The following is a 110,245-nucleotide window of genomic DNA, read 5'->3' as shown; positions in this document are numbered from 1 at the left end:
GCCCGAGGCGCTGCGGGTCAGCGGGGTGCCGCTGGAGACCAAGCCCGACGTGGTCACCGGCGGCATCGGCGGCGGCATCGGCCAGGGCCTGGACGTCGAGGCGGCCGAGCAGCCCGGCGTCGAGGACTACGTGGGCGAGGTGCGCCGGCTGTTCCTGCTCAACGGCGCGGTGCTGGTGTCGATCCTGGTCGGCCTGGCCGGCATCGCCTTCCTCATCCGCCGCAAGATCTAACCGACCGGCGTCCGGAACGGCGGGCAACCCTGCTCGCAGGTCTCCGGGCCGAACGCGTCGAACACCCGGTCGTCGGTCGCGACCTGCTCGACCTGGGCGCCGGTCAAGGCCGGCTTGCCCTTCTCGGCGCCGACGTCACGCTTGCCGGTGGCCATCACCGCGACCGTACGGCCGTCGCTCGCCCGCCGCGCGATCGTCTGGCGCACCTGCCAGTTCTCGTCGGCCACGTCGTCGTACCGGACGAACTCGAGACCACCGGCCTGGTCCACCCGCGCGCAAGCCTTCTTGTCGGCCTTGACCGGGAAGCAGTAGTCGTCCGATTTGTCGTAGACGGCCACGTCGACGGCGCCGCGCGGCTGATCCCCGTCGACCACGTGATAGCGCCGCCAGCCGTCGCCGCGCTCCACCGACTTCACGTCCAGCCCCCGACCCTCGATCAACGGCTCGACCAGGTCCCGTACGGCATCGGAAGTGACCGTGACCGCCGGCGCCGGCGCGACCGAAGCCGGTATTGACACCACGGGCGTGACCGTCACCGCAGGCCGGCCCGGCAGCAAGGTGGTGGTCAGCAGATAGCCGGCGGCGACGATCGCGGCCGCGCCCAGCAGACCCGAGCCGAGCAGCAGCTGCGTGCGGCGGCGGCGCAGCCGGTCGGCCCGGCGGAAGACCGCGTCGACCTCCTCGCCGACCGACGGCTCCCCCTCGAGGACGTGCTCCAGCAGCTCCCGCAGCGGACCGGTGGGCGCGCTCATCCGGCCATCGCCGCCTCCGACTCGGAGAGCAGCTTCTCCAGGGCGGCCAGACCGGCCCGCTCGTAGGCGCCGACCCGCTCGTCGTCGAGGTCGAGCATGGCCCCGGTCGCCTCCACGTCGAAGCCGTCCCAGTAGCGCAGCACCAGCACCGCCCGGCAGCGCGGCGCGAGCTTGTGCAGCGCGTCCAGCAGCAGGATCGACTCGGCGGCGACCCCCTCGGCCCCGGCCGAGGCCACGAAGACGTGCTCGCGGCGGCGGTTGCGCTTGCGGCAGGCCTCCATCAGGTCGGCGTACGCGTAGATGTCGGCGTCGGCCACCGCGCCGCGCCGGCTGTCGACCACGAGACGGGCCAGGGTGGCCCGGGTCAGATCGGCCGCGAGCTGCCAGTCGCCGCACATGAGGAAGGCGGACCGGCGCAGATGCGGCAGGCGGGCCGCGACGAAGGTGCGCAGGGCCGCGTCGTCCTCATGCTGGTTTCCGGACATATGCCCTTTATAGGCGCGGAAGCGGGTGTTCGGGCCCGGAACGGCGATCACGCGACCTGAACGGCGACCTCCACGAGGCGTACGAGATCGTCCAGGTCCTCGTCGAACTCACTGTCCGGGCTGTCCCCGGCCGGCAGGCCACCGGTGACCTCGCCCGTGGCATGACCGAGGAGAAAAGCCAGGATCATTCGGGCCAGGCGCGGTACGGAGTGAGCGGGCACCCCGGCGTCGTGCAGCAGGCCGCGCAGCGCCGCGGTCAGCCAGGCCGCCGGGGCGCCGGTGGCCGGGCGGGTCAGCAGCAGCGGGAACGCGCCCGGATGCTTGGCCGCCAGAGCCCGTACGGCCCGGCCCAGGGCCCGCAGCCGCCGCCGCCAGTCCAGCCCGGTCGCGTCCTCGAGATCGGCCCCCAGCTCGATGGTGAGCAGGTCGACCAGACCGTCGAGCAGGGCGTCCTTGCCACCGACATAGGGGTAGAGCGCCATCGAGGTGAGGCCGACCCGCTCGGCCACCGCGCGCATGGACATGGCGGCCAGGCCACGCTCGTCGACGAGAGCGAGGGCCTGGTCGAGGATCAGCCGTCTCTTGTCGTCCACCGACTAACCGTGTCCGGCATTTCGCCTATGTCAACCAGGACGCGCCGTGCGGCTACCCGAACGAGGGCGGCGTCGCTTCTCCGCCGAGGCTCAGCGCCGGCTTCTCCGCCGAGGCTCAGCGCCGGCTTCTCCGCCGGGACTCAGCGCCGGCTTTTCAACCGAGGCTCAGCACCAGCGGCCCGGCGGGCGGCCTCGACCGGCCGCGCGGCGGCGAGGGCGCACCGCGCCGTGCAGGTGGGCACCCGCCCAGCCGTGCAGCTCGGTCCGGCAACCACCCCGAGCCGGCCCCGGCACGACCTCCGGGTCCGTCTCGTCCACGGTCGCCATCGGCAGCGAGCCCTCCGGCGCGGGCTCACCCTCGCCGAGCGGCCAGTTCTCCCGTTCCGTCATCTCGCCTCCTCACCCTGTCGCGGTCTTTCATCGGCAGCTCGGGGCCCGCGCTTTACCGTGGGCGAACGCGAATCTGGCGACGCTAGGACGACACCTTGCCAGGTCACCGACCGAAATCGCGGGAGAGGCGCACCGCTACACCGGACATTTACCCCAAAACGTCACTTTTTCGGCGACTGGCCGGGCATGGCAGGCTGGGGGCGTGTCAGAGACCGCGCTACCCCAGGGCTCGGCGACTCCCCCACCGGCCGAGACGCTGCGCCGGATCGAACGGCACGCCGGCGCCCTCGCCACCTCGGCCGTCGCCCGCATGGACGAGACCCTCCCCTGGTTCCGCGCGCTTCCCGCCGACCAGCGTTCCTGGGTCATGCTCGTCGCCCAGGCCGGCGTGCGCTCCCTGGTCGAGTGGCTGCGCTCCGGCGGCGCCACCGAGGACAGCACCCAGGAGATCTCCGACGAGGTCTTCGCGGCCGCGCCGCGCGCCCTGGCCCGCTCGATCACGCTCACCCAGACCGTCCAGCTGATCAAGGTGACCATCGACGTGGCCGAGGCCGAGGTGGCCGCGCTGGCCGCCCCCGGCGAGGAGGAGCCGCTGCTGCAGGCCATCCTCAAGTTCTCCCGCGAGATCGCCTTCTCGGCGGCCCGGGTCTACGCGCGGGCCGCCGAGTCCCGCGGCGCCTGGGACGCCCGGCTGCAGGCCCTGCTCGTCGACGCGCTGCTGCGCGGCGACTCCTCCGACGTGCTGGCCAGCCGGGCCGCCGCCCTCGGCTGGGCCGACGCGCCACCGGTGGCGGTCGTGGTCGGCCGCTCCCCCGGCGGCGACATCTCCGCCGTGCTGCACGCGGTCTACCGGGCCGCCCGGCGCGGCCGCATCGAGGTGATCGGCGGCGTGCACGGCGACCGGCTGGTCGTGGTGATGGGCGGGGCCACCGACCCGGTGGCCACGGCGACGTCGCTGGCCGCCAGCTTCGGCGAGGGCCCGATCGTGGTCGGCCCGGCCGTGCCCTCGCTCGACCAGGCCACCGAGTCGGCCCGGGCCGCCCTGGCCGGCTTCCGGGCCGCACCGGCCTGGCCCGGCGCGCCCAACCCGGTCTCGGCCGACGACCTGCTGCCCGAGCGGACCCTGGCCGGCGACATGGAGGCCCGGCGCAAGCTGCGGCACGACGCGTACGGCGCCCTGGCCCGGGCCGGCGGCGGATTGCTGGACACCCTGGACGCGTTCTTCGCCGCCGGCGGGGTACTCGAGAGCGCGGCCCGGGAGCTCTTCGTACATCCGAACACGATTCGCTACCGGCTCAAGCGGGTGGCCGAGGTGACCGGGCTCTCCCCCCTGGACGGGCGTGACGCGTTCGCGCTGCGGCTGGCGCTGGCCGTCGGCCGCCTCGACCCTGCGACATAGCTCACCGACTTGTAGAGTTCCTACAACAGCCGTCGTAGGGTTTCGTCGCCGCCAGCAACCCCGCAACGGCACCTAATCCGGAAGAGTCGAAGACGTGCTCGCCGTACTTTCCCCCGGCCAGGGTTCCCAGAAGCCCGGCTTCCTGACTCCATGGCTCGACCAGCCCGGCGCGGAGACCCAACTGCGCTGGTGGTCGGTCCTCGCCGGCGTCGACCTGGTCCACCTCGGCACCTCGGCCGGCGCCGAGGAGATCAAGGACACCGCCCGTACGCAGCCCCTCCTGGTCGCCGCGGCCCTGCTGGCCGGTTCGGCGCTCCCCCTCGACGGCGTGCACCTGGTCGCGGGCCACAGCGTCGGCGAGCTCGGTGCGGCCGCCCTGGCCGGTGTGCTGCCCGCCGAGGCCGCCATCGCGCTGGCCGGCCTGCGCGGCCGCGAGATGGCCGCCGCCTGCGCCCTCGAGCCGACCGGCATGAGCGCCGTCCTCGGCGGCGACCCCGACGAGGTGCTGGCCGCGATCGACAAGCACGGCCTGCACCCGGCCAACCGCAACGCCACCGGCCAGATCGTCGCCGCCGGCGCCCTCGACGGGCTGGCCGCGCTCGCCGCCGACCCGCCCGAGAAGGCCCGCGTCCGCGCCATCGAGGTGGCGGGCGCCTTCCACACGCCGTACATGGCCCCGGCCGAGACCGCCCTGGCCGCGGTCGCCGGCGGGATCAGCGCCGCCCAGCCGGCCCGCACCCTGCTCTCCAACCTCGACGGCACCGCCGTCACCGACGGCGCCGAGATGGTGCAGCGGCTCGTCCGTCAGGTCACCGCGCCCGTGCGCTGGGACCTGTGCATGCGCGCCCTGGCCGAGCTCGGCGTCACCGGCGTCATCGAGCTGCCGCCCGCCGGCACCCTGGCCGGCCTGGTCAAGCGCGAGCTCAAGGGCAACGGGGCCCCCGAGATCGTCACCCTCAACACCCCCGACGACCTGCCCGCCGCCCGCGAGCTGATCGCCCGGCATTCAGCGCAAGGAGCGTGATCATGACCGCGGGTTCCCGCATCGTCGCGATGGGGCATTACCAGCCCTCGCGCATCGTCACCAACGACGACCTGGCCGCGACCATCGACACCAACGACGAGTGGATCAAGAGCCGGGTCGGCATCGCCGAGCGCCGCATCGCCGACGGCGAGACCGTGGCCGACATGGCCACCTTCGCCGCCGAGAAGGCGCTGGCCGCCTCCGGCCTCACCGCGGCCGACATCGACCTGGTCACCGTGGCCACCTGCTCCTCCATCGACCGCTGCCCCAACGTGGCGACCCGGGTCGCGGCCCGCCTCGGCATCAACGCCCCGGCTGCCTACGACCTGAACACCGCCTGCTCCGGCTTCGGCTACGCCCTCGGCACGGCCGACCACGCCATCCGGGCCGGCGCCTCCCGCAACGCCCTGGTCATCGGGGCCGAGAAGCTCTCCGACGTCACCGACTGGACCGACCGCACCACGGCCGTCCTCTTCGGCGACGGCGCGGGCGCCGCGGTCGTCACCGGGGTGGCCGACGGCGAGGAAGCGGGCATCGGCCCGGTGCTCTGGGGCTCCGCCCCCGAGAAGGGCGACGCCCTGCTCATCGAGGGCTGGCAGCCCTACATCAAGCAGGAAGGCCAGACGGTCTTCCGCTGGGCCACCACCGAGCTCGCGCCGTTCGCGCTGCAGGTCTGCGAGCGGGCCGGGATCGCCCCGTCCGAGCTCGCGGCGTTCGTGCCGCACCAGGCGAACACCCGGATCATCGACGGTATCGTCAAGCGGCTGGGCCTCGGCCCGGACGTCGTCGTCGCCAAGGACCTGGTCCACTCCGGCAACACCTCCGCGGCGAGCGTGCCGCTGGCCCTGTCCAAGCTGGTCGAGCGGCGCGAGGTGCCCTCGGGCGCCCCGGTCCTGCTCTTCGGCTTCGGCGGCGGCCTCACCTACGCCGGCCAGGTCATTCGCTGCCCCTGAGCAGTTGACCTGACGGAGCAGTCCCCACCATTGAGAGGAAACACCTGTAATGGCTTCACGCGAAGAGATCACCTCCGGCCTCGCCGAGATCCTCGAGGAGGTCGCCGGGGTGAACCCGGACGACGTCGCCGAGGGTAAGTCCTTCACCGACGACCTGGACGTCGACTCGCTGTCCATGGTCGAGGTCGTGGTGGCCGCCGAGGAGAAGTTCGGCGTCAAGATCCCCGACAACGAGGTCCAGAACCTGAAGACCGTCGGTGACGCCGTCAGCTACATCGAGGCGAACCACTGACATGAGCAACGTAGACGTCGTCGTCACCGGGCTCGGCGCGACCACCCCGTTGGGCGGGGACGTCGCGTCCACCTGGGACGCCATGCTCGCCGGCCGCTCCGGGGTGAGTCGCATCACCGCGGAGTGGGCCGACCAGCTCACCGTGAAGATCGGCGCGCAGCTCAAGGTCGACCCGTCCGAGGTCATCGAGCGGGTCCGCATGCGCCGGCTCGACCGCTCCGAGGCGATCGCGCTGATCGCCGCGAAGCAGGCCTGGGCCGACGCCGGCCTCGAGGGCGCCGACATCGACAAGGAGCGCCTCGCCGTCAGCCTCGGCAGCGGCATCGGCGGTGCCCTCACCCTGCTCAACCAGGACGACATCCTCGAGGCGTCGGGCCAGCGCAAGGTCAGCCCGCACACCATCCCGATGCTCATGCCCAACGGCCCGGCCGCCTGGGTCGGCATCGAGCTGGGCGCGCAGGCCGGCGTCCACGCGATGGCCAGCGCCTGCGCGACGGGCGCCGAGGCCATGGCGCTCGGCCTCGACATCATCCGCTCCGGCCGCGCCGACATGGTCCTGGCCGGCGGCACGGAAGCGGTCATCCACCCCCTGCCGTTCGCCGGGTTCAGCAACATGCGGGCCATGTCGACCCGCAACGACGAGCCCGAGAAGGCGTCCCGCCCGTGGGACAAGGGCCGCGACGGCTTCGTCTTCGGCGAGGGCGCGGGCGCCCTGGTGCTGGAACGGGCCGAGCACGCCAAGGCCCGGGGCGCGCACATCTACGCCCGCCTGGCCGGCGCCGGCATCACCTCGGACGGCTTCGACATCGTCCAGCCCGACCCCGAGTGCAAGGGCGGCGCCCGGGCGATGTCCCGCGCCATCCGCGACGCCGGCCTGACCGGCGCCGACATCGTCCACGTCAACGCCCACGCCACGTCGACCCCGGTCGGCGACATGGGCGAGATCGTCGGCATCAAGACCGCGATCGGCACCCACCCGGTGCTGACCTCCACCAAGTCGATGTCCGGTCACCTGCTGGGAGCAGCCGGCGCCCTGGAGTCGATCGCCACCATCCTGGCCATCCGCGACAGCGTCGTCCCGCCCACCATCAACCTGGACGACCCCGACGACCGCCTCGACCTGGACGTGGCCGCCCACAAGGCCCGCCAGCTCGACATCCCGGCCGCCATGAACAACTCCTTCGGCTTCGGCGGCCACAACGTCGCCCTGGTCTTCACGCGCCCCTGACCAGCCACTCCTGAAGCCGGTCCCGTCGACGGGACCGGCTTCAGCCGTTTCCACCCCACCCCAGAACCCCGGCCCGACCTAGCGCCCCATCTGGAGCGCCCCACCCATTCCCGGCCCGAACTCCGCACCTCTCCCGGTCCGGGACCCCGCACCCCTCCCCGCCTGGAATTCCCCACCCCTCCCGGCCCGGAGTCCCCCACCCCTCCCCGCCTGGAGTCCCCCACCCCGGTGCACAGCGCCCACGCCCGCGCGGCTGCCTCGCCTTTTGCCTGGTGTGGCGGCTGGTGGGGTCGCTTGCGGCGTGTGGGTTGGGCTTTCTTACGCACGACGGTTGGGGGGATGGGGTGACCACTCGGGCTGACTGGGGAGCGTTTTAGGCCTCGAGTGGTCACCCCATCCCCCCAACCTTGCCGGGGAGCGCGTCACTGCCGGGGGTCTGGTCACCGGCCGCTCGGGGGCGGGGCTGAGGTGAGTGGTCCCCTCTCGGTGGGCGGTGGGGTGCTGTTCGCGTCCGCGCTGGGGTGCGGCTGGGACTGCTGGTCAGGCGGGCCCGGCTGGGTGGTGGGTTGATCGGCCATTCCACGCCGGGCGCTCGGGTTCGGTGGTCGAGCTTGAAGGGCAGCGGCCCTCTACTGAGGAGGCGGCGCGGCGGTCGGGGCACGGCCCCGCCTCATCCGGCGGTCGGGGCCACGGCCCCGCCTCATCCGGCGGGGGCACACTGTTCTCCACACCTCGGCTGAGCGTTGCCCTGGTCCTGGCCCGGAACGCATCGGAGACGGGCCACAGAGTGTTTCGACTATCTCGTAGGCCTTTGCAGCAGATCTATATACATCTGCTCATAGTGGTCCAGCATCGGGCCAAGATCGACGGCATGTTCGGCGGCTTGATCAAATACCCGGCGGTTGATCTCCACGTCCCGGCGACTTCGAGAAAAAAGGGCAGTGTTGTAGAGCTCCACGACGACGAGCTCGTCGTCGTACAGAAAGAAACCGTTCTGCAGAGGGACCTCGACCGGAGCAGCATCGGGGACAACCGCGATGTTCACGTTCGTTCGCTGTTCTCCCAGCGCACGCAAGTGGCTGATCTGCGCCAGCATCTCGACGGCGGTGTGCGCACGGCGCCTGAGCGCTCCTTCACCGAGGATGAAGTGGAAAGACTTTTCCGGGTCGGCTAGTACTTCCTGCCGGCGGACCCGTCCCGACACCGCTGACATCAGCGCCTGTTCGACCGTATGGGCCGGTGCGAGCGGCACCAGGCGGAAGAACGCCTGCAGGATCTGTCTGGCATATCCACTGGTCTGCAGCAGACCGGGCACCACGGCCGGCTCGAAGGCGCGGACGGACGTGGCCGCCGCTTCCCACTCGACCAGGGTCATTTGCGAGCCCGCGAGATCGAGGGAGGCCATTCGCCAGTCGGTCATCCGATCCAGCGACCGCTCGGCCCGGCTCATCAACGCTTGAACCATGACTTCGTCCGCCCCTAAAGCACGGGCGATGACCTCGACGTCCGCCGGATCGAGCGAGCCTCTTCCGCGCTCGATCCGTGAGATCTTCGGCTGACTCATGCCTACCACCGCAGCCAGCTGGGCGCCGGTCATTCGCCGGGACTGGCGCATCCGCGCGAGGACGACGCCTACCGGTTCGTCATCACGGTCATGTGCGCCCGGGACGGTCGACATGGCGCTGCTCCGCTCAGACCCTACCGGCTGGGACCCGGTTGCGGACTACCTCGTCAAGAAGCTCGAACGGGATCTCCACCAACTGCTCACCGGCGGGCAGGTCTATGCCCGAAAGCTCAGCCGATACTGCATAGCCCTGCACCACCAGACTGCCGACGTCAGTCTGATACACCGTCGGGCACATCCCGCTCGTGCACTTGTTGGCGATGACCCGCAGAGACATGGGCTTCCGCTCGGGCGAGCCCTCGTCCTCAAGTCTTGCCGAGTAGCTATTCACGTGGCCACCTTATGCACGGAGGAAGGATAGTCAAGACTGAGCCGCCATAACGGCACACAGTGCAACTTTATGTACGCCCACATTCTACCGAGAGCATGGATCGTTGATCGGAATCAAAGATCGTTTAACTCAATCTGAATACTGATGGATATTCAGCAGTCGTGAATAGACACTGAATGCAGTTGCTTCAACGCTCTAGGTGGTAATCATGATCGACCAAGTAGTTCCGCCATCGGCTTCCGCCGCGGAGGCTGGGCAATCGCAGAGGCCAGAAGTCTCACGTCGGACGTGGATTCTGCTTATGGCGCTGATTGCCTGCATCGTCAGCGGGGCGGCCGGTCTGCTGTCCCACGCCGCAGGAAGCAACGTTCCCGCGGCAATCCTGACCGGCGGTGGCGCCTTCGCTGGTTCCCTCGGACTACTTCTGGCCATGGTGCACTACGTCAACCCTGACCGAGGCTGATCAGCACATCAGGTCGTCCAGGGACGCGGCAGTCAGGGACTTTCGGGCCGTCAGCGATCGCAGGCGGAGGCGGGAAGGCCCGAGATGGCGACCGGGGAGCGGCCCGCGGCCTTGGCCTTGCCGGCTATCACCTTTGCGGCTGCCGCCAGGGAAAGCCGGCTCGAGGAGTAGGTGGCGATGAGGGTTTTCGAGGTGGAGGAGGTCAGGAGGTGGGGAGTGTCCATCATGATCGTGATGGCGGCGGTCTGGTCGAGGTCGGTGGGCTTGTCGCCGTAGCCGACCAGGCGGATCACGGAGCCGCCGGTGGGCTGGACGGTGAGGCCGGCGGTCTGCAGCTCCTTGATGAAGGTGGTCCGGGCGGTGGCGCGTACGTCATCGGCTGAGACCGAGACCGGGCCGGTGACGAGAGGGCCGCTGCACTTCCCACGCAGGACGGTGACCGCGGCGGCGGCGAGCGGGGCGACGGCTGCGGTGTGAGCCGGGGAGCCGACGGTGGAGACGTCGGGGCGGGGGGCGGTCGGCCTGCGGAGCTTGAGGGTGAGGATGCGCGTGACCGCCTCGACCAAGCGCTCGCGCTTCAAGGAGCCGTCCTTCAGGGCCGCGACGATGCCGTCACGGGCGGCGGTGATGTTCGGGGGCATCAGGAGCATGTCGTTGCCGGCGTTGAGGGCGCGGACGGCGGCCTCGCCGGGGGGCCACTTCATGGCGGGGGGCATGTTCATGGCGTCGGTGACGGCTACGCCGGTGAACTTCAGCTTGCCGCGCAGCTCGTCGGTCATGACCTTGTGGCTGAAGGTGGCCGGGACGCCCTTGTCCAAGGCCTGTACGTCGAGGTGGCCGGACATGACGACGCCGGCGCCGGCCTCGACGCCGGAGCGGAACGGGGGCAGGTCCTGGGTGTCCCAGGCGGCGCGGCTCTGGGTGACGACCGGAAGGCCGTCGTGGCTGTCGCCGCTGGTGTGGCCGTGGCCGGGGAAGTGTTTGAGACCGGCCGTGACGCCGGCCTTCTCGAGGCCGCGGACGGCTGCGGCGACCTGACCGGCGTTGGCCGTGGCGTCGGCGCCGAACGAGCGGGAGCCGATCACCGTGTTGTCGGGTGGGCCGAGAGTGTCGGCGACCGGGGCGAAGTCGACGGTCACGCCCATCGCGGCCAGCTCCTCGCCGGCGGCGTGCCAGGCGGTCTCGGTCAGCTTCGGCTGGCCGGCAGCGCCGGCGGCCATCGCCGAGGGCAGCATGGTGACGCCGTTGGTGACGCGGGTGACGACGCCGTACTCCTGGTCGATCCCGATCATCAGCGGGGCGCCGCCGGGAGTCTGCCGGGCGGCGGCCTGGAGGCCGTCGGTGAGCTCGCGGACCTGCTTCGGGTTCTCCACGTTGGTGGTCGGGTTGGTGGCGCCGGTGGGATCCTGCGCGGTGAAGCTGACTAGGATCAGGCCGCCGAGGTGGAACTTGGCGATCATCTCGGCCGGGGTGTTCACGCCGGCCAGGCCCTGGTTGCCCGCGCTCGCGGCCTTGTCGACGCTGGTCGCCGCGCTGCCGTAGGCGTACGGCATGAGCACTTGACCGGCCAGGTCGGCGTCGGACATCCGGGTCAGGGCGGCCGCCACCGGATCGCCCGGGGTGGCGGACTGTGACGGTAGGGCCGGCACGCTCTGTTGCGGAGCGGCGGGCGCCGGCGCCGGACCGTCACTGCACGCCGCAGCGGTGAGTAGCAGGGGTACGACCAGAGCGACGCGCACAGTCCTCGACACGCCAGCCATCGAAGCAGCCCGTGTCACGCCCGCCCCGCGCGGGGCCGGGTGTCCCGGCCGAGCGGGGTGGTCAGCCGACGCGGGTCAGCAGTGTGACGGGGGCGCCGTCGCCGGCGTAGCGGTAGGGCTCGAGCTCGGCGTCCCAGGCGGTGCCCAGCGCCTTCTCCAGGGCATGCGAGAGGGCCTCCGGCGCCCGCGCGGAGGCCATGATCGCGCGCAGCCTGTCCTCGCCGATCTGGATGTCCCCGGAAGCGCCCATGACCCCGTGGAACAGGCCGCGACCCGGGACGTGCATGAAGCGCTCGCCGTCGACGCCGGGGCTTGGTTCCTCGGTTACCTCGAAACGGATCATGGGCCACTGCCTGAGGGCAGCAGCCAGCTCGGCGCCAGTACCGGCGCGCCCGGTCCAGCTGCATTCGGCCCGGCGCATGCCGGGATCAACCGGCTGCGCCGTCCAATGCAGGGTGACCGGCGCGGTCAGTACGCGCGCGATCGCCCACTCGACGTGCTGGCACACGGCGAGTGGAGTCGAGTGGACGTATACGACGCCACACGTTGGCACGGTGACCTCCCGGAGACCGAGGTGCGTCTTCCCCTACGACCTCGACCGCGGTTGATCGTGTCCCATGATGCCGGTTGGTACGGATGGTGCGCCAGAGAATCGGCAACATCGACATCGGATCGGCCGTAGTGGCACACCCTTCTCAACGCTTCAACCTGCTCGGACGGCACGGTCCGCCCGGCGTCGTGTAGAGTTGGAGCGGCCTTTTTTCTGTTTCCTCAAGGAGTCCCGCCGTGGCGAGCAACACCTCAAAGACCGCCCGCGCATCAGTCCGCGCCGGACAGGGTTCGGGCGGCGCCCTCAGCGTGCTCGGTGAGTACAAATACCTCATCCCGCTCGCCAACGGCCGCTTCGCGTACGTGCGCAACCTGACCAACGGCAAGACCGCGCACCTCAAGACCGACTCCGAGGCGTTCGTCGAGGAGATCCGTGTCCTCGCCGCCGCCGGCCACGGCGCCAAGATCCGCGCCGAGCTGGAGGCCCTCGAGTCGGCCCACCCGCAGGACGGCTGGGGCGCCACCGAGAAGCGTCTGGCCGAGGCCGGCGTCTTCGAGGGCTGATCCACCAGGCCCGCTGACGGGTCCGCGTCCTTTCCGCCTCCGGCGGTCAGGATCCGGTGCCGTACGCCCGCGGGCCGCACCGCCGCGAGTTCGTGGGCCTGACCTCACCCTCGCGTCTCCGCGCTGAAAGGCGCCTTCCGGCTTCGTGCCGAGAGGCGCCTTTTCGCGTTGGCTGAAGATCAACCCAAGACGATCATCCTCGCCCGATCATCGCAGCAGCGGACAATCCAGCCATTCCGGCCGGCAGGCAGCGCCGCGTGGCAGCGAGGAGCCGACCGGCCATCTATGGCGGGGCCGGCGGCGCCGGGTGGCGGCGCGGGGCCGGGTGGCGCCGGGCCGGGTGGCGGCGCGGAGCCGGGTGGCGGCGCGGGGCCGGGTGACGGCGCGGAGCCGGCCGGCCTAGGCGAGGCCCGCGCGAGGCCGGGCGACCGACCAAGGCGAGGCCCGCGGCGCAGGGCCGGGCGGCCGGTAAAGGGGAAGAAGCGACCGCCCGGGGTCAGGGCAGGATCTCGACCAGGCCGGTGTCGAGGTCGTAGACGGCGCCGACCACGTCGGCCCGGCCCGCGCTGACGGCGTCGGCGACCGCGTCGATGGCCTGCATGCGGCGGACGGTGCGGCCGACGTGGGCCCGCATGGCCTTTTCGGGGGCGTCCGGGTCGTCGACGCCGACGGCGCGTACCGCGGGGGTGATCTCATCGACCAGGTAGCCGATGTCACCGGCCGGGTGCGCTCCGGCGCGTACCGCCTCGACCGTGGCCGCCACCGCGCCGCAGCGCTTGTGGCCGAGGACGACCACCAGCGGCACGCCGAGGGCCGACACGGCGAAGCCGACCGAGCCGAGCACCGCCCGGTCGACCACGTGGGCGCCGGAGCGGACCACGCAGATCGAGCCGAAGGTCTGGTCGAAGATCGCCTCGAGGGGCACCCGGGAGTCGATGCAGCCGACCACGACGGCGTGCGGCTGCTGACCGCCCGACGCGGCGGCCGCCGCGGCCACCTGGTGGCCGTGCTCGGGGTGGCCGGAGACGAAGCGCTTGTTGCCGGCCAGCAGCTCCGCCAGGGCATCGGCGGGGGTGGTGATCGGGGCGCTGGGTCCTGCTGACGGGTCCGTCGTCATGCGAGTGATTCTTCCCCCATCAGGCCGCATGAACAGCGAGTGCGAGGCAACTCACGTTCCGCGCAAGGGCCGAAGGTCCCGATCTGGCATTTGCCTCGATCGTGAGTGATGATTATTACCCGTGGGTACATGGGGTGGTACGGATCCCCCGGAGGTGCCCCGAGATGGCGGAGCGGTCAGAGCTCACCGTCGCCGACGGCGTGAAACTGCACGTCGAGACCCATGGCCCGGCGAATGCCCCGATCACCGTCGTGCTCGTGCACGGCTGGTGCCTCGACCGCCGTACGTGGCGCGCGCAGGTCGCCGCCCTGCAGCATCTCGGCCGCCGGCCGCCGCGCGTGATCACCTACGACGCCCGGGGACACGGGCGCTCGGGGGCGACCGAGCTGTGCTCGGCCACGCTGGGGCGGCTCGGCGACGATCTGGCCGCGGTCATCCGGCGGTACGCCCCCAGCGGCCCCGTGGTTCTGGCCGGGCACTCGATGGGCGGCATGACGATCATGGAGTACGCGCACTCGTACCCCGAGGAGTTCGCGGACCGGGTGGCCGGGCTGCTGCTGGTCTCGACCACGGCCGAGGGGCACACCCACACCAAGTACGGCCTGCCGGAGCGTCTGGCCACCCTGATGCGCGCGGGCGAGACCATCGGCGCCGGCCTGCTGGCCCGTTCCGGCCCCTGGTCGCCGCACCGGCTGCTGCTGCCGGCCCTGCGCCCGGCCGTGCGGTGGCTGCTGTTCGGCGATCACCTCGACGACAGCGCCCTGCAGGTGACGATGCGCTGCGTGGGGCGTACGTCGCTGCGCTCGATCGGCGGTTTCCGCACTTCGATCGGCGCCCAGCGCCGCCTCGACACCCTGGCCCAGCTGCCCTCCGTCCCGTCGGCGGTGCTGGTCGGCGAACGGGACCGGCTCACCCCGCGCGCCTGCGCCGAGTCGATCGCCGCGGCCCTGCCCGGCGCTCAGCTGACCGTCCTGCCCGGCGCCGGGCACATGCTCACTCTGGAGCGCCCGGACGACGTGTCAGCCGCTCTGACCACCGTGGTCCGCCGCGCTGCCCGCGCCCGTCGCGGCCGCCGCGCCGCCCAGAGATACGACGCGGCCGCGTAAAAGGCGGGTCCGAGCAGACGGAGCGTGCGCGCGGGGAGTAAGTTCGATTGCCCCCTCGAACCGCGAGTGGGCGCGGATAGGGAGACCCACCGAGTTGAGCGACGCCACCGTCCTGCAGCAGGAGATCGCGGTCGAGCAGGAGCATGTGGACCGGGTGTACTCCCGGCTCGCCGAGCTGCGCCGGGACGCCTCACGCGCCGAGAAGGAGGGCTACCGGCTCGCCGGCGTCGGCAACTTCGGCGCCCTGGTCGAGCGGGACGCCATGGTCTTCCACGCGGCCCGCCGCCGGCACGCTCTCGACACGGAGTACGAGGGGCTGGTCTTCGGCCGTCTCGATCTCAAGACCGGCGCCACGCATTACGTCGGCCGCATGGGCATCCGGGACGACAGCTCGCAGCCGCTGGTCGTCGACTGGCGCGCCCCGGCCGCGGCCGCCTTCTACCGCGCCACCCCGGCCGATCCGCTCGGGGTGGTCCGCCGGCGGATGATCCAGTCGAGCCGCGAGCGGGTCACCGGCATCGAGGACGACCTGCTCGACCCGGACGCGGCCCCGGACGGCATGCGGGTCGTCGGCGACGGCGCCCTGCTGGCCAGCCTGTCCAAGGCCACCGGGCGCGGCATGCGCGACATCGTGGCCACCATCCAGCGCGAGCAGGACGACGCGATCCGCTCCCCCGCCTCCGGGGTGACGATCGTGACCGGCGGCCCGGGCACCGGCAAGACGGCCGTGGCCCTGCACCGCGCGGCCTACCTGCTGTACTCCGATCGCAACCGGTTCGCCGGGGGCGGCATCCTCGTCATCGGCCCGTCCGGTGTCTTCGTCGAGTACATCGCCACCGTGCTGCCCTCGCTCGGCGAGGACACGGCCACCCTGCGCTCGCTCGGCACGCTGGTGCCGGGTTACGACGCGACCCGGGTCGACCCGAGCGACATCGCCGCCGTCAAGGGCTCGCTGCGGATGCGCCGGGTGCTGGAGCGCGCCTCGCACGACTCGGTGCCGGACGGGCCCACCGAGCTGCGCCTGCTCTACCGGGGCACGCTGTTGCGCCTGGGCCGGGAGGAGCTCGACAAGATCCGCCGCTCGGCGCTGCCCCGCGGGGCCCGGCGCAACGAGGTCCGCGGGGTGGGCTTCGACCGGCTCTTCGACGCGCTCTGGGCCCAGGCCCGCCAGCACAAGGTGAGCGGCCTGCCGGAGAAGCGCGAGTTCGAGGCGGAGCTGGCCGACCGCGGCGATTTCCGGGACTTCCTGCGGGCCTGGTGGCCGCGGTTCACCCCGATGCGGGTGCTGCGCTGGCTGGCGACTCCGGCGCGCTTGAAGGCGTACGCCAATGGTGTCCTCTCCCGGGAGGAGATCGCCCGCCTGCAGGGCTCGTTCGATGCGCTGGCCGGCGAGGGGCCGACGATCGCCGACGTGGCGCTGCTGGACGAGCTCGACGAGATCCTGGGCCGGCCCCGGCAGGCGGCCAAGAAGACCAAGAATCCGTTCCACGTCCGCGACGGCATCCAGGAGGTCAGCACGTACGCCGACCGCCAGGCCGCCCAGCGGGCCCAGCAGGTGCAGCGCGAGGAGGACTACCGGGAGTACGCCCACGTGGTCGTCGACGAGTCGCAGGACGTCTCGCCGATGCAGTGGCGCATGATCGGCCGCCGGGGCTCGTACGCGTCGTGGACGATCGTCGGCGACCCCGCCCAGACGGCCTGGGCCGGCGACCCGGAGGAGCTCGACCGGGCCCGCGACCGCGCGCTGGGCTCCCGCAAGCGCAACAGCTACGCGCTGACCACCAACTACCGCAACTCGTCGGAGATCTTCGCGGTGGCCGCCGAGGTGATCCGGGCCATCATGCCGGAGCTGCCGCTGCCCCGGGCGGTCCGCAGCACCGGCGTGGACCCGGTCGACCTGGTCGCCGGCGCCGCCTCGCTGCCCGATCTGGTGCGCGAGGTCACCGAGAAGCAGCTGGCCGACGTCGACGGGACGATCGGCGTGATCACACCGGTGCCGCGCCGCGACGAGATGGCCGGCTGGGTGGCCGGCCTGCCGGAACGGGTCCAGGTGGTCACGGCGCTGGAGGCCAAGGGCATGGAGTACGACGCGGTGGTGCTGGTCGAGCCGGCGTCCCTCACCGGGGACGCGGCCGGGATCCGCACCCTGTACGTCGCCCTGTCCCGGGCCACCCAGCGCCTGACCACGGTCGGAACCGTTACGGACTGGCTTCCTTAGGGGATGGGCACACCCACGGCGGTGTAGGTCGTCGTGGGTGTGGCCGGGGTGGTGAAGCGGGCGTTGGGCAGGTAGAACCGCTTGCCGTACTCGGCGATGGTGGTCGGCACGTCGAAGTTCGGGTTGCCGGTCCGCGAGACGACCGTGCCCTTGGTGCCCTTCCGGTTCAGCTCGATCTTGGTGATCACGTTGAGCCGGTTCTGCACCACGTACAGCGTCTTGCCGCGCAGCCAGAGGCCGTCCCCGTTGAGGACGTTCTCCGAGCCCAGGTCGATGAGAGTGGCCTTGCCGTCGTACGTGACCCGGAACAGCTTGCCGGTGTTGCTCTGCACGACGATCAGGGCCTTGCCGTCCGGGGTGGCGGCGATGCCGTTGGCGTTGTTGCCGGTCGTGTAGACGATGTCGCCGGTCAGCGGGACCCGGGTGACCTGGCCCTTGCGGATCTTGAACAGGACCGGGTTGGTGGAGTCGGTGAACCACGCCGCGCCGCCGGTCAGCACGACGTCGTTGATGAACGACGGCACGGTCTGCAGGGTGTAGGACTGCAGGACCCGGCCGCTCCGGGTGTCGATCACCCGGGCGTCGCCGCCGCTGCCACCGGCCACGTAGAGCCGGCCGCGGTCGTCGATCTTCATGCCGAGCGACGGGGTGCCGGGGCCCTGGCTGATGGTTTCGCCGCGGCCGGTGCGGAGGCTGACCCGGTAGATGTCGCCGTCGGCCCGGGAACCGAAGTAGGCGTACGGCTTCTCCCCGATGGCGATGCCCTCGGGCTGGAAGCCGTCGGGCAGGGCGAGGACCGAAGGTCCTCTTGTGGGGGAATGAGCGGCGGCGGGCGACGCGCCGCCCACCACGGCGAGCGCCGTGGCGATGACAATCGCGAGGGTACGTCTGGACACGGAGATGGGTCCTTTCCAGGCGAGCTTTTTGACTTGTCCTTGACTCCATACCCCGCGGGCCCCGGCTCGGTTCATATTGCATACATAGCAATGTCCGCATACATTGGCGGAGGCGCGTGGGACCGACGGAAGGTTGATGCATGGGAGCCGGGCACGACCACGGCGGGCAGGCGCTGCGGGCGGGAGCGAAACACCGCTCACGCCTGTGGTGGGCGGCCGGCCTGCTCGCGGGGTTCATGGTCGTCGAGGCCATGGCCGCCTGGGCGACCGGCTCGCTGGCGCTGCTCTCCGACGCCGGCCACATGTTCACCGACGTCCTCGGCATCGCCATGGCGCTGGCCGCGATCACCGCGGCCGGCCGGGCCGCCACCGACTCGCAGCGCACCTTCGGCCTCTACCGGCTCGAGGTGCTGGCCGCGCTGGCCAACGCCGTGCTGCTGACCGCCGTGGCCGTCTTCGTCGTGATCCAGGCGGTCCGCCGGTTCACCGACCCGCCGGACGTGCCGGCCGGCTCGATGCTGCTGGTCGCGGTGGGCGGCCTGATCATCAACCTGATCGCGTTCTGGCTGCTGCGGGCGGGCGCCCAGGAGAGCATCAACGTCCGCGGGGCCTATCTCGAGGTGATCGGCGACCTGCTCGGCTCGGCCGGCGTCATCCTGGCCGCCGCGATCATCGGGCTGACCGGCTGGTCGTACGCCGACCCGATCGTCGCCGTGCTGGTGGCGCTGCTGATCCTGCCCCGCACGTTCGCGCTCGGCCGCTCGGCCGTCCGGATCCTCGTGCAGGCCGCCCCGCAGCACCTGGACATCACCGAGGTGCGGGCCCGGCTGGCCGCCGTGCCGGGCGTCTGCGACGTGCACGACCTGCATGTCTGGACGCTCACCTCGGGCATGGACGTGGCCTCGGCCCATCTCAGCCTGGAACCCGCGGCCGAGCTGGGCCGGGTGCTCAACACGGCCCGCGAGGCGCTGCACGACGACTTCCACATCGAGCACGCCACCCTGCAGGTCGAGCCGGTCGGGGCGAACGGGCACTGCTCTCCCGCCGGCTGGTGATCGTTCAGGTATGGCGATCATCACATTCAAGGTGCACCCTGATCACATCGGTCACCGCGTCCGCCGACCCACCGTCCGGGACCCGGCCTGATCACTACGCTTGGTGACCATGCAGACACGGGAGGACACCGACATGACCACGGTCATCCACCAGCCGCGGGTCGCCTGGGACGCCGCCAGAGCCTTCGTCCGGGCGGCCGGCAGCCAGCAGTCCGAGGCGTTCGCCGCGCGGGTGCTCCGGCGGCTCGGCAGCGAGACGTACGGGCAGTTCGCCGACACCCGCCAGCGGCTGCTGACCGCCCTGGTCGAGACCGGTGGCGACCGCTACGCGGCCGACGTCGAGGCCGGCAAGTGGCGCGTACGCCTCGAGGACCTGCTCCGCACCCGCCCCGACCTGACCGACGAGGTCCTGGGGCTGACCAACGAGGCCTTGGAGATCTAAAGAGCCCCGACCACCGCTTTGCGGGAATCGGCACCCAAAGCCCGGCTTGCGGCTTAAATGTCGTTTATGGGCGACGCTCGGGTCATGGTTTTCGCGCCGGCACCGCAACTGACGGTGACCATCGAACAGCAGCACGACGTTCCGGAACTGCACGTCCATCCGGGCGGCCAGGGCATCTGGCAGACCCGGATGATCACCTCGCTCGGTGCCGAGGTGACCCTGTGCGCGGCCGTCGGCGGCGAGGTGGGCCGGGTCCTCAAGCCCCTGCTCGACTTCAAGGGCGTGCAGCTGCGCACCATCCCCCGCGAGAGCGGCAGCGGCTGGTACGTGCACGACCGCCGCGACGGCAAGCGCAAGGAGATCGCCGAGCAGCCCGGTGCCCCGTTCACCCGGCACGAGCTCGACGAGCTCTACAACCTGGCCCTGGCCGAGGGCCTGCGCGCCGGCAACGCGATCCTCAGCGGCCCCGCGCACCCCTCGGTCATCCGGGCCGACGTCTACGGCCGGCTCGCCCGGGACCTGCGAGCCAACGGCTGCCGGGTGATCGCCGACCTGTGCGGCAACCACCTCAAGGCCGTCCTGCAGGCCGGGCTGAACGTCGTCAAGATCAGCCATGAGGAGCTGATCAAGGACGGGCTGGCCAAGGACAACTCCGAACGGCAGCTGACCGACGCCCTGCTCAAGCTGCACGACGACGGCGCCGAGTCGGTGCTGGTGTCCCGGGCCGACGCGGGGGCGCTGGCGATGTTCAACGAGGAGATCTACCGGGTCGGCATCCCGAAGCTGTCCATCGCCGATCACCGCGGCGCCGGCGACTCGATGACCGCCGGGGTGGCCGCGGTGCTGGCCAAGGGCGGGGACATGTACGACGCGGTCCGCACCGGGGCGGCCGCCGGAGCGCTCAACGTCACCCGGCACGGGCTCGGCACCGGGCACATGGACGCCGTCCAGGTGCTCACCGAGCGGGTCAAGCTCACCCCGATCAAGAAGGCGTCATGACGAGAATCCTGGTCACCAACGACGACGGCATCGACGCGCCGGGCCTGCGCCATCTGGCCCGGGCCGCGGCCCGCGAAGGCCACGAGGTCGTGGTCGCCGCGCCGGTCACCGAGGCCAGCGGCAGCAGCGCCGCGATGACCGCGGTCGAGGAGCACGGCAAGATCATCCTGCACAAGCGGGAGCTGCCGCACGCCAAACACATCCCGGCCTACGCGGTGGCGGCCTCACCGGCCTACATCGTGTTGCTCGCGCTGCGCGAGGCCTTCGGCGAGCCGCCCGAACTGGTCCTCTCGGGCATCAACCGGGGTGCCAACGCGGGCGCCGCCGTGGTGCACTCCGGCACCGTGGGGGCCACGCTGACCGGCTCCTACGCCGGGCTGCACGGCATGGCGGTCTCGCTGGACGTGCTCTCGCCCCGCGCCTCGTCGGCCCGCAGCGGGGGCGCCGCCCTGGCCGCGCTCGACCACGAGGAGGACGAGAAGCGGCACTGGGAGAGCGCGGCCGAGCTGGCCGTGCGGCTGGTGCCGACACTGCTGCACACCCCGGTCGGCACCGTCTTCAACCTCAACGTGCCCGACCTGCACCTCGACGGGATCCGCGGGCTGCGCCGGACGTCGCTGGCCTCGTTCGGCCAGGTGCAGGTGAGCATCGCCGAGGCGGGTGAGGGTTTCGTGCGCACCGCCGTGCAGGCCGCCGACGACCTGCTCGAACCGGACACCGATCTCGCCGCCCTGGCCGAGCATTTCGCCGTGGTCACGCCGATCCGGCCGCCGATGGAGGCGGTCGACGTCCGCATGAACCTGGAGACCATCCAGGTCCATGCGTCGGCGCTGGCTTAGCTGCTCGCCGTCGCGGGCTGGGCGGTGCCCTCGGCGAACGGCTCGGGGTTGCCGAACAGGCCGAGCAGGCCCGTCACCCAGAGCTGACGGTGGGCGAAGCGGCTGGGGCGGGTCACGACGAGCTTGACGCCGCTCACGCCCGCGAGCTGGAAGGCGGCCACGAGGGCGCTGATGCCCACGGAGTCGATGAAGGTCACGTTCTGAAGGTTGAGCTCGATGCGGCTGGGGGGCTCGGCGGTGAGCTGAGCGGCCACGGCCTCGCGGATCTCGTACGCGTTCTCGACGTCGATCTCGCCGCTGGGCGAGACCTCCACCACATCGCCGGCAAGCGTCGACGTCATTATCGACAGCGTCACGCCAATTCCCTCCACCCGCCCAGAGCCTCCGGGCGTCGTTCCTCCAGTACGCGGACCACGGCAGGCATGTCGACGCCGTCGCCGCCCGCGCTCTCGGATGACCTGCTCCTGGAAGAGCGGACCACCCTCGAAAGGTTCGGTGAGACTGACCAAAAGGTTAGGCCCCAAACCTGTCAGACACCTGAGTGCCTCGTGTGAACCGGGTCAAGACTACCGGCCCCGGGCAAGTCGTTTCCGAAACGTGATGGCGTCCACACGCGACACGTTTCACCAATGGCGCACATGGGCAGGTTTGACGGCGTACGGCCACCGCAGGAGGGGACAAATGCTTACAAGTAAGAACAAGGCCGAGCGCACCGCCGCCCAGGCCTGGGACTACCTGTCGTCCGCCATGGCCGCGGCCGGTGACCAGGCCAAGGACACTGCCGACCTGGCCGGCAAGGCGGGCCGTAAGGCGCGGAAGGCCAGCCGCAAGGCGAGCAAGCAGAGCTACAAGCTCGCGGGTAAGGCCAGTGACAAGGCCGACATCGCCTGGACGAGGGCCAACGCCGCCTACGCCGCCCTGGCCGGGCGCAAGCCGTCGCGGCCGTGGGGCCTGATCCTGGGCGTGGGCCTGCTGGGGGCCGCGATCGGCTGGGCCGCCGCCAGCTCGGCCCGGGCCGCGCTCGAGCGCCAGGCCGAGAACGAGGAGCTCGAGCTGGCCGAGACCGCGGTCGTGGTCACGCCCACGTACGACACGAAGTAACCCCTTGATCCCTGATCGCCGGACGGAGCCCTTTGCCGCCCGGCGATCAGGCGTGCCCGGGAAGTGGAAGATTCCCGGCATTTCGGGCATGGTGGGACCGGTGACCCTCTGACCCCCCGCAGATCATCGGGGCTCGCTAGAGTTGAGCCCCGCTCGGCTTCACGTTTCTCACCGCTGTGGCTCCGCCACCTGATTAGATAAGGTCCCTTGGTGCTCACTGCGGGACACCTCCTGGGCAACCGTTACCGGTTGGACGAGCGCATCGCCACAGGCGGCATGGGTGACGTCTGGCGCGGCACCGACGTCGTGCTGGGCCGCACCATCGCGGTCAAGGTGCTGCGCTCCGCGATGCTCTCCGACCCCGAGTTCGCCGCCCGGTTCTACGGCGAGGCCCGGATGATGGCGGCGTTCCGCCACCCGGGCGTCGTGGAGGTCTACGACTACGCCGGCGCCGACGAGACCGGCGGTGAGGAGTCGGTCGCCTATCTGGTGATGGCCTACGTCGAGGGCGAGCCGCTCTCCACCCGGGTCAAGCAGGGCCCGATGCCGGTCGCCGAGACCATGTCGATCGTGGCCCAGGCGGCCGAGGCGCTGCACGCCGCCCACCAGAACGGCACGATCCACCGCGACGTCAAGCCCGGCAACCTGATCGTCAAGCCGAACGGCACGGTCGTGCTGGTCGACTTCGGCGTGGCCCGCTCCAACGCGGTGACCAGCGTCACCGCCGTCAACGCGATCGTCGGCACCGCCCTCTACATGGCCCCCGAGCAGGTCGCGAAGGGCAACGTCTCGCCCGCCACCGACATCTACGCGCTCGGCGCCGTGGCGTACCACTGCATCTCCGGCCACCCGCCGTTCGACGGTGACAACGCCCTGCAGGTGGCGCTGCGCCACCTCGAGGACGAGCCCGAGCCGCTGCCGGCCGACGTGCCGCCCGACGTCGTCGCGCTGATCCAGAAGGCGATGGCCAAGCAGCCGGCCGACCGGTTCGAGACCGCGGCCGAGTTCGCCGAGGCGGCGTTCGCGGCCGCCGGCCCGCTCGACTGGAAAAGGCTGACCGGCACGCTCAAGGTCGCCCCGCTGAGCCCGGCCGCGCCCACCCGGGCCGTCCCGCTCCCCCGCGACCTGCCGCCGCCCCCGCCGCCGATCCCGGCCAAGGGCCCGCCCCGCAGCCAGACCGCACTGCTGATCGGCGTGGTGGCGCTGCTGGTGCTGGCGGGCGGCCTCGCCCTCGCCATCGCGCTGCGCAGCGGCGACAAGGACAACGCGACGGACAACGTCAAGAACAACGACCCGATCCCGTCGGTCTCGGTCGCGCCGACCACCGACGAGCCCACGGAGACGCCCACCGCCGAGGAGACCAGCCGCCAGACGAACAGGGGCGGCAGCGGGCAGTCCCGGTCGCACAGCCCGAGCCCGTCGGTGTCCCGGTCGGCCACGCCGAGCAGCGCGCCGCCGTCGACCACCCCGCCGACGTCGAAGCCGACGACCACGCCGCCCACGACGAGGCCGACGACGACCCCGCCGACCACGACCCCGGCCACCACGCCGCCGACGACCCCGGCCACCACCCCGCCGGTCGATCCGGAGGGTGGCGGCATCATCCCTTGACCCTGACACGGTGTCAGACCCCAGGCTGAGCGGAGCATGTTTTCCATCGGAGAGTTCGCCGGCCTGGGCCGGGTGTCCGTGCGCATGTTGCGCCACTACGACGCCATCGGCCTGCTTCGTCCCGCCCACGTCGACCCGCACAGCGGCTACCGCTTCTACACCGCCGCCCAGCTGCGCCTGCTGAACAGGGTGACCGCCCTGAAGGATCTGGGCTTCAGCCTGCAGCAGGTGCAGACGCTGATCGACGAGAAGGTCGAGACCGCCGAGCTGCGCGGCATGCTGCGCCTGCGCCGGGCCGAGCTGGCCTCGCGGATGCGGCAGGACACCGCGCGCCTGGCCCAGGTCGACGCGCGCCTCCGCATGATCGAGAGTGAGGGGCACATGGACACCGGAGACGTCGTCCTCAAGAGCATTCCGGCGCTACGAGTGGCGCAGCTGTCAGGCACGGCCGCCGGCTACGATCACCCGGCGTCGATCACCGAGAACCTCAGTCCGCTCTATCCGCGCCTGATGGAGCTGATGGAGCAGCACGGCGTGGCCATGACCGGCTCGCCGATCGCCTGGTACGAGCCCGCACCGGCCGAGCCCGGCGACGAGACGATCCGGGTGCACGCGGCCTTCCCGATCGGGGCGGCCGAGGTGAGCGCCGAGGCCGGCTTCGAGGTGGCCGAGCTGCCACCGATCGAGCAGGCGGCCACGGCCCTGCACCACGGCTCGATGTCCGAGGCGTTCCGGACCGGGCAGAAGATCGCCAACTGGATCGACGACAACGGGCACCGCACGGTCGAGCCGGGCTTCGCCCGCGAGGTCTACCTGGACTGCCCGCCGGGCGAGTTCGACAAGTGGGTGACCGAGATGCAGGTGCCCGTGAGAATCGCTCCCGAAAACTAACCTAAAGATCCGCAGGTGCGGGCCGATGGGTCGCGCATGACCTATCCCACGGCACCGCCCTGGGCCCTCCCGCCCGACCCGCCCGAGGGCGCGCCGGCGGCGCCGTGGACGCCACCGGGCCGGCTGCTGGTTGCGTACCCCGAGGAGATGGACCCGACCGCCCGGCCGGAACCACCCTCCTGGCTGCCGGTGATCTTCTGGACCCTGATCGGCATCGTGCCGGGGGTCCTCTCGGCGGTGCGCCGGGCCCGGGAGGCCCGGCGCGGCCGCAACGAGGGTCTGCCCTACTGGGTGGCGTTCGGCGCGACCGTCCTGACGACGGCCGCGCTGACCGTGGCGCTGCTCTAGAAGACCGGCACACCCTCGCGGACGAGCTGCCAGTTCTTGACGAAGAAGTCGGCCGGGTCGATGGCGCCCTTGGCCTGGGCCCAATCGATCAGGAGCTGGCGGATCTCCTGCTGCGCGTTGTAGACCTGCGTCTTCACGATGCCCGGGAAATTGCCGCCGCCGGAGCGCCGGTAGTTGTTGACCGCCACCACGAAGCGCGCGGCCGGGTCGACGTCGGCCCCGGCGATCTGCAGCCGGGTGATCCGCGAACCCACCGGCTTGCTGATGTCGATGTCGTAGTCCACGCCGGAGAACACGTCGTAGTTGTAGTCCGGGACCGACGGGTCGGAGATCGCCGCCGGGTCGACCGGCGCGCCCGGGGCCAGCGTGACGAAGAACTTCGCCGAGTACTCCAGGTACGCCTTCACCTCGGCCCCGGTCAGCACGACGGCCTCGAGCGTGTTGTCGTAGATGTACAGCCCGGCGACGTCCTTGATCTTGACTTCGCCCTTCGGGAAGACGGCCGTGCGGCTGAACGGCGCCGCGATCGACAACACGGGCAGGCTCGCGTACTCGGTGCCGGCCAGGGCGGCGGTCACCGTGTCGGTCTGCACCTTGTTGATGTAGTCGAGGATCGGGGTGTCCTCGTACCGCGAGGTGGCGGCCGACAACTCCTCGGTCGAGTTGGCCACGACCTGGTTGACGTACGCCACGGTCTTGGCGTGCTGGCCCCTGACCGCGGCCAGGACCTTGGGGTCGGCCTCCACCGTGTTGGTGTTCAGCGTGGTCGCGGTCTTGGTGGTGATCGTCCAGCGGCCTCGCTCACGGACCAGCTCGAAGTCCATCTTGGTGAGGCGCTGGCCCCACTTCGACGGCTCCGACATCAGCACCTGCTTGCCGGTCTTCGTGTTGGTCACGAAGCGCTGCGGGATCTCCTGGTGGGCGTGGCCGAACAGGATCGCGTCGATGCCGGGCACGTTCTGCGCGATCAGCGCGGCCGGGTTCTCGTTCGGCAGCTCCGGGCCGTAACTCGACGTACCGCTGTCGCCGCCGTGGGCCGAGACGATCACGATGTCGGCCCCCTGGGCCCGCATGACCGGCACCCACTTGGCCGCCGTGCTCACCATGTCCAGGAAGGTCAGTTTGCCTTCGACGTTGCCCTTGTCCCAGATCGCCACGCCCGGGTTGGTCAGCCCGAGAATGCCCACCCGCAGGGTCGGCGCATGACGACCCAGGGTCAACTTCTTGATGACGTACGGAGTGAAGGCCGGCCGTCCCGTCCTGGCGCTCACCGCGTTGGCGGCCAGGGCCGGGAACCCGAGCTGACGGATCCACAGGTTCAGCAGCGGCAGGCCGTAGTTGAACTCGTGGTTGCCCAGCGTGACCGCGTCGTAGTGCAGCACGTTCATGGCGCGGGCCATCGGGTGCTTCTCACCGGTCGTGGTGATCGGCTCCTGCTTGGCGTAGTACGTGGCCAGCGGCGTGCCCTGGATCGTGTCACCGGCGTCGAGCACCAGCGTGGCGCCCTTCGCTTCCCGGCGCAGCTTGTTCACCAGGGCCGCGAGCTTGGCGACACCGACGTCGTTGTGCGCGCTGTCGTCGTACTCGGCGTCCTTGTAGTAGTCCCAGTTGTACACGTTGCCGTGGGTGTCCGACGTGCCCAGGACGGTGAGGTGGTACGTCTCCGGGCTCTTCGGGTGCGCCTCCGCCGTCTTCGTGAGAACGAGCGGGGCCGCCGCCGCCCCGGCCGAGGCCGCGAGCACGGTACGCCGTGAAATGGTCATGTCGGCACCCTAATCGTCGATGGAACGCCGGGTCGATGGCCCGGTGATCACATCGCGTCCGGCAGCTGAATCCCCAGAAGATCAAGTCCGAGGGTCAGCGTCTCGCCGGTCCGCGCGGCCAAGGTCAGCCGGCCGGCCCGGGTGTCCCCCTCGGACTTCAGGATGGGGCACTTCTCGTAGAAGCTCGTGAAGGCCACGGCGAGATCGTGCAGGTAGGCGGCCAGTTTGTGCGGCTCCCGGCCGTCGACCGCGGCCGTGATGGCCGGCTCGAAGCCGAGCAGCGCCAGCGCCAGCCGCCGCTCCGCCGGGTCGGCGATCCTGATCGGACCCGGCTCCGTGGACGCCTTGCTCAGCAACGACCGGATCCGCGTCACCGCGTACTGCAGGTAGGGCCCGGTGTTGCCGGTCGCGGCGAGCATCCGGTCCCAGTCGAAGATGTAGTCGCTCCGCCGGTCGCCGGCCAGGTCGGCGTACTTGATCGCGCCGATCCCGATGGCCGGGCTGGTGGCCCGCAACACCGCCTCGTCGAGCAGGTCGCTCAGCTTGATCGTGTCCCCGGCCCGCGTCTTGAGCATCTTGCCGTCCGCCCCGAGAATCGAGCCGAACTCGACGTGCTCCGCCGTAACTGTCTCATTCAGCCAGCCGGCCGCCCGAGCGACGGCGAACACCATCCGGAAGTGCTGCTGCTGGGGCGAACCCACCACGTAGATCAGCTTGGTGGCGTGCAGGCCCCGCACCCGGTGCCGTACGGCGGCCAGATCCGAGGCGGCGTAACCGAACCCGCCGTCGCTCTTCCGGACGATCAACGGGAGCGGCTCCCCGTCCCGACCGGTGAAGCCGGCCGGGAACGCGCAGAGCGCACCCTCGCTCTCCACCAGCAACCCCTGGGCGCTCAGCTCCTCGAGCACCCCGGCCAGCATCGGCTGGTAGAAGCTCTCCCCCACGAAGTCGCCGGCCGCCAGCCCGATGCCGAGCCGCGCATAGCTGTCCGTGAACGACACCTCGGACTGCGCGACCAGCCTCTTCCACAGCTCCCGGGACTCGGGGTCCCCGCTCTGCAGCGCGACCACCCGCAGCCGCGCCCGCGTCCGGAAGCCCTCGTCCCCGTCGAACCGGGCCCGCGCCTGCCGATAGAACCCGGTCAGGTCGCTCAACGTCGCCCCACCATGATCATTCTCGGCCAGCTGCTCGATCAGCATGCCGAACTGCGTGCCCCAGTCACCGAGATGATTCACCCGCACCACGTCATGCCCCACGGCCTCGAACAGCCGGGCCAGCGCATCCCCGATGATCGTCGACCGCAGATGCCCGACGTGCAGCTCCTTGGCCACGTTCGGGCCGGAGTAGTCGAGCACGATCCGCTCCGGCTGCTCAACCCGCGGCACGACCGGCGGCGCACCCTTCTGCAAGATTTGGTTGTCCACCGTGAGATTGAGAAAACCCGGCCCTGACAACTCGACCCCGGCCAATCCGGACAAATCCACTTTCGCGGCCACGGCGGCGGCGATCTCCCGGGGCGGCGTCCCGAGTTGCTTCGCCAGCCCCAGCGCCGCCCCCGACTGGAAGTCGGCATGCTGCGACGCCCGCACCAGCGGGTCAACCGGCCGGCCGGCCACGGAGGCGAAGGCCGACGCGAGCCGCCCGGCCAGGAGAGTTTCCACGTTCATGATCAGACCCATTCGACGGACGCGAAGACGGGTCGACCGGCCCAGAGAAAGCGATCCGGCGGGCTCGACCCGCCGGGAGAAATGCAGAGATCAGCGGCGGTCGTCAGAACGCCGGCGTCGCTCACTGAAGGTCTGCATGGCCGACACTGTAGTGCATCTCCGGCCCCCATCACGACCGGTTAAGGCACGCACCACCCGCGGAGCTCGCCACCGACCAGAGCCGCCATGTGCAAGGCCCTCCGCTCGCAGCGCCCGCGTCTCCCACGGCGCCCGTGTCCTCCCGCAGCGCCCGCGTCGCCCGCGTCTCCCACAGCGCCCGCGTCCTCCCGCAGCGCCCGAGTCTTCCGCAGCGCCCGCGTCTTCCGCAGCGCCGGAGTCTTCCGGAGCGCCCGCGTCGCCCAGGCACGCCGCCCGCAGCGCCCGCCCTCCCTTGGGGGCCCCCGCCAGCACCAGTGTGCCGGAAAAACGGAAGATCAGGTTGGTGCCTGTGGACAGTCGGCGGTCCTGTGGAAAACGTCGGTCAAGCGGGCGGGCGTGGTATGGCGAGGGCAACGCCCCGGCCTCGTCGTGCTGACCGGGCCGCCCGGCCGCGAACGGTCCACGCTGCTGCGCCGGCTCTCGTCCAGGGGACTCGGTGAAGGCCGCGCATCCGGGCGGCCGCCTGCGGAGACCCGGTGGGCGCACCCAGATATGACGGGTGAAGAAGCTCATCAACGACCCCGCGGTCGTGATCGCCGAAAGCCTGGTGGGACTCACGAGGACGGCGGCGGGGGTGGCGCGGCTGGGTGGGTCGGCCCCCGGGATCCGCGCCGATGTGGGCGAGCTGCGGCAGGCGGGACTGGTGGCGGTGGGCGGTCGTCCTCTGGCTCGGCGCGGTGGCCTCGACGCTCCGCCCACGACGAAGAAGCGCCGCTCGTGATGGAGCGGGGGTGGCCTCTACGCTTCGCTGGTGAGCGAGCAACTGTGGCGGCCGGGCGAGGCGGGTGTGGTGCGGCTGCCGTCGGGGCGGCTGGTGCGGGGGCGGGGGCTGCGGGACGCCATGCCGTCGGGGTATCCGCCGACGTTCGGGGTCTATCTGCTGGGGGATCCGCCGCCCGAGTTCGGATGGACGAGCCGGTGGCTGCGCTGGCCGGATTTCCGGTTGCCGGCCGACCCGGCGTACGCCGCAGTGGTCTTGCGGGAAGCCTTGGACCGCAGCGAGGGTGACCGGGTCGAGGTCGCCTGTTGGGGCGGGCGCGGGCGCACGGGAACGGCCCTGGCCTGCCTGGCGGTGCTCGACGGGGTGCCGGCGGCCGAGGCCGTCGCCTTCATCCGGGAGCGCTACCACCCGCGGGCGGTGGAGACGCCGTGGCAGAAGCGGTTCGTGCGGCAGTTCGACGGCGCGGGCACGGAGCAAACCCGGGGCGATGATCAGAAGCGGCCATTACGCTAGGAGCCGCACGTCGAAGGCCCTGGGGGACTCATGATCGTCGTGGAGCGCACCTTAGCCGTGACCTCGGAAGCGGGTCCGGTGCTCGGCTACCTCACCGATTTCGGTAACACGGCCGTCTGGGACCCGGCCGTGCAGCGGGCCACGCGCCAGGACGCTGGGCCGATCCGGCCCGGCGCGAGCTGGCTGCAGGTCTGCAAGATTCTCGGCATCACCACCGAGACGGTCTACACGCTGATCGCCTCGGAGCCCGGCCGGCTGCTCTTCCACGGCCGCAACGAGGGCGCCACCTGCACCGATTCGGTCGTGGTGCGCCCGCTGGCGGCGGGGGCCGAGGTCACGTACCGCGTGGAGCTGGAGATGCACGGCCTGGCCAAGCTGGCGACCCCGTTGATGCGGGTGGAGTTCGAGAAGTTCGGCACGGCCAGCGCGCTGGCGCTGACCGATGCCCTCAACGCGCTGGCCGCCATGCGGACGGCCGAGGTGCAGTTCCCCGCGCCGTCGTCCACAGTGCTGGGTGAGCAGCTGGGTTAGGCCCGGGTGGCCACGATCCGCAGGTAGGTCGACGGGATCTTCAGGGTGCCGTCGGTGGCCGTGTTGTTGCGGCCGGCCAGCGCGACCAGGTCGTCGTAGAGCGGCTTGGCGCCGTCCGGGCCGAGGGCCTCGAACGCCTTCAGCGTGGGCCCGTACGTCTGCCGGAAGTAGTCGGTGAACGCCTCCGGGGAGACGAAGCGGAACACGAAGGTGCGCTCCACCGCCGACAAGCGCGACACGCGATCGCCGAACAGCTCGCGCACGCGGGCCTCGTTGCCCCACTCCACCGGCCCGCGGACGCCGGGCGGGGGCGGCACCCGCCGGCCCACGGTCCGGAACATCTCGCCGATGAAGCCGTCCGGGGTCCAGTTCGCCATCGCGATCGTCCCACCCGGCCGGCACACCCGGGTCAGCTCGGCCGCCACTTTCTCCTGGTCGGGCGCGAACATCGCGCCCACCACGGAGATCACCGCGTCGAAGCGCCCGTCCGGGTAGGGCAGGTTCTCCGCGTCGGCGATCTCGGTGGCGATGGGCAGGTGCTCGGCCGCGGCCCGTTCCCGCGCCCGGTCGAGCAGGCCGCTCACGTAGTCGGTGGCCAGCACCTCGGCCCCGCACCGGGCGGCCGCGATCGATGCGTTGCCGGTCCCGGCCGCCACGTCGAGCACCCGCGCCCCGGCTGACAGGTCGGCCGCCTGCACGGTCTCCTCCGCCATCGAATGGATCAGGGCCGCCACCGCGCCGTAGTCGCCGCTGGCCCAGGTCTTCTGCTGCTTGGCTTTGACACCTTCGAGTACTAGCTCTGTCATGCCTTCGACGCTAGAAATCCCCTGGCCCGCACACATGGGGAGAGCTCCCTATCTTGGCGGGCGGCTCCCTATCCGAGCAGTCCCCGCTTGCGGGCCGCCGCAGCTGCCTTGCCCCGGGACGAGACGCCCAGCTTGCCGAGCACCGCCGAGACGTGGTGATCGACGGTCTTGGCCGAGACGGTGAGCCGGGCGGCGATGTCGGCGTTGCTGAGCCCCTCGGCCAGCAGAGCCAGCACCTCCTGCTGGCGGGCGGTCAAGTCGGCCGCGACGGTGGCGCCGGTGGTGCGCCGGGGGCCGGCCGTCTCGGTGGCGCGGCGGGGGCCGCGCGGGACCGGAAGGCCGCGTTCGCGCAGGTCGGCGCGGAGCTTGCGGGATCGGGCGGTGGCGCCCAGCCGGTCGAAGACCTTCAGCGCCTCGGTCACCGCGGTTCCGTCACCGTGCGCGAGGGCTTCGGCCCGGGCGTACGGACAGTCACGCTCCTGCCAGTACGCAGCGGCACCACGCCAATCCCCCGCGATGATCATGCGAAAGGGCGCGGCGGCGAGCACAGCCGCGGTGCTCGCGGTGGTGCATCGCCACAGCCAGAAGGCGAGCTCGCCGGTGAACCACTCGTGGCCGAAGCGCTCGGCCACGGCCAGGCCCTTCTTGGCCTCGATCGCGGCCCGTTCCGCGTCGCCGGACAGCCAGCAGGCCTCGGCCAGGGCCAGGGCGGCCGGGCACAGGAATTGGGCCTCGCCGGTCGGGTAGCCGTGGTCGGCCGCGAGCTGGGCGGCCTCCAGCGCGCCGGGCTCGCCGCGGCGGGCGGCCAGCACGGCTTGGACGGCCATGGCCGAGACCCGGGCGCCGCCCGGCTGGGGCGGGCCGGCCAGCGCCTCGGCGGCGTCGGCCCGGGCGGCTTCCCAGTCGCCGCGGGCCAGGTGCAGCCGGGCGCGGTGGCCCAGCAGGTGGCGGACGTAGCCGTCCAGGTCGCGCGAGGTCAGGAACGGGATGACCCGGTCGAACGTCTGCTCGGCGATGGTCAGGTCGTACGCGTCGACGGCGAAGCTGGCCAGGTTGACCAGCGCCCGCCCGGCGTGGTCGTCGAAGCCGGCGGCGACGGCCAGCTCATGGGCGCGCCGCAGCTCGGCGACGCCCTCCACCTCGCCCGCCAGGACCCGGGCCGAGCCGATGTTGACCAGGGCGTGCAGCTCGGTGTCGAGGTCGCCCGCCCGGCGGGCCAGGTCGGTGGCGCGCACGCCCCAGCCGATCGCCCGCTCGACGTCGTGACCGAGCATGAACAGCTGCGACAGGTTGCTGTAGGCGGCGGCCAGCGACGGGCCGGGCGGCTGGGCCTCCAGCACCTCGACCGCGCGGTAGCCGGCGTCACGGGCCTCGGCCGGTTTGCCCAGCCACCAGCTCAGCCGGGAGATCCAGCGCAGGTTCTCCCCGATGCGTACCTCGTCACCCAGGCCCGTCCGCAGCGCCAGCGCCTCCCGCCGGGCCTCGATGGCCTCGGGCGCGAGGCCACCGTGGTAGGCCGCCAGCGAGTATTCCTCTAGCAGGTCGGCGCGATCTTGAGCAGAGGAGGTAACGAGCGGCAGCGCCTGCTGATAGTGGGCGGCGGCCTGCCGGTACGCGCCCAGGGAGGCGGCCCGGCGCGCGGCGATCGGCGCCCAGTGCCGTACGGCCGCCCTGTCGCCCGCATGGTGGGCGTGGTGGACCATCCAGGCCGGCTCGACCCCGGCCCGGCCGGCGTGACCGGCCAGGATCTCGGCGTGCAGGGCGGACCGGCGCCCCGGGGAGAGGGACTCCTCGACCGCCCGCCGCAACAGCTCGTGCCGGAAGGCCACGCCCCGGCCGCGGGCGGTGAGCACGCCCCGGTCCAGGCACTCCTCGATCGCGTCGAGCCGGTCGACCGCGAAGCCGTTCTGGGAGGGCACGACCGACACCAGGTGGGCCACCTCGCGGGCCGCCGGCGACAGCGTGGCGATCCGGGACAGGATCAGGTCGCGTACGGTCGGGGGCACGCCCGTCTCGGCGGCGGACAGCACCTCCGTCACCAGAAGCGGGTTGCCGCCCGTGACCTCGTACACCTCGGGAGCCGGACGACCCGCACGCAGCGCAAGCTCATCCACCGCCGCCGGCGTCAGCGGCGGCAGACCGATCCGCCGGACCAGACCCGGCGGAAGTCCGGACAGGACGGTTCTCAACCGGTGCCCGGGGCCGACCTCCTCCTCCCGGTAGGTGATCAGCAGCAGCGCCCGGCAGAGCGCGAGGCGGCGCCCGAGGAACGCGACCATGTCGAGCGTCGCCTCGTCGGCCCAGTGCAGATCCTCGAGCACGACGACGGGCCGGGCGGCCTGCGGCGGACGGTCGAGCGCCTCCAGCAGCAGGTCGAAGACCTCGGCCCGGGAACCGGCGGTGATCCGCTCGCGCAGGGCGCCCCCGAGACGGCGGGCGATGTCGTGCAACGGGCCGAGCGCGCGCGGGGTCAGCAGCGGATCGCACGAGCCCCAGAGGGTCTGCGCGCGTGGACCGGCGGCCTCGGTGAACGCGGCCGCCAGGGTGGACTTGCCGGCCCCGGCCTCGCCGCTGATCACGGCCACGCGCCCGCCGGCGGCGCAGTCCGCGAGCAGGCCGGTCAGCACGGCGAGCTCGCCCGAGCGCTCGAGCAGGTCCGTCACGGGCCCAGGCTATGCACCGGCCGTGACGCGGGCCTAGCGCCTATCGGACAGGGGTGGCGTGACGATCAACCGTATTCAGGCCGAAAACGTCCTCGACGAGGTCGAGTGCCTTGATCCACGGGAACTCGGCCCCGTTGCCGGGCACCCAGCCGTCGACCGGGCCGAACAGGACCCGTACGCCCTCGGCCCGAAGCTCGTCGAGCGAGCGGCGGAACGGACGGCGGGCGGCCAGCGCCTCGTTGACCGCGGGCACGACGACGGTCGCGACGCCCCGGCCGATCACGTCGGCCACCGAGCTCAGCGCGTACGTGTCGGCGATGCCCAGGGCCAGCTTGTTGATGGTGTTGAAGGTGGCCGGGGCCACGATCAGCGCGTCGGCCGGCGGCGAGATGCGGGTGCCGTCGGCGGCGAACTTGTACGTGGTGCGCACGGGCCGGCCACTGGCCCGCGTGACCGCGGCCGAATCGATGAACTCGAGCGCGTTCTGTGTCGCCGTGACGTCGACGGTCCAGCCGCGCCCCATGGCCGTCGTGATCAGCCCGAGCACACCCGCGGCCGCCGATCCCCCGCAAACCACCACCCGTAAGTCACCCATAGCTTACGATTCTGTCGGATGATCGGGTTCTTTGGGCTTCGTATCGGCTTTCGAGTTGTAGGACCGGTAGGCCAGCCAGAGCGCGCCCACCGCGGCCACCGCCGCGGCCACACTGGACAGTTGGTCGGCCATGCTCGGCCCGAGCGCCACCACGAAGACGACCACGGTCAGCGCGAGCAGAAGGACCAACAGCGCGGTACGCCACCAGCGTGGCAGCAACCCCGGCGGCATCCGCTTGCGCAGCAGGTAGACAGCGCCTTCGAGAAGGACGATGGCCGCCGTCACCACGATGCAGATCTGCCACGCGTCGATGTCGCTCATCGCAGCGTCTCCTGGATGTCGGAGATGAATTGCTGGGTCAGCTGCTCGCCGTCGTAGAGAAAACGGTGCACGTGGCCGGCGAAGGCCTCGGCGAACGCCGCGTAGTTGGCGTGCATGGGCCGCGGCCGGGACGACTCCACCGCGTTGCGGATCACCTTGAGGTGCGGCATCGTGTCCGTCACGACCGGGTCGATGTAGGAGTCGAGGCCGGTCGGCGCGAAGCCGTACTTGGCCAGCAGCAGCTGCGCGGGGCCGTCGGTGAGGAAGTGGATGGCCTCCACCGCCTCGTCGCGGTGGTCGCTCTCGGCCGACACGGCCAGGCTCTGCCCGCCGATGATCCCGATCGGCAGCCGCCCGAGCCGGATCTCGTCGGTGGCCGGCTTGGTGCGCTCGGCCCGGTCGATCGCCGGGAAGTAGACCGGCCAGTTCCGCATGAAGCGCAGCCCGTTGCGCTGGAACGTGCGGTTGGTGTCGTCCTCGCCGGCCTCCGCGCCGACGCGCCGGCCACGGATGGCGGCGGCGAGCGGTCCCAGCGCCGAGCGCCACTGGCCGAGGCTGAACGACAGCTGGCCGCGCTCGTCGAGGATCGCCTCGTCCTCCGACAGCGCCTGCTCGAGCACGTTGACCACGAACGCCTCGTCGGTCTGGGAGCCGACCGTGTCGAGCTGGCCGACGAAGCTGCGCGAGCTCGCGGTCATGACCTGCGCGAGGGTGGGGTCGGGGCCGGCCTCGGCCTTGTCGGCGACCCGGCGGTAGAGGACGCCGACATCGGTGTTGAACGGCACCGCCCAGAACTCGTCGGTGCCCGCCCGCGCGCTGAGCCGCTGCACCGGGCCCAGCAGCGAGATGTCGTTGCGCGGGGTGATCGGCACGATCCGCTTCTCGGCCGCGAACTTGGGGATGTGGATGACATCGAGGTTGTAGATGTCGGCGTGACTGGAGATGAACTTCTCGTACTGGTCGCGGGTGGAGCTGTTGATCTCGATCGGCTCGATCTTGACGTACGGGTTGAGGTCGTTCCACATCCGCACCAGCAGCCGCCGCCCGCCGGTGTCGTCGACCCCGGTCACCAGCGTGAGCTTGACCTCGTCGCGGCGGGTGAGCAGATAGCTCGCGGAGGCGGACACCATGCCGGCCGTCAGAACACCGGCGAGGAACGAGCGTCTCGAGTAGGGCTCCGTCATACGCGCCTCCGTTCGAACCTCCCAAGATACCGATCGTGGTCAATGTCCCCTCAGTCGCGCTGTTTCACGCCTACGCTGGCAGACATGCACGCGGTCGTCGACGTGGGCAGCCAACTGAACCCGGACATCAGCTGGCCGGAAGGCGCGGCCCTGTCCATGTTCGCGGGCGAGCCCGTACAGCTCATGATCTTCCTGAGCCACCCGCACGACCTGGAGATCCAGGCCGTGACGACGCCGCCCACCCAGTTCGCCTGGGTCGACAGCGAGCACGTGGGTCTTCTCCTCTACCGCCTGGGACCGCTTCTGACCTGGTCCTACACGGCCTACAGCCCGCATCTGTTCGACCCGGCCGACGGGCTGCCGGGCGTGGACGCCGACCCGCTGGTGCAGATCGTGCTGATCGACCGCGACACCAACGTCGTCAAGGCGCTGCACACGGTCCGCTGGCCCGCCGACTTCGCGGCGGCGGTCCGCGCCTCGGTGGTCAAGATGCGCGAGACACCGTTCCACCAGATCGACTACGACCACGCGCTGGCCGGGCTGCACCGCCGTTTTCCGACGCCGGAGGACCTGATCGTCGACCGGGCCGAGGTGCTCTGCGTGGCCACCCCGGCCTTCTCTCCGGACGACCCCGATCAGTAAGCTCCGCCGGGGTTGAAGCCCAGGCCCATGACGATGGCGCCGATGATGATCGCGACGACCATCGCCACGCCGATGATGACCGCGCCGACCGCCCCGACCGTCAGGGTGGCCCGGCTCATGCCGCTCAGCCCGTCGGCGATGGCCTGCCCCAGCGGCGGCGGGGAGATGACGATCGGCGGGTAGTTCCGCTTGACGGCCTTCTCCCCGGTCTTCTCCCCGCCCCTCTCTCCGGTCTCCTCCACGACGACGACCGTGGGGGCCGGGTCTTCACGGGCGGGCTCGGCCGGGCGCCGGTCCTGGTGGTTACCTTGCAGCAACATGACGCCGCCTCCTTGGGCTCCAGCAGGTCTTTCACCTGCATCGTGAGCCTGTTTCGGGGTTCCGGGGAAGGCCCGCACGGCCCTACCTTTTTGCCCGAACTGCGCGGTATATTGGGGAATATTGGGCCTTCGGTCAGCCGGCGCGTCCCTTGCGGGCCACCGCCCCGAACTCATCCACCTCACGCGACCCCTCCGTGTCGGGCCGCCACCGCGAACAGGGCACCAGCCCCGGCTCGAGCACCTCCAGCCCCTCCAGGAACCGCGCCAGCTCCTCGGGCCGTCGCAGATGATAGGAAAGCGGCGCGTTCGCGTTCCACACCCCGATCGCCTCCTCGAACGCCGGCCCGTCGATCACGTTGGTCCCATCCGCCGTGATCAGGTAGCTCCCCACCGGTAGCGCCCCCATGAGCCGCCGGACGATGCCCACCGCCTCGTCGAGATCCGGCACATGCCCGAGGATGTTCATCAGGATCAGCCCGGTCGGCTGCGACAGATCGAGCGTGCGCCCCGCGCCCTCGATGACCGACCCCGGATCCCTCAGATCGGCATCGATGTAGGCGACGTCGCCCTCCCCCAGCAGCGTCCGCGCATGCTCCAGCACCAGCGGATCGTTGTCGACGTAGACCACCCGCGCCCCCGGCGCCACCTGATGGGTGTGCTCAGCCGACGGCATCCCCGTGCCCACGTCGAGAAACTGCCGGATCCCGGCATCTGCGGCCAGGAACCTCACCGCCCGCTTCAGAAACGCCCGCGACGACCGCGCCACCACCGCGATGTCCGGATAGAAGGCGGCGAACTGATCCCCCACCGCCCGGTCAGCCGCGAAGTTGTCCATCCCGCCCAGCCAGTAGTTCCAGACCCGAGCCGAATGCGGCACACCAGTATCGAACCGAGAAACGGACATCATCAGCTCCCGCCTGCCCATCAACCGATTCCGGGATGCTAGCCGCCTCCACTGTGGATTGCCCCCGGCTCGCGGCTCGGCGGATGTCAAAAGTGTGCCATCCATGCGGCCGGATGACAGACCTCTGACATCGGCAGTCCTCACTTTCCGCTGCTCTAGCGGCCCTATTACGCCTGATCGATCAGTCGGCTACAGAGTTGGAACAACTAAGAAATGTCAGAGTAATGACTCATGGTCAGTCTTCTTCCACTGGCAGTAGCCGGTGGCACGATCCGCCCCCTTCACCACGAACGGAGTTGGCATATATGTCCACCACCAGCAAGCGGATGCGCGCGCTTGTGGCCACGGGCGCCATCGGGACGACCATGGCCCTCGTGCTGACCGGCTGTGGCGCCCGAGCCGGCGACGACACGGCCGGCGCGGGGTCGTCCGCGGCGGCCAGCTGCGTCGACACCTCCGGCAGCACCGTCAAACTCGGCTTCCTCAATTCCCTGACCGGCGGCATGGCGATCTCGGAGAAGACCGTCTCCAATGTGCTGCACATGGCCGCTGACGAGATCAACGCCGGCGGCGGCATCCTCGGCAAGAAGATCGAATACGTCCAGGAGGACGGCGCCACCGACTGGCCCACCTTCGCCGAGAAGACCGAGAAGCTGCTCACCCAGGACTGCGTCGCCGCGATCTTCGGCGGCTGGACCTCGTCCTCCCGTAAGGCCGTGAAGCCGGTCGTCGAGAAGCTCAACGGCCTCTTCTTCTACCCGGTGCAGTACGAGGGCCTCGAGTCGTCGCCGAACATCTACTACACCGGCGCGACCACCAACCAGCAGATCATCCCGGCGATGGACTTCCTCGCCTCCAAGGGGGTGAAGACGCTGTTCCTCGCCGGTAGTGACTACGTCTTCCCCCGTACCGCAAACGCGATCATCAAGCTGTACGCGGCCAAGCTCGGCATCAAGATCGTCGGCGAGGAGTACGTGCCCCTCGACAAGGACGACTGGACCAGCCAGGTGGCGAAGATCGCGGCGGCCAAGCCCGACTTCATCTTCAACACCATCAACGGCTCGTCGAACGTCGGCTTCATCAAGGCGTACTACGACGCCGGCCTGACCCCCGCGAAGACGCCGATCATCTCGGTGTCGATCGCCGAGGAGGAGGCGCCGGCCATGGGTCACGAGGTCACCGGCAACTACGCGTCCTGGAACTACTTCCAGTCGCTCAAGACCGCCACCAACCCGAAGTTCATCCAGAGCTGGAAGGCCTACCCCAACAGCAGCGGCGTAACCTCCGACCCGATGGAGGCCGCCTACATCTCGCTGTACCTGTACAAGGCTCTCGTCGAGGCGGCCGGCTCGTTCGACGTCAACGCGGTGAACGCCGCGGCGAAGGCGAAACCCATCACGTTCGACGCGCCGGAGGGCAAGGTCACGCTCGACGGCGAGAACCACCACATCTCCAAGCCCGGCCACATCGGACGGATCAACGCCGCAAACCAGTTCGACATCGTCTGGTCCTCCGACAAGTTCATCGAGCCGGACCCGTACCTCGAGGCGTACGACTGGTTCCCGGCCGACATCCGCAAGCAGCTCACCGACGCGGCGGGCTGACCGCCCGTGGACGCACTGATCCCCCAGCTGCTGAACGGCAGCGCGCAAGGTGCACTGCTGCTGCTCGCCGCGCTCGGCCTCTCGCTCACCTTCGGCCAGATGGGCGTGATCAACATGGCCCATGGCGAGTTCCTCATGATCGGCGCCTTCAGCGCCTACCTGGTCCAGCAGGTCATCACGGCCAGCAACCTGTCAATCCCGGTCGCGCTGCCGGTCGCCTTCGTCGTCGCCGGCCTGTTCGGCCTCGTGCTGGAGGTCACCATCATCCGGTGGATGTACCGACGGCCCCTCGACACCCTGCTCGTCACGGTCGGAGTCGGACTGATCCTGCAGCAGGCGGCCCTGCAGATCTTCCCGTCCCAGGGTGTCCCGGTCGAGAAACCCCGCTGGCTCGACGGGCAGGTGAACATCCTCGGCTACGAATGGCCGCTGCGGCAGCTGTTCACCATCCTGCTCGCCACCGTCTGCGTCGCCGCCCTGTCGGCCTGGCTCAAGTACACCGCGTTCGGCCGCCGCATCCGGGCGACCGTGCACAACCGGGACCTGGCCGAGACCACGGGGATCTCCACCCGCCGGATCGACCGCCTCACCTTCTTCGTCGGCTCGGGTCTGGCCGGGGTCGCCGGCGTGGCCGCGTCGCTCATCGGCGGCACGAACTCCCAGATGGGCGCGCAGTACATCATCCCGGCCTTCCTCGTCGTCGCCGCCGGCGGCATCGGCCAGCTCAAGGGCACCATCATCGCCGCGTGGGCGGTGGGTGTCGCCCTCTCGTTCTTCGCCTACTGGACGACCGGCAGCCTGGCGCAGGTGCTCGCCTTCATCCTCGTGATCGTCTTCCTGCAGCTGCGCCCACAGGGCCTGTTCACGGTGCGAACCAGGAGTCTGGCATGACCAAGAAGCCTTGGATCTCCCTCAGCGGCATCGGGCTGTTCGCCGTCCTGCTCCTCGCGGTCGCTCCCCTCGTGCTCTCCGACCATTGGCTCAACAACCTCGGCAAGTACTGCTGCTGGGCCATCGCCGCCGTCGGCATCGGCCTGGCCTGGGGCCGGGGCGGGATGCTCGTGATGGGGCAGGGCGTGTTCTTCGCCCTCGGCGCCTACGCGATGGCCATGCACCTGACCCTGGAGACCGCCGGTGACCGGATCCCCGGGTTCATGGTGCTCTACGATCCGCTCGCGCCGCTCCCGGCGTTCTGGGAGCCGTTCCGCAGCGCGGGGTTCACCCTGGTGGCGATCGTGCTGCTCCCGGTGGTCGTGGCCGGCGCCCTCGGCTACGCGCTGTTCAAGCGCCGGGTGAAGGGCGCCTACTTCGCGATTCTGTCGCAGGCGCTCGCCGTCGCGCTGGCCGTCCTGATCAGCTCCACGATCCGCGAGACCGGAGGCGACACCGGGCTCAGCGACTTCAAGTACTTCTTCGGCTTCGTGCTGAACGACCCGGCGAACAAGGTGATGGTGTACCTCATCGCGGCCGCGCTGCTCATCGTGTGCCTGCTCGCGGTGTGGCAGCTCTACCGCAGCCGCTTCGGTGAGCTGCTCGTCGCCACCCGGGACGCCGAGGAGCGGGTGCGTTTCCTCGGCTACGACCCGGCCAACGTCAAGCTCGTCGCCTTCGTCGTCTCCGCCCTGATGGCAAGCATCGGCGGAGCGCTGTTCGTGCCCATCGTCGGCATCATCACCCCGGCCGAGATCGGCGCCGCCGCCTCGATTCTCATGATCGCGGGCGTGGCCTTCGGCGGTCGCGCGTCGCTGTTCGGCCCCGCGCTCGGCGCGATGGCGGTCGGCTGGGGACAGTCGAGCCTCGGCTCGACCTGGCCCGACGGCTGGACGTACATCCTCGGTCTGTTGTTCATCGTCGTGATCCTCTTCCTGCCGAACGGGCTGTCGTCGCTCCCGGCCAGGTTCAAGGGGTGGGCGCGCCGAGCCCCGATCGAGCAACCCGCCCCCGCGCGCGCCGCCGCCCAGCTGGAAGAGGTGCGGTCATGACCGGCACTTCACTCGTCGTCACGGATCTCCATGTCGAGTTCTCGGGTTTCGTCGCGGTGGGCGGCGTCTGTTTCGACGCCCACCCCGGTGAGGTCCGGTTCCTCATCGGGCCGAACGGCGCCGGCAAGACGACCTGCATCGACGCGATCACGGGGCTGACCAAGGGCACCGGGTCGGCCCGGCTCGGCAATACGGAGCTGCTCGGCCGGCCGGTCCACAAGATCGTCCGCCTCGGGGTCGGCCGCACGTTCCAGACCGCGAGCGTCTTCGACGAGCTCACCGTGCTGCAGAACCTCGACATCGCCGCCGGGCGCCACCGCCCGTCGGTCTCGCTGCTGCGGGCCCGGCGGGGCGTCGACCCGTCGATCGAGCATGCGCTGGAGGAGACCGGCCTCACCGGCGAGCTCGCCACACCGGCCGGCATCCTGTCGCACGGCCAGAAGCAGTGGCTGGAGATCGCGATGCTGCTCGTGCAGGACGCGCAGGTGCTGCTGCTCGACGAGCCCGTCGCCGGCATGAGCCAGGACGAGCGCACCGCCACCGGCGAGCTTCTCCAGCGCATCGCGGCCAAGCGCATCGTGCTCGTGGTGGAGCACGACATGGACTTCATGCGCCGCTTCGCCACCCGAGTGACGGTTCTTCACCAGGGCCAAGTGCTGTCGCAGGGCACGGTGGCCGAGGTTCAGGCCGATCCCAAGGTGCAGGAGGTCTACCTCGGCACCGCAGACGCCATGACGGAAGGCTGACATGCTGGAACTCACCGACATCAAGGCCGGTTACGGGCGTACGCAGGTGCTGCACGGGGTGACGGTGCCGTCCGCCGACGTGGTGGCCGTGCTCGGCCACAACGGCGCCGGCAAGACGACCCTGCTGCGTCTCGCGATCGGCCTCATCAAGCCGTCGAAGGGCCGCGTGCTGTTCGACGGCGAGGACATCTCGTCGCTTCCCCCCAACAAGCGGGTGGCCCGCGGCATGGCGTACGTCCCGCAGGGTCAGCAGGCGTTCGGCCAGCTCACGACGCTGGAGAATCTGCAGCTGGCCGCCGACGGGCGCCGCCGCGGCAAGGCGCTCATCGACGCGCAGCTGGCCCGCTTCCCCGCCCTGAAGAAGTTCGCCACCCGCAAGGCGGGCCTGCTCTCGGGCGGACAGCGCCAGCAGCTCGCGATCGCCCGTGCCCTCATCACCGAGCCGAAGCTGCTCATCCTCGACGAGCCGACCGAGGGCATCCAGCCCACGATCGTGGCCGAGATCGAGCACACCATCATGCAGCTGGCCGGCGAGGGCATCAACGTGCTGCTCGTCGAGCAGCACATCGGCTTCGCCCTCGAGGCCGCCGAGCGTTACGTCGTGCTCGCCTCGGGCCACGTCACACAGACCGGCGAAGGCGGCAAGGCAGCCACCTCCACCGTGCGGGCCGCCATGGCGATCTGAGCCGGCGTGACTCACACCGGCAATGCCGCCGTAACACCGGACAGCGACTATGCCCTGTGTCGACGGACAACGCGCGCGCGGCCGCAGAGGACAGCCTGGAGGACTACGCCTTCCGCTACGTGCCGCGTACGTTCCGGCGCTGGAGCGCGGCCTCCGTCGGCGCGACCGCCCTCGGGTCCATCGCGTTCCTCGCCGACTTCTCGATCGGCGCGAGCATCGGCATCGACCACGGCACCCCCAACGCCGTGCTCGGCATCGTGTTCGCGTCGGTCATCATCGTGATCGTCGGCGTGCCCGTCGCGTATTACGCCGCCCGCTACAACCTCGACCTCGACCTCATCGCCCGGGGCTCGGGATTCGGCTACTACGGCTCCATCGTCACGACCGTGGTCTTCGCGGGCTTCACCTGCATCTTCTTCGCCCTGGAGGGTGCCATCATGGCGCAGGGGCTCCAGCTGGCGACCGGGATGCCGCTGTGGCTCGGCTATCTCATCTCGACCGTCGTCGTGATCCCGATCGTCATCTACGGCATGCGCGCGCTGGAGCGCCTGCAGTTCTGGACCACGCCCCTGTGGCTCGCCCTCGCCTTGGCGCCGCTGCTGTGGATCCTCGTCTCCGACCCCGAGGCCGTGCGCGCCTTCACGTCCTTCACCGGCGACTCCGACGGCTCGGTCAGCTTCGGCGCCGTCGTCTCGAGTGCGGCCGTCTGCTTCGCCCTCACCCCGCAGCTGGCGGAACAGATCGACTATCTCCGCGCCATGCCGCCGCGCACGCCGTCGAACGCCCGCTCGTGGTGGACGTCGTTCGTGTTCTCCGGCCCGGGCTGGGTCGTCTTCAGCGGCACCAAGCAGGCGATCGGGGTGTTTCTCGCCGTCTACCTCCTCGTGAGGGTCGAACCGGCTCTCGGGCACCGCGCGGCCGAACCGGTCAAGCAGTTCGTCGGCATGTACCAGACCCTCATTCCCGACTGGCTCGCGATCATCCTCGCCGTCCTGCTCATCGTGGTCGCTCAGGTGAAGATCAACGTGACGAACGCGTACTCGGGCTCGCTCGCGTGGTCGAACGTCTTCACCCGGGCGACGAAGCACTACCCCGGTCGTACGATCTTCGTCCTGTTCAACCTCGTGATCGCGTACGTCCTCATGATGTTGGACGTCTTCACCCTCATCACCTTCGTGCTGAGCCTGTACGCGAACGTCGTCATGGCGTGGCTCGTGACGATCGCCACCGATATCGCCATCAACAAGTGGGTGCTGCGCATCTCGCCGCGCTACCCCGAATTCCGGCGGGGCATGCTGCACGACTGGAACCCGGTGGGGCTCGTGTCGGTGGGGCTCGCCTCGGCGCTGTCGCTGCTCGCGTTCGCCGGGCTCTTCGGCACCGCTGTCAAGCCGTTCTCGGTGCTCATCGCGATCGGCGTGGCGGTCCTCGCCACGCCGGCCATGGCCGTCGCCACACGGGGGCGCTACTACCTGCGCCGCCGCTCCGACGGCATCGACTCGCCCCGGTTCGACGCCGACGGGAACCCCTCGGGCGAGCGGCTCCGCTGCCACGTCACCGGGTACACCTTCGAGCGGCCGGATATGCTGGCCTCGGCTGAACGAGGGCCGCACGGCCAGGTGCAGTACGTCTCGTCGCTGGCGCTCACCCTCGACGGCTCCGATCGCTACGTGCTCCCGCCGGAAGTCACCGGGCCCCCGCGCTGGGCGGCCGCCCGGAAGAAGGGGACGTGATGGAGGAGCCGGTCGACACGGCGACCGCGATTCTCGCGAGCGCCGCGGTGCTGCTGCGCGAGCGCATGTTCGACGACATCTCCTACCGTGCCCTCGCCGACGAGGTCGGCGTCTCGGAGCGCACGATCTACCGCCAGTACCCCACGCGGGCGCACCTGCTCGCCGCTCTCTCGAACTGGATCGAGCAGACCAGCTTCCCGTTGCCGCCGTTCGTGACCGTGTCCGACTTCCGCGCCGCCGTGCACGAGCGTTTCCGGGCCTTCGACGCATTGCCCGCGTACGCGTACGTCGGCGCCCGGGCGTCGGCGATCTCCCCGACGCTCGACACCGAGCCGGCCTACATCACCCGGGCGATCGAGGCGATGCTCGAGGTGTCGGCGCCGACGCTCAACCGACGGGATCGGCGGCGGGTCGCGGCCTCCCTGTGCTACTTCTCCTCGGCGATGTTCTGGGCGCGCCTGCGCACGGGCTTCGACCTGGACGCCGGCGAGATCTGCGACGCGTTCGACCGCGCCATCGACACCGTGCTCGCCAAACTGCCCGATGCGACGTGGGCGCGGCCGTGACGGAGCTGAGTGGCACGCAAGCGGCGATCCTCGCCGCCTACGCCGAACTGATCGAGGAGGTCGGCAGCGACGACGTGTCGTACCGGGTCATCGCGCGCCGGGCGGGCATCGCCGAGCGCACGGTGTTCCGCAACTATCCCTCGCGCGTCGACCTGCTGCTGGCGACCGCCGCATGGATCGAGGCGACGCTGTTCGCCCGCGAGGAGTCGCATTCGATCTTCGACGTCCCCCTCGCGATCCGCGACGCGATGCAGCGGTACGACGAACGGCCGGAGCTCGCGCACGTCGTCGCCGAAACGGCGATGCGCGGCGTCAGCGGCGCGGCGCCGTCCCCCGGCCGAACGCACCTCGAAGCGCTGCTGGACGCCGAGGTGCCCTCCCTCGACGCGGCGGAGCGCAGGGCGATCATTGCCGCGCTGTCGCACCTCGACTCCGTCGGAACCTGGGTGACGTTCCGCCGCGAGCTCGGTATGGACCGCCGAGACATCGCCGACGCCGCCGCATGGGCGGCGGAGGCGGTGCTCGACGGCATCCGCGACCGCGTCGCCCCGTAGCGGACCGTTCCTCAGGTGGCGCTTCCCTGTTGAAGGATGCGGATCGGGTTGCCCGACGGGTCGCGGAGGCCCATGTCGGTGCCGTAGAAGTGGTCGGTGGGATCTTGGGTGAAGTCGGTGAAGCCGTGCGCTTTCAACGACTCGTACAGGCCTCGGATGTTGTCGGTGTTGAGGACCAGACCGGTCAGGGCGCCCTTGGCGATCAGCTCGCGGAGCTGGGCGGCGGTCGCCTCGTCGTGCAGGGGCGGGCCCGGTTGCTCCAGGGAGATCTCGGTGCCGCTGTCGCCGGGGACCCGGACGGTCAGCCAGCGGTAGGAGCCCTCCTGGACGTCGTTGCCCTTCTCGAGACCGAGCAGGCCGACGTAGAACTCCAGCGCCTCGTCCTTGTCCAGGACGTAGATGGACGTGACGTTCAGCTTCGTGATCATCGCGCACTCTCCTCTGCCATGGACCCAGGCTAAGCAGGCCGCCCCGGCGGGGCTTCTCGAAAACTGATCAGCCGCCGAGCCGGGCCAGCAGCTTGTCGGTGTCGTGATCCCGGATGAGCGGCCACGAGTCCACGGCCGTCCCCGTGTAGAGCTTGAAGCTGGTGACGCCGGTACGCCTCATCTCGTTCTGCACTCCCCCGGTCAGTACCAGGCGCGCGACGCTGGAGGGGAAAACCTGGCCGGGAGCGCTGCACCTCGACCTGCTCCTCGGCCGTACGTACCTCCTGCCGGGTCTTCGCTTCGCAATACCCGACCCTGCCCCCGATCCCCCGCCACCCAAAGCGGCGTCACAGAGCAGGCGGCCGATGCCATCGTGCGGAGGCGACTTCAGACCAGACCAGGAGCTTCAGCCGGCAATCCTTCCGCCCGCGCAACGTCGAGCATCCGTTTGTCGTAGGTGACAAGCGTGTCGAGCGCATCGCCCAGAATCTGAGCGCTGGCCACGTGAACGGCGTCGAGCGTCCCCAAGTTGCCCGGAAGGTGGGCCGCCGCGTCGCGAACCTCTTCGGTCAGAAGGATCTCCGTGAAGCTACCGACCAGATCACGCATGAGGTCGGGGTAGTCGCCGACACGGTCCATGGTCCGGACTGTCTCGACGAAACCGAGGGTGCTGGTGGCCATCGGCATCACCGGCCGGCCCTCCAAGAACCTTCGCAAATCAGCGGCCTAGGTGCGCCGTGCCAGCAGGGTGACGAGCGCGGAAGCGTCCAAATAGATCAACGGTCGTCCTCGGCTCGGCTCTCCAACAGGAGGTCCAGCGGCGAGGCGTCGGACGGAACGTCATACGACGGCATCCGGTCGAGATCGGCGGTGGTAGTCACTATAGGCGTACGACATCCCCTCCGTGAACACCGCAAGCATGATCAACGGCTATGAGGCCACCACCACCCGCCGCAAGGCACAGGTTGGCGGTAGCACCGAGGCGCTGATCGCGATGCTGTCGACGATGCACCCGCTCGGCGAAGGCATGGATCATCACCTCGATCCTCCAGCAGCTGTTCGGGATTTGAGCGGTTCCCGCTCAGTACTCGTTCTTGATCACGAAGTACGACCCGCGGATCGTTCCGGCCAGCTTCGACTTCTGCCGCGCGAACTTGAACGCGCCGAGCTCCTCCGGCACCTCCATGCCGTCGGAGAGCTTGAACCCGACTGCCCGCTTTCCGCCATCGTCGAGCGTGTACAGCACGTTGACGACCAGACCGGACTGGTGGAAGACGTACGCCCATCGGACGTTGTCGACCAGCACCTCGGCCGCCTCGAGCGCCGGCGAGGCGATGACCATGTCCCGCTCCTCCCGCAGCACCCGACCGACCCAGTCGACGGTCGCCTTGGCGTCGTCCGCCGGCTCGGTCACGAAAACGTGGGCGTACTTGTTCTTGAAATACCGCGCCTCGTTGGCCCGCAGCCCCGCAAGCGCCTCCGCCACCGGCGACGACTCCAGCCCCACGGTCGACACATTCTCGAAGTCCACGACATAGCTCATGACGAATTCCTCTCCGCTCTCCGGCGTCGTACATCTCCTCTGACGGATCCGCCGCGCCAGGTGTGACAGCCCGGCACCGCGGGGGGCTGGGAGTAGCGCCGGGCCCACGCGACTCAGCGCAACCGACCCACCGAGCCGGACCAGCCAGGCAGAAACCCGAAAACCCTCCAAGGCTTTACCAGGCTGGCAGCGCCTCATTTAGGCAGATCGCGGTAGCGCTCTTCGCAGACCGCGCACTTGGGCAAGGAATCGTGGTCCTGATAGGGGACGAAGTAGACACCACACATGGATCTGACGCCGCGGCCGACGACCGAGCTGAGGGCGAGATTGCGTCGATGCGTGTAATGGGCAGTGTCGTTAGGACTCGACTGCGCGAGCAGACCGTCATCGGTAAGCTTCCGCAGCTCATCGATGCGCAGGGCATGGCTTCCTAGGTCGTCGATCGTCGAGAAAGTGTCACCGAAGCGGTCCCAGCTCGTCTCGGGCGGACTGATCGAGATCAACATACGTATCGTGGCCTGCCAGCCCAAGCCTGATGTGCGGAACTCGTTCTCGAGGTTGATCTCAACCACTGTTTCCTCGCGCTCGAAGCCCGGTTCGTGCACTTGCTCAACGGTCACCTCGCACTCCCCGAACCGCCTCGCCGGATCCTTCGGATGGGGAAGGATGAAGGTTGCCGTTCCGCCTTCGGCGACCGTGCTCAGGGCGTCCAAGACGAGGCGCTGCATGTTCAGTTCCCAGTCCGTCAACAACCTTGCCGCCGTCTCGCGCTTCAGCTGCCGACGGTCGTCATCGGTAGGGAGCCATTTATCGATCTCACCGGACTTGTCGGCCCGCTTCACACGCTCGTAGAAGTCATCGCGGTCTTCATGGCCACCCTTGGCGAGCCCGGCCGCAACAAGCCAACAGGTACCGGTGCTGGAGTCGACCCAAACACCACCACGCCATTGGCCGGACTTGATCTCGAGCAGCGCGAAACGAGTACAGCTCTTCACCGGACCGACGTAGTTGTCGCGCTGCGGGTCGTCGCCGAAGCTGTCCCGCGCCTTTTGGATGATCGGATGAGGCAGCTCGCTCAGCGGAGAAAGCGGGTCGACTCCCTCAACGCCGGGTCCCGGATGAGCGGGGGTCGACTTCCATCCGTCGCGTAGATCATCTCGCAAGACGCGGAGGGTAGGGCGTGCCCGTCGGGATTCCACCGAGCCATTGTCCCGGCCGCGCCGGCTGGGAACGCCGGCGACGCCCCAGCCGAACGGTCGATTCAGAGCAGGTCGGAAAGCTCATCGATCGCAGCGGCACGACCCTGCTGCTGCTGCGCGAAGCGCTCGGCGAGCTCACGGCGGTCGCGTTGACGGCGATGCTCGAACTTGAGGACCTCGGAGACCGGGATACGCCGATCCCGGCCGACACGGTCGAACGCGATTTCACCTCGGTCGAGAAGCTTGTACAGGTGGGCGCGACTCATGCCAAGGCGATCAGCGACTTCGTTCGGCGTCAGCTTGGCGTTCGGCTCGAACGCAGTGATCTCGGCACCCGCACGGACGGACTCAGCTAACGCATGAATGACGTCGAGCATCTCGGGCGAGATTTCGGCCGCAGCACGCTCGAGCTGGTCGAACTGCTCGGCGGGAACATGGGAAGTGTCAATCGCACGCATGGCTCACCCACGGCTCGGCTGGTCGCTGCAGACGTCATAGATATCGTAGATGTCACAGATGCTACCAGCAGCGAGCCTGCCACAGCAAAGACTTATGACAGCTGAGCTGGGTTCAAGAGCCGGAACGGTTCAGAGGAGGTGCTCGGGTCGCGCAGCGCGACCACCGCACCATGGGGTCCGGGGGTCGCCCCCGGAGAAGGCACAGCGTGGGGCGGGCGGGACTCGAACCCGCGACCGAGGGATTATGAGTCCCCTGCTCTAACCCACTGAGCTACCGCCCCTTACCGGCGGCGATCCTAACCCGTGGGCCCTGTTCACAGCCAGCGATCTCCCGAGCATATGCAGCGGGGCCTCATCGGGCCGCCCCGACGCCGGCGCCGAGCCGGGTGAGGACGGCGCCTGCGGTGCGCCAGCCGCCGGCCAGGGCGCCCTGGATCGACGGGCTGTCGCGGTGGTCGCCGGCGACGAAGAGGCCGTCGCCCAGGTCGACCGGCTTGCGCAGGTTGTGCTGGGGGACTCGGGCCGACGGGAGGGCGTTGGGGATGCTGATCACTTCGAGCAGGTCCCAGTCGTCGGTGGGGACGCCGTAGAGGCGGGACAGTTCGACCCGGATCACCGTCTCGGAGGCGCTGGACGGGGCCGAGACGCCGACGACCGACGCCGCGATCAGGGATTTTCCGGTGGGCGCGTACTCGGGGGCGGCGTTGCTGACGACAACCGTGTTGGCGATGATCTCGCGGCGGTCGCCGTCGAGGACCAGGGTGGGTTCGTTGAGCGGGGCCCGGTCGGCGCCGAAGTAGAAGGTGGTCAGGCCGTGCATGTCGGGCTCGGGCAGGCCGGGCAGGAGCTCGGCGGCCGACGTCGGGTCGGTGGCGACGATGACGGCACGGCAGTGGATCTCGCCACCTTCGGTGACGACCAGGCCGGGTCCGACCGAGAGGGTTCGGGCGCCGATCAGCAACTGCGGGTACGGCAGCGGGCCGGCGATCGCCGCGGGGAAGGCGGCCATCCCGGCGGCCGGGACGCCCAGGCGCCCGCGGGCGAAGGACCGCAGCACCATCGAGAAGACGTGGCTGGACGTGTCGAGCGAGCGGTCGCCGAAGACGCCGGACAGGAACGGCCGCAGCACCTCTTCGATCATGCGGTGGGACATGCCGGCCTTGCGCAGGAACTCCTGGGTCGTGGTCTCGCGCGCCTCGAGCAGCCGGGCCGCGGGCACGGTCGCGCAGCGTGTCGCCAGGGCCGCGAACTTGAGCCGGTCACTGAGCGTGCCCACCCCGGAGGTCAGCGCCTGCGCCGCCGCGAGCGGTTCACGCACCGGGTTCTCCAGCCGGTGGAGCTCTCCCCCGCGGCGCACGAGCACACCCGGGGTGAAGTAGCGCATGTCCAGCGCGTCGATGTCGACGAGTGCCGGCACCCGCGGGTAGGCCGTGTTGAGGATCTGGAACCCGCGGTCGAGATGCCATCCGTCGACGGTGTCGGTGGTGACGCGCCCGCCGATCCGGTCCGACCCTTCGACCAGCAGCCATTCGACTCCGGCCCGGTCGAGCCGGCGGGCGGCGGCGAGTCCGGCGAGACCGCCGCCGACGATGACGACGTCCACCTCAATTGGCTGCGACACGGGCACCTCACAAGGGGACGAACCAGGCAAGCACAGACTAACGGCGGCGGCTGGTCCGGGCAGGCGATTCGGTCACGCCCTGCTTGCCGTACGCCCGTGAGCACCCCCGGCCGTACGCCCGAAAGCACCAGCCGGACGTACGGTCATGAGCGCCGCCCCGAGGCGTACCCCACCCGCCGTCGCCAGCGTGACATACCCACCAGCCCGCACCTCACTCCCGCCGGGTGATCTCGCTCCGGCCTTCCTCGCCTAGCGTGCCGCTCATGGCGGAGAACGACCACGAGCGGCGGGAGCTCCAGCAGTTCCTCCTCTATCTCGGCAGCGCCCTGACCGCCGCCGGCGAGGCCGTCAACCAGATCGAGGACCGCCTGCTGCGGGTGGCCGCGGCCTACGGAGCCCCGCACGCCCGGGTCAGCGTGCTGCCCACCTACCTGGTCGTCTCCTTGGAACCGGGTCGCCCCGCCACCCTCGAGCCCACCCGCCAACTCCGCGGCGGCCTGCGCCTGGACCAGACGGCCGCCATCTATGAGCTGCTCAAGGAGTCCGAACGCGGCCGGCCCACCCCGGCCGACGGCATTTACCGGGTCGAACAGATCATTGCCATGCCCGCCCGTCTCCGCCCGGCCCTGCAGATCGCGAGCCATGCCGTCCTGACCACCGGCATCTGCCTGGTCCTGCAGCCCACGTGGGGCGACCTGCTGCTGGCGGCAGCGTTCGGCGCCGTGGTCGGCGCCCTGAAACTGATCGGCGCCCGCTGGGCCAGCGTTCAAATGATCATGCCGGTGACCGCCGCCTTCACCGTCGCCGCCACGACATTCCTGCTGGCCGACACCGGCTGGGCCGATCCCGACCTGAAAGCCATGGTCGCCCCCTTGGCCACCTTCCTCCCCGGCGCCATGCTGACCATGGGCGTAGTGGAGATCTCCGCCGCCGAGATGGTCACCGGCGCCAGCCGCCTGGTGACCGGCGTCCTGCAGCTGTTCCTGCTGGCCTTCGGCATAGTCGGCGCCACCCAGACCGTCGGCCTCCCGAGGGCCAACTCCCAACTGACCGCCTTCCAGGACCCGATCGGCCCGTGGGCCCCCTGGCTGGGCGCCCTGATCGTCGCCATCGGCAGCTACCTGGTCCACTCGGCCCCACGCCGCTCCCTGATCTGGCTCTGCCTGGTCCTGTACGCCGCCTGGACCGCCCAATACCTCGGAAACCTCCTGGTCGGCGGCTACCTGTCCGGCTTCGTAGGCGCCCTGGTCCTGACAGTCGTCGCGTACCTGGTAGAACACCTACCCAGCGGCCCCCCAGCCCTGGTCAGCTTCCTGCCCGGCTTCTGGCTCCTGGTTCCCGGCGCCCTGAGCCTCATAGGCGTAACCGAATACCTGAGCGCCAACCAGTCCCAAGCTTCCCAGGACCTCCTGAACGCTTTAGCCTCCATGCTCGCCGTAGCCCTAGGCGTCTTATGCGGCCACCCTGTCTACCGAGCCCTATCCCGCTCCCTGGCCACCCTCACCCCCACCCCTTCCCCACACACCTAGATCCCCGTAACAACGCCACCCGGCCCGGGCAGGAGGCGGGGTCCAACGGCGCCGAGGCCGGGCGGGGCCGGGCCAGGGTCGGAGGTCCGGAGTGGGGGCCGTGCTGGGCGGGCCGGGGCCGGGTAAGGCCGAGCCGGGCGGGCCGGGGTCGGAGGTCCGAGGCGGCGGCCCGGGGTCGGAGGTCCGAGGCGGCGGCCCGGGGTCGGAGGTCCGAGGTGGCGGGCTGGCCGGCGGGGCCGGGCCGGACCGACGAGGCCGGGCGAGGCCGAACTGTGCCGAACTGGGCCCGGGGTCGGAGGGCCGGGCGAGGCGAGGCTGAGCCGGACGGGCCGGGACCGAGCCGGGCGGGCCGGGGTCGGGGGCGAGGCCGGAGCCGGAGCAGGACGGGCCGGGACGGGGTAGGAGGTGGCGATCAGGGGTCGAAGTCTGAAGGCAGAGGTAGGGCGGGATCGAAGACGAGGGCAGGGGTCTGAGAGCAGAGCGAGGAAGGCAAGGGCGACACTAAAGAAAAAGGGTCAAGCCGCCACGTGCGCACTCACTGCAACCGAGACACCGTGGGGTTTCCGGGGGTCGCCCCCGGAGCAGAAATGCGAGCGGCCCCCCGGTCCGCGCTTTCTGCGGACCGGGGGGCCGTAGGACCGCTCGCTCCCCCGATTGGACTCGAACCAATAACCTGCCGGTTAACAGCCGGCTGCTCTGCCAATTGAGCTACAGGGGATCGTGCTCGGCGCCGGTCTTGCTTGGTGCCGGGGAACAGAGTACATGACGATGGCGGGTGGGCGCGAAGGGGTTCCCCGGCACGCCGCGTCGGGGGGAATCCGGGTGGACAGGAGTACGCCGGCGGCAGGATGGGTATGCACGGTCAACATCGGCGCATGCGCGCCACCACGAACGGAAGGAGCCGCGATCATGCGCGGAAAGCTGATGTTCATCTCCGGTCTCGCGGCGGGCTTCGTCCTGGGCAGCCGTGCCGGCCGGGAGAAGTACGAGGAGATCCGGGCGAACGCCAAGAAGGTGTGGGAGCACCCGTCGGTGCAGGAGGCCGCCGGTGTGGCCCAGGCGCAGGCTAACAAGCTCTACTCGGAGAGCAAGGACAAGCTGCAGTCGTCGAAGCTGGGTGAGAAGCTTTCCACCTCGTCGAGCGACTCGAACTCGCTGGACTCGTCGCCGACCGAGCCGCTGGCCACCTCGACGACCGTGACGACCTCGACGAGCAAGTCTTCCGGCACGTCGTTCTGAGTTTTTCGAAAGCCGCCCCGGATGACCGGGGCGGCTTTCGTGTGTCTGAAGGTGTGTCAGGGGTTGGTGGAGAAGGCGGCGTCGAAGGCGGCGGTGGGTGCGTCGAAGGCGAGCCGCCGGACGAATTGCAGGGCTTCGGGGGCGCCGATCAGGCGGTCCATGCCGGCGTCTTCCCATTCGACGGAGATGGGGCCGTCGTATCCGATCGCGTTGAGCGCCCGGAAGCAGTCCTCCCAGGGCACGTCGCCGTGGCCGGTGGAGACGAAGTCCCAGCCGCGGCGCAGGTCGGCCCAGGGCAGGTGGGAGCTGAGGCGGCCGCGGCGGCCGTCGCCCGTACGGACTTTCGCGTCCTTGCAGTCGACGTGGTAGATCCGGTCCTTGAATTCGAGGATGAAGTTGACCGGGTCGAGTTCCTGCCAGACGAAGTGGGACGGGTCCCAGTTGAGGCCGAAGGCGGGGCGGTCGCCGATGGCTTCGAGGGTGCGGCGGGTGGTCCAGTAGTCGTACGCGATCTCGCTGGGGTGGACCTCGTGGGCGAAGCGCACCCCGACCTCGTCGAACACGTCGAGGATGGGGTTCCACCGGTCGGCGAAGTCCTGGTAGCCGCGTTCGATCATCGCCGGTGGGACGGGCGGGAACATGGCCACGGTGTGCCAGATCGATGAGCCGGTGAAGCCGACGACCGTGTTGACGCCGAGTTTGGCCGCGGCCCGGGCGGTGTCCTTCATCCGGTCGGCGGCGCGGGTCCGTACGCCCTCGGGGTCGCCGTCGCCCCAGATGGCGGCGGGCAGGATGTCCTGGTGGCGCTCGTCGATGGGGTGGTCGCAGACGGCCTGGCCGACGAGGTGGTTGGAGATCGCGAAGACTTTCAGGTTGTGCTTGTCGAGCTGTTCGCGCTTGCGGTCGATGTAGTCGGGCTCGGCGAGCGCCCGGTCGACCTCGAAGTGGTCACCCCAGCAGGCGATCTCGAGCCCGTCGTAGCCCCACTCGGACGCGAGCCGGCACACCTCGTCGAAGGGCAGATCGGCCCATTGGCCGGTGAAGAGCGTGATCGGACGTGCCATTGCCGTTTTCTCCCTCGGGCAGCCGTGATTAGGCGGGCGGCGAGGGAGGCCGCCCAGGGTGGTGCGTGGCGAGGTTGCGCCGGTCCGGGTTTGCGCCTCCCGGGGGCCGGCTCGCCATCACCGACTCTAGACAACTCAGCGAGCGGCGCAAGGCTCGTTTTCCGGCTGCAGGCCGAGGGCGGCGAGCTCCGCCAGGAGGTACGTGACGTCGTTGGTGACCGCGTCGGGGGTGGGGGTCCGGCTCACCAGCGTGAGGTTCTCGGTGAGCGGGCCCTCGTGGCCGAACAGCTGGCGCAGGCCGTCGCGCCAGCGGGTGGTGGTGGCGCCGGGCACGGCGGCCACGCGGACCTCGACGATGGCCAGGCCGGAGTCGGTGATGGCCTCGATGCCGGCGGCCGGGTCGGCCCAGGTGCGTTCGCAGTGGCCGAGGTCGAGGCAGATGCCGAGCCGGTCCTTGTCGACGCGGCTGAGGGCGGCGACCGTCTGCTCGGGGCTGTCCAGGACGTAGCCCTCGGCGGGCTGGAAGCCGACGCGTACGGCCCGGCCGTTCTGCCAGGCCAGGTCGGCCAGGCCGTGGGAGAGGCGGCGGAGGATGCCGAGGGCGGCCTTGTCCTCGGCTTCGGCCCAGCCGTCGCGCCGGCCCAGGCCGATGGTGCTGACCGTGCCCCGTACGGCGTCGTCGTCGAGCAGGTCGAGCAGGACGCGGGCCAGGTCCAGTGTGTATTCGCGGCGGGCGGGATCGGTCCAGTCCCGTTCTTTTTCGGCAGCCTCCGCCGCGTCGCTGTTGGGGGGAGCGACGACGGCGGAGGCGCCCGCGGGGGAGGCACCCGCGTGGGAGTCAGGTCTGGGTTTCTCGCCGCCGCCCTCGGCGAAGGGCGCGCCGCTCAACGTGACGACTTCGAGCCGGCGGGCGTCGAGTTCGGCACGAAGCCGGGTGCGGGCGCGGCTCTCGACGGCGAGGGCGGCGGCGAGTGCGGGGGGAAGCCACAGGTTCACGCCGAGCGCGTCCGCCCCGAGGCGGGCCCGCACGGCGCCATAGGTGTCGAGTTGCCGGACGACGGCGGGTAAATTGCTCCCCGATCGCGTGGCGATCTCACATCCGAGGTGCACGATCCGGCCGGAGGGGTGTCTCAGCCGCATACGAGTCCTCCCCGGACAACAGCCCCGGCGCATCTGCACGTGCATCCGCACGTGCTTACCGGTCCAGTATGGACCATGCGGCCACCGGTGCTCGACGCGCGCATTGCCGGCCGTCGCACTGCCATGACGCCTCCATCCGTGGAAACTTCTGCCCTCGGATACGAGAGTCATGCGTCCACGGGATCAGCGGCGTACGAACCGTGCGACGCGATGACCGGCCCAAACATGATCTAGCCCCCCACCCTGAATCGGCGCTCACCGATGGAAGCGCCCTTGGTGACCTGCCGGTAGGTCCCCCGAACGCCTGCCTCACATCGTTGTAATCGACCTCATCGATGTGCACGATGTGCAATTTCGGGCATGCACGAAACGATCTCCTGTGCGCTCGCACAGCAGGCTGCACCAGCCATTTGCTTCGAAGCCCCCACGCCGACGCCGACGTGGATGCCTGATGCATGGCCCTCCCCCGTGGCGTTCCGGACCCGGCTTCACAGAGTTCTTTCAGAAGCTCTGCGAGGAAGGTCAGGCTGGTCGGTCAGCATCGGCGGTATGGGAATGATCGAGGTACGGGGACTGACCAAGCGGTACGGGGCGGTGACGGTGGTGGACGACTTGTCCTTCACCGTCGAGGCGGGGCAGGTGACCGGGTTTCTCGGGCCGAACGGGGCCGGGAAGACGACCACCATGCGGATGATCGTCGGGCTGGCGGCGCCGGACAGCGGGTCGGTGAATGTGGGTGGGCCGCGCTACGCCGAGCTGGCGGTGCCGCTGACCGAAGTGGGGGCGTTGCTCGACGCGGGGGCGGTGCACGGCGGGCGTACGGCGTACGACCATCTCTGGGCGCTGGCGGCGAGCAACGGGCTGCCGAAGAAGCGGGTGGACGAGGTGCTCACCCGTACCGGCCTGGAGGGGGTGGCCGGGAAACGGGCGGGCGGCTTCTCGCTGGGCATGCGGCAGCGGCTGGGGATCGCGGCGGCGCTGCTGGGCGATCCACGGGTGCTGATCTTCGACGAGCCGGTGAACGGGCTCGACCCGGAGGGGATCCGGTGGGTACGCGAGCTCATGCGGTCGCTGGCCGGTGAAGGGCGGGCGGTGCTGGTCTCCAGCCATCTGATGAGCGAGATGGCGCAGACGGCCGATCACCTGGTCGTGGTCGGGCGGGGACGGCTCATCGCGGACACGTCGGTCAGCGAGCTCATGCGCGCGGCCGGCGGCGGCACGGTTCACGTGCGGACGAAGGATCCGGCCGGGCTCGCCTCACGATTGTCGGCGGCCGGAGCATCCGTACGGCAAGGTCTTGAATCTGCTCTTGTCGTGTCCGGGATGACCGCCGAGGACGTGGGCGACCTGGCGGCGTACCACCGCATCGCCCTCAGCGAGCTCACGCCGCAGCGAGCGTCGCTGGAGGACGCCTTCATGGAGCTGACCCGGGACAGCGTCGAGTACCAGGGGGTGGCGGCATGAGCCGGGCGGTACGGGCCGAATGGATCAAGCTGCGCAGCCTGCGGTCGACCTGGTACACGCTGGGGTGCCTGTTCTTCGCCGGGCTCGGGATCACCGCCCTGTCGTCGTCGAACTCGGCCCGGGACGCGTACGCGGAGGCCGGCGCTGCGTGGGACCCCACGGCGCACAGCCTCACGACGTACATCGTGGCGCAGTTGATCGTGGGTGTGCTCGGCATCCTGGTGGTCACGTCGGAATTCGCGACGGGCCTGATCCGCACGACACTGACCGCGACGCCCCGGCGGCATCGCGTGCTGGCGGCCAAAGTGCTGGTGGCGGCGGTGGTCGCGGTGGTCGCGGGGCAGGTGCTGATGGTGGCGGCGTTCCTGATCGGGCAGCCGCTGCTGGGCCGGCAAGGAGTGCCGAACGCGGGGCTCGGGGATCCGGGGGTGCTGCGGGCGCTGTTCGCGGGCGGGCTCTACCTGGCGCTCATCGCGCTGCTGGCGGTCGGGCTCGGGACGATCATGCGGGCCACCGCGGGGGCGCTGGCGACGCTGGTCGGGATCGTGTTCCTGGTGCCGGCGCTGGGCGGGCTGTTCCCCTCGTGGATGGCCGGGCTGTTCGACTTCTGGCCGACGATCGGCGGGGCGGCCGCGCTGGCGACGGTGCCGGATCCGGACTTCCCGCACCCGTGGTGGAACCTGGCCGGGATGAGCGTCGGGATCGCGGCGGTGCTGGTGGCGGCGTTCGTGGTGCTGCGGCGCCGCGACGTTTAATGGCCATCATGACGGAACGTCTGCTCGTGGTGGACGACGAGGCCACCGTCCGGGAGCTGCTGGCGGCGACGCTGCGGTTCGCGGGCTTCCGGGTGGCCTCGGCCGCCACCGCGGGCGAGGCGATCGCCGCCGCCACCGCCGACCCGCCCGACCTGGTGCTGCTCGATGTCATGCTGCCCGACATGGACGGCTTCGAGGTCATCCGGCGGCTGCGCGACCGGCGTACGCCCGTGTTGTTCCTGACCGCCCGGGACCGGCCGGCCGACAAGGTCACCGGGCTGTCGCTGGGGGCCGACGACTACGTGACCAAGCCGTTCGACCTGGAGGAGCTGATCGCGCGGATCCGGGCCATCCTGCGCCGCACCAACGGGCACCACGCCGAGATGCTGAGGGCGGGCCCGCTCGCGCTCGACGTGGAGGGGCATCAGGTGACCCGGCACGGCCGGCCGGTACGCGTGTCGGACACCGAGTTCCGGCTGTTGCGCCACCTGATGGAGAACGCCGGGCGGGTCGTGACGAAGGCGCAGATCCTCGAACGGGTGTGGCGGTACGACTTCGACGGCGACGCCAGCATCGTGGACACCTACATCTCGTACCTGCGCCGGAAGGTCGACGTCGAGGAGCCGAAACTCATCCACACCGTGCACGGGGTGGGCTATGTGATCCGGGAGCCGCGGCGGTGAGCTTGCGGGTACGGCTGCTGTTGCTCACCGCCGCTTTGCTGCTGGCCGGGATCGGGCTGGTGGGTACGGTCGTCTCCGACCGGCTGTCGGATTACCAGGTGGAGCGGCTGGACACGCAGCTGCGGTCGCTGACCGGGTTGATCTCCCAGGCGCCCACTGGCCCGTCACGCAGCGGTGCCCGGGCCGACGTGCTGGACCCTGCCCTCGACCTGATCGGCGCCCCCTACCTGGTCTACCTGGATTCTCGCGGCGCGGTCGTCGACGGAGTGCTCTCGTCCCGGTTGTCCACAGCGAGCCTGCCAACCGGCCTGTCGTCTGTCCCGACCGATGGATCCGCTGTCTTTCGGCCCGCCGGGGACGGCTCGGGACGGTGGCGGGCGGTCGCCCGCAAGACGGCGGGCTGGGACGGAACGGTCATAGCGGCGGCCCCGATGACCGCGGCCGACGCGACGGTCGCGCAGCTGCGCACAACCAGCCTGATCAGCGGTCTCGTGCTACTGGCGGTGCTGACCGCGGTGGGCTGGTTCGCGCTGGGCCGGGGCCTGCGCCCGCTGCGCCGCGTCGACCGGACGGCGGCCGCCATCGCCGCCGGCGACCTCACCCAGCGGGTGCCCGCCCTGGCCGGGCCCAACACCGAGATCGGGCACCTCGCGGCGTCCCTCAACACCATGCTCGGCCAGCTCGAGAAGGCCTTCGCGGACCGCGCCGCCTCGGAAGCCCGGATGCGGACGTTCGTGTCCGACGTCAGCCACGAGCTGCGCACGCCGCTGTTCGTCATCAAGGGCTCGACCGACCTGCACCGCATGGGCGCCCTGGCCGCACCGGCCGACGTCGACGCGGCCATGCGCCGCATCGAGCAGGAGGCGACCCGGCTGACCGCCCTCACCGAAGACCTGCTGCTGCTCGCCTCGCTCGACGACTCGCCGGAAGGGCAGCTCGACCGGGCCCCGATGGACCTGCGCACCCTCGCGACTGACGCCCGGCACGACCTGCACGCCCTCGACCCGGCCCGCCCGGTCACGCTCACCGGCCCTTCCGGAAACGGCCCGCCCGGTCCGGCCCCGGTCGACGCGGACGAGGCCAGGCTCCGCCAGGTGGTCGCCAACCTGGTCGGCAACGCGGTGACCCACACCCCCACAGGCACGGAGGTACGCATCGGAGTCGGCACCCACAACGGCCGCGCCGTCCTGGAGATCGCCGACCGGGGGCCCGGCATGACCGCCGACCAGGCCACCCGCGTCTTCGACCGCTTCTACCGCACCGACCGCTCCCGCACCCGCTCCGGCGGCGCCAACGCGGGCCTGGGGCTGGCCATCGCCCGCTCCCTCGCCCACGCCCACGGCGGCGAGGTGGAGCTGGAGACGGCACCGGGGGCGGGCGCCTGCTTCCGCCTCACCCTCCCCCTGCTCGAGGCTTCAGAAGGTGACCGGTAGGGAGGTCAGGCGGTGGCCGAAGGGTGGGGTGGGTTGCCAGGGCGGGGGTCTCGTAGGCGGGACGGAGGCCGGGGCAGCGGGCCAGCAGGAGGCGTAGGCACTCGTCGGTTTCCATGCGGGCCAGGGCGGCGCCCAGGCAGTAGTAGGTGCCCAGGCCGAAGCTGAGATGGCGGTTGCGGGGGGCGGGTTGTCGAAGAGCAGGACCAGGCCGTTGGCGATCAGGTTGGCGGTGGTCTCATGGCCGGCGAACAACAGCAGTACGCAGTTGGCGACGGCCTCGTCCTCGGTGATCAGGTTCTCCGCTTCAGCGGCCATGAACCGGCGCCGGCTCCTCCTGCTCGGCCTTCGTGACTCGGCTACCACATCCACTTCTGGCGGAGGCCGCCGTTGCAGGTCACGAGCAGGATGGGAGCCGTCTGGGCCGACGAGGCCGGGGCGAGACACAGCCTGGTGTCGGCGGCCGGCCGGATGGTGCGGTCGGTGTACAGCTGCCAGCGCTGGGCGGTCGAGCCGTTGCAGCGGTACATCCAGATCCGCTGGCCGGCCACGAACCGTTTCGACGGGACGTCGACACAGTTGCCGATCGCGCGCAGCGTGCCATCGTCCGGCTGCCGGGTCATGGCCTGGGCGCCGGAGGAGTTGCAGGTGTACGCCTCGAGGTAGGTCGAGGGCGCCGGCGACGACCGCGGCACGTCGAGGCACCGGCCCGTCAGGTTGACGATCCGGCTCATGAGCGGGTTGCGGGCCCGGGCCACCTGCACCATCTTCGCCACCGAGGGCACACCTTGGGCGTTGACGGCGAAGAGCATGTAGTAGCCGGGCGGCGCGACACCGCCGGTGGGCGGGCCGGTGACCGTCAGGGTCGATCCGGCGGTGGTGAACCGCAACGGAACGTACCGCTGGCCCTGATCGACGCCGTGCGTCGCGTCGCCGAGGCCGACCAGCGCGACCTTGCGGATGCTCGAGGCCTGCGGGGAGGTGACCGTGAAGCGGGCGCCGATCCCGACGGCGGCCGGGGCGGCGGTGATGACCGGCCGGGCCGCGAGCGCGCCACTGCCGTCCTTGCGGTACAGGTACGGCGGCGTGAAGTACTCGACGTTCTTCTCCAGGTAGCCGAACTTCACGCAGTCCGAGCAGATGCCGCCGCCACCGGTCATGACCCGGCCGTCGGGCAGCAGCACGGCGGTCGAATGGTATTGCCGGACGCGGCTCGCGCTCGCCAGCACGGTCCACCGGCCGGTCGCCGGATCCCATCGTTCGGCCGCCGTCGCGGCGTGCTCCAGGTCGACCAGGGGCGAGGTCGCGGCGCTGGTCATGCCGCCGGTGGCCAGCACCGAACCGTCGGCCAGCAGGGTGGCGTTGAGCTGCCGGCGCCCGGTCGACAGCGATCCGGTCGCCGTGACCGACGGGAACGGCCCGGCGCCCGCGTTCATCACCACGGCGGTCCGGGTCGGCACCTGCGTGGCGCCGCCCTCGGTCAGATTGCCGCCGCCCACGACGACGGATTTGCCGATGTCGTACGTGGCGAAGCTGCCGTAGTCGCGGAAGAGCCCGTCCCGCGATCCGGTTGCCGTGATCACTCCGTTCCCGGAGGTGGCGATGGTGAAGGCGGTGGTGGACGGGCCGATCAGCCCGAGTTGCGTGTCCGGGCGGGACACCAGGTAGGGATAGATCCGCGCGTTGTACCGGGTGAAACCGGGAAGGGTGCGGATGCCGCCATCCCCCTCGTACACCTCGGCCGTCGAGGGGCCGCCGCCGATGATGACGCCCTCGCCGTTCGCCGTCTCCGCCACCGACGGATACCAGCGGGCGGCGGCCATGTCCTTGCCGCGGGCCCACGTCTCGCTCCGCCAGTCGAAGACGTGCGTGCGGACGATGCCGTCCATCTTGGCGTTGGCGTTCCCGCCGGCGACCAGGATGTTGCCGTTGGCCAGATGGGCGAACCCGGCGCAGAAGATGTTCGACCCCTGCAGATCGACCCGCTTGTACGTGTTGCCGACGGGATTCCAGACCATGGCCCGGGTGAACGTGTGGTCGGGGTACGACTCGGTCGGATTGTCGCCGACGGAATCCCAGATGAGCACCTTGCCGTTCGGCAGCATGGCCGTGAAGACCGGGACGACCGGCGTCTCGGCGACCGGGCTCCACCCACCCGCGGTGCCCGGGTCGGCGGCGGCGGCTTTGGTGCGGGCCATTCCGGGCCGTACGCCCGTGGAGCGCTGAATGCGCGCCGCGTTCCCGGCGGTCTGCGCCTCGACCTCACGCATCGGAATCCCGGCCAGATCGTCGGCCATGTGCTGATGCAAGTCGTCGTGATCATGAGAATGCTCGGCCTCGGCCGATCGGGACACGTTCGAGCCCAGAAGCAATAACGTGAAGATCAATCCTGGAACGACAAGGCGGCGTCGGCGCATGCGATGGTCCCTTCGACAGGCCGCTCACCTTAACTGTCGCTAAGACGCCTTTCAATACGCTATCGTGCATCGATTTTTGCCAGTTCACTCCATAGAGGAGATACCGCGATAATGACCGCCACCCAGGCTCCCGTCAGCACCGGATCGAAGTCCTGGATCGCCGCCCTGCTGCTCTGCTTCTTCGTCGGCACGCTGGGCGTCCACCGCTTCTACGTCGGCAAGATCGGCACCGGCATCCTCATGCTGATCACCGTCGGCGGCTTCGGCATCTGGACTCTGATCGACTTCATCACGATCGCGATCGGCAAGTTCACCGACAAGCAGGGCCTCGCGCTGGCCCGCTGATTCGGCGCCGGGCGGCCCGGCGACGGGCCGCCCATCGATATGTCCGGATAAACGCGAGCCGCCACAAACACTCGTTTTTCTTGGACCGTTCAGGAGAAGACTGAGCTCAGTTCTCCACTTCTGACGGGAGGCAACGATGCCAGGAAACCGAGCAGTGGTGTACGAGGGGCCCGGACGGGTCGAAATCCACGAGATCGATTATCCGACGTTCGAGCTGAAGGACGGGCCGGGCGTCAACAAGGCCAACATCGGCCGGCAGGCCCGGCACGGGGTGATCCTCAAGACGATCACCACCAACATCTGCGGCAGCGATCAGCACATGGTCCGCGGGCGTACGACCGCCCCTGAAGGTCTGGTCCTGGGCCACGAGATCACCGGTGAGGTGGTCGAGGCCGGGCCGGACGTCGAGTTCGTCAAGGTCGGCGACGTGTGCTCGGTGCCGTTCAACATCGCCTGCGGCCGGTGCCGCAACTGCAAGGAGGGCAAGACCGGGATCTGCCTGAACGTGAACCCGGACCGGCCCGGGTCGGCGTACGGCTACGTCGACATGGGCGGCTGGATCGGCGGGCAGGCCGAGTACGTGCTCGTCCCGTACGCGGACTGGAACCTGCTCCGGTTCCCCGACCGCGACCAGGCGCTCGAGAAGATCCTCGACCTGACGATGCTCAGCGACATCTTCCCGACCGGCTACCACGGGTGCGTCAGCGCGGGCGTCACGACCGGCTCCACTGTGTACATCGCCGGGGCCGGACCGGTCGGGCTGGCCGCGGCCACCTCGGCCCACCTGCTGGGCGCGGCCGTCGTGATCGTCGGCGACCTCAACGAGGAACGGCTGGCCCAGGCCCGCAGCTTCGGCTGCGAGACGATCAACGTGGCCGAGGGCGACCCGGTCGAGCAGACCCGCCAGCTCCTCGGGCACGACGCCCCGGCGATCGGCGAGCCCATGGTCGACGCGGCGGTCGACGCGGTCGGCTTCGAGGCCCGCGGCCACGGGCAGGACGCACAGACCGAGATGCCGGCGACCGTGCTCAACTCGCTGATGACGATCACCCGCGCCGGCGGCGCGATCGGCATCCCCGGGCTGTACGTGACCGGCGACCCGGGCGGCGTCGACGAGGCGGCCAAACAGGGTTCGCTGTCCCTGCGGCTCGGCCTCGGCTGGGCCAAGTCCCACTCGTTCGTGACCGGTCAGTGCCCGGTCATGAAGTACAACCGGAACCTGATGATGGCGATCCTGCACGACAAGGTGCAGATCGCCAAGAACGTCAACGCCACCCCGATCCCGCTCGACCAGGCCCCCCAGGGCTACCAGGAGTTCGACCAGGGCGCGGCCCGCAAGTACGTCATCGACCCACACGGCGCGGTCGGCCACCGAGCCGCCTGATCCTCAAAGGGTGGGCAGGTCGAGGCCTGCCCACCCCAGCCGCTCGGCGGCCAGATTCTCTTCCAGATGAGCGATGCTCGCCGTCCCCGGGATCGGCCGGATGACCGGGGACCGGTGGAGCAGCCAGGCCAGCGCGACCTGGGTCGGGGTCGCGCCCACCGCGGCCGCCATCGCGGCGATCCGCTCCTGCTCGCCCGACGCGCCCGCCGCGATGGGGCGCCAGGGCAGGAACGTGATTCCCGCGCGCTCGCAGGCCTCCAGGACGGGCTCATGCTCCCGGTCGAGGATGTTGTAGCGGTTCTGCACGCCGGCGATCTCGACGATCTCCCGGGCCTCGGCGAGCTCGGCCACGGTGACTTCGGACAGGCCGATTCGGTCGATCTTTCCTGCGGTACGGAGTTCGCGCAGCGTCCCGATCTGGTCGGCGAGCGGGATCGCGGGGTCGATCCGGTGCAGTTGGAGCAGCTCGATCCGGTCCACCCGAAGCCGGCGCAGAGACCCCTCGACCTGCGCGCGCAGCACTGACGGGCGGCCGTTCAGCTCCCACTCGCCGCCGGGGCCGGACCGTTCGACGCCGACCTTGGTGGTGATGGTCAGGCCCTCAGGATAGGGATGGAGGGCCTCGGCGAGCAGTTCCTCGTTGGCGCCGCCGCCGTAGAGGTAAGCGGTGTCGATCAGGGTGACGCCCAGCTCGACGGCCCGGCGGGCCACGGCGATGGCGCCGGCCCGGGCCGCGGCCGGGGCGGCCGGCAGGTGCATGGCGCCGAAGCCGATGCGCGGGCCGGTCATCGGGGGAAGGAGTCGCGGATGGCGGACTCGACGGAACGGCCGGTGGGTGGCTCGATGAAAAGGTCGGCGAGCAGGAGGCCGGCGAAGTAGGTGGGATTGACGCCGGACTCCTTGCGGGTCGCCTTCTGCAGGGCGCCGCCGGCTCGGAGGGCGGCTTTCACGACCGGGGCGGGCAGGGTTCGCACCGGGCGGCCGGCTATCCGGGCGATCATCTCGGACCACGACAGGTTTTCGTCGCCGATCGGGAGGTCGGCGTTGCTGCGGGATTCGAGGGCGTCGACGGTTGCCTCGGCGACGTTCCGGGCGGTGGTGACGGCAGTGCCACCGGGCGGCGCGACCAAAGGAAAACGCGATTGGGCCCATGTGCCGAGCGGGCCGGACCAATTCGGAAGGCGATCGCCGGCCCGGCCGAAGACGAAGGGCAGTTCCAGGACGGCCACGGGCAGGCCGGGGCCGGCGGCGGCGCGGGCTTCCCGCGCCTGTTCCAGGCGACAGCGGATGTACGTGTGGTGCTCGCTGAGCCGCCATTGTGGATGGAGGCGGTCGAAATACGTGTAGTACGAGCCCATCACGGCGCCGCGGGTGAGGCCCTGTTCGCGGGCCGCGGCGAAAAGGCGTACGACCGGGTCGACCATGTCCCGCCGGAAGGCGGGGTAGATCGGACGCGGCAACGGTCGCTGCTCGTCCGTGCGGGTCGCCAGAACCACCCCGTCACAGCCGGCCAGAATCGGCCGCGGGTCGTCGCTTTTCAGGTCGAAGACGTGGTCGACCCCGGCGCGGGCACTGCGAGCGGCCGTGACCGCTGTGTGCCCGCTCTCGCGTAACACGTCGACGACGTGAGCGCCGATCAGACCGCTGCCGCCGAGCACAAGAATCCGCACCCGGGCATCGTCTCAGGACTTCTGGGGATTCTGCGCGTACAGACAGCCGGCGTTCTTTCCGACGAGGCGCAGACCGACCAGATCGCCGGCGCCCCATACGGCTTTCTTGGTGGTCAGGACCGGGTACATGATCTCGTACTGGTCGGCGATCTTCGGGTGGTCGAGGCCGACCGCGTGGCCGATCTCGTGCATCAGCAACTGGCCGGTGGTGCCGTTGCGGCCGGCGGTGAAACCGCGGGCCATCTTCGCGGTGAGGGTGGCGTTGAGGACCACGCGGCCCTCCGTCATGCCCCAGGCCTGAGCGCCCGATGCCGTGTAGGCGGTACGGGCCATGTAGCCGCCCATTCCGGCGGTGGTCTGGGTCTTGGGGAGCATGCTGCTCTGCACGCCGGGCGTGACCCACGCGATGACGATTTCGGTGCCGGCCGGATACGTACCGCTGTAGCCCTTGTTGGCCGCGGGAACGGCCGTCGTCGTGCCCGCGTACCGGAAGGTCAGGCCCGTCGCCTGGGCGACGTTGGTGAATGCCGTCTGCACCTCGGTGAGCGAGTTCTTCGGCGCGCGCGTGAGATTGACGCGGTAATCGATCGGGCCGGCGCACGGATTCCAGCGCGCGATCGGGCCGGCGCCGTTGGCCTGGCTCAGCAGCTTGTACGCCTTCGCGTTGCCGGCGGCCTGCGCGACGCCGGGCTGCAGAACGACTAGGGGCAGGGCGGCGGCGATGGCGACGGCGGCGCGGGACCAGCGAGGCATGGAGACTCCGGGGGGTTCGGAACATGGCGAACCCTGCGGATCGGCAGGTCAGGCTGCGTTGTTAGGACTTGTCCACAGGCCTCCGCACGATCTTCGCCGACCTGGGTAGGGTCAGGCGATCGAACGGAGGTCAAATGCGCAGAAACAGTGATGAAACACGCCCGCAGTTGGCCGACGAGATCGTCCAGCAGGCGATCCACGCGGTGCGAGGCCGCCGGCAGTGGGAGCTCGAGCAGTGCCTGATGCTGCTGATCGGCTCGCTCGGTGTGCAGGCGGTCAACCGCGCCTTGTTCACCGCGCTGCTCGGCCAGATCCAGCGGTCCTGGCTGGCCGGGTGGCAGCCGGCCGAGCTGGCCCGCGCCGCCCGGCGCGACCATACGGCGCGCCACGGCAAGCTCGTGGTCGACGCGCTCGCGGCCCAGATGCGCGGCCACCCCGCCGCCACCACCGACCATCGATGGCAGGCGCAGCTCGCCGACCTCGGCGCGGCCGTCTGGTGGGAACACGACGACCTTTACCTGAGCGTGTGGGCCGAGCGGGAGGGGCTCACGCGCTCGGCTGCGATCGTGACGGTGGTCGAGGTGCTGAGCCTGCTGTCGTTCCTGCCGCCGATCGAGCTGATCGTGCCGCCGCCAGGCTCACGCTCCTCCTCGGCGCCGGCGGCCGACATCGACCAGCGGACCCTGGCCAAGGTGCGCGCGCTGCTGGCCAAGGCCGAGTCGACCGACTTCCCCGAGGAAGCGGAGGCGTGCACGGCCAAGGCGCAGGAACTGATGGCCCGCCACCGCATCGACCACGCCCTGCTCACGGTGACGACGGGCCGGCGCGACAGCCCCGGCAGCCGGCGGGTGGCGATCGACAGCCCGTACGAGGCCCCGAAGACGCTGCTGCTGCAGGTGGTGGCCGAAGCCAACAGCTGCCAGGCGGTGTGGACGAAACGGTTCGGCTTCTCCACGCTGATCGGCTTCCCGACCGACCTCGACGCCACCGAGATCCTCTTCACCTCGCTGCTGGTGCAGGCCACGCGCGCAATGACCCACGAGCGGTCGAGCACCCGCTCGTTCCGCCAGTCCTTCCTGACGGCGTACGCATCGCGAATAGGCGAACGCCTCACCGCCGCGGTCGAGGAGGTGCCCGCCTCCCCCGACCTGCTCCCGGTCCTGGCCGCCCGCGACGTCGAGGTGCGCGACGCCGTCGCCCAACAATTCCCCGCCCTCACCCACCGCACCACCACAGTCAGCAACCGCGCCGGCTGGCTCTCCGGCCGAGCCGCCGCCGACCGAGCCGCCCTCCACGCCCGCCAGGAGGTCACCCAGGACTGACTCCATCGATGGACGCCTCTTGTTAGCGTCGCCCCATGCCCGCCAAACCCAAGCCCCCAGGCGACGGTGACGACGGTCCCCCACACCCGCCGCGGGGGCGAAGCTCCCACGGCCCGGGCGACATGGACGGCGCCCACGATGCTGTGGCCGCGGCGCTTCGGGCCGGCCGGGCGAACCCCGACGGCACCGCGCTCTCGGCCCGAAGCCCGCAGACGGCGGGCGATGTCGAGCTGGCTAAGGTCATGCGGCGCTACGAGCAGTTGGGAGACGACCCTCCGAGGTTCAACATCGCCGAGAACGAAGCCGCGCACAGCCGAGCGCACACGCTCGAACGACACGGGCCGGACATTCCGCTGCGAAGGAACGAGGGACCGAAAACCATCGAAGGGCGCATCTACGGCGACGGCGAGTGGGACGCCGTCAACGCCTCCCTCAAGTGGACCGACCACACGACCATGAATCGCGAAATCAACGACTACATCCAGAAGAACTGGCCGCGTATCCGTGACGACTTGGCGCTCGAACGCTCCCACGACGGCCTGTTCGATGCCGGCCATCAGATCGGCGAGGGTTACTACAACAAAGGCATGTACGGCGTCGGACCACGTCAGGCCGAGTACGTCACAACAAGTCTCGTCCGAGTCCGTATCAAGGTGGTACGCGGCTCCGACCCGGCGCAGCCTTACATCGTCACGGCCTTCCCCGCGGCGTTAGGGTCTTGAACATGGACACGTCCGGCCTTCCCGAATCGCTTCGCGCGCGTATCGCGGAGCGATCGGCGCTGTCGCCCATCGACAAAGTGCGCGCGCTGCTGCACGGCTACGTCCACGACGCGAACAGCTTCGACGAGATCCGCGACGAGCTCGAGGACACGGCGGAGACCAACACCCTCTTCCTCGAGCAATACCTGGCTGCCTTGGAGACCATCCTGGCCGAACCCCAGCCCGAGGGAACACTCCTTCGTCTCGTCGCGGGAGACGGCAATCGCGGCCTCGACGATCCGACGGATGCCTCAGCGGCCGTGTACTTGCGCCGACTGCACGAGACGCTCCAATCGGTGATAGCCGGGACGAAGGGGTAGCACGGCCCTCCTAGCATCCATAGGCATGACTGGCGATCCGAGCTTCCTCGACCCCGACGGGTCGCGCGGCTACCTGCGGGATTGGAAGCAGCGGGTGGACCGGAACGCCGCCAACGCGCAAGCCATGGCCGACCGTCTCGGGCGTCTGCGGGCGACTGGGCGGGATGGCAACGACCTGGTCGAGGTCACCGTCGACTCGTCCGGGGTACTGCAGGACATTCGGTTCACGGAGCGGATTCAGCGTGTGGCGCCGGACGTTGCCGGGCGGGCGGTCATGAGTGCGTTGCAGACAGCCAAACACGAAGTCGGCCACCGGACTCGCGCGATCATCGACGACACGGTGGGGCCCGATTCCGTTGCCGGGAGGGTCATCGGCGAGAGGCTTGACCAGCATGGCTGACGGGTTCGCGGTTGATGCTGAGCAGATTCGGCGGCATGCGGTCAAGGTGGATGCCGTGCAGCAGCGGTTCGCCGCGGTCAAGGGGGCCAGCTCGGCGATCGTCCGGGACGATGCCGCGTACGGCCTGCTCTGTGGGTGGATCTCCGGGGTGCTGGAGTCGCGGCATGCGCGGCAGGACGAGCTGATCGCGTATGTCGAGGAGAATCTGCGGCTGGCGAGTGAGGCCCTCCGGCAGACCGGCGCCGGCTATGACCGGGCCGACGATGCGGCCGCGCGGCGCCTGCGGCAGGCGGGTGGGCTGTGACCACCTCGCTGGTAGCGAACGTCATCACGCCGGGCGGCAGCACGACCGGGGCCTCGCTGGTCGACAGCTTTCAGGGTTTGCGGCAGTCCGTCAGCGGCGGCGACTGGGTCGACGGGGCGCTGGCCGGTGGGGCCTTCGCGCTCGAGGCGGCATCCACTGTGCTCGATCCGTTCAGCGCCCTGCTGGCCAACGGGCTCGGCTGGGCCATGGAGTACTTCGAGCCGCTGCGCGAGGTCCTCGACAAGCTGGCCGGCATCCCCGACCGTGTCGCCGCGCATGCCGCCACCTGGCAGAACATGGCCGGTGAGCTGCAGGCCATGTCGGCCGACCTGCAGGGCCACCTGAGCGCCGACCTTCCCGACTGGCAGGGCCCGGCCGCCACCACGTACCAGTCCCTGATGGCCAACAACGTGGACGCCCTCGGCGGCCTCAGCGTCCTGGCCTCGACCATGTCTTCCGCCACCGAGGCCGCCGGCAACCTGGTCACCTTCACCCGCGACATCGTCCGCGACCTGATAGCCGACCTGGTGGCCCGCGTCATCGTCTGGGCCGCCGAAGCCCTCCTGATCATCACCATCCCCGTCGTCGCCGCCCAGATCGCCTCCGCCGTCGTCAAATGGGCCGGCCGCATCCTCGGCTACACGACCGCCCTGATCACCAGCCTCACCAACCTGACCCGCTTGATGCGGGGCTGACCCCAGAGGTACGCGTCCTCAGCGAACCCGCAAGATCCTGGCCGAGCCCGGCCACTCCCCCGCGAGCCAGTCGCCGCGTAAGGCCGTAACGCGCCTTTCGCGTTATTGCATGGCCAACCCCAAGCCGCCGGCGCCTACTATCGCCCAGGGACCTCGGGGGCGAACCCGCCGAACCTATGTCTGATCCTCGACCGCCCTGTGACCGCCGGCCACGCGGAGGACCTCCTCGACGGTCAGCGGGCTGTGGGGGTGATAGGTCAGGGACAGGGGGGTACGGATCTTCGCCGGCGCCTTGCCCTCTGCGGCCAGGTAGAACTCGCCGACGGTCAGGCGGGACACGTCGGGGACGTCGCCGCCCTTGGCCTTGGCCATGTCGCGGGCCGCTTCGATCTGGATCGGGCTGTTCAGCAGGCCGTAGAACTGGGTGGCCGCGTTGCCCGGGATCCGGTTGTGCAGGCCCTTGGGGGCCTGGGTGGCGAAGATCAGGCCGAGGCCGTATTTGCGAGCCTGGGCGGTCAGGGCGAGGGTGCTCTGCGTACAGGCCGTCATCGCTCCCGACGGCGCGAAGGTCTGCGCCTCGTCCATGACGAGCAGGCCCCCGAGCGGGCGGTCACCCGCCGGGTTCCGTTTGATCCAGGCGAACAGCGCCATCTGGAGCTGGTTGACGAAGCTCTGCCGGGCCTGGTCCGAGGGCAGGCCGATCAGGCTGATGACCGACACCCGGGCCCGTTTGCCGGGGGCCGGGGTCAGCAACGTGCCCGGGTCCATCGGCGTGCCCTCACCGCCGAAGAGCGGGTCGTTGACCATCGCCGCGGTCAGGGTCTGGGCCAGCCCGAGGGCGATCTTCTCGGCGTCCTCCAGGTCGATGAGCCCGTCCGGGAAGGTGTGCAGGGTGTCGATGAGCCCCTTGAGCCCGGTGCCTCCACGGCGGCCGTAGTGCTCGACCGCCTTGCGCAGCACGGCCAGGCCCAGGTGGGCCCGCGAGGCCCGGCCGGAGACCATGGCCCGGGGCGCGAGCGAGGCCACCGCGGCGTCGACCGCCTCGTTGAACTCGTCCGGATCGTCCAGCACGCTGCGGAAGTCGGGCAGGGGCTGGAAACTGAGCGGCCGGCCGGAGACGCGGCGCGGGGTCCAGACGACGACGTCCGTACCGGCCAGGTAGTCCGCGGCCTTGGCCGGGTCGTCCGCGCGCCAGGACGAAGGCGGCTCCGGCCAGCCCTGGCCGAGCCGGGCCAGGTCGTTGTTGGGGTCGAGGACGATGCTGGAGACACCTTGGAGGGCGCACTCCTCGACGATCCGGCGGATCAGCACGGTCTTGCCCGATCCGGAACCCGCGAAGATCGTCATGTGCTTGCGGAGGGAGGCCAGGCCGAGCGGGGCCGGCCGCTGCGAGTCGTAGCCATAGCCGACGGTGAAGGTGCCCTCTGCCGGCGCTGTCGGCTTCTCCACAAGCGAGGCACCCGCGGAAGAGGCGCCCGCGGAAGAGGCGCCCGTGGAAGAGGCGCCCGTGGAAGAGGCGTCCCCGTGCCAGTCGTCCGCGTCGGCCAGGGCCTGCTGGAGGAGCTGGACCTCGGTGGTCGGCCGGCGGTCGGCCAGCCAGGACTGGAGGTCGATGCTCTCCTCGGCCAGCATGGTCCGCAGCGCGGAGAGCACCCGCAGATCCTCTTCCACGAGCGGAAGGAACCGGCCGCCCTCGGCCCGGAAGGCCTCGACGGCCCGCATGGTCGCCGGGCCGGACCAGCCGCCGTTGCGCAGCAGGAACAGCTTGCGCTTGGGCACCTGGTGGTCGAGACCGGTGGCCAGCGCCGCCCTGCGCAGCCGGGAGAGCGCGGCGTTGCCGTGGTGGTCGTCGCTGATCGCCCGGAAGCACCAGTGGACCTGGTCCTCGGTGGTCTCGTCGAGCGTGAGCCGGAGCCGGGCGTGCAGCGGCGGGTTGGTGCTCGGCGGCGGGTCGACCGCGAAGGCCTCGCCGGCGTCGCCTTGCTCCAGGACCCAGGCCGTCAGCCCGGCGGCCAGCAGTGCCGGCACGGTGTCGTCCTCGCCGGCTTTGCCGTACGGGGTGACTACGTCCGCGTTCTTCCGAAGCTCGGCGAAGCGGGCGTCGAACCGCTCGAGCTCGCCGGCCGGCACCTCGGGCGCGACCGGGTGCGGCTCGTGGGCCTCGGTGGCCGGCGGCGCGCCGAGGTGGTCCAGCTCGCGGACCTGGTCGTCGGCGATGCACTGGCGGATGTGGGTGTCGATCTCGATGAGCAGCTGACGCGGGGTGTAGTCACCGGCCGTCGCAAACGCTTCGGGCCGGACGGGCCAGGACGGGTACGGCGGCTCGAAGCCCGTCTCGCCGTACCGCAGGGCGAACCGCTTCTCGATGATGGCCCGGGCCAGGACGTCGTCCTTGATGACCTCGAGGGTGGGGGCCAGCCGAAACCGGTCGATGACGGTGTCGGAGGCCATGGCGCGGATCGTCGCCCAGGAGTCCGGGATGCAGGCCACGACGGTCAGCGTGCGCCGGGTGACCTGCCGCAACGACATCAGGCCCTCGGCGATCTGGCTGAGCATGTAGGCCTGCTCGGGGCTGATCTGCACGGCCTGCTGCAGGCGGGCCCCGGCCGCGATCGAGCTCTGGGCGATGAGGGTGTCGATCTGGTCGATCGCGATGACCGACGGGCCGGTCAGCGCCAGCAGCCAGGACAGGTCCTGCACGATCTGCTGGGCGAGCCGCGGCGCCCGGCGCATGCCCCAGGCCGCGCGCTCGCCCGGCTCGGACTCCTCGCCGGAGAGGAAGTAGTTCTCGGCCAGGTCGCGGTGGGCCACGTCCTCGGAGGCGCTGAGCGCGAGCGCCCGGGCCGTGTCCTGGCTGGCCCGGGCCACCTGGCGGTCGAACGCGCCGAGGCCCTCGATGAACGCGTCCAGCGACGGCCGGGTCAGCTCGGTCTCGCCCATGACGGCCCGGCGGGCCTTGCGCGGAGCGCCGACCATGGCCGACAGCCGGCGCAGCAGAAGCACCAGCTGGGTCTCCGGGCGGCCCGGCACGGTACGCGACAGGCCGTCGAGCATCGCGGCCAGGACGCTGTCCCAGAAGCCGGCCGCGTCCAGCAGGCCGACCAGGAAGAAGTAACCCTCCTGTTCCTGCACCTGCTGGCGGACCCAGCCGAGCAGATGCGTCTTGCCGGAGCCACGCTGGCCTTGGACGACCACGCCGATCGGGCTGCCGCCGTCGCTGGCCCGGGCGTCGGCCACGCCGTCGAGGATGTCGCGGGCGACGGCCGTGTGCAGGCCGTCGACGTGGAAGGGCATGGGCCGCCAGACGTCGTCCGGCACGGGCGCCCAGTTGAACCGCAGCGCCGCCAGGGCGGCGCGCTCGCGCTGATCCATCACACGCCGATCGACAGCACGTGCTTGTCCTGCCCGCCGATGTGCAGGGCCGCGGCGTGGTCGGCGTCGGTGAGCACCTTCTGGTTGGACTGCGGCGCGACGGTGACACCGGGCTCGCGGCTGATCCGGCGCAGGGCGTCGTCCACCGCGGCCCGCGGCACGTCGGGGAAGCACAACCGCAGCCGGGTCAGGCTGACCCAGCCCCCGGGCTCGTCCTTGAGGGCGTCGTACGCGCCGACGACGCGCCCGCGGAGGTCGGGGTCGGCGGCGGGCGCCGCGCCGCGGACGTCGCTGAGCGCGAACAGCTCGGCGAAGGACGCGCAGCCGCTGCGGCCGAGGGCCCGGTCGCGCAGGCTGCCCAGCAGCGCCGACAGTGCCGCGGCCTGGGCGGTGGCGCCGTTCGACCGGAAGTTCAGCTCCTCCTGGACGTGCACCCAGCCCTTGTCGTCGAGCTGCAGCGCGTACGTGGGCCCGCTGCGTCGGCTGGCCACGAAGTGCCGCCGGGCCAGCTTGTCCCGGGCCGGCTTGCGCACGTCGAGGCCGTACACCGCCTTGAGCTCGGTGTTCAGGACCTCCCGGGCCTCCGCCATGAGAACGATCAGGATCGCGTTCTCCGCGGGAGTGAGCTCGTCCCCAGCCATGGTCATGTTCCTTCCGCTGTCTCGCGCCGCCGGCTCCGAATATAGGTGCCGATCTGATGCACGACCGCGCCCACGTCGTGGACGACCCGGGCATTGGTGAACCGCAGGACGGCATAGCCGTCGAGTTGGAGTTGGACGTCACGCTGCCGGTCGGCCTCGAAACGGACCGGGTGGCAGTGTTCCGGGCCGTCGAGCTCGACCACGCACCGCTCGCCGGGCCAGAGCAGGTCCAGCCGGACGGGTGAACTGAGCGGACTCGTCTGGTAGGTCTGGTTCCACCGGCGGCCGGCGGCCCAGCTCTCGGCGGCGAGCGCCGCCTCCAGGGCGGCCTCGACCGCGCTGGCCGGGTGGGGCCGGCCGATCGGAGCCGAGGGCGGGATCGTCAACCCGTCGAGGACCGCGACCGGCACCCGGCCCGGATCGGCCGACGGCGGGCCGAGCAACCAGACCGCGACGCGGGCGTTGTGGGTGAGCCAGTCGCCGCCGGCCACGATCGCGTCCCGCTGCCACCGGTCGAGCTCCGGCGGAAGGGAGACCAGCAGGGCACAGCGAGGCCGGCCGAAGGCTTCGGCGATCAGGCGGGCGAGCTGGGCGGCCCGGGCCCGTACCGGCAGGTTGGGGTTGCCGTCGCGGTGCCCGGTCATCGCACGAACCGCCAGATCGGTCAGGAAGGGGCGGCTGTAGTGGGACCGCGCGGCCCGGGCGGCGGCCATCATCCGGATCGCGGCCACGCCTCCGACGTCGGCCCGGCCGATGCCGGCCACCTCCGGCAGCCAGGCCGGCAGCAGCTCGACGGCCAGGTGTTCCAGCTGGTCCACCAGGGCGGCGACGAAGTCGCGGGGCGTTCGTCCCGTCGTGCCGGCGCGGATCACCACCGGGGCGAGCTCGGTGCTGTGCTCGGCGGCGAAGTGGGCCAGGGCCGGGGCCTCCGCGCCGCGGATCTCGACGACGCGGTCGGCCGGAACGTCTTTCAGGAGCATGGTCATGGCCGGAAAGTCCGCGCACCCTCCCATCCGTCGTCGCCGTCCGCTCCGGACAGATTACGGAGCGGCCCGGCCGGACGCATCGGCCCGTTCGGCGGATTCCGCCGCGGATCGGCCTCGTGCGGGGCGCAACCGCACGTTCCCTCGCCGATCCGCGGCGGACGCTTGGGGTGGGTCAGACCGGCTCGAGGGCCGGCTTCACCTCGCACCACTGGGACGACTCGGCCGAGCGGGACACCGCGTCGAGCACCAGCTGCACCTGCAGCGCGTCCGCGAACGAGGGCGTGGGCTGGGCGCCCGTGGCGATCGCCTCGATCAGGTCGCGGAGCTCGTGGGTGAAGGTGTGCTCGTAGCCGATGCCGTGACCGGCCGGCCACCACGCCGACATGTACGGGTGGGTCGGCTCGGTCACCAGGATCGTGCTGAAGCCCTGTTCGTCGGTGGGCAACGCGCCGTCGAAGAAGGACAGCTCGTTCATCCGCTCGAAGTCGAACGCGAGCGAGCCCAGCGAGCCGTTGAGCTCGACCCGCAGCGCGTTCTTGCGGCCGGTGGCGAAGCGGGTCGCCTCGTACGTGGCCACCGCTCCCCCGTCGAGGCGGGCCAGGAACAGCGCCGCGTCGTCGACGGTCACCTCGCCGTACGACTCCGAACCGGACGCGGAGAGCCCGGCCGAGGCCGACGGCAGCGGCCGGGACTTGACGAACGTCTCGGTCAGCGCCGACACCGCGCTGATCGACTGGCCGGTGACGAACTGGGTGAGGTCGACGATGTGGGCGCCGATGTCACCCAGCGCCCCCGAGCCCGCCACGTCCTTCTGCAGCCGCCAGACCAGCGGGAACTCGGGGTCGACGATCCAGTCCTGCAGATACGTCGCCCGTACGTGGTGGAGCTTGCCGATGCGGCCGGCGGCGACGAGGTCGCGCATGAGCGCGACCGCCGGCACCCTCCGGTAGTTGAAACCGCACATGGCGAACACACCCTGGGCCCGGGCCGCCGCCGCGGCCATCTCCCGGGCCTCGGCCACCGAGTTGGCCAGCGGCTTCTCGCACAGGACGTGCTTGCCGGCGGCGAGCGCGGCCAGGGCGATCTCCTTGTGGGTGTCGCCCGGTGTGCAGATGTCGATGAGGTCGATGTCGTCCCGGTCGATCAACGACCGCCAGTCGGTGGTGTGTTCCGCCCAGCCCAGTTTGGCCGCGGCCGCCGCCACCGCCCCTTCGGAGCGGCCGGCCACCGCGGTCATCCGTGCCGACAGCGGCAGGTCGAACGCATGGTTCACGGTGCGCCACGCTTGTGAGTGCGCGGCGCCCATGAACGCGTAGCCGACCATGCCGACCCGCAGCTGTTCCGACATTTACAACCCCTTTAGAAACCGAGCTTCGCGTACTGCGAAGCGTTGTCCTTGGTGATCGTCTCGGAGGCGAGCGTGATCTCCTTGGGCACCTGCAGCTCCACCAGCTCGCTCAGGCCCTTGCCCTGACCGATGAGCCGGGCCAGCGAGATCGCCGACGAGGCCATCGACGGGCTGTAGGTGACCGTCGCCTTGAGCACGCTGTTGTCGGCCTTGATGGCGTCGATCGCCGCCTTGGAGCCGGCCCCGCCGACCATGAAGAACTCGCTGCGGTTGGCCTGCTTGATCGCGGCCAGCACACCGATGCCCTGGTCGTCGTCGTGGTTCCACAGCGCGTCCATCTTGGGCAGCGCCTGCAGCAGCGCGGTGGCGGCGGCCTGGCCGCTGTCCGCGGTGAACTCGGCCGGCCGGCGGTTGGCGACCTTGAAGCCGTTCGCCTCGAGGGCCGTCTTGAAGCCGAGCGAGCGCTCCTGGGTCAGCTCGAGCGAGTCGATGCCGGGGATCTCCCCGATCACCGGGTTGCTGACGCCCTTGGCCTTGAGCTGCTCGACGATGTAGTTGCCGGCGGCCAGGCCCATGCCGAAGTTGTCGCCCTTGATCTGCAGCCGGTAGGCCGCCATGGACGGGAAGGCCCGGTCCAGGTTGATCACCGGGATGCCGGCCTTCATCGCCTCGAGGCCGGCCGCGTTCAGCTCCTTGCCGTCGTGCGGGAGCATCACGATCACGGTGGGCTTCTGCGAGATCAGCGTGGAGACGGCAGCCCGCTGGGCCGCGGCGTCGGCGCCGGCCTCGACCGGCTTGAACTCGACGTCGGTGTACGCGGCGGCCTGCGCCTTGGCGTTGTTGGTGATCGCCGCGAGCCAGCCGTGGTCGGCGGCCGGCGCGGAGAACCCGATGGTCACCTTCTGGCCGGGGGCGGCGTTCGGGTTGGCCGACGCGTCGGTGTTGGTGTTCACCTGGGCGTTGTTCTCGGGGGTGTTGCTCGTGCACGCGGTGAGAAGCGCTCCGGCGCCGACGGCAGCACCGCCGAACAGAACGCGCCTACGGGACAAAGCGGACATGAATCCTCCCAAGGGGGTACCCGGTAGAGCAGACCGGGCGAGAGATCAGCGCTTGAGGAGTTGCGTGAGAGAGCGGTAACGGAACTGCTGGATCAGGACGGCGAGCACGATGATCCCGCCCTTGACCATGTTCTGAACTTCGGTGGAGAGGTTGTTGATCGCGAACAGGTTCGTGATCGTGGAGAACACCAGCACCCCGAAGAGGGCGCCGATGATGGTGCCCCGGCCGCCGCTGAGCAGCGTGCCGCCGATGATCGCCGCGGCGATCGCGTCGAGCTCGTACAGGTTCGCCATGGCGGCCTGAGCACTGGTCGCCTGGGACGTCAGCATGATCGCGGCGATGCCGCAGCACAGCCCCGACAGGGCGTACAGCAGGAGCGTGTGCCTCTTGATGTTGATGCCGGCCAGCCGGGCCGCCTCGGGGTTGCCGCCGACCGCGACCGTGCGCCGGCCGAAGGTGGTGCGGTTGAGCAGCACCCATCCGGCCGCCACGACCAGGCCCAGGATCCAGACCAGGAGCGGGATGCCGAGAAGCTTGTTGGCGGCGAGGTCGTTGATGAACGTGTTCGCCGACACCTGGGTCTGCTTGCCCGAGATCTGAGCGGCGAGACCGCGCGCCGCGACCAGCATGGCCAGCGTCGCGATGAAGGGCACCAACTTGCCGTACGAGATGAGCACCCCGTTGACCAAGCCGACGCAGATGCCCACCACGAGGGCGGTGAAGATCATGCCGGCCGCGCCGTAGCTCTGCGTGGCGAGGGTGGTCGCCCACACGCCGGAGAGCGCGATGATCGCGCCGACCGACAGGTCGATGCCGCCGCCGATGATCACGAAGGTCATGCCGACCGTGACCACGCCGATGGCCGACGCCTGCTGCAGGATCGTCAGGAAGTTGTTCTTGACCCAGGTCGGGTCGCTGTAGAGGTCGGGCTTGGTGATGATCCCGACCACGATCAGCAGCACCAGCACGCCGACCAGGCCGAGATTACGGATGACGTTGTCGTCGAAGCGTCTGCGTTGCGCGCGTTTCTGCACCTCGGGAGGCGCCGTCTCGGTGATCATGCTGGCTCTCCCTCCATCAGCGACCCCGACATCACGAGGTCGAGCACGGTGTCCTCATCGATCTCCTCCGCCGGCGCCTCATGGATCAGCCGGCCCTCGCGCATGACCAGCACCCGGTCGGACAGGCCGAGCACCTCGGGCACCTCGCTCGAGACGAGCAGCACGCCGACGCCGCTCTCGGCCAGAGACCGGATGACTTGATAGAGCTCGGCCCGGGCCCCCACGTCCACGCCGCGGGTCGGCTCGTCGAGCAGCAGCAGCCGCGTGTCGCCCATCAGCCACCGGCCGACCACGACCTTCTGTTGGTTGCCGCCGGAGAGCGTGCGCACGGGGCGCATCACGTCCCGCGGGCGCAGCTCGAGCTTGTCGGCCGTACGCTCGGCCGCCTTGCGCTCGCCCCCGGCGTCGGTGAACCCGGCGCGGGCGAACCCGGAGAACGACGAGAGCGTCATGTTCTTGTAGATCGGCTCGTCGAGCAGCAGCGCCTGGCTCTTGCGCTCCTCGGGAGCCATGCCCATGCCCTTGCGGACGGCCGTGCCGAGCGTGCGGATCCGCTTGCCGTCCAGCGTGATCGTGCCGCTGTCCGGCCGGCGGGCGCCGAAGATGGTCTCCAGCAGCTCGGAGCGGCCCGAGCCGACCAGCCCGGCGATCCCGACGATCTCGCCCGGCGCGACGGTGAGGCTCGCGTCGGCGAACTCGCCCTCGCGCGTCAGGCCCTCGACGACCAGCAGCGGCGGCTTCTCCTCGCGCGGTGGGCGCGGCGGGAAGACGTACTCGATGGTCCGGCCGGTCATCCGGCTGACCAGGTCCCGGGTCGGCGTGTCGCGGGCGGGCAGGTTGGCGGCGGTGGTCCGGCCGTCCTTGAGCACCGTGACGCGGTCGCCGATCTCGCGGATCTCCTCGAGCCGGTGCGAGATGTAGATGACCGCGATGTTGTGCGAGGTGAGCTCGCGGATGATCCGGAACAGGTTCTCCACCTCGTCATGAGCGAGCACGGCGCTGGGCTCGTCCATGACGATCAGCTTGGCGTCGTGCGAGAGCGCACGGGCCATGCTGACGATCTGCTTGCCGGCCGCCGGCAGGTTGCGCACGAACTGCTGCGGCGGGATGTGCTCGTGCCCGAGCCGCGCCAGGATCTGCTTGGTCCGGGCCGCCGTGGAGCGCCGCCGGGTGAAGCCGAAGCGGGTCTCCTCGTGGCCCAGGAAGGCGTTCTCGGCGACGGAGAGGTCGTCGACGAGGTCGAGCTCCTGGTAGATGGTGGCGATGCCGGCCCGCATGGCGGCCTGTGGGGTGGCGGGGGCGAAGGGCTGGCCGAGCCAGGTGATCTCGCCGCCGTCGGCGTGGTGGACGCCGGCCAGGGTCTTGATCAATGTGGACTTGCCGGCGCCGTTCTGCCCCAGGAGGCAGTGCACCTCGCCGGCCCGGACCTCCAGCTGGACGCCGTCGAGAGCACGGACGCCGGGGAAGGTCTTGACCACATCGGTGAGTCGGAGGACGACGTCTTCGGAAGCTTCGCGTTGTGCCGGGATCGTCATGATGCCTGCTCGAATGCCGTGTCGCTGGCCAGCACCGCGGCGCCGGTGACACCGGCTCGGCTGCCCAGCTCGCTGAGGACGACGGGAAGGTTGCCGGTGGCCAGGGGCAGCGACCGGCGGTAGACCACACTGCGGATCTCGGCGAGCAGCACGTGACCCAGCTGGGCCAGGCCCCCGCCGATGACAATCATCGAAGGGTTGCTGAAGGACACCAGGGTGGCGAGGACCCCGCCGACGCGGCGGCCACCCTCTCTTATCAGGCGGATGCAGGTGACATCGCCCTCGGCGGCGCCGTCGGCGACGTCGCGGGCGGTGATCGTGATGCGCTCCTCGAGCGCCTCCTCGTCGTCGCCGGCGCCCTCGCTCTCGGCGGCCCGGCGGGCCGCGGCCTGGTAGACGGCGAGCCGCTCGGCCAGCGCCGGGGACTCACCCGTGCGGGCCGCGGCGATCGCGTCGCGGGCCAGGGCGGCCCCGCTGAACAGGGCCTCCAGGCAGCCGGTGTTGCCGCACGAGCAGACCGGGCCACCCGGGTCGACCTGGATGTGGCCGATGTCGCCGGCGCAGCCGTCGACCCCGCGGTAGACCGTGCCGCTGAGGTGGATGCCGCAGCCGATGCCCGTCCCGATCTTCACGAACAGGAAGTCGTCGACCGAGTGGGCGACGCCGCCGTGGCGCTCGCCGATGGCCATGATGTTCACGTCGTTGTCGACCACGGCCGGGCAGCCGTGCTCGCGGGCGAGGAACTCGCGCACGGGGTAGCGGTCCCAGCCCGGCATGATCGGCGGGGAGACCGGCACGCCGTCGCGGAAGCTGACCGGCCCCGGCACGCCGATGCCGACCGCGTCGAGCCGGTCGAAGGCCCCGTCGGTACGCGCCTTGGCGAGCAGCTCGCTGACCCGCTGCAGGATCACCCGCGGCCCCGAGCGGATGTCGGCCGCCTCCTGATAGAGCGCGACCGGCTCGAGACGGCCGTTCGTGACCTCGATGTCGATGGAGCTGGCGCCGAGGTCGACCGCCGCGAACCGCAGCCGCGGGTTGAGCTCGACCAGCGTGGACCGGCGGCCGCCGCGCGAGGCGGCCATCCCGGCCTCGGCGATCAGGCCGGCCGCGACCAGCCGCTCGACCTCGGCCAGCAGGCGCGGACGGGTGAGCTCCAGACGGTCCCCCAGCTCGGCGCGGGACACTGGCCCCTCGTCGCGCAGCAGGCGCAGAATGCGCAAGTGGGGAGCATCGGCCAGGTGCACAGAGACCTCCGGAGGCGCTTCACACCGCGGTAACCCTGCGGTGTTGTGCCCGTCACAGTAGGCCCGTTCCGCCTCAGGAGTCCATACCTTCTCGAAGATCATTCCTAACTTTTGTCTATACGTGCAAAAGTGGCCGGGCCGAAGACACGAAAAAGCGCCGGGCTTTCCCGCCCGGCGCTCCTCTTCGGTCGTGCCTTACTTCGTGCTGAGACCCTGTTCGCTGCCCTTCTTGATCTTCCGGTCGTCGCGCAGCTCCAGGAACGGCTCGTCCGACGGGTCGTGCCCGGCCGCGATCGCCCGGCCCCGCTCCAGCTCCGCGTCGAGCTCGGCGCCGAGCAGGATCGCGATGTTCGAGATCCACAGCCAGACCAGGAAGGCGATGACACCACCCAGGGCGCCGTACGTCTTGTCGTAGTTGGCGAAGTTGGCCAGGTAGATCGCGAACGCGCCGGAGGCGACCAGCCACAGCACCACGGCGAAGATGCCACCCGGGCTGACCCAGCGGAAACCGCCGGTCTTGGCGTTCGGCGAAGCCCAGTAGAGGATCGCGAACATCAGGCTGACCAGCAGGACCAGCACCGGCCACTTGGCGATGTTCCAGGTCAGGACGGCGGCGTCGCCCAGGCCGATCTTCTCGCCGACCACCCGCGACAGGTCACCGGTGAAGACCACGATGAAAGCCGAGATGATCAGCATGAGGCCGATGACGGCGGTGACGCCGACCCGGATCGGCAGGGTCTTCCAGATCGGCCGGCCCTCGGGCACGTCGTAGACGGCGTTGGACGCCCGCATGAAGGCGGCGATGTAACCGGAGGCCGACCAGAACGCCAGGAGCAGACCGATGATGGCCGCGAAGCTCGCGGTCCCGGAGGCGCCGACCTGGTTGAGCACCGTGTCGACAAGCTCCTTGATCTGCGAGTTCCCGCCGGAGATGTCGTCGATCGTCTGCTGCACGGTCGCCTTGCCGTCGTTGCTCAGCATGCCGAGAATCGACACCAGCACCACGGCCCCGGGGAAGATCGACAGCACGCCGTAATAGGTCAGCGCGGCCGCCCAGTCGGAGATGTTGTCCTCCGAGAACTGCTTGAACGTGCGCTTGACGGCCGCGAAAAGCCCCTTGCCCTTGAGCTCGGCCGGGCTGTCCGGCCCGGCGTCGGGCGGCGGCGCGTTGAGGTCGTTCTCCCGGTCCTCACCGGTCCGCGTGGTGGCCACGTCGTAGTCGCGGGCACCCTTGGTGCGCGCCGACGCCGACTCGGGATCGTCCCGCTTGTGGCGCGCGTTGGCCGCCTCCGCGTGCCCGTCCTTGCTCGCCGCAGCGGTCGCCGTGTCGTCGTCGTGCTTGTTGAAAAGCTTCATAGCCGGCCCTCCAGCCGCAGGACATCCCAGTAGCGCGCGGCCGCCTCCCCGCTTCCGCAACGAACGCGCGACCTGCCCCAGTGATGCCCGCCACCAGGCCGCCTTAACCCCCTTCACCCGCCCGATAGATGCCCCACCGCAAACAACCACCCGCGGCGAACCCCACCCGGCCCGCAGATCCAGGACCGCGCGCCGAGGGGGATGCCGGCCCGGCAAGTGGGGCTGGGCGAGATGGCCGCCTTGGACCGTCGGGCGGGGTGGGGCTGTGGTGAGGCCGCCGAGGTGGACGGTCGAGTGGGGCGGCGCCGAGCGGGGTGCGGGTGCGGCCGAGGTGGCGACCGGCGGGATGAAGGTGGGCGATAACGCCCGGCAGGGTGGCGGGGTGCCGCTCGCGCGAAACGACCCGGGCCGGGCCCGCCAGCGCCGCGGGGCAGGGCTGGGGCGAGGTAGCCCAGGTTGGACCGGGGGACGGCGGGAAGGGCGAGCTCGCAGGACGTGGCGGGCGGACCGGGGCGGCGGGCAGTGGGGTGGCTACTTGCAGAGCATGCGGGTCATTCGGCGGCCGGCGAGGGTCAGGCCCAGGGCCAGCAGGGCCAGGAGGTAGAGGACGTCGAGCAGGTGGGGCCAGCCGGCGGTGCCGGTGCTGAGGGCCCGGATCAGGTGGACCGAGCGGTAGAGCGGGGTGATCTCGACCAGCCACTGGAGAGCGGCCGGGTAGGGCGCGATGGGGGTGAAGGTGCCGGAGAACAGGAACAGGGCGAACTGGCCGGTGGCGATCAGGTCGAAATCCTGCCAGCTGCGGATCAGGGTCGAGACGGCCATGCCGAGGCCGCCGAAGGCGAAGCCGACCAGGATGGTGGCCGGGAACATGAGCAGGGCGCGCGGCCACGTGGTCAGGTCGAGGAACACCATGATCACCAGGAAGGCGGCCGAGTAGATGGAGCCGCGGACCATCGCCCACAGCAGCTCACCCAGCGCGATCTCGATCGGCCGGACCGGCGTGGCGAGGATGCCCTCGTACAGCCGCATGAACTTCATCTTCCCGAAGAAGTTGAAGGTCGTCTCGGACAGCGCCCCGGTCATCGCCGACGCGGCCAGCATGGCCGGCGCCACGAACTCGGCGTAACCGACCACCTCGCCCCCGGGCAGCGTGATGTCACCGATCAGCGCCCCGACGCCCACGCCGATCGAGAAGAGGTAGAGCACCGGCTCCAGAAACCCGGAGACCATGACGATCCAGTAGGCCGAACGCAGCGTCGCCACGTTGCGCTCGGTCACCGAGACCGATCGCCGGCCCATGCCCTCGAACGAGACGAGCCGCGGCATCACGAGCGTGACCACGTCAGATCACCAGCCTTCGGCGGTAGCGGGTGTGGGCCAGCCAGCAGCCGGCGGCGCACCAGGCGGCCAGGTACAGAGCGTGCAGGAGGCCGAGCCAACCCGGACTCAGGCCGAGCATGGCGTCGCGGCTGAGGTCGACGCCGTGCCACAGCGGCAGCGCGTAGGCGATCCAGCGCAGCACCACCGGCAGCGACTCGACGGGGAAGAAGACGCCGGAGAACAGCGACATCGGCAGGACGGCGAAGCGCAGCAGGATCGCCAGGTAGCTGTCGCTGGTGATCGTCGCCGCGTAGGCGGCCGTGGGCGCGGCCACGGCCAGGCCGACCGCCATGGCCACGATCAGCGCCAGCGGCGACCACCAAGAATGGAGCGTGCCGAAGGCCAGCGCGATGGCCAGGAAGACGGCCGCGCTGACCAGGACCCGGAACAACATGTAGGCCAGGTGGCCGCCGAGGATGTCGCGGACCCGCAGCGGGGCCGCGGCCTGGGCGAAGTAGACCTTCTGCCATTCGAAGCAGCTCAGCACCGGCCACGTCGACTCGCCGATCGCCGTCTGCATGGCGGCCGAGGCGATCAGGCCGGGCACGATCCAGTCGAGGTAGGGCACGCCGCCGACGCCGCCGGTCACGTACGACCCGACGCCCACACCGAAGCCGAGCATCGTCAGCAGCGGCAGCACCAGCGACGACAGCGCGCTGCCGCGCCACGTACGCCGGTAGTTGACCAGGTGGTACTCGAGGACGGCGAGCATCAGTCGACCAGCGTCCGGCCGGTGAGGTGCAGGAACACGTCCTCCAGGCTGCTGCGGCGCACCAGCACGCTGGCCGGGCTCAGCGAGCGCCGCTGCACCTCGGCCGTCGCCGCGTCACCGTCGGCGACGTAGAGCAGGATCCGGTCGGGCAGCACCTCGACCCGGTCCCCGACGCCCTCGAGCTTCGACGCGTACGGCTCCTGGGACTCGGCGTTGAACCGCAGCTCCACCACCTCCCGCGTGGAGTACTGCGAGATCAGCTCGCGCGGGGAGCCGAGCGCGACGATGCGGCCGCCGTCCATCACCACCAGGCGGTCGCACAGCTGCTCCGCCTCGTCCATGTAGTGGGTGGTCAGCACCAGCGTCACGCCCTGCTGCTTGAGCCGGAACAGCCGCTCCCACACCAGGTGGCGGGCCTGCGGGTCGAGGCCGGTGGTCGGCTCGTCCAGCAGGACGATCTCGGGCTCGTTGACCAGGGCCCGGGCGATGGTCAGCCGCCTTTTCATGCCGCCCGACAGGGGCTCCACCTTGCTGTCGGCCCGCTCGGTGAGCTGGACGAAGTCGAGCAGCTCGTCGGCCCGGCGGCGGGCCACCTTGCGCGGGATGCCGAAGAAGCGGGCGTACGTGGTCAGGTTCTCCCGGACGCTCAGCTCGAGGTCGAGGTTGTCGAGCTGGGGGCAGACGCCGAGCTTGGCCCGGATGCGCGGCCCGTCGCGGACCGGGTCGAGCCCGAGGATCTCGAGCACCCCGCCGGTCGGCGGCGACACACAGCCGATCATGCGCATGGTGGAGCTCTTGCCGGCGCCGTTGGGCCCGAGGAAGCCGAACGCCTCCCCGCGGCGCACCTCGACATCGATGCCGTCGACGGCCGTGAAGTCGCCGAACCGCTTGACCAATCCGCGCGCTGAGATGAGGCTGCTCACCTCAAGGACATTAGGGCGGGGGTACGACAAAAACTCAGTCCGGCCCGGCCATGCCCTCCTGAGCGGCCGAAACCAGCGTGTCGGTCACCTCGATCACGGTCGTGTGCGAGACCGGGGTCCCCGAGTCGTACCGGACCGCCCACGACAGCCCGTCCCGCCCGCTCACCCGGCGCCCGACGATCCGTACGCCACCGACCAGGAACGGCTTCTCCGGCCGGTTCGTCGACACCTGCACCGGGTGGTGGTTGGTGTAGGCGACCGACTTCGACACGCGCATGCGTACCTGGTCCGGAACCTGACCCGGATCCAGCAGCAAGAAGGTCTGCACGGGCCCGTCCACCATGACGGTGTAGCCCTCCCGCTCCTCGGCCACCTCGGCCGGGGTGACCCGCAGCTCACGACCCGACCAGGCCGCCTTGTGGATCTCGTGCCAGCCCAGCCGGGACGGCGCCGAGGGCAGCCACAGCCCGAGGTTGGTCGCCACCACGGCCTGCTCGTCGGCGGTCGCCGCCCAGGCCACGACCCGCTCCTCGGGGGCCAGCGGCGGCTTGAGCGCCGAGGGCAACGAGGGACGCCGCCGAAACAAGCTCACAATCCACCTGCCGCCTGGTCACGCAGGGCCCGCGCCTGCTGTTCGAGGGAGAAGAGCTCACCGGCGAGGGCCAGGTAGTCGTCCTTGTGGGCGACCGGGTTGAGCCGCTGCACCTTGGACTTCAGATCCCGGATCCGGGTGGTGACATAGCCGACCTGCAGCCGGGCCAGGGTGATCTGCACGTACCGGGGATCGACGGCCCCGTCCACGTACAGCTCCTCCACCGCGAGCTCGGAGATCAGGCCCTGGCCGGCCAGGTCGTCGCAGCTGTCCCGGACCTTCTCGATCCAGACCACGCCGCCCGAGGAGACCGAGGAGGCGCCGCCGGCGGCCGCGATGGCCGAGCGGATCGCCGCGAAGACCGGGTCGGCGTAGTTCTCGGCGCCCAGCGAGTCGAACATCGGGCCGGCCATGACCGGCTCCTGCAGGGCCAGCTTGAGCGACTCCCGCTCGACGAGGCGCTGCGGGGAGTCGGGGGCGGCCTTGGCGGACCGCGGCGCGGGAGAGGAATCCCCACGACTGGCCGAGTTGACCGCGCGCTGCACCGGCTCGAGGTCCATGCCGAGATCGGCCGCGAGCTTACGGGCGTACTCCGGCCGCATCTCCCGGTCCTTGATCTTGGCGACCAGGGGGGCGGCCCGGCGCATGGCCTCGACCCGGCCCTCGACCGTGTCCAGATCGAAGCGCGAGATCGTGTGCCGCAGCGCGAAGTCGACCAGCGGCTCCCGCCCGGCGATCATGTCGCGCACCGCGAGGTCGCCCTTGGCCAGGCGCAGCTCGCACGGGTCCATGTTGTCCGGGCTGACCGCGATGAACGTCCGCCCGACGAACCGCTGATCCTCCTCGAAGGCCCGCAGCGCGGCCTTCTGGCCGGCCGCGTCGCCGTCGAACGTGTAGATGATCTCGCCGACCACGCTGTCGCTGTCGAGCAGCAACCGGCGCAGCACCCCGATGTGGTCGACGCCGAACGACGTGCCGCAGGTGGCCACCGCGGTCGGCTCCCCGGCCTCGTGGCAGGCCATCACGTCGGTGTAGCCCTCGACGATCACCGCCCGGCCCCGCTTGGCCATCTCCCGCTTGGCCTGGTCGATGCCGTAGAGCACGTGCGACTTCTTGTAGAGCGGCGTCTCGGGCGTGTTCAGGTATTTCGGGCCGTCGTCATCGTCGAACAGCTTGCGCGCGCCGAAACCGATCACGTCGCCGGCCAGATCCTTGATCGGCCACAGCAGCCGCCCCCGGAACCGGTCGATCAGCGACCCGGAGCGGGCCGGCTTGGTCAGCCCGGCCGTGTTCAGCTCCTCGGCGGTGAAGCCCTTCTGCCGCAGATGCTTGGCCAGCGTGTCCCACGCGTCCGGCGCGAAGCCACACCCGTACTTCTCGGCCGCGTCCCGCCCGAAGCCCCGCTGGGCGAGGAACTCGCGCGCCTTGCGCGCCCCCGGCGTCGACAGCTGAGCCTGGTAGAACTCGGCCGCCGCGACATGCGCCGCCAGCAGCCGCTGCTTCTGCCCGGCCTGCGGCCTTTTAACAGAGCCTGGCGAATTGTCCGCGTCATACCGCAGCTGAATCCCGGCCCGCCCAGCCAGTCGCTCGATCGACTCGATAAACGACAAATGCTCGGCATCCATCAGGAATTTGATGGCATCGCCACCGGCCCCGCACCCGTGGCAGTAGTACACGCCGCGTGCGGGGGCCACCGTGAAGGACGGGGTCTTCTCGTCGTGGAAGGGGCACAGGCCCTTGAGGTTGCCGCCGCCCGCCGAGCGCAGCGTGACCGACTCGCTGACGATCTCCTCGATCGAGGTCCGGTCACGGACCAGCGCAATATCCTCGTCCTTGACCCTGCCCGCCACGGCATACATCCTGCCTCGCGTCAGGCCCGGGCCGCCACCAGGGTCCGGTGCCAGGCGACGGCGGCCGGGTCGGTGAGCGACGCGACCTGATCGATCACTACGCGCAGTGCTGCAGCATCACTCTCCGCTGCCTCGTGGAGAGGCAGAAAGACCGGGTCAAGGGTGCCGGGCGTACGCGTCAAAGCGTCGACCAGCTCGATGAGGATCGTCCGCTGCTGCTCGTACCACGACTCGGCCGCCCGGGCGCGCATCACGTACCGCAACGCCATGCCCTTGAGCAGCGCGCACTGATTACGCACCGTGGGCGGCACGATGAGGTTGGCGTCGTAGCGGCGCACCTTCTCCACCCCGTACCTGTCCTGGGTGGCCCCGACCGCCGAGGCCACGAACCGCCCGGTCAGGACGCTGGTCATCCGTTTGAGGGCGACCTGGGCCCGGTACGTGCCGTCGTAGCCGGCGACCTCCGTCACCACCGGGTCGGCCAGCAGGTGATCGAGCGACCCGGCCAGCTCGTCGGCGCTCTCGTCGGAGTAGGTGGCGGCCACGTCGGCGCAGAGGGCGGCCCGTTCGGCCGGATCGGCCAGCAGCGGGCGCAGCGCCAGGTAGCCGCCGTGCACGCCGTCCTCGACGTCGTGCACGGAGTACGCCACGTCGTCGGCCCAGTCCATGACCTGGGCCTCCAGGCAGCGGCGCTCGCCCAGCGCGGCCGGGCGCACCCAGTCGAAGACGGCGCGGTCGTCCTCGTACACCCCGAACTTGCGCCGCCCGGGCCGGCGCGGCCAGGGGTATTTGCAGCTGGCGTCGAGGGAGGCCCGGGTCAGGTTGAGGCCGGCCCCGGGCACCTTGGCCTCGAGCCGGGTCAGCACGCGCAGGGTCTGCGCGTTGCCCTCGAAGCCGCCACAGGCTTCGGCGGCGGCGTGCAGCGCGGACTCGCCGTTGTGGCCGAACGGCGGGTGCCCGAGGTCGTGGGCGAGCCCGGCCACGTCGACCACGTCGGGGTCGCAGCCGAGCCGTTCGCCCATCTCGCGGGAGATCTGGGCGACCTCCAGGGAGTGGGTCAGCCTGGTCCGCAGGAAGTCGTCCGAGCCCGCCGTGTGCACCTGGGTCTTGGCCGCGAGCCGGCGGAAGCCGGCCGAGTGCAGCACCCGCGCCCGGTCCCGCTGGAAGGGAGTGCGCCCGTAGCCGCTGTCCTTAGCCGGCTCAGGGACGAACCGCTGGGCGTCGAACGCCGTCATGCGACCAAGATTAGTCAGCCTTCCGCGACGACAGGACGCAGAACTCGTTGCCCTCGGGGTCGGCCAGCACGACCCACGGAACGTCGTCGCCCTGACCGACGTCGGCGTGCCGGGCACCCATGTCGATCAGCCGCTCGACCTCGGCCTCCTGGTCCTCCGGGCGCAGGTCGATGTGCAGGCGGTTCTTGACCGTCTTGGCCTCGGGCACCGGCGTGAACAGCAGTCCGGGCAGCTGGTCGGGAGTCTTGCGGATCTCCACCTCGTCCGGCTCGTCGGTCACGATGACCCAGCCGCCGAGGGCTTCCGCCCACCAGCGGGCCAGACGCCCGGCGTCCCGGGCGTCGACCACGATCTGCTCCCACACCAACGCCATGCGGCGCCTCCCTCATCGAAAAGTGGCGATCATGTTACGCCCACCCGGCCAGTCTCTCTCGGTGAGCGAAGCCGCCGGAACATGACGCACAGCGGGTGCGACTGCCCGTCGCACGGTCGCCGGAGGATGGCCCACGGTGACGGCGGGCGACGTCGTCGCCGACCAGGAGACTCGCCGATGGCCGCGGCAACGAGGCACGGCCCGGCGGCGACAGCAGCACAGCGCTGAGGAGAGAAGTGCCCGGCGTCGACCACTGTCTACAGGAGGCCATGGCGATCCCTGGCGCGGTCGGCGCCAGCATCGTCGACTACACCACGGGGTTCCCGGTCGCAACGACGGGAGCCGCACCCAACAACGACCACGAGGCCGCGGCGGCGGGCACCGCGGACGTCGTCCAGGCCGCGACGACCCGATCGCTGTACGTCTCGGCCCTCCCGCACGACCTGCTCGAGGACCTGATCATCACCACGGCCGGCGGCTATCACCTGCTCCGGCCGGTGCAGACCGACTTCGACAGCCGGCTGGTCCTCTACGTCTGGCTCGACCGGGTGCAGGGGAACCTCGCGGTGGCCCGCCGCCGCATGCAGAAGCTCGCCGACGACCTAGTCGCTACATAAGGGGAACAGGTGACAACCACGCGGACGGCCGCCCCGTCGCGCCTGCTCACGCAGGTGGCGGGCGAGCGGCAGACCGGCACCCTGGTGGTCGGCGGCCACCCGGGCGGCGCGGTCTACGTCCTCGAGGGGCGGGTCATCTACGCCGAGTCGCCGGCCGCGCCCGGTGTCGGCGAGCTGCTCACCGCGTCCGGCCGGCTGGCCGGGCGGACCTGGCAGAACGCTCTCGACCTGGGCACCTCCACCGCCCGGGTCGGCCGGCTGCTGGTCGAGCAGGGTCATCTCACCCAGGGTGAGCTGGAGCTGTGCGTGCTGGGGGCGACCTACGACGCGGCGTACTTCGCCCTGTCGGCGCCCGAGGCGCCGATCGACTTCCTGCCGGAGGCGACGCACTGGCTGGGGCCGATCGCGCACATCGACCCGGCGGCCATCACCCGGGAGGTACGCCGCCGGGTACGCCTGCTCGACGAGATCTTCCCGGACGCGCGGGTGGACACGGCGGCGGTCACGCCCGCGTCGCGCCTGCCCCGCGAACGGGTGACGGTGACCGCCCTGCAGTGGGAGCTGCTGATCAACGCGGACGGTCAGCGGACGCCGGCCGACCTGGCCCTGCTGCTCGGCAAGGCCGGCTACGCGACCATCCAGGAGCTGCGGCGGATGGCCGCGCTCGGTCTGCTGGAGCTTCCGGAGGTACGCGTCGCCGAGGCGCCGGAGATCGTCCGGCTGCCCCGGGTCCGTGGGCAGTCGGTCGACATCAAGCGCCCGGTCATCAAGCCGGGGGACGCGCCGACCAGGCCCGCGGCCGGCGGGGCACGGGCGGCCGTTCCCGCTCCCCCGGCCCGTCCGGCCCGTCCGGTGCCGGTCGTCTCGGCGCCCCCGGCGCCGGCCGTCTCTGTGTCACCGGCAGCCGTTTCCGAGCCGCCGCCGCCGGCCGAGCCGCCGCCGCGCAACTCGCTCCCCCCGCCGCGTCTGGCCCGGCGCAAACCCGGGGCCAAGCTGCCCAAGGAGGTGGCCGGCGAACCACCGCCCCCGGTGCATCCCGGCACCGACGAAGTCCTGCTCAAGCGCATCCGCACCGCATTGCGGGCCTTGCGGTGACCCGCGCACCCCCCTGCACGCGAGAAAGAGAGGCCGAGGATGACGGTGGATCCGGCGGTGCTCGAGGAGCTCGACCGCCTGCGAGGCCGTATGCCGGAGCTCTCCGGCAGTGTCCTGGCCTCCACCGACGGGCTGGTGATCGCGCACGACGCGCACGGCATCGAACCGGACAGCATCGCCGCGCTGGCCGCCGCGCACCTCGCACTGGCCCGCCGGTTCGCGTACGCGGTGAACCACGGCGAGCTGCGCGAGTCGGTGGTCGAGTGCGACCGGGGCTACATCACCTCGTACACCGCGGGCCCGACGGCCCTGCTCACGCTGGTCACCACGGGCGACGCGAACCTCGCCATGGTGCATCTGGAGGCGCGCCGATGCGTACGCCGCCTCGTAAGGATCTTGAAGTTGGAGACCAAGCCGCCGCAGCCGCGGCCGGAGATCCCGCAGCAGCCGGGACCGGCGGCGCTGACCCGGCGGACACCGCTGTCCACCCTCACCACCAACGCCCGTCGCCGCCAGGCCGCGGGCTGAGAACGAACGGTGCCACCGGCCCTTCCGGGGCACCGCCATCCCACCGCAAACGGAGGACCCATCCATGGCCGACATGGACACCGCACTGAAGGAAATCATGGAGATCGACGGCGCCGTCGGCGTCGCGCTGGTCGACCACACGAGCGGCATGGCCCTCGGCACTATCGGCGGCGGCAAGGAGCTCGACCTGACGGTCGCCGCGGCCGGCAATACGGACGTGGTGCGGGCCAAGCTCCGGGCCATGGAGATGCTCAACATCACCGAGAAGATCGAGGACATCCTCATCACCCTGGAGAGCCAGTACCACCTGATCCGGCCGCTGACCAGCCGGGCCGGGAAGGGGCTGTTCCTCTATGTCGCGCTACGCCGTGACCGCTCGAATCTGGCCATGGCCCGGCACCAGCTCAAGCGGATCGAGAACGACCTCGACGTCTAGGTTCTTGCAGGTGTCAGCCGGGGAGGGCCGATCACGGCCCTCCCCGGCGGCGTCTGTAGCGTCGACAGCGTGTCAGTGGAGGACGTCGTCCGCGAGGTGGTCAGCGGGGCGATCGGCTACGAGGCGGGGCTGGACGCGCTGACCGTGGCGCCGGCGGGCGAGGTTGACGCCGCCCTGACCGGCGCGCTGCGGGATGCTTTCGATCGGCTCTTCCGCGGTGGGTGGCAGCCCGCTGAGCTGCACCGGGTGATCGCGCGACTGGGTGATCCCCTCAAGGCGGACATGGTCGCCGCGGCCGCGGCCGGCTACGCGGGACGGTTCTCACCGGTCGATCCGCGCTGGGCCGACCAGGCGTCGTCGCTGCCGGCCGCGCCGGCCCGACGGCCGGACCGGATCTCTCTGCTGGACTCATCTTTGGGTCTTTTGACCGAATTGCGGCGCCTCCCATCGATCGACGTGCTGATCCCTCCACCGGGAGCTGCGCCCGATTTGTCGCACAAATCGGACAACAGGGTCCTCGACCGCGTACGGGCTCTGCTCGCCAAAGCCGAATCGACGGACTTCCCGGCCGAGGCGGAGGCGTATTCGGCCAAGGCCCAGGAACTGATCGCCCGGCACAGCATCGAAGAAGCACTGACCACGGCCGGCCGGGCCGAGGTGGTGCCGTTCGCGCGGCGGATCGGCGTCGACCACCCGTACGAGAGCGAGAAGGCCGCCCTGCTCGACGCGGTGGCCCGGGCCAACCACTGCCACACGGTGTGGTCGCCCGAGCTGGGCTTCTCGACGATCTTCGGCTACGACACCGACATCGACGGGGTGGAGCTGCTCTACACGTCGCTGCTCGTGCAGGCGAACCGGGCCATGGCCCGCGACGAGCCGGCCAAGGGCAAGGCCCGGATCAAGGCGTTCCGGCGGAGCTTCCTGGTGGCTTATGCCGTACGCATCGGCGAGCGGCTCACCGAGACCATCCGGCACGAGATCGCCCAGCACAGCGACCTGCTGCCGGTGCTGCGCAACCGCGAGATCCAGGTGCGCGAGGTCATGCAGAAAGCCTTCCCGCGGACGGTACGGGCCCGCGGCAGCCGGATCGACAGCCTCGAGGGCTGGGAATCGGGCCGGGCGGCGGCCGACGAGGCCGAATTGCGTTGACGCGTGGGGCAGACTGAGGGCATGCATCCTCCCCATTGACGCTGAACCCTTTACGCGGTGCGGGCCCTCTCGGAGGGCGTGCCGCTCTACCCGGTGTACGCCTTGCTGTTCGCGGACGCCGGGCTCTCGACGGCCCAGGTCTCGTCGCTGTTCGTGATCTGGTCGGTGGTCGCCTTCGCGGCCGAGGTCCCGTCCGGCGCGCTCGCCGACGTCTGGTCGCGCAAGCGGCTGTACGCGATCGGGGAAGCCCTGACCGCGGCCGGCTACGCGTTGTGGCTGCTGTGGCCGTCCTACCCGGGTTTCGCGCTGGGCTTCGTGCTGTGGGGTCTGGGCGGCTCACTGGGCTCGGGCGCGCTGGAGGCCCTGGTCTACGACGCCCTCGACGCGAAGGACGCCTACGCCCGGATCATCGGCCGCGCCGAAACCGTGTCGATCCTCGCCATGCTCGCCGCCACCCTGCTGGCCACCCCCGGCCTGCACGCCGGCGGCTACGCCCTGCTCGTGGCGGCCAGCGTCGCTGTGAAGCTCGCCGGCGCGCTGCTGGCCTTGCGCCTACCGGAAAAGCGGCTCAGCCCAAACCGGCCGCACCCCGCCGCCCCACCACCGGCACAGCCCGCCCCACCACCGGCGCAGCCCGCCCCACCGCCGGACCAGACCGCCCTACCGCCCGCGGCCCTACCACCGGCGCACCCCAGCGTCCCACCGCCCGCGCACCCCGCCCTCGAGTCGGACATTTCCGAAATGTCGTATTGGCGAGTGCTGCGGGATGGGGTGCGCCAGGCCGTCGGGACGCGGGTGGTGGCGCGGGCCGTGCTGGTGGCGGCGCTCGTGCCCGGGTTCAGCGCGCTGGACGAATACCTGCCGTTGCTGGCGCGCGACAAGGGTGCGCTCACGCAAGCCGTACCGCTGCTGTTCGCTCTGACGGCCTTGGCCATGGCCGCCGGAAGCGCCCTCGCCGGCCGGGGACGCGGACTGCCCGGCGCGTTGATCGGGGCGGCCGTCCTGCTCGCGGCCGGCGCCCTCACCCCGTACCTGGCCGGAATGGTCGCCGTCTCGGCCGCCTTCGGCCTCCTGCAGTACGCGATGATCCGCGCCGAGGCCCGCCTGCAGGACCGGATCACCGGCCCGGCCCGGACCACCGTGCTGTCCGTGGCCGGTTTCGCCGGCGAGGTCTTCGCCGTCACGCTCTACCTGGGTTTCGCCGTCGACCTGCCGCTGGCCGTGCTCTTCGCGCTGGCCGGCATCCCGCTGCTGATCACCGCGCTGCTAGCCGCCTGAGTTCTCCATCTCCGCGCCTTCGGGCACGCTGTCGTCGTCCCGGCTCTCCAGCCAGCCGTACGGCAGGGAGACCTTGCCCGGCGCGTTGACGCGCCCCCGCGGCTTGCCGAGCTCGTCCTCCGGGAACGGCACCGACGGGTCGAGCTTGCCGAGCAGATCGTCGAGCTGGGCCAGCGACGACACCATGGACAACTCCCGGCGCAGCTCACCGCCGACCGGGAAGCCCTTCAGGTACCAGGCGATGTGCTTGCGGAAGTCGGCGCACCCGTGCTTCTCGTCCTCGAGCGCGTCCACGAGCAGCTCCGCGTGCCGCGACATGATTTTCGCGACCTCGCCGAGCACCGGCAGCACCGGCTTGTAGTCGGCCCCCTGCGTGAAGGCGGCCTCCAAATCGGCGAACAGCCACGGCCGTCCGAGGCAGCCGCGCCCGACCACGACCCCGTCCACGCCCGTCTGCTCCACCATGCGCAGCGCGTCCGAGCCTTCCCAGATGTCCCCGTTGCCCAGCACCGGCACGTCGAGCGCCTGCTTGAGCGTCGCGATCGCGTCCCAGTCGGCGTTCCCCGAGTACCGCTGCTCGGCCGTCCGCGCGTGCAACGCCACCGCCGCCACGCCGGCCTCCTGAGCGATCAGCCCGGCCTCGACGTACGTCAGGTGGTCCTCGTCGATCCCCTTACGCATCTTGATCGTCAGTGGGATCCCGAACTCGGCCGCCGCCTCCACCGCCTGCTTGACGATGCGCCCGAACAGCTTGCGCCGCCACGGCAGCGCCGACCCGCCCCCGCGCCGCGTCACCTTCGGCACCGGGCACCCGAAGTTCAGGTCCACGTGGTCGGCGAGGTTGTCCTCCCCCACCATGCGCACGGCCCGCGCCGTCACGTCGGGGTCGACCCCGTAGAGCTGGAGGCTCCGGAACCCTTCACCCTCAGCGAACGCCACCATCTTCAGCGTCTTGGGAATCCGCTCCACCAGCGCCCGCGTCGTGATCATCTCGCAGACGTAGACCCCACCCCCCTGCTCCCGGCAGAGCCGCCGAAACGCCACATTCGTGATCCCCGCCATCGGCGCCAGAACCACGGGCGGATCGACGACATGGTCCCCGAGCATGAGAGGTGCATTGGTCACGCCTCCGAGCATGCCATGACCACCACATCCACCCCCAATCCGAGCCACCAGGCGTGCGGGCGGGCACGGAGCAGCGCGTCGATCCGGCTGTGCCGCTCGATCCACGCTCGGGTGATGGGGCAGATCCAGTCGGCGATGTCGAGTGCCCTCGCGTGGATGTCCGCGATCGGCCGGTTGAACATCGGCTCGTGATGTGCCAGCCGGTTGCGGTTCAGATGCAGCTGCTGAACAGCGTCATAGACATGGCGTCTGGCCTGCCCGGGAAAGACAGGGAAGAAGCAGTTCCGCCACAACGTGCGGTCGTAGTGCCCGGAGAGCAGGAAGCGCCAGAAACCCAGGCTCAATTCGGCGACGACCCGGCCTGCCGTCTCCGAGCGACCGTGCCGGGTCGCTTCGACCCGCGCGGCTCTGATGACTTCCAGCGCTCGGGGCCGCAGCAGCCGGCCACGATCGAGGTACCAGCGCGGCTCGTTGAACTGCTGCGCCGACCACCGGGTCAAGTGGTCGTGCATGGCATTGCGCAGCAGGACCTCCACGTGGCCGCTGGTGGTGGCGAGCGCGGCCGCGACCTCGGCATTCCAAACGTAGAGATCAAGGGCGGACCTGAGGTCCCTACCGCGGCGTTGAGATAAGGCCCCATCCGTTCCGGCGACAGCCGCTGACGCAGAATGAGGTCGTGGGTGGTGCCGGATCCCATGGTTGTCGTCCTCCTGGCAGATGGGCTATGCTGCTCTCGAAAACCCCGGTCGCCTCTGCTTGCATGCCGCCGGGGTTACTGATTTTTCAGGGGCTTTTCGAGCGCTCCTGGGCCGTCGCTCCCCGGCAGGGTAGTCCAACGCCTATAGGCGCGGGTCAGCGGGTGGAATTCGCCGATATCTGGCAAGGTCAGCGGCGTGGGTGATGAGCAGAGGGCCGAGCTGAGTCCGCGCCGGCTTGTGGTGGTGTTCGAGTCGGCGGTGGGGGAAGCGCTGCTGCGACTCGCGGTCGAGCTGGGGTTCCAGTCCGTGCTGGTGGAGCCGGATGAGACGCGGCTTCAAGGGCCGCCGAAGGCGCACGGGGACACGTTCGTGCACGATCTCGCGGCGGCGCGGCTGGATGAGCACACCGATGTCGTGTTGAGCGATCATCACCGCGAGGAGATCGGGGCGGTGCTGCAGGAAGCGCTGGCCGCCGGGACGCGGTGGATCGGGATCGTGGGCAACCCGAAGGTCGAGGGGCCGCATGTGGCCGCGCTGCGGGAGCGCGGCGTCGGCGACGAGCAGATCGCGCGGGTGCACCGCCCGATCGGCCTCAACATCGGGTCGCGGACCCCGGCCGAGATCGCCGTGGCGACCCTGGCCGGGTTGATCGCGGACCGTAACGGCCGACCGGGCGGTTTTGCGTTTTAAAGCCCCTTGGCGAGCAGGTAGCTCTCGATCTGGGAGAGGGCGACCCGCTCCTGCTTCATCGTGTCGCGGTCGCGCACCGTCACGGCGTCATCGGTGAGGGTGTCGAAGTCGACGGTGACGCAGAACGGGGTGCCGATCTCGTCCTGACGGCGGTAGCGGCGGCCGATGGCCTGCGAGTCGTCGAACTCGACGATCCAGCGCTTGCGCAGGTCGGCGGCGAGGCCGCGGGCCTTGGGGGACAGGTCGGGGTTGCGGGAGAGCGGCAGCACCGCGACCTTGATCGGGGCCAGGCGGGGGTCGAAGCGCATGACCGTGCGCTTGTCGACGCCGCCCTTGGTGTTCGGGGCCTCGTCCTCGTCGTACGCCTCGAGCAGGAAGGCCAGCACCGCGCGGGTGAGACCGGCCGCCGGCTCGATCACGTACGGCACCCAGCGCTCCTGCTTCTCCTGGTCGAAGTACGACAGGTCCACGCCCGAGTGCTTGGAATGGGTCGACAGATCGAAGTCGGTCCGGTTGGCCACGCCTTCCAGCTCCGCGAACTCGGTGCCCCCGAACTGGAAGCGGTACTCGATGTCGACCGTGCGCTTCGAGTAGTGGGAGAGCTTCTCCTTCGGGTGCTCGTAGAAGCGCAGGTTCGTCTCGGACAGGCCGAGGTCGCGGTACCAGTTCCAGCGCTCCTGCAACCAGTAGTCATGCCATTTCTCGTCCGACCCGGGCTCGACGAAGAACTCCATCTCCATCTGCTCGAACTCGCGCGTGCGGAAGATGAAGTTGCCCGGCGTGATCTCGTTGCGGAAGCTCTTGCCGATCTGCGCGATGCCGAACGGCGGCTTCTTGCGGGCCGCCTGGGCCACGTTGTTGTAGTTGACGAAGATGCCCTGGGCGGTCTCGGGGCGCAGGTAGTGCAGGCCCTCGGCGCTCTCGGTCGGCCCGAGGTAGGTCTTCATCAGGCCGTTGAACATCTTCGGCTCGGTGAAGGTGCCCTTGTTGCCGCAGTTCGGGCAGTTGAGCTCCTGCAGCGAGGAGGGCAGCGAGCCGTGCTTGGCCTCCCACGCCTCCTCGAGGTGGTCGGCGCGGAACCGCTTGTGGCAGGACTGGCACTCGGTCAGCGGGTCGACGAACGCGTCGAGGTGACCCGAGGCGGCCCACACGTCACGGGACAGGATGACGGCGGAGTCGAGGCCGACGATGTCGTCCCGCTGCTGGACCATCGTGCGCCACCACTGGCGGCGGACGTTCTCCTTGAGCTCCACGCCCAGCGGACCGTAGTCCCAGGCCGAACGGGTTCCTCCGTAGATCTCGCTGGAGGGGAAGACGAAGCCACGGCGCTTGGCCAGGCTGACGACGGCGTCGATGCGGTCGGCGGGCATGTTCCTCCTACGCCGGCTGGGTGTCGGCGGGGACATCGTTATGGATCGGGACGAACAGAGAATTTACTCCGCGAGCTCGCACACCTCGAACGCGCCCGTGGACGTGTCCTGATCGAGCTCGGCGGTCAGCTGCTGGACGTCGCCGCCGGCGTAGGTCGCCTCGACCGGCACGGAGACGTCGTAGTCGAGCTTCAGCTCGCCCAGCCGCCAGGAGACGATCGGCTCTCCGGCGGAGACCCGGGTGCGGAACTCACTCTCCGACTCGTCGCGCTTCGCGCGGTCACAGAGGTGCTCGTACGCGTCGGAGTAGTTCTCGGTTTTCAGGGCGGTCAGATAGTCGCCGACGACCGCGTGCGCCTGCTCCTGCAAGGCTCGCGAACCGGCCGAGAACAGGCCGATCAGGGCCGCCACCCCACCCCCGCAGACCAGCACGAGCACGGTCGCGGCGACGCCGAGCCCCATGCCGATGCGCCGGCCCTTGCCCTCGACCGGCGGCGCCGGGAACGGCGGCTGCACGCCGGGCCCCTGCGGGGGCGGCGGGACGAAGGGCGGCGCCGTGGTCATGGCAGCAACAGTAGTCGTCAGCGCCAGGGCTCGGTGGCCCGGTCGCTGGCCGTCTCGACCACCGCGGAGCCCGGCTCGGCCGAGGCCAGGATCTCGAACGCGGACGGCTCGTCGAGCGATCGGGCCAGCAGCGGGGTGGCGTTGACCTTCACCTCGAAGGCGCCCAGCGCGCGCCGGTAGGCTCCGACCGATTCCCAGTCGGTGACCAGCGTCCATCGGGTGGGGTCCTCGAGCGCGCGGGCGAGCCGGCCGGAGAGATATCCGCGGCAGGCGGCCAGGGCGGCGAGGGCGGCGTGGGCCTGCGCGACGAAATCGTCGAGCGTTTCCGGCTGTACGTCGAAGCGGTTGAGCACCAGCATGGCGACAGGTTACGAGAGACGAGCGAGGGGTGACGCGGTGACACCGTCCGACAATGTGCTCCGCCGGCTGGCCCGGGTGAGCCCGACCACGGCTTTCATCGTCGCCCTGGCCGTCTTCCTGGCCGGGCTGTTCCTGCCCGGCATCGTCGGCGCCGCGCTGCTGTTCCTGCTCGGGGTGGGCCTGGCCACGCTGACCTTCACGACGTGGCCGGTGCAGTCGCCCACCACGCGGGCCCTCCGGCTGATCATGCTTGCTCTGCTGCTGGCGGTCGTGATCGCCAAGGCCCTGTGACCTATGCGCTTTTGACAATCATTATCATTGTCGGCGACAGTAGATGCTATGCGCCGCCTCCTCGCCGTCCTGCTCCCCCTGGCCCTCCTGGCCGGCTGCGGCAACGGCTCCGGCACCGAGGACGGCAAGCTCGCCGTGGTCACCGCCTTCTACCCGCTGCAGTTCCTGAGCGAGCGCATCGGCGGCGACCAGGTGAGGGTCTCCAACCTGACCAAGCCGGGGGCCGAGCCGCACGACATCGAGCTGACCCCGCGCCAGGTCGGCGACGTCGCCGGGGCCGGCCTGGTCGTCTATCTCGAGGGCTTCCAGCCCGCGGTCGACGAGGCCGTCGCCCAGGAGGGCAAGGACCACGCGTTCGACGCGGCGTCCGTGGTCACCCTGCTCGCGGCGGCCGAGGGCGACGACCACGACCACGAGCACGAGACGGCCGAGGGCGGCATGGACCCGCACGTCTGGCTCGACCCGGTCCGCTTCGCCACCATCGCCGACAAGCTCGGCGAGCGCCTCGGGCAGGCCGACCCGGCGCACGCGGCCGACTACAAGGCGCGGGCCACGGCCCTGCACACCGAGCTCGACCAGCTGAACACCGAGTACGCCACCGGGCTCAAGACGTGTGCACGCCGCGAGCTGGTGACCAGCCACGAGGCGTTCCACTACCTGGCCGACCGCTACGACCTGACCGAGGTCGGCATCACCGGCATCTCCCCCGAGGCCGAGCCCTCGCCGCAGCGCCTGGCCGAGGTGGCCAGGACGGCCCGGGCGACCGGCACCACCACGATCTTCTTCGAGACGCTGGTCAGCCCGGCCGTGGCCGAGACCATCGCCCGCGAGGTCGGGGCCCGGACCGCGGTTCTCGACCCGCTCGAGGGCCTGACCGATCCGGCACAGGACTATTTCTCCGTGATGCGCGCCAACCTCGGCGCGATCACCACCGCTCTGGGGTGCACAGCATGAGCATCGTCGACGTACGCCATCTGGCCGTCGGGTACGAGGGCCGGGAGATCCTGCACGACCTCTCCCTGAGCGTCGATCAGAAAGAGGTCGTCGCGATCCTCGGCGCCAACGGCTCCGGCAAGTCCACGCTGATCCGTACCGTCCTGGGCCTGGTCCCGATCGGCCGCGGCGAGATCGACCTGTTCGGCACGCCGCAGAAGCGCTTCAAGCAGTGGGCCCGCGTCGGTTACGTGCCGCAGCGCCTCGGCGCCGGCAGCGGCGTGCCGGCCACGGTCGGCGAGGTCGTCTCGTCCGGCCGGCTGGCCCGGCGCGGCGTCTTCCGGCTGCCCGGCGCGGCCGACAAGACGGCCGTGCGCGACGCGCTGACCGACGTCGGCCTGCTGGACCGGATCAACGACCCGGTCTCGACCCTCTCGGGCGGGCAGCAGCAGCGTACGTTGATCGCCCGCGCCCTGGCCGGGAAGCCGGACCTGCTGGTTCTGGATGAGCCGACGGCCGGGGTCGACGCGGCCAGCCAGGAGGCGTTCGCGGCCGCGCTGGGCCGCTTCGGTGAGGGCGGCGGCACGATCCTGCTGGTGGCGCACGAGCTCGGCCCGCTGCGCCCGCTGATCGACCGGGCGGTCGTGGTGCACGAGGGCCGGATCGCCTACGAGGGGGCGCCGCCCGAGCCGGCCGGTCACCACGCCGAGCCCGACCACGACCACGTGCATCCCCACGCCGTACAGCCCGCCGCGGGCATCTGCGAGTGGGCCCCGACAGATCGCATGGCGGCGAATTAAGAGATGGACCTGTTCCAGTACGACTTCATGATGCGGGCCCTGGCCGGCGCGCTCATCATCGGCCTGGCCGCGCCCTCGCTCGGCATCTACCTGGTGCAGCGGCGGCTCTCGCTGATCGGCGACGGCATCGGCCACGTCGCGCTGACCGGCGTCGGCGTCGGCCTGCTGCTCAACCAGTCCCCCGTGCTGGCCGCGGTGATCGTCTCGGCGATCGGCGCGATCGGCGTCGAGCTGATCCGCGAACGCGGCCGCACCTCGGGCGACCTCGCGCTGGCCCTGCTGTTCTACGGCGGCATCGCCGGCGGCGTGGTGCTGGTCTCGCTCTCCGACGACGCGAGCAGCAACAGCCTGATCCAATATCTGTTCGGCTCGCTGATCACGACGTCGCCCACGGACATCGCGCTGATCGGCGTCCTCGGCGCGCTCGTGCTGACCGCGATGCTGGCGTTCCGGCCGGCGCTGTTCGCCGTCTGCAACGACGAGGAGTACGCCCGGGTGAGCGGCCTGCCGGTCCGTACGCTCAACCTGCTCATGGCCGTGACCACCGCGGTGACCGTGACCATCGCGATGCGTACGGTCGGGTTGCTCCTGGTCTCGGCCTTGATGGTCATCCCGGTGGCCGCCGCGCAGCAGGTCACCCGCGGCTTCCGCAGCACGATGACGGTGGCCATGCTGATCGGCGTCGGCGCGGCCGGCCTCGGGGTGGTCTTCTCGGCCGAGGTGGACACCCCGCCCGGCGCCACCACGGTCATCGTGGCCCTGGCCGTCTTCGTGGCGATCGCCGTCGGCGGCACGCTGTGGCGCGTGCTGCGCCGCCGGTCCCAGCCACCGAACGTGGTGGAGCCACCGGACGTGGTTCTGCAAGGGGCCGGACGATGAGCGGATACGAGGCGTACGAGTCGGCCGGCGAGCTGCTGCGAGCGCTCTCGGCGCCGATCCGGGTGGCGATCGTGGCCGAGCTGGGCGCCGGCGAGCGCTGCGTGCACGAGCTGGTGGAGAAGCTGGGGGCGCCGCAGCCGCTGGTGTCGCAGCACCTGCGGGTGCTGCGCGGCGCGGGCGTGGTGCGAGGTGCACGACGGGGCCGGGAGATCGCATACTCCCTGGTGGACGACCACGTCGCGCACATCGTGGCCGACGCCGTCAGCCATGCGAGGGAGGTTCGTTCGTGAGCACGGAAAGTCAGCAGCGCAACACCAAGCAGCGCAGCGCGGTCAGCGCCGTGCTGGCCGAGACCGAGGGCTTCAACAGCGCCCAGGAGCTGCACGCCATCCTGCGCGAGCGCGGGGAGCGGGTGGGCCTGACCACCGTCTACCGCACGCTGCAGGGCCTGGCCGACGCCGGCGAGATCGACGTGATGCGGCCGCCCGGCGGCGAGCACCTTTACCGCCGCTGCAGCCGGACCCACCACCATCACCTGGTGTGCCGCTCGTGCGGGCGCGCGGTCGAGGTCGAGGGCCCGGCCGTCGAGACGTGGGCCGACAAGGTGGCCGACAAGCACGGCTTCGTCGACGTCTCGCACACGCTGGAGATCTTCGGAACCTGCCCCGGCTGTGCGGCCGCCCCCCGTCCAACCACCCCGGCCACCGCCCCTAAACCTGACTAAAGACTATTTGACGGCCACATGGGACGCTGTCGGCGTGAAGCTCTATGCCGACAGGGTTCCCACCGCCGTCCGCCAGCTGATCACCGACATCGCGGTGGTGATCTGGGTCTACCTCTGGGTTCGGGCCGGCCTGTGGGTGCACGACATGGTCGAGAAGCTCGGCGTCCCCGGGGCCAAGCTGGAGAGCGCCGGCGGCGGCATCGCCGACAACCTCTCCGACGCCGGGGGCAAGGTCGGCCGGGTCCCGCTGGTCGGCGACGACCTGGTCAAGCCGTTCAACGGGGCCGCCGACGCCGCCCGCAACCTGGCCGAGGCCGGCCACGACCAGCAGGAGGTCGTCGGCCGGATGGCGATCATCATGGCCCTGGCCGCGGTCGCCGTGCCGCTCGCGCTGGTGCTGTTCGTCTGGCTGCCGATGCGGGTGCGCTGGATCCGCCGGGCCGCCACGGCCACCGCCGTCCGCAACGAGCCCGCCGGCCGCGACCTGCTGGCGCTGCGGGCCCTGGCCGGCCAGCCGCTGAGCAAACTGGCCAAGATGGGCCCGGACATCGCCCAGAGCTGGCGCAACGGCGACGCCGAGGCGGTCGACGCGCTGGCCGAGCTGGAGCTCAGGCGTCTCGGCCTGAAAGCTTCTCGCCGCTAGATTCGGCGTAGTCCTCCTCGGCGCCCTCGTCGTCCTCGTCGATCCAGTTGCGGCGCAGCCACGGGATCCCGGCCCAGAAGGTCAGGAAGAAGAGGCCGGTGAGCGCGGAGAAGATGAACGCGATCGGCCGGTCCAGGATGAAGTCGGTGACCAGCAGGACGCTGGCGACCATGGAGACCAGCAGGAACGCGAGCCCGCCGGTCGCCATCGCGTGGGCGTAGCGGACCAGCTCGGGCTTGCGCCCCTGCCGGAACAGCGCCCGGTGGAAGGCGACCGGCGCGATGATCATCGCGGTCGCGCCCGCGGCGGCCAGCAGGGCCACGACGTACGTGTCCTTCTGAAATTGCGTGACCTTGGGGAAGCCGTTGCTGAACGGCAGGGTCAGCAGGAAGGCGAACAGGATCTGGATGCCGGTCTGCGCGACGCGGAGCTCCTGGAGGAGATCGGCGAAGTTGCGGTCCCAGCGCTGCTTCTCGGTCTCGTGCTTCATCCGGGGCTTCTCGGGGGGCATGCCGCGACGGATACCCCGAGGTGAACGTGAATCAAACTCCCCGGATGCGTGCGATGGCCGCCGCACTCAGGGCGGACGCCGCCTGCTCGGGCACCCAGTGGCTGATACCGCGCATAGCGACCATTTGGTAGTCGGCGTCGACCCAGTCCCGGGTGCGCAGGGCGGCGGTCAGCGAGACCACGCCGTCCTGGTCGCTCCAGACGTACGTGGTGGGCACGCGGATCAGCCGTACGTCCTTGAGCTGGTCCCCGGTCAGCGCCCGGTACCAGTTCAGACCGGCGGTCAGCCGGCCCGGCTCCCGCGCGGCGTCCACGTAGAGCTGGGCCCGCTCGCCGATCGGCCGCAGCATCCAGCGCAGCACCGCGGCGTCCCGGCTCAGCAGGAACCGCTCGGCCACCGGCGACTGGAAGACCTTGAAGTACGCCATCCGGGCCCGCTGCGACGGCCGTGTGCGCAGGGCCAGCCGCAGCGCCTGGGGATGCGGCACGGAGACCGCGGTCAGCGTGCGGACCCGCTCGGGATAAAAGGCGGCGAGCAGCCAGCCGATCTGCGCGCCCCAGTCGTGCCCGATGACGTGCGCGGACTCCAGGCCCAGGGCGTCCAGGACGCCGACCGCGTCGGCTGCGGCCTCGCTGAGGCGGTACGCGCCGACGTCGGCCGGCCGGGCGCCGGGGGAGGTGCCGCGCTGATCCATGGCGTACGTCCGCAGGCCCGCCTCGTGCAGCTTCGGCGTGAGCAGGTCGAACTCGCGGTGGTCCTGCGGAAAACCGTGCAGCAGCAGGACCGGGTCGCCGTCCTCCGGGCCGCCTTCGAAGACGTCGAAAGTCAAACCCCTGGCCTTGACCTCCATATGTGATCACTCCCTCGATAGGCGTAATGAAAAACCAGTGTTAGCGTCATCGAAACTAATACAGCGAAGTTCATTCGCGACGGTGGAGACGCCGTCGTCGGCTTGCGCACCTGCAACTCGAGGTAGGTCGCGAATGAACTTCGTCCGACAGGGGAGCGCACAGCGCTGAGAGTGCGGGCAACCGCAGACCCTCGCACCTGATCTGGGTAATGCCAGCGCAGGAAGTTCGGTCTTTCCTCCAGCCGCGCCGTCGTCATGACGGCGTGCGTCTCCTCCCGGTACCCACTGGGAGGTTTCACATGAACAACCGTTGGCGCACCATCGACATCGTGATCGCCTCGATCATCGCCGTCGCGTTCGGCGTGATCTTCTGGGCCTGGGGCCTGCTCTGGAACGGCCCCGCCGACGCCATCCCGCTGCCCGGCCGGGCCGTGCTGTACGGCGTCTGGCTGGTCCCGGCCGTGCTCGGCGCTCTGATCGTCCGCAAGCCGGGCGCCGCCTTCTACACCCTCAGCCTGGCCGCGCTGGTCTCGGCCGCGATCGGCACGAGCTGGGGCTGGACGCTGATCATCCAGGGCCCGCTCGAGGCCCTCGGGGCCGAGCTCGTGTTCGCCGCCTTCGCCTACAAGTCCTACCGCCTGCCGGTGGCGCTGCTGGCCGCCCTGACGGCCGGGGTGGTGGCCTCGGTCTACGACGCGTTCGTCTGGTACGGCGGCACGTCGTGGGCCACCATGCGGATCTGGTACATCGTCCTCACCGCGATCTCCTCGCTGGTGATCGCCGGTTTCGGCAGTGTCGCGCTGACCCGCGCGCTGGCCCAGACCGGCGTGCTCGACCGGTTCGCGGCGGGGCGTTCGCGTGCGCTCGTCTGATCTGGTCTAGTTCCCGACATGAGTGAGGTCGTTCTCCGCGGTTTCGGCTGGCGGCACGCGGGCCGCCGCGCCTGGGCCGTCCGCGACGTCGACCTGCGGATAGCGCACGGCGAGCGGGTGCTCCTGCTGGGTCCCTCCGGGGCCGGCAAGAGCACCCTGCTGGCCGCGCTGGCCGGGCTGTTGCCGGAGGACTCGGGCGAGGCCGAGGGCACCATCGAGATCGACGGACTGGAGCCGCACAAGGCCCGCGACCAGGTCGGCATCGTCTTCCAGGACCCGCAGACCCAGCTGGTCATGGCCCGCAGCGGCGACGACGTGGCCTTCGGCCTGGAGAACCGCGGGGTGCCGGCGGCCGAGATCTGGCCGCGGGTCAGCGACGCGCTCGACCGGGTCGGTTTTCCCTATCCGATCATCCGCTCGACCGCGGCCCTCTCCGGTGGCGAGGCCCAGCGGCTCGCCCTGGCCGGGGTGCTCGCCCTGCGCCCGCGCCTGCTGCTGCTCGACGAGCCGACGGCCAACCTCGACCCGGACGGCGCCGCACTGGTCCGCGAGGGCATCTCGTCGGCCCGCATCGACGCCTCCATGATCATCGTCGAGCACCGGGTGGCCGAGGCCCTGCCGCTGGTCGACCGGGTCGTCGTGCTGGAGCCGGGCGGCGGCATCCGGGCCGACGGCGCGCCCGAGGTCGTGTTCGCCGCCTACGGCGACCGCCTGGCCGACGAGGGCGTCTGGGTTCCCGGATTCACCATCCCCCCGCTCAAGTCAAGGTCAACTGCTTCGACCGCGCTGGTACGGGCGGAAGGGGCCACAGTGGCAAGCCGGCTGAACCCGGTGTCGCTCGGGGTGGGTGCGGGCGAGGTCCTGGCGGTGACCGGCCCCAACGGCGCCGGCAAGTCCACGTTGGCGCTCCTGCTCGGCGGTCTGCTCGCGCCCAGCGGCGGCCAGATCCGCGGCTTCGACGACCCGAAACCCCCGCACCGCTGGCGTGCGGCCACCCTGACCGGCCGGATCGGCTCGGTCTTCCAGAACCCGGAACACCAGTTCGTCACCACCCGCGTCGTCGACGAGCTGGCCCTCGGCCCGCGCCGGCTGGGCCGCTTCGACCAGCAGGTCATCGACGACCTGCTGGAGCGCCTCCGCCTGACGAGGCTGGCGCAGGCCAACCCGTACACCCTCTCCGGCGGCGAAGCCCGCCGCCTCAGCGTGGCCACCGCCCTGGCCACCGCCCCCCGGATGCTCGTGCTCGACGAGCCCACCTTCGGCCAGGACCGCCGCACCTGGATCGAGCTGGTCACCCTCCTGGCCACCCTGCGCGACGACGGTCACGCCATCGTCGCCGTCACCCACGACGACGACTTCGTCCAGACCCTGGCCGACCGCACCTTCCCCCTCGGCACCCCGCGCCTCCCCAACCCCCTCCCCCGCCGGCGGCGCGCATGAGCTCCCCTTCCCGCCTCGCGCCGGCCGACCTCTGTCTCCGTGGGCGGCGGCCATGAGTTTCGTTCTTCAGCCGATCGCGGATCCGGCGGCGCCGCTGGCCCGGCGCAACCCGGTGGCCAAGCTGGGCGCGGCGCTGCTGTTCACCCTGCCGCTGATCTCGACGCTGGACCCGCTCACCCCGGCCATCGCCCTGGCGATCGAGCTGGCGGTGCTCCCGCTGTTCGGCGTACGCCTGCGGGTTCTGGCCCGGCGCGCCTGGCCGCTCCTGATCGCCGCGCTGGGCCTGCTGGTCACCATGGTCATGTTCGCCGCCGACCGCGGCGGCCGGCTGCTGCTCGACTTGGGCCCGTTCGACGTCACCACCGGCGTGCTGATGGCCGCCCTCGGCCTGATCCTGCGCCTGTTCGCCATCGCCGTCCCCGGCGTGATCGTCTTCGCCACCACCGACCCCACCGACCTGGCCGACTCCCTGGTCCAGAACGCCAAGGCCCCACCCCGCTTCGCCATCGGCGCCCTGGCCGCCTTCCGCCTGCTCCCCCTGCTCGACCAGGAGTGGCAGATGATCACCCTGGCCCGCCGAGCCCGCGGCATCGACGCCGGCCGCAACCCCGTGGCCGCCCTGCGCCTCTTCGTCTCCACCGCCTTCGCCCTGCTGGTAGGCGCCCTCCGCCGCGGCGGCCGCCTGGCCGTAGCGATGGACGCCCGCGGCTTCGACTCCGGCCTGCCGCGCTCCTACGCCCGCCGCCAGACCTTCAAGCCGGCCGACACCGCCCTGCTCCTCGGCGCCGTCGCCCTGTCGGCTCTGGCCCTGGGGACGAGCATCGCCCTGGGCCTCTTCCGCCCCATCATCGGCTGAGTTAATTGACCGGCAGCTCAAACTGCTATACGTTGGCTTCGTACGCCCCAGTCTCGCCTCTGCCTCGAGCATGCCGCTGGGGCTCCTTTCTTTTCCAAGACCACCCCGATCGGGTGGTCTTGCTGATCTGGGCTACCGCGCAGCGAAGCGCCAGCTATACCGTCCCACCCCGTGGCCGGACATCGACATGCCGCAGCGGTCCCGCTCTGGATCTCGGCCGAGCGCTTCGAGCCGTACCTCCGCCATGCCGGCCATGATCACGACAAGGCTTGTGAACTCTATGAGTGGGCCGCGGAGCTCAACTCCGCGGCCTTCCAAGCCGTCCACTACGTCGAGGTGATCCTGCGCAACGCGATCGACCTGCAATTACAGATCCATCGCGACGAGAACCGATCCCGCATCCCATGGTTTCTCGGCCCGCTGGGCAGCGACAGGAGGAGCCAAGAAGAGATCGAGCAAGCCGTGGCGACCGTTCGTGCGCGTCTGCAGAAGGAAGACCCGCGCAAGGACACACGCGCCCAGATCGTCGCCGGCCTGACCTTCGGTTTTTGGGCGAACCTGCTCCAGACTCGTCACGAGGAACTTTGGCGCGCTGCGATTCGCAAGGCGTTCCCCCATTCCTCGGGGCGGCGCGCCGACGTCGCCGCCGCAGTCTTCCCGCTACGAACCTTTCGCAATCGGATAGCGCACCACGACTCACTGCTCGCCGTGGACGTGCCGTTCCAGGTCAGCCGCATGATCGAAGTGGCGGGCTGGATCGACCCCGGCGCCGCGACATGGCTACGGTCCACCGAAAAAGCTACGGCCCTCCACGCCAAGCGGCCTGTCCCCCGTAACGACACCGTCGTGGTTGCCGCAGGCGAAGCCTGGCCGCTGTATCAGAAAGTGCACGCTTACGTCTGCCAGCCCGGCCGGTCCTTTCAGCCGGTCGAGCATCTCGCCTTCTACACCGGCAAGGCCATCCAGCCTGAGATCGCTGCCATCC

117 protein-coding genes, 2 tRNA genes and 1 riboswitch (2 of these 120 cut by a window edge) are annotated in these 110,245 nt (G+C 70.5%); of the genes, 61 read left to right on the top strand and 58 right to left on the bottom strand.

Annotated features, from left to right (window positions below; genetic code table 11):
- Positions 1-232: the 3' end of a hypothetical protein gene (locus tag AB0J66_RS27355; protein WP_364666180.1), read on the top strand. The gene continues 416 nt to the left of window position 1, outside the view; only the last 232 of its 648 coding nucleotides appear in the window; its start codon lies beyond the left edge, outside the window; its stop codon occupies positions 230-232.
- Here the strand turns inward: AB0J66_RS27355 and AB0J66_RS27350 are convergent.
- The 4 genes from AB0J66_RS27350 to AB0J66_RS27335 all read right to left on the bottom strand — a co-directional run bounded on the left by AB0J66_RS27350 (position 229) and on the right by AB0J66_RS27335 (position 2,452).
- Positions 229-984, bottom strand: a complete 756-nt coding sequence (locus AB0J66_RS27350) for a hypothetical protein (RefSeq protein WP_364666177.1) — start codon at positions 982-984, stop codon at positions 229-231. The two genes, AB0J66_RS27355 and AB0J66_RS27350, sit on opposite strands and share 4 nt — an antisense overlap.
- Complete coding sequence (locus tag AB0J66_RS27345) at positions 981-1,469, bottom strand: sigma factor-like helix-turn-helix DNA-binding protein (protein WP_364666174.1); 489 nt, start codon at positions 1,467-1,469, stop codon at positions 981-983. The genes AB0J66_RS27350 and AB0J66_RS27345 overlap by 4 nt, the downstream gene beginning before the upstream one ends.
- A gap of 47 nt (positions 1,470-1,516) precedes the next feature.
- On the bottom strand, positions 1,517-2,062 hold the full coding sequence (locus AB0J66_RS27340; RefSeq protein ID WP_364666171.1) for a TetR/AcrR family transcriptional regulator: 546 nt from the start codon (positions 2,060-2,062) through the stop codon (positions 1,517-1,519).
- 165 nt (positions 2,063-2,227) lie between these two features.
- Positions 2,228-2,452, bottom strand: a complete 225-nt coding sequence (locus AB0J66_RS27335) for a hypothetical protein (RefSeq protein ID WP_364666380.1) — start codon at positions 2,450-2,452, stop codon at positions 2,228-2,230.
- Between the two features lie 202 nt (positions 2,453-2,654).
- Between AB0J66_RS27335 and AB0J66_RS27330 the strand changes: the two genes are divergently transcribed.
- The 5 genes from AB0J66_RS27330 (at position 2,655) to fabF (ending at position 7,348) form a co-directional block, all read left to right on the top strand.
- Positions 2,655-3,851, top strand: a complete 1,197-nt coding sequence (locus AB0J66_RS27330; RefSeq protein WP_364666168.1) for a helix-turn-helix domain-containing protein — start codon at positions 2,655-2,657, stop codon at positions 3,849-3,851.
- Positions 3,852-3,945: 94 nt separating this feature from the next.
- Positions 3,946-4,875, top strand: coding sequence for an ACP S-malonyltransferase (locus AB0J66_RS27325; RefSeq protein WP_364666166.1), 930 nt, complete (start codon positions 3,946-3,948; stop codon positions 4,873-4,875).
- 2 nt (positions 4,876-4,877) lie between these two features.
- Positions 4,878-5,828, top strand: coding sequence for a beta-ketoacyl-ACP synthase III (locus AB0J66_RS27320; protein WP_364666163.1), 951 nt, complete (start codon positions 4,878-4,880; stop codon positions 5,826-5,828).
- A 49-nt stretch (positions 5,829-5,877) separates the two neighbouring features.
- Positions 5,878-6,120 (top strand): acyl carrier protein, encoded by a 243-nt coding sequence (locus tag AB0J66_RS27315; RefSeq protein ID WP_097320124.1) that lies wholly within the window; start codon positions 5,878-5,880, stop codon positions 6,118-6,120.
- A 1-nt stretch (position 6,121) separates the two neighbouring features.
- On the top strand, positions 6,122-7,348 hold the full coding sequence (gene fabF, locus AB0J66_RS27310) for a beta-ketoacyl-ACP synthase II (RefSeq protein WP_364666159.1): 1,227 nt from the start codon (positions 6,122-6,124) through the stop codon (positions 7,346-7,348).
- 796 nt (positions 7,349-8,144) lie between these two features.
- Here fabF and AB0J66_RS27305 read toward each other — a convergent pair.
- The 4 genes from AB0J66_RS27305 to AB0J66_RS27290 all read right to left on the bottom strand — a co-directional run bounded on the left by AB0J66_RS27305 (position 8,145) and on the right by AB0J66_RS27290 (position 12,079).
- Positions 8,145-9,026: a helix-turn-helix transcriptional regulator gene (locus AB0J66_RS27305; protein ID WP_364666156.1), complete on the bottom strand. Its 882-nt coding sequence runs from the start codon at positions 9,024-9,026 to the stop codon at positions 8,145-8,147.
- Positions 9,027-9,039: 13 nt separating this feature from the next.
- Complete coding sequence (locus AB0J66_RS27300) at positions 9,040-9,303, bottom strand: hypothetical protein (protein ID WP_364666153.1); 264 nt, start codon at positions 9,301-9,303, stop codon at positions 9,040-9,042.
- Positions 9,304-9,816: 513 nt separating this feature from the next.
- Complete coding sequence (locus tag AB0J66_RS27295) at positions 9,817-11,526, bottom strand: glycoside hydrolase family 3 N-terminal domain-containing protein (protein ID WP_364666150.1); 1,710 nt, start codon at positions 11,524-11,526, stop codon at positions 9,817-9,819.
- Positions 11,527-11,587: 61 nt separating this feature from the next.
- Positions 11,588-12,079, bottom strand: coding sequence for a DUF3145 domain-containing protein (locus tag AB0J66_RS27290; RefSeq protein WP_360252233.1), 492 nt, complete (start codon positions 12,077-12,079; stop codon positions 11,588-11,590).
- 233 nt (positions 12,080-12,312) lie between these two features.
- On the opposite strand from AB0J66_RS27290, the gene AB0J66_RS27285 reads away from it, so the two are divergent.
- The gene (locus AB0J66_RS27285; RefSeq protein ID WP_364666147.1) at positions 12,313-12,639 is read left to right on the top strand and encodes a hypothetical protein; all 327 of its coding nucleotides are present in this window, start codon (positions 12,313-12,315) and stop codon (positions 12,637-12,639) included.
- Between the two features lie 496 nt (positions 12,640-13,135).
- On the opposite strand, the gene AB0J66_RS27280 is transcribed toward AB0J66_RS27285, so the two are convergent.
- Positions 13,136-13,756 carry a carbonic anhydrase gene (locus AB0J66_RS27280; RefSeq protein WP_364666144.1) on the bottom strand — a complete coding sequence of 207 codons (621 nt, stop codon included), beginning with the start codon at positions 13,754-13,756 and terminating at the stop codon, positions 13,136-13,138.
- Positions 13,757-13,920: 164 nt separating this feature from the next.
- Between AB0J66_RS27280 and AB0J66_RS27275 the strand changes: the two genes are divergently transcribed.
- Entirely contained in the window at positions 13,921-14,862 is a 942-nt protein-coding gene (locus tag AB0J66_RS27275; RefSeq protein WP_364666142.1) for an alpha/beta hydrolase, read from the top strand.
- Positions 14,863-14,956: 94 nt separating this feature from the next.
- Positions 14,957-17,080, top strand: a complete 2,124-nt coding sequence (locus tag AB0J66_RS27270) for an AAA family ATPase (RefSeq protein WP_364666139.1) — start codon at positions 14,957-14,959, stop codon at positions 17,078-17,080.
- Here AB0J66_RS27270 and AB0J66_RS27265 read toward each other — a convergent pair.
- Entirely contained in the window at positions 17,077-17,976 is a 900-nt protein-coding gene (locus tag AB0J66_RS27265) for an SMP-30/gluconolactonase/LRE family protein (RefSeq protein WP_364666136.1), read from the bottom strand. The genes AB0J66_RS27270 and AB0J66_RS27265 overlap by 4 nt on opposite strands.
- A gap of 140 nt (positions 17,977-18,116) precedes the next feature.
- On the opposite strand from AB0J66_RS27265, the gene AB0J66_RS27260 reads away from it, so the two are divergent.
- The 4 genes from AB0J66_RS27260 to AB0J66_RS27245 all read left to right on the top strand — a co-directional run bounded on the left by AB0J66_RS27260 (position 18,117) and on the right by AB0J66_RS27245 (position 21,311).
- A complete protein-coding gene (locus tag AB0J66_RS27260; RefSeq protein ID WP_364666133.1) occupies positions 18,117-19,031 on the top strand; it encodes a cation diffusion facilitator family transporter in 915 nt (304 codons plus the stop codon).
- A gap of 109 nt (positions 19,032-19,140) precedes the next feature.
- The gene (locus AB0J66_RS27255; RefSeq protein ID WP_364666130.1) at positions 19,141-19,473 is read left to right on the top strand and encodes a hypothetical protein; all 333 of its coding nucleotides are present in this window, start codon (positions 19,141-19,143) and stop codon (positions 19,471-19,473) included.
- Positions 19,474-19,557: 84 nt separating this feature from the next.
- Complete coding sequence (locus AB0J66_RS27250; protein ID WP_364666127.1) at positions 19,558-20,472, top strand: PfkB family carbohydrate kinase; 915 nt, start codon at positions 19,558-19,560, stop codon at positions 20,470-20,472.
- Positions 20,469-21,311, top strand: a complete 843-nt coding sequence (locus tag AB0J66_RS27245) for a 5'/3'-nucleotidase SurE (protein ID WP_364666124.1) — start codon at positions 20,469-20,471, stop codon at positions 21,309-21,311. Before AB0J66_RS27250 ends, AB0J66_RS27245 begins: the two co-directional genes overlap by 4 nt.
- On the opposite strand, the gene AB0J66_RS27240 is transcribed toward AB0J66_RS27245, so the two are convergent.
- Complete coding sequence (locus AB0J66_RS27240; RefSeq protein ID WP_364666121.1) at positions 21,308-21,667, bottom strand: STAS domain-containing protein; 360 nt, start codon at positions 21,665-21,667, stop codon at positions 21,308-21,310. The two genes, AB0J66_RS27245 and AB0J66_RS27240, sit on opposite strands and share 4 nt — an antisense overlap.
- A gap of 325 nt (positions 21,668-21,992) precedes the next feature.
- On the opposite strand from AB0J66_RS27240, the gene AB0J66_RS27235 reads away from it, so the two are divergent.
- The 4 genes from AB0J66_RS27235 (at position 21,993) to AB0J66_RS27220 (ending at position 25,262) form a co-directional block, all read left to right on the top strand.
- Entirely contained in the window at positions 21,993-22,412 is a 420-nt protein-coding gene (locus AB0J66_RS27235; RefSeq protein WP_364666118.1) for a hypothetical protein, read from the top strand.
- A 210-nt stretch (positions 22,413-22,622) separates the two neighbouring features.
- Positions 22,623-24,023 (top strand): serine/threonine-protein kinase, encoded by a 1,401-nt coding sequence (locus AB0J66_RS27230; RefSeq protein ID WP_364666115.1) that lies wholly within the window; start codon positions 22,623-22,625, stop codon positions 24,021-24,023.
- A gap of 36 nt (positions 24,024-24,059) precedes the next feature.
- Positions 24,060-24,914 carry a MerR family transcriptional regulator gene (locus tag AB0J66_RS27225; protein WP_364666112.1) on the top strand — a complete coding sequence of 285 codons (855 nt, stop codon included), beginning with the start codon at positions 24,060-24,062 and terminating at the stop codon, positions 24,912-24,914.
- Positions 24,915-24,950: 36 nt separating this feature from the next.
- Positions 24,951-25,262 carry a hypothetical protein gene (locus AB0J66_RS27220; protein WP_364666110.1) on the top strand — a complete coding sequence of 104 codons (312 nt, stop codon included), beginning with the start codon at positions 24,951-24,953 and terminating at the stop codon, positions 25,260-25,262.
- Here the strand turns inward: AB0J66_RS27220 and AB0J66_RS27215 are convergent.
- Entirely contained in the window at positions 25,259-27,025 is a 1,767-nt protein-coding gene (locus tag AB0J66_RS27215; RefSeq protein ID WP_364666108.1) for a 5'-nucleotidase C-terminal domain-containing protein, read from the bottom strand. The genes AB0J66_RS27220 and AB0J66_RS27215 overlap by 4 nt on opposite strands.
- 47 nt (positions 27,026-27,072) lie before the next feature.
- Positions 27,073-28,692, bottom strand: a complete 1,620-nt coding sequence (gene argS, locus AB0J66_RS27210) for an arginine--tRNA ligase (protein ID WP_364666105.1) — start codon at positions 28,690-28,692, stop codon at positions 27,073-27,075.
- 697 nt (positions 28,693-29,389) lie between these two features.
- On the opposite strand from argS, the gene AB0J66_RS27205 reads away from it, so the two are divergent.
- Genes AB0J66_RS27205 through AB0J66_RS27195 form a run of 3 tightly spaced genes read left to right on the top strand, consistent with a single transcriptional unit; the run spans position 29,390 to position 30,655 of the window.
- Positions 29,390-29,611 carry a hypothetical protein gene (locus AB0J66_RS27205; protein WP_364666102.1) on the top strand — a complete coding sequence of 74 codons (222 nt, stop codon included), beginning with the start codon at positions 29,390-29,392 and terminating at the stop codon, positions 29,609-29,611.
- A gap of 27 nt (positions 29,612-29,638) precedes the next feature.
- A complete protein-coding gene (locus AB0J66_RS27200) occupies positions 29,639-30,124 on the top strand; it encodes a protein phosphatase (RefSeq protein ID WP_364666377.1) in 486 nt (161 codons plus the stop codon).
- A gap of 39 nt (positions 30,125-30,163) precedes the next feature.
- Positions 30,164-30,655, top strand: coding sequence for an SRPBCC family protein (locus AB0J66_RS27195; protein WP_364666100.1), 492 nt, complete (start codon positions 30,164-30,166; stop codon positions 30,653-30,655).
- On the opposite strand, the gene AB0J66_RS27190 is transcribed toward AB0J66_RS27195, so the two are convergent.
- The 5 genes from AB0J66_RS27190 to AB0J66_RS27170 form a co-directional block, all read right to left on the bottom strand.
- Positions 30,652-31,461 carry a class I SAM-dependent methyltransferase gene (locus AB0J66_RS27190; RefSeq protein WP_364666097.1) on the bottom strand — a complete coding sequence of 270 codons (810 nt, stop codon included), beginning with the start codon at positions 31,459-31,461 and terminating at the stop codon, positions 30,652-30,654. The two genes, AB0J66_RS27195 and AB0J66_RS27190, sit on opposite strands and share 4 nt — an antisense overlap.
- 68 nt (positions 31,462-31,529) lie before the next feature.
- The gene (locus tag AB0J66_RS27185) at positions 31,530-34,124 is read right to left on the bottom strand and encodes an AAA family ATPase (protein WP_364666094.1); all 2,595 of its coding nucleotides are present in this window, start codon (positions 34,122-34,124) and stop codon (positions 31,530-31,532) included.
- A 40-nt stretch (positions 34,125-34,164) separates the two neighbouring features.
- Complete coding sequence (locus AB0J66_RS27180; protein WP_364666092.1) at positions 34,165-34,719, bottom strand: flavoprotein; 555 nt, start codon at positions 34,717-34,719, stop codon at positions 34,165-34,167.
- 3 nt (positions 34,720-34,722) lie between these two features.
- The gene (locus AB0J66_RS27175) at positions 34,723-35,040 is read right to left on the bottom strand and encodes a hypothetical protein (RefSeq protein ID WP_364666089.1); all 318 of its coding nucleotides are present in this window, start codon (positions 35,038-35,040) and stop codon (positions 34,723-34,725) included.
- Positions 35,037-36,224: an ABC transporter-binding protein gene (locus AB0J66_RS27170; protein ID WP_364666086.1), complete on the bottom strand. Its 1,188-nt coding sequence runs from the start codon at positions 36,222-36,224 to the stop codon at positions 35,037-35,039. The genes AB0J66_RS27175 and AB0J66_RS27170 overlap by 4 nt, the downstream gene beginning before the upstream one ends.
- An 84-nt stretch (positions 36,225-36,308) precedes the next feature.
- Here AB0J66_RS27170 and AB0J66_RS27165 point away from each other — a divergent pair, with 84 nt between their 5' ends.
- On the top strand, positions 36,309-36,866 hold the full coding sequence (locus tag AB0J66_RS27165; RefSeq protein WP_364666083.1) for a hypothetical protein: 558 nt from the start codon (positions 36,309-36,311) through the stop codon (positions 36,864-36,866).
- Here the strand turns inward: AB0J66_RS27165 and AB0J66_RS27160 are convergent.
- Together AB0J66_RS27160 and AB0J66_RS27155 are read right to left on the bottom strand one after the other, a co-directional pair.
- A complete protein-coding gene (locus tag AB0J66_RS27160; protein ID WP_364666080.1) occupies positions 36,860-37,186 on the bottom strand; it encodes a hypothetical protein in 327 nt (108 codons plus the stop codon). The two genes, AB0J66_RS27165 and AB0J66_RS27160, sit on opposite strands and share 7 nt — an antisense overlap.
- 133 nt (positions 37,187-37,319) lie before the next feature.
- Positions 37,320-38,111, bottom strand: a complete 792-nt coding sequence (locus tag AB0J66_RS27155; RefSeq protein ID WP_364666077.1) for an SAM-dependent methyltransferase — start codon at positions 38,109-38,111, stop codon at positions 37,320-37,322.
- 284 nt (positions 38,112-38,395) lie between these two features.
- On the opposite strand from AB0J66_RS27155, the gene urtA reads away from it, so the two are divergent.
- The 8 genes from urtA to AB0J66_RS27115 are packed head-to-tail and all read left to right on the top strand — an operon-like array spanning position 38,396 to position 45,960.
- Complete coding sequence (urtA, locus tag AB0J66_RS27150) at positions 38,396-39,694, top strand: urea ABC transporter substrate-binding protein (protein ID WP_364666074.1); 1,299 nt, start codon at positions 38,396-38,398, stop codon at positions 39,692-39,694.
- Positions 39,695-39,700: 6 nt separating this feature from the next.
- Positions 39,701-40,585, top strand: coding sequence for an urea ABC transporter permease subunit UrtB (gene urtB, locus AB0J66_RS27145; protein WP_364666071.1), 885 nt, complete (start codon positions 39,701-39,703; stop codon positions 40,583-40,585).
- Positions 40,582-41,676 carry an urea ABC transporter permease subunit UrtC gene (gene urtC / locus AB0J66_RS27140; RefSeq protein WP_364666069.1) on the top strand — a complete coding sequence of 365 codons (1,095 nt, stop codon included), beginning with the start codon at positions 40,582-40,584 and terminating at the stop codon, positions 41,674-41,676. The genes urtB and urtC overlap by 4 nt, the downstream gene beginning before the upstream one ends.
- The gene (urtD, locus tag AB0J66_RS27135) at positions 41,673-42,422 is read left to right on the top strand and encodes an urea ABC transporter ATP-binding protein UrtD (RefSeq protein ID WP_364666066.1); all 750 of its coding nucleotides are present in this window, start codon (positions 41,673-41,675) and stop codon (positions 42,420-42,422) included. Before urtC ends, urtD begins: the two co-directional genes overlap by 4 nt.
- Before the next feature lies 1 nt (position 42,423).
- On the top strand, positions 42,424-43,107 hold the full coding sequence (locus AB0J66_RS27130; protein WP_364666063.1) for an ATP-binding cassette domain-containing protein: 684 nt from the start codon (positions 42,424-42,426) through the stop codon (positions 43,105-43,107).
- 56 nt (positions 43,108-43,163) lie between these two features.
- Positions 43,164-44,840, top strand: coding sequence for a cytosine permease (locus tag AB0J66_RS27125; RefSeq protein ID WP_364666060.1), 1,677 nt, complete (start codon positions 43,164-43,166; stop codon positions 44,838-44,840).
- Positions 44,840-45,406, top strand: coding sequence for a helix-turn-helix domain-containing protein (locus AB0J66_RS27120; protein ID WP_364666374.1), 567 nt, complete (start codon positions 44,840-44,842; stop codon positions 45,404-45,406). The genes AB0J66_RS27125 and AB0J66_RS27120 overlap by 1 nt, the downstream gene beginning before the upstream one ends.
- Complete coding sequence (locus tag AB0J66_RS27115) at positions 45,403-45,960, top strand: helix-turn-helix domain-containing protein (RefSeq protein ID WP_364666058.1); 558 nt, start codon at positions 45,403-45,405, stop codon at positions 45,958-45,960. The genes AB0J66_RS27120 and AB0J66_RS27115 overlap by 4 nt, the downstream gene beginning before the upstream one ends.
- 11 nt (positions 45,961-45,971) lie before the next feature.
- On the opposite strand, the gene AB0J66_RS27110 is transcribed toward AB0J66_RS27115, so the two are convergent.
- From AB0J66_RS27110 to AB0J66_RS27080, 7 genes are all read right to left on the bottom strand, one after another.
- Entirely contained in the window at positions 45,972-46,388 is a 417-nt protein-coding gene (locus tag AB0J66_RS27110; RefSeq protein ID WP_364666056.1) for a VOC family protein, read from the bottom strand.
- 387 nt (positions 46,389-46,775) lie between these two features.
- Positions 46,776-47,093 carry a PIN domain-containing protein gene (locus tag AB0J66_RS27105; protein WP_364666054.1) on the bottom strand — a complete coding sequence of 106 codons (318 nt, stop codon included), beginning with the start codon at positions 47,091-47,093 and terminating at the stop codon, positions 46,776-46,778.
- A 376-nt stretch (positions 47,094-47,469) separates the two neighbouring features.
- Entirely contained in the window at positions 47,470-47,931 is a 462-nt protein-coding gene (locus AB0J66_RS27100) for a phage tail protein (RefSeq protein ID WP_364666051.1), read from the bottom strand.
- A gap of 194 nt (positions 47,932-48,125) precedes the next feature.
- Entirely contained in the window at positions 48,126-49,094 is a 969-nt protein-coding gene (locus AB0J66_RS27095; protein ID WP_364666048.1) for a DUF3039 domain-containing protein, read from the bottom strand.
- A gap of 98 nt (positions 49,095-49,192) precedes the next feature.
- Entirely contained in the window at positions 49,193-49,588 is a 396-nt protein-coding gene (locus tag AB0J66_RS27090) for a helix-turn-helix domain-containing protein (protein ID WP_364666045.1), read from the bottom strand.
- A gap of 207 nt (positions 49,589-49,795) precedes the next feature.
- Positions 49,796-49,869, bottom strand: a tRNA-Ile gene (locus tag AB0J66_RS27085).
- 71 nt (positions 49,870-49,940) lie between these two features.
- Complete coding sequence (locus AB0J66_RS27080; protein WP_364666042.1) at positions 49,941-51,209, bottom strand: NAD(P)/FAD-dependent oxidoreductase; 1,269 nt, start codon at positions 51,207-51,209, stop codon at positions 49,941-49,943.
- Positions 51,210-51,472: 263 nt separating this feature from the next.
- Here AB0J66_RS27080 and AB0J66_RS27075 point away from each other — a divergent pair, with 263 nt between their 5' ends.
- Entirely contained in the window at positions 51,473-52,738 is a 1,266-nt protein-coding gene (locus AB0J66_RS27075; RefSeq protein WP_364666039.1) for a threonine/serine exporter family protein, read from the top strand.
- Positions 52,739-53,383: 645 nt separating this feature from the next.
- Here the strand turns inward: AB0J66_RS27075 and AB0J66_RS27070 are convergent.
- A tRNA-Asn gene (locus tag AB0J66_RS27070) sits at positions 53,384-53,456 on the bottom strand.
- A gap of 191 nt (positions 53,457-53,647) precedes the next feature.
- On the opposite strand from AB0J66_RS27070, the gene AB0J66_RS27065 reads away from it, so the two are divergent.
- Positions 53,648-53,977: a hypothetical protein gene (locus tag AB0J66_RS27065; protein ID WP_364666037.1), complete on the top strand. Its 330-nt coding sequence runs from the start codon at positions 53,648-53,650 to the stop codon at positions 53,975-53,977.
- Positions 53,978-54,033: 56 nt separating this feature from the next.
- Here the strand turns inward: AB0J66_RS27065 and AB0J66_RS27060 are convergent, their stop codons facing one another.
- Positions 54,034-55,041, bottom strand: a complete 1,008-nt coding sequence (locus tag AB0J66_RS27060) for a sugar phosphate isomerase/epimerase family protein (RefSeq protein ID WP_364666035.1) — start codon at positions 55,039-55,041, stop codon at positions 54,034-54,036.
- Positions 55,042-55,176: 135 nt separating this feature from the next.
- Positions 55,177-56,181 (bottom strand): TIM barrel protein, encoded by a 1,005-nt coding sequence (locus tag AB0J66_RS27055; RefSeq protein WP_364666032.1) that lies wholly within the window; start codon positions 56,179-56,181, stop codon positions 55,177-55,179.
- A 555-nt stretch (positions 56,182-56,736) separates the two neighbouring features.
- On the opposite strand from AB0J66_RS27055, the gene AB0J66_RS27050 reads away from it, so the two are divergent.
- Genes AB0J66_RS27050 through AB0J66_RS27035 form a run of 4 tightly spaced genes read left to right on the top strand, consistent with a single transcriptional unit; the run spans position 56,737 to position 60,516 of the window.
- Positions 56,737-57,645 (top strand): ABC transporter ATP-binding protein, encoded by a 909-nt coding sequence (locus AB0J66_RS27050; RefSeq protein WP_364666371.1) that lies wholly within the window; start codon positions 56,737-56,739, stop codon positions 57,643-57,645.
- On the top strand, positions 57,642-58,400 hold the full coding sequence (locus tag AB0J66_RS27045; protein ID WP_364666029.1) for an ABC transporter permease: 759 nt from the start codon (positions 57,642-57,644) through the stop codon (positions 58,398-58,400). The genes AB0J66_RS27050 and AB0J66_RS27045 overlap by 4 nt, the downstream gene beginning before the upstream one ends.
- Positions 58,400-59,083: a response regulator transcription factor gene (locus AB0J66_RS27040; protein WP_364666027.1), complete on the top strand. Its 684-nt coding sequence runs from the start codon at positions 58,400-58,402 to the stop codon at positions 59,081-59,083. The genes AB0J66_RS27045 and AB0J66_RS27040 overlap by 1 nt, the downstream gene beginning before the upstream one ends.
- The gene (locus AB0J66_RS27035) at positions 59,080-60,516 is read left to right on the top strand and encodes a HAMP domain-containing sensor histidine kinase (RefSeq protein WP_364666024.1); all 1,437 of its coding nucleotides are present in this window, start codon (positions 59,080-59,082) and stop codon (positions 60,514-60,516) included. The genes AB0J66_RS27040 and AB0J66_RS27035 overlap by 4 nt, the downstream gene beginning before the upstream one ends.
- Here AB0J66_RS27035 and AB0J66_RS27030 read toward each other — a convergent pair.
- A complete protein-coding gene (locus tag AB0J66_RS27030; RefSeq protein ID WP_364666021.1) occupies positions 60,499-60,831 on the bottom strand; it encodes a hypothetical protein in 333 nt (110 codons plus the stop codon). The genes AB0J66_RS27035 and AB0J66_RS27030 overlap by 18 nt on opposite strands.
- 41 nt (positions 60,832-60,872) lie before the next feature.
- Positions 60,873-62,810 carry a galactose oxidase-like domain-containing protein gene (locus AB0J66_RS27025; RefSeq protein WP_364666018.1) on the bottom strand — a complete coding sequence of 646 codons (1,938 nt, stop codon included), beginning with the start codon at positions 62,808-62,810 and terminating at the stop codon, positions 60,873-60,875.
- 231 nt (positions 62,811-63,041) lie between these two features.
- Here AB0J66_RS27025 and AB0J66_RS27020 point away from each other — a divergent pair, with 231 nt between their 5' ends.
- Positions 63,042-63,275 carry a TM2 domain-containing protein gene (locus AB0J66_RS27020; RefSeq protein WP_364666015.1) on the top strand — a complete coding sequence of 78 codons (234 nt, stop codon included), beginning with the start codon at positions 63,042-63,044 and terminating at the stop codon, positions 63,273-63,275.
- A 136-nt stretch (positions 63,276-63,411) separates the two neighbouring features.
- Complete coding sequence (gene fdhA, locus AB0J66_RS27015; RefSeq protein WP_364666012.1) at positions 63,412-64,659, top strand: formaldehyde dehydrogenase, glutathione-independent; 1,248 nt, start codon at positions 63,412-63,414, stop codon at positions 64,657-64,659.
- A gap of 3 nt (positions 64,660-64,662) precedes the next feature.
- On the opposite strand, the gene AB0J66_RS27010 is transcribed toward fdhA, so the two are convergent.
- Genes AB0J66_RS27010 through AB0J66_RS27000 form a run of 3 tightly spaced genes read right to left on the bottom strand, consistent with a single transcriptional unit; the run spans position 64,663 to position 67,082 of the window.
- Positions 64,663-65,448, bottom strand: a complete 786-nt coding sequence (locus tag AB0J66_RS27010) for an aldo/keto reductase (RefSeq protein WP_364666009.1) — start codon at positions 65,446-65,448, stop codon at positions 64,663-64,665.
- A complete protein-coding gene (locus AB0J66_RS27005) occupies positions 65,445-66,329 on the bottom strand; it encodes an NAD-dependent epimerase/dehydratase family protein (protein WP_364666006.1) in 885 nt (294 codons plus the stop codon). Before AB0J66_RS27005 ends, AB0J66_RS27010 begins: the two co-directional genes overlap by 4 nt.
- 12 nt (positions 66,330-66,341) lie before the next feature.
- The gene (locus AB0J66_RS27000; protein WP_364666003.1) at positions 66,342-67,082 is read right to left on the bottom strand and encodes a hypothetical protein; all 741 of its coding nucleotides are present in this window, start codon (positions 67,080-67,082) and stop codon (positions 66,342-66,344) included.
- Between the two features lie 134 nt (positions 67,083-67,216).
- Between AB0J66_RS27000 and AB0J66_RS26995 the strand changes: the two genes are divergently transcribed.
- From AB0J66_RS26995 to AB0J66_RS26970, 6 genes are read left to right on the top strand one after another with little or no spacing between them, the layout of a single operon-like run.
- Positions 67,217-68,404, top strand: coding sequence for a DUF2786 domain-containing protein (locus tag AB0J66_RS26995; protein WP_364666000.1), 1,188 nt, complete (start codon positions 67,217-67,219; stop codon positions 68,402-68,404).
- Positions 68,405-68,439: 35 nt separating this feature from the next.
- Positions 68,440-69,126 carry a hypothetical protein gene (locus AB0J66_RS26990; protein WP_364665997.1) on the top strand — a complete coding sequence of 229 codons (687 nt, stop codon included), beginning with the start codon at positions 68,440-68,442 and terminating at the stop codon, positions 69,124-69,126.
- A 2-nt stretch (positions 69,127-69,128) separates the two neighbouring features.
- Positions 69,129-69,485 (top strand): hypothetical protein, encoded by a 357-nt coding sequence (locus AB0J66_RS26985; protein WP_364665995.1) that lies wholly within the window; start codon positions 69,129-69,131, stop codon positions 69,483-69,485.
- Positions 69,486-69,510: 25 nt separating this feature from the next.
- Complete coding sequence (locus AB0J66_RS26980) at positions 69,511-69,885, top strand: YbaB/EbfC family nucleoid-associated protein (protein WP_364665992.1); 375 nt, start codon at positions 69,511-69,513, stop codon at positions 69,883-69,885.
- Positions 69,878-70,189: a type VII secretion target gene (locus AB0J66_RS26975; RefSeq protein WP_364665990.1), complete on the top strand. Its 312-nt coding sequence runs from the start codon at positions 69,878-69,880 to the stop codon at positions 70,187-70,189. The genes AB0J66_RS26980 and AB0J66_RS26975 overlap by 8 nt, the downstream gene beginning before the upstream one ends.
- Complete coding sequence (locus tag AB0J66_RS26970; RefSeq protein ID WP_364665987.1) at positions 70,186-70,884, top strand: hypothetical protein; 699 nt, start codon at positions 70,186-70,188, stop codon at positions 70,882-70,884. Before AB0J66_RS26975 ends, AB0J66_RS26970 begins: the two co-directional genes overlap by 4 nt.
- Positions 70,885-71,058: 174 nt before the next feature.
- Here the strand turns inward: AB0J66_RS26970 and AB0J66_RS26965 are convergent, their stop codons facing one another.
- From AB0J66_RS26965 to AB0J66_RS26890, 16 genes are all read right to left on the bottom strand, one after another.
- Positions 71,059-74,256: a DUF87 domain-containing protein gene (locus AB0J66_RS26965; protein WP_364665984.1), complete on the bottom strand. Its 3,198-nt coding sequence runs from the start codon at positions 74,254-74,256 to the stop codon at positions 71,059-71,061.
- Positions 74,256-74,897, bottom strand: a complete 642-nt coding sequence (locus AB0J66_RS26960; RefSeq protein WP_364665981.1) for a hypothetical protein — start codon at positions 74,895-74,897, stop codon at positions 74,256-74,258. Before AB0J66_RS26960 ends, AB0J66_RS26965 begins: the two co-directional genes overlap by 1 nt.
- A 2-nt stretch (positions 74,898-74,899) precedes the next feature.
- Complete coding sequence (locus AB0J66_RS26955) at positions 74,900-75,883, bottom strand: DUF559 domain-containing protein (RefSeq protein WP_364665978.1); 984 nt, start codon at positions 75,881-75,883, stop codon at positions 74,900-74,902.
- Positions 75,884-76,055: 172 nt separating this feature from the next.
- Complete coding sequence (locus AB0J66_RS26950) at positions 76,056-77,231, bottom strand: Gfo/Idh/MocA family oxidoreductase (RefSeq protein ID WP_364665976.1); 1,176 nt, start codon at positions 77,229-77,231, stop codon at positions 76,056-76,058.
- 11 nt (positions 77,232-77,242) lie between these two features.
- A complete protein-coding gene (locus AB0J66_RS26945) occupies positions 77,243-78,289 on the bottom strand; it encodes a substrate-binding domain-containing protein (RefSeq protein WP_364665974.1) in 1,047 nt (348 codons plus the stop codon).
- Positions 78,290-78,334: 45 nt separating this feature from the next.
- The gene (locus AB0J66_RS26940) at positions 78,335-79,351 is read right to left on the bottom strand and encodes an ABC transporter permease (RefSeq protein WP_364665971.1); all 1,017 of its coding nucleotides are present in this window, start codon (positions 79,349-79,351) and stop codon (positions 78,335-78,337) included.
- Complete coding sequence (locus AB0J66_RS26935; RefSeq protein ID WP_364665968.1) at positions 79,348-80,886, bottom strand: sugar ABC transporter ATP-binding protein; 1,539 nt, start codon at positions 80,884-80,886, stop codon at positions 79,348-79,350. The genes AB0J66_RS26940 and AB0J66_RS26935 overlap by 4 nt, the downstream gene beginning before the upstream one ends.
- The gene (locus AB0J66_RS26930; RefSeq protein WP_364665966.1) at positions 80,883-82,130 is read right to left on the bottom strand and encodes an ROK family transcriptional regulator; all 1,248 of its coding nucleotides are present in this window, start codon (positions 82,128-82,130) and stop codon (positions 80,883-80,885) included. The genes AB0J66_RS26935 and AB0J66_RS26930 overlap by 4 nt, the downstream gene beginning before the upstream one ends.
- A gap of 195 nt (positions 82,131-82,325) precedes the next feature.
- Positions 82,326-83,486, bottom strand: coding sequence for a YihY/virulence factor BrkB family protein (locus AB0J66_RS26925; protein WP_364665963.1), 1,161 nt, complete (start codon positions 83,484-83,486; stop codon positions 82,326-82,328).
- Between the two features lie 531 nt (positions 83,487-84,017).
- Positions 84,018-84,827 (bottom strand): ABC transporter permease, encoded by an 810-nt coding sequence (locus tag AB0J66_RS26920; protein WP_364665960.1) that lies wholly within the window; start codon positions 84,825-84,827, stop codon positions 84,018-84,020.
- 1 nt (position 84,828) lies between these two features.
- Complete coding sequence (locus AB0J66_RS26915; protein ID WP_364665958.1) at positions 84,829-85,578, bottom strand: ABC transporter permease; 750 nt, start codon at positions 85,576-85,578, stop codon at positions 84,829-84,831.
- Positions 85,578-86,501, bottom strand: a complete 924-nt coding sequence (locus AB0J66_RS26910) for an ABC transporter ATP-binding protein (protein WP_364665955.1) — start codon at positions 86,499-86,501, stop codon at positions 85,578-85,580. The genes AB0J66_RS26915 and AB0J66_RS26910 overlap by 1 nt, the downstream gene beginning before the upstream one ends.
- A gap of 34 nt (positions 86,502-86,535) precedes the next feature.
- A complete protein-coding gene (locus tag AB0J66_RS26905) occupies positions 86,536-87,093 on the bottom strand; it encodes a hypothetical protein (protein WP_364665953.1) in 558 nt (185 codons plus the stop codon).
- A complete protein-coding gene (gene dnaG, locus AB0J66_RS26900; protein WP_364665951.1) occupies positions 87,090-88,952 on the bottom strand; it encodes a DNA primase in 1,863 nt (620 codons plus the stop codon). Before dnaG ends, AB0J66_RS26905 begins: the two co-directional genes overlap by 4 nt.
- Positions 88,953-88,963: 11 nt before the next feature.
- Positions 88,964-90,178, bottom strand: a complete 1,215-nt coding sequence (locus tag AB0J66_RS26895; RefSeq protein ID WP_364665948.1) for a deoxyguanosinetriphosphate triphosphohydrolase — start codon at positions 90,176-90,178, stop codon at positions 88,964-88,966.
- A 10-nt stretch (positions 90,179-90,188) separates the two neighbouring features.
- Positions 90,189-90,551: a VOC family protein gene (locus AB0J66_RS26890; RefSeq protein ID WP_364665945.1), complete on the bottom strand. Its 363-nt coding sequence runs from the start codon at positions 90,549-90,551 to the stop codon at positions 90,189-90,191.
- 269 nt (positions 90,552-90,820) lie between these two features.
- Here AB0J66_RS26890 and AB0J66_RS26885 point away from each other — a divergent pair, with 269 nt between their 5' ends.
- From AB0J66_RS26885 to AB0J66_RS26860, 6 genes are all read left to right on the top strand, one after another.
- Positions 90,821-91,168, top strand: coding sequence for a hypothetical protein (locus AB0J66_RS26885; protein ID WP_364665942.1), 348 nt, complete (start codon positions 90,821-90,823; stop codon positions 91,166-91,168).
- A gap of 9 nt (positions 91,169-91,177) precedes the next feature.
- Entirely contained in the window at positions 91,178-92,263 is a 1,086-nt protein-coding gene (locus AB0J66_RS26880; RefSeq protein WP_364665940.1) for a DUF4388 domain-containing protein, read from the top strand.
- 39 nt (positions 92,264-92,302) lie between these two features.
- A complete protein-coding gene (locus tag AB0J66_RS26875) occupies positions 92,303-92,791 on the top strand; it encodes a roadblock/LC7 domain-containing protein (protein WP_364665937.1) in 489 nt (162 codons plus the stop codon).
- Positions 92,792-92,855: 64 nt separating this feature from the next.
- Complete coding sequence (locus AB0J66_RS26870) at positions 92,856-93,227, top strand: hypothetical protein (RefSeq protein ID WP_364665934.1); 372 nt, start codon at positions 92,856-92,858, stop codon at positions 93,225-93,227.
- Positions 93,228-93,296: 69 nt separating this feature from the next.
- On the top strand, positions 93,297-94,376 hold the full coding sequence (locus tag AB0J66_RS26865) for a DUF2786 domain-containing protein (RefSeq protein WP_364665932.1): 1,080 nt from the start codon (positions 93,297-93,299) through the stop codon (positions 94,374-94,376).
- A gap of 57 nt (positions 94,377-94,433) precedes the next feature.
- Complete coding sequence (locus tag AB0J66_RS26860; RefSeq protein WP_364665929.1) at positions 94,434-95,654, top strand: MFS transporter; 1,221 nt, start codon at positions 94,434-94,436, stop codon at positions 95,652-95,654.
- Here AB0J66_RS26860 and dusB read toward each other — a convergent pair.
- Both dusB and AB0J66_RS26850 read right to left on the bottom strand, forming a co-directional pair.
- A complete protein-coding gene (dusB, locus tag AB0J66_RS26855; RefSeq protein WP_364666369.1) occupies positions 95,643-96,761 on the bottom strand; it encodes a tRNA dihydrouridine synthase DusB in 1,119 nt (372 codons plus the stop codon). The genes AB0J66_RS26860 and dusB overlap by 12 nt on opposite strands.
- Before the next feature lie 14 nt (positions 96,762-96,775).
- On the bottom strand, positions 96,776-97,315 hold the full coding sequence (locus AB0J66_RS26850; RefSeq protein ID WP_364665927.1) for a hypothetical protein: 540 nt from the start codon (positions 97,313-97,315) through the stop codon (positions 96,776-96,778).
- Positions 97,316-97,672: 357 nt separating this feature from the next.
- Here AB0J66_RS26850 and AB0J66_RS26845 point away from each other — a divergent pair, with 357 nt between their 5' ends.
- Entirely contained in the window at positions 97,673-98,167 is a 495-nt protein-coding gene (locus tag AB0J66_RS26845; protein WP_364665925.1) for an XdhC family protein, read from the top strand.
- On the opposite strand, the gene AB0J66_RS26840 is transcribed toward AB0J66_RS26845, so the two are convergent.
- The 3 genes from AB0J66_RS26840 to AB0J66_RS26830 all read right to left on the bottom strand — a co-directional run bounded on the left by AB0J66_RS26840 (position 98,164) and on the right by AB0J66_RS26830 (position 100,460).
- Positions 98,164-99,537 (bottom strand): glycine--tRNA ligase, encoded by a 1,374-nt coding sequence (locus AB0J66_RS26840; protein ID WP_364665922.1) that lies wholly within the window; start codon positions 99,535-99,537, stop codon positions 98,164-98,166. The genes AB0J66_RS26845 and AB0J66_RS26840 overlap by 4 nt on opposite strands.
- Positions 99,538-99,600: 63 nt before the next feature.
- Positions 99,601-100,101, bottom strand: coding sequence for a hypothetical protein (locus AB0J66_RS26835; protein WP_364665919.1), 501 nt, complete (start codon positions 100,099-100,101; stop codon positions 99,601-99,603).
- A gap of 17 nt (positions 100,102-100,118) precedes the next feature.
- Positions 100,119-100,460: an antibiotic biosynthesis monooxygenase gene (locus AB0J66_RS26830; RefSeq protein WP_364665917.1), complete on the bottom strand. Its 342-nt coding sequence runs from the start codon at positions 100,458-100,460 to the stop codon at positions 100,119-100,121.
- A gap of 37 nt (positions 100,461-100,497) precedes the next feature.
- Between AB0J66_RS26830 and AB0J66_RS26825 the strand changes: the two genes are divergently transcribed.
- From AB0J66_RS26825 to AB0J66_RS26795, 7 genes are read left to right on the top strand one after another with little or no spacing between them, the layout of a single operon-like run.
- Entirely contained in the window at positions 100,498-100,752 is a 255-nt protein-coding gene (locus AB0J66_RS26825; protein WP_364665915.1) for a DUF6703 family protein, read from the top strand.
- Positions 100,753-100,800: 48 nt separating this feature from the next.
- A complete protein-coding gene (locus AB0J66_RS26820; RefSeq protein WP_364665913.1) occupies positions 100,801-101,706 on the top strand; it encodes a metal ABC transporter substrate-binding protein in 906 nt (301 codons plus the stop codon).
- Positions 101,703-102,485, top strand: coding sequence for a metal ABC transporter ATP-binding protein (locus tag AB0J66_RS26815; RefSeq protein ID WP_364665910.1), 783 nt, complete (start codon positions 101,703-101,705; stop codon positions 102,483-102,485). The genes AB0J66_RS26820 and AB0J66_RS26815 overlap by 4 nt, the downstream gene beginning before the upstream one ends.
- Positions 102,486-102,488: 3 nt before the next feature.
- The gene (locus AB0J66_RS26810; RefSeq protein WP_364665908.1) at positions 102,489-103,364 is read left to right on the top strand and encodes a metal ABC transporter permease; all 876 of its coding nucleotides are present in this window, start codon (positions 102,489-102,491) and stop codon (positions 103,362-103,364) included.
- Complete coding sequence (locus AB0J66_RS26805; RefSeq protein WP_364665905.1) at positions 103,361-103,654, top strand: metalloregulator ArsR/SmtB family transcription factor; 294 nt, start codon at positions 103,361-103,363, stop codon at positions 103,652-103,654. Before AB0J66_RS26810 ends, AB0J66_RS26805 begins: the two co-directional genes overlap by 4 nt.
- On the top strand, positions 103,651-104,088 hold the full coding sequence (locus tag AB0J66_RS26800; RefSeq protein ID WP_364665902.1) for a transcriptional repressor: 438 nt from the start codon (positions 103,651-103,653) through the stop codon (positions 104,086-104,088). Before AB0J66_RS26805 ends, AB0J66_RS26800 begins: the two co-directional genes overlap by 4 nt.
- 34 nt (positions 104,089-104,122) lie before the next feature.
- Positions 104,123-104,731, top strand: a complete 609-nt coding sequence (locus tag AB0J66_RS26795) for a hypothetical protein (protein ID WP_364665899.1) — start codon at positions 104,123-104,125, stop codon at positions 104,729-104,731.
- Here the strand turns inward: AB0J66_RS26795 and AB0J66_RS26790 are convergent.
- Entirely contained in the window at positions 104,697-105,221 is a 525-nt protein-coding gene (locus AB0J66_RS26790; RefSeq protein ID WP_364665897.1) for a DUF6328 family protein, read from the bottom strand. The two genes, AB0J66_RS26795 and AB0J66_RS26790, sit on opposite strands and share 35 nt — an antisense overlap.
- Positions 105,222-105,273: 52 nt before the next feature.
- Entirely contained in the window at positions 105,274-106,092 is an 819-nt protein-coding gene (locus AB0J66_RS26785; protein ID WP_364665894.1) for an alpha/beta hydrolase, read from the bottom strand.
- 139 nt (positions 106,093-106,231) lie between these two features.
- Positions 106,232-106,334, top strand: a riboswitch (TPP riboswitch).
- 57 nt (positions 106,335-106,391) lie between these two features.
- Here AB0J66_RS26785 and AB0J66_RS26780 point away from each other — a divergent pair.
- The 4 genes from AB0J66_RS26780 to AB0J66_RS26765 all read left to right on the top strand — a co-directional run.
- On the top strand, positions 106,392-106,964 hold the full coding sequence (locus AB0J66_RS26780; protein WP_364665891.1) for an ECF transporter S component: 573 nt from the start codon (positions 106,392-106,394) through the stop codon (positions 106,962-106,964).
- An 18-nt stretch (positions 106,965-106,982) separates the two neighbouring features.
- The gene (locus tag AB0J66_RS26775) at positions 106,983-108,404 is read left to right on the top strand and encodes an ABC transporter ATP-binding protein (protein ID WP_364665888.1); all 1,422 of its coding nucleotides are present in this window, start codon (positions 106,983-106,985) and stop codon (positions 108,402-108,404) included.
- Positions 108,405-108,456: 52 nt separating this feature from the next.
- Positions 108,457-109,260: an energy-coupling factor transporter transmembrane component T gene (locus AB0J66_RS26770; protein WP_364665885.1), complete on the top strand. Its 804-nt coding sequence runs from the start codon at positions 108,457-108,459 to the stop codon at positions 109,258-109,260.
- Between the two features lie 171 nt (positions 109,261-109,431).
- Positions 109,432-110,245: the 5' portion of a hypothetical protein gene (locus AB0J66_RS26765; protein ID WP_364665882.1), read on the top strand. The gene runs 299 nt beyond the window's last position; 814 of the gene's 1,113 nt are visible here — the first part of the coding sequence; the start codon lies at positions 109,432-109,434; the stop codon falls past the right edge of the window.

It is taken from the genome of Actinoplanes sp. NPDC049598 (assembly GCF_040675435.1).
GTDB lineage: Bacteria > Actinomycetota > Actinomycetes > Mycobacteriales > Micromonosporaceae > Actinoplanes.
This window is presented reverse-complemented; position numbering and strand designations above follow the sequence as displayed.

Bases quoted from the DNA above. Each gene is read 5' to 3' on its own strand.
- AB0J66_RS27030 (WP_364666021.1), bottom strand. From the start codon at position 60,831: ATGGCCGCTGAAGCGGAGAACCTGATCACCGAGGACGAGGCCGTCGCC.
- AB0J66_RS27020 (WP_364666015.1), top strand. From the start codon at position 63,042: ATGACCGCCACCCAGGCTCCCGTCAGCACCGGATCGAAGTCCTGGATC.
- AB0J66_RS27245 (WP_364666124.1), top strand. From the start codon at position 20,469: ATGACGAGAATCCTGGTCACCAACGACGACGGCATCGACGCGCCGGGC.
- AB0J66_RS27175 (WP_364666089.1), bottom strand. From the start codon at position 35,040: ATGAGCGACATCGACGCGTGGCAGATCTGCATCGTGGTGACGGCGGCC.
- AB0J66_RS27060 (WP_364666035.1), bottom strand. From the start codon at position 55,041: ATGGCACGTCCGATCACGCTCTTCACCGGCCAATGGGCCGATCTGCCC.
- AB0J66_RS26780 (WP_364665891.1), top strand. From the start codon at position 106,392: ATGAACAACCGTTGGCGCACCATCGACATCGTGATCGCCTCGATCATC.
- AB0J66_RS27335 (WP_364666380.1), bottom strand. From the start codon at position 2,452: ATGACGGAACGGGAGAACTGGCCGCTCGGCGAGGGTGAGCCCGCGCCG.
- AB0J66_RS26955 (WP_364665978.1), bottom strand. From the start codon at position 75,883: ATGACCATGCTCCTGAAAGACGTTCCGGCCGACCGCGTCGTCGAGATC.
- argS (WP_364666105.1), bottom strand. From the start codon at position 28,692: ATGAACGTGGAAACTCTCCTGGCCGGGCGGCTCGCGTCGGCCTTCGCC.
- AB0J66_RS27235 (WP_364666118.1), top strand. From the start codon at position 21,993: ATGCTTACAAGTAAGAACAAGGCCGAGCGCACCGCCGCCCAGGCCTGG.
- AB0J66_RS27295 (WP_364666150.1), bottom strand. From the start codon at position 11,526: ATGGCTGGCGTGTCGAGGACTGTGCGCGTCGCTCTGGTCGTACCCCTG.
- AB0J66_RS26990 (WP_364665997.1), top strand. From the start codon at position 68,440: ATGCCCGCCAAACCCAAGCCCCCAGGCGACGGTGACGACGGTCCCCCA.
- AB0J66_RS26875 (WP_364665937.1), top strand. From the start codon at position 92,303: ATGACGGTGGATCCGGCGGTGCTCGAGGAGCTCGACCGCCTGCGAGGC.
- urtA (WP_364666074.1), top strand. From the start codon at position 38,396: ATGTCCACCACCAGCAAGCGGATGCGCGCGCTTGTGGCCACGGGCGCC.
- AB0J66_RS26885 (WP_364665942.1), top strand. From the start codon at position 90,821: ATGGCGATCCCTGGCGCGGTCGGCGCCAGCATCGTCGACTACACCACG.
- AB0J66_RS26835 (WP_364665919.1), bottom strand. From the start codon at position 100,101: ATGACCACGGCGCCGCCCTTCGTCCCGCCGCCCCCGCAGGGGCCCGGC.
- AB0J66_RS27275 (WP_364666142.1), top strand. From the start codon at position 13,921: ATGGCGGAGCGGTCAGAGCTCACCGTCGCCGACGGCGTGAAACTGCAC.
- AB0J66_RS27090 (WP_364666045.1), bottom strand. From the start codon at position 49,588: ATGCGTGCGATTGACACTTCCCATGTTCCCGCCGAGCAGTTCGACCAG.
- AB0J66_RS27180 (WP_364666092.1), bottom strand. From the start codon at position 34,719: ATGGGTGACTTACGGGTGGTGGTTTGCGGGGGATCGGCGGCCGCGGGT.
- AB0J66_RS26790 (WP_364665897.1), bottom strand. From the start codon at position 105,221: ATGAAGCACGAGACCGAGAAGCAGCGCTGGGACCGCAACTTCGCCGAT.
- AB0J66_RS27050 (WP_364666371.1), top strand. From the start codon at position 56,737: ATGATCGAGGTACGGGGACTGACCAAGCGGTACGGGGCGGTGACGGTG.
- urtD (WP_364666066.1), top strand. From the start codon at position 41,673: ATGACCGGCACTTCACTCGTCGTCACGGATCTCCATGTCGAGTTCTCG.
- AB0J66_RS27045 (WP_364666029.1), top strand. From the start codon at position 57,642: ATGAGCCGGGCGGTACGGGCCGAATGGATCAAGCTGCGCAGCCTGCGG.
- AB0J66_RS27165 (WP_364666083.1), top strand. From the start codon at position 36,309: ATGCACGCGGTCGTCGACGTGGGCAGCCAACTGAACCCGGACATCAGC.
- fabF (WP_364666159.1), top strand. From the start codon at position 6,122: ATGAGCAACGTAGACGTCGTCGTCACCGGGCTCGGCGCGACCACCCCG.
- AB0J66_RS26805 (WP_364665905.1), top strand. From the start codon at position 103,361: ATGAGCGGATACGAGGCGTACGAGTCGGCCGGCGAGCTGCTGCGAGCG.
- AB0J66_RS27075 (WP_364666039.1), top strand. From the start codon at position 51,473: ATGGCGGAGAACGACCACGAGCGGCGGGAGCTCCAGCAGTTCCTCCTC.
- AB0J66_RS26925 (WP_364665963.1), bottom strand. From the start codon at position 83,486: ATGAAGCTTTTCAACAAGCACGACGACGACACGGCGACCGCTGCGGCG.
- AB0J66_RS27010 (WP_364666009.1), bottom strand. From the start codon at position 65,448: ATGACCGGCCCGCGCATCGGCTTCGGCGCCATGCACCTGCCGGCCGCC.
- AB0J66_RS26785 (WP_364665894.1), bottom strand. From the start codon at position 106,092: ATGGAGGTCAAGGCCAGGGGTTTGACTTTCGACGTCTTCGAAGGCGGC.
- AB0J66_RS27255 (WP_364666130.1), top strand. From the start codon at position 19,141: ATGCAGACACGGGAGGACACCGACATGACCACGGTCATCCACCAGCCG.
- AB0J66_RS27215 (WP_364666108.1), bottom strand. From the start codon at position 27,025: ATGACCATTTCACGGCGTACCGTGCTCGCGGCCTCGGCCGGGGCGGCG.
- AB0J66_RS27120 (WP_364666374.1), top strand. From the start codon at position 44,840: ATGGAGGAGCCGGTCGACACGGCGACCGCGATTCTCGCGAGCGCCGCG.
- AB0J66_RS26810 (WP_364665908.1), top strand. From the start codon at position 102,489: ATGGACCTGTTCCAGTACGACTTCATGATGCGGGCCCTGGCCGGCGCG.
- AB0J66_RS27190 (WP_364666097.1), bottom strand. From the start codon at position 31,461: ATGACAGAGCTAGTACTCGAAGGTGTCAAAGCCAAGCAGCAGAAGACC.
- AB0J66_RS27130 (WP_364666063.1), top strand. From the start codon at position 42,424: ATGCTGGAACTCACCGACATCAAGGCCGGTTACGGGCGTACGCAGGTG.
- AB0J66_RS26770 (WP_364665885.1), top strand. From the start codon at position 108,457: ATGAGTTTCGTTCTTCAGCCGATCGCGGATCCGGCGGCGCCGCTGGCC.
- AB0J66_RS26960 (WP_364665981.1), bottom strand. From the start codon at position 74,897: ATGGCTGGGGACGAGCTCACTCCCGCGGAGAACGCGATCCTGATCGTT.
- AB0J66_RS27220 (WP_364666110.1), top strand. From the start codon at position 24,951: ATGACCTATCCCACGGCACCGCCCTGGGCCCTCCCGCCCGACCCGCCC.
- fdhA (WP_364666012.1), top strand. From the start codon at position 63,412: ATGCCAGGAAACCGAGCAGTGGTGTACGAGGGGCCCGGACGGGTCGAA.
- AB0J66_RS26965 (WP_364665984.1), bottom strand. From the start codon at position 74,256: ATGGATCAGCGCGAGCGCGCCGCCCTGGCGGCGCTGCGGTTCAACTGG.
- AB0J66_RS27250 (WP_364666127.1), top strand. From the start codon at position 19,558: ATGGTTTTCGCGCCGGCACCGCAACTGACGGTGACCATCGAACAGCAG.
- AB0J66_RS27040 (WP_364666027.1), top strand. From the start codon at position 58,400: ATGGCCATCATGACGGAACGTCTGCTCGTGGTGGACGACGAGGCCACC.
- AB0J66_RS26895 (WP_364665948.1), bottom strand. From the start codon at position 90,178: ATGACGGCGTTCGACGCCCAGCGGTTCGTCCCTGAGCCGGCTAAGGAC.
- AB0J66_RS27345 (WP_364666174.1), bottom strand. From the start codon at position 1,469: ATGTCCGGAAACCAGCATGAGGACGACGCGGCCCTGCGCACCTTCGTC.
- AB0J66_RS26940 (WP_364665971.1), bottom strand. From the start codon at position 79,351: ATGATCACCGAGACGGCGCCTCCCGAGGTGCAGAAACGCGCGCAACGC.
- AB0J66_RS27260 (WP_364666133.1), top strand. From the start codon at position 18,117: ATGGGAGCCGGGCACGACCACGGCGGGCAGGCGCTGCGGGCGGGAGCG.
- dusB (WP_364666369.1), bottom strand. From the start codon at position 96,761: ATGCTCGGGGACCATGTCGTCGATCCGCCCGTGGTTCTGGCGCCGATG.
- AB0J66_RS27170 (WP_364666086.1), bottom strand. From the start codon at position 36,224: ATGACGGAGCCCTACTCGAGACGCTCGTTCCTCGCCGGTGTTCTGACG.
- AB0J66_RS27055 (WP_364666032.1), bottom strand. From the start codon at position 56,181: ATGCGGCTGAGACACCCCTCCGGCCGGATCGTGCACCTCGGATGTGAG.
- AB0J66_RS26840 (WP_364665922.1), bottom strand. From the start codon at position 99,537: ATGCCCGCCGACCGCATCGACGCCGTCGTCAGCCTGGCCAAGCGCCGT.
- AB0J66_RS26995 (WP_364666000.1), top strand. From the start codon at position 67,217: ATGCGCAGAAACAGTGATGAAACACGCCCGCAGTTGGCCGACGAGATC.
- AB0J66_RS26820 (WP_364665913.1), top strand. From the start codon at position 100,801: ATGCGCCGCCTCCTCGCCGTCCTGCTCCCCCTGGCCCTCCTGGCCGGC.
- AB0J66_RS27000 (WP_364666003.1), bottom strand. From the start codon at position 67,082: ATGCCTCGCTGGTCCCGCGCCGCCGTCGCCATCGCCGCCGCCCTGCCC.
- AB0J66_RS27350 (WP_364666177.1), bottom strand. From the start codon at position 984: ATGAGCGCGCCCACCGGTCCGCTGCGGGAGCTGCTGGAGCACGTCCTC.
- AB0J66_RS27100 (WP_364666051.1), bottom strand. From the start codon at position 47,931: ATGAGCTATGTCGTGGACTTCGAGAATGTGTCGACCGTGGGGCTGGAG.
- AB0J66_RS27320 (WP_364666163.1), top strand. From the start codon at position 4,878: ATGACCGCGGGTTCCCGCATCGTCGCGATGGGGCATTACCAGCCCTCG.
- urtC (WP_364666069.1), top strand. From the start codon at position 40,582: ATGACCAAGAAGCCTTGGATCTCCCTCAGCGGCATCGGGCTGTTCGCC.
- AB0J66_RS26815 (WP_364665910.1), top strand. From the start codon at position 101,703: ATGAGCATCGTCGACGTACGCCATCTGGCCGTCGGGTACGAGGGCCGG.
- AB0J66_RS26890 (WP_364665945.1), bottom strand. From the start codon at position 90,551: ATGGCGTTGGTGTGGGAGCAGATCGTGGTCGACGCCCGGGACGCCGGG.
- AB0J66_RS27315 (WP_097320124.1), top strand. From the start codon at position 5,878: ATGGCTTCACGCGAAGAGATCACCTCCGGCCTCGCCGAGATCCTCGAG.
- AB0J66_RS26985 (WP_364665995.1), top strand. From the start codon at position 69,129: ATGGACACGTCCGGCCTTCCCGAATCGCTTCGCGCGCGTATCGCGGAG.
- AB0J66_RS26945 (WP_364665974.1), bottom strand. From the start codon at position 78,289: ATGTCCGCTTTGTCCCGTAGGCGCGTTCTGTTCGGCGGTGCTGCCGTC.
- AB0J66_RS26830 (WP_364665917.1), bottom strand. From the start codon at position 100,460: ATGCTGGTGCTCAACCGCTTCGACGTACAGCCGGAAACGCTCGACGAT.
- AB0J66_RS27065 (WP_364666037.1), top strand. From the start codon at position 53,648: ATGCGCGGAAAGCTGATGTTCATCTCCGGTCTCGCGGCGGGCTTCGTC.
- AB0J66_RS27160 (WP_364666080.1), bottom strand. From the start codon at position 37,186: ATGTTGCTGCAAGGTAACCACCAGGACCGGCGCCCGGCCGAGCCCGCC.
- AB0J66_RS27280 (WP_364666144.1), bottom strand. From the start codon at position 13,756: ATGACGACGGACCCGTCAGCAGGACCCAGCGCCCCGATCACCACCCCC.
- AB0J66_RS27155 (WP_364666077.1), bottom strand. From the start codon at position 38,111: ATGGGCAGGCGGGAGCTGATGATGTCCGTTTCTCGGTTCGATACTGGT.
- AB0J66_RS26950 (WP_364665976.1), bottom strand. From the start codon at position 77,231: ATGTCGGAACAGCTGCGGGTCGGCATGGTCGGCTACGCGTTCATGGGC.
- AB0J66_RS27110 (WP_364666056.1), bottom strand. From the start codon at position 46,388: ATGATCACGAAGCTGAACGTCACGTCCATCTACGTCCTGGACAAGGAC.
- AB0J66_RS26935 (WP_364665968.1), bottom strand. From the start codon at position 80,886: ATGACGATCCCGGCACAACGCGAAGCTTCCGAAGACGTCGTCCTCCGA.
- AB0J66_RS26975 (WP_364665990.1), top strand. From the start codon at position 69,878: ATGGCTGACGGGTTCGCGGTTGATGCTGAGCAGATTCGGCGGCATGCG.
- AB0J66_RS27225 (WP_364666112.1), top strand. From the start codon at position 24,060: ATGTTTTCCATCGGAGAGTTCGCCGGCCTGGGCCGGGTGTCCGTGCGC.
- AB0J66_RS27305 (WP_364666156.1), bottom strand. From the start codon at position 9,026: ATGTCGACCGTCCCGGGCGCACATGACCGTGATGACGAACCGGTAGGC.
- AB0J66_RS26915 (WP_364665958.1), bottom strand. From the start codon at position 85,578: ATGCTCGCCGTCCTCGAGTACCACCTGGTCAACTACCGGCGTACGTGG.
- AB0J66_RS26980 (WP_364665992.1), top strand. From the start codon at position 69,511: ATGACTGGCGATCCGAGCTTCCTCGACCCCGACGGGTCGCGCGGCTAC.
- AB0J66_RS26775 (WP_364665888.1), top strand. From the start codon at position 106,983: ATGAGTGAGGTCGTTCTCCGCGGTTTCGGCTGGCGGCACGCGGGCCGC.
- AB0J66_RS26870 (WP_364665934.1), top strand. From the start codon at position 92,856: ATGGCCGACATGGACACCGCACTGAAGGAAATCATGGAGATCGACGGC.
- dnaG (WP_364665951.1), bottom strand. From the start codon at position 88,952: ATGTATGCCGTGGCGGGCAGGGTCAAGGACGAGGATATTGCGCTGGTC.
- AB0J66_RS27025 (WP_364666018.1), bottom strand. From the start codon at position 62,810: ATGGCCGACGATCTGGCCGGGATTCCGATGCGTGAGGTCGAGGCGCAG.